Source organism: Paenibacillus yonginensis (assembly GCF_001685395.1).
In the GTDB taxonomy this organism is placed as follows: Bacteria; Bacillota; Bacilli; order Paenibacillales; family Paenibacillaceae; genus Fontibacillus; species Fontibacillus yonginensis.
On sequence record NZ_CP014167.1, the window covers coordinates 2,530,862 to 2,646,204 of the forward strand.

Annotated in this window: 100 protein-coding genes and 1 other annotated feature (1 of these 101 cut by a window edge); of the genes, 18 read left to right on the forward strand and 82 right to left on the reverse strand. The window is 51.9% G+C overall.

Annotated elements, in window-relative coordinates; all coding sequences use genetic code 11:
• The 3 genes from AWM70_RS24160 to AWM70_RS11640 all read left to right on the forward strand — a co-directional run.
• Nucleotides 1-1,512: the 3' portion of a S8 family serine peptidase gene (locus tag AWM70_RS24160; protein ID WP_068696561.1), read on the forward strand. Its footprint begins 2,766 nt before the window's first position; only the last 1,512 of its 4,278 coding nucleotides appear in the window; the start codon falls outside the window, past its left edge; it ends in the stop codon at nucleotides 1,510-1,512.
• A gap of 155 nt (nucleotides 1,513-1,667) precedes the next feature.
• Nucleotides 1,668-2,105 (forward strand): hypothetical protein, encoded by a 438-nt coding sequence (locus AWM70_RS11635; RefSeq protein ID WP_068696563.1) that lies wholly within the window; start codon nucleotides 1,668-1,670, stop codon nucleotides 2,103-2,105.
• 3 nt (nucleotides 2,106-2,108) lie between these two features.
• Nucleotides 2,109-2,387 (forward strand): YxcD family protein, encoded by a 279-nt coding sequence (locus AWM70_RS11640; RefSeq protein ID WP_068696565.1) that lies wholly within the window; start codon nucleotides 2,109-2,111, stop codon nucleotides 2,385-2,387.
• A gap of 148 nt (nucleotides 2,388-2,535) precedes the next feature.
• On the opposite strand, the gene ltrA (AWM70_RS11645) is transcribed toward AWM70_RS11640, so the two are convergent.
• The 11 genes from ltrA (AWM70_RS11645) to gpr form a co-directional block, all read right to left on the reverse strand.
• Entirely contained in the window at nucleotides 2,536-3,954 is a 1,419-nt protein-coding gene (gene ltrA / locus AWM70_RS11645; RefSeq protein WP_068693838.1) for a group II intron reverse transcriptase/maturase, read from the reverse strand.
• 465 nt (nucleotides 3,955-4,419) lie between these two features.
• Nucleotides 4,420-5,547, reverse strand: a complete 1,128-nt coding sequence (gene dnaJ, locus AWM70_RS11650) for a molecular chaperone DnaJ (RefSeq protein ID WP_068696567.1) — start codon at nucleotides 5,545-5,547, stop codon at nucleotides 4,420-4,422.
• Nucleotides 5,548-5,743: 196 nt separating this feature from the next.
• Nucleotides 5,744-7,582, reverse strand: coding sequence for a molecular chaperone DnaK (gene dnaK, locus AWM70_RS11655; protein WP_068696569.1), 1,839 nt, complete (start codon nucleotides 7,580-7,582; stop codon nucleotides 5,744-5,746).
• Between the two features lie 159 nt (nucleotides 7,583-7,741).
• Nucleotides 7,742-8,341: a nucleotide exchange factor GrpE gene (gene grpE, locus AWM70_RS11660; RefSeq protein ID WP_068700597.1), complete on the reverse strand. Its 600-nt coding sequence runs from the start codon at nucleotides 8,339-8,341 to the stop codon at nucleotides 7,742-7,744.
• 90 nt (nucleotides 8,342-8,431) lie between these two features.
• On the reverse strand, nucleotides 8,432-9,460 hold the full coding sequence (gene hrcA / locus AWM70_RS11665; RefSeq protein ID WP_068696571.1) for a heat-inducible transcriptional repressor HrcA: 1,029 nt from the start codon (nucleotides 9,458-9,460) through the stop codon (nucleotides 8,432-8,434).
• Between the two features lie 107 nt (nucleotides 9,461-9,567).
• On the reverse strand, nucleotides 9,568-10,035 hold the full coding sequence (locus AWM70_RS11670; RefSeq protein ID WP_068696573.1) for an N-acetyltransferase: 468 nt from the start codon (nucleotides 10,033-10,035) through the stop codon (nucleotides 9,568-9,570).
• A gap of 187 nt (nucleotides 10,036-10,222) precedes the next feature.
• Complete coding sequence (hemW, locus tag AWM70_RS11675; RefSeq protein WP_083180249.1) at nucleotides 10,223-11,479, reverse strand: radical SAM family heme chaperone HemW; 1,257 nt, start codon at nucleotides 11,477-11,479, stop codon at nucleotides 10,223-10,225.
• A 227-nt stretch (nucleotides 11,480-11,706) separates the two neighbouring features.
• On the reverse strand, nucleotides 11,707-13,524 hold the full coding sequence (gene lepA, locus AWM70_RS11680) for a translation elongation factor 4 (protein ID WP_068696575.1): 1,818 nt from the start codon (nucleotides 13,522-13,524) through the stop codon (nucleotides 11,707-11,709).
• Nucleotides 13,525-13,610: 86 nt separating this feature from the next.
• Complete coding sequence (locus tag AWM70_RS11685) at nucleotides 13,611-14,150, reverse strand: hypothetical protein (RefSeq protein ID WP_068696577.1); 540 nt, start codon at nucleotides 14,148-14,150, stop codon at nucleotides 13,611-13,613.
• Nucleotides 14,151-14,165: 15 nt separating this feature from the next.
• A complete protein-coding gene (locus tag AWM70_RS11690) occupies nucleotides 14,166-15,554 on the reverse strand; it encodes a stage II sporulation protein P (protein ID WP_068696579.1) in 1,389 nt (462 codons plus the stop codon).
• 226 nt (nucleotides 15,555-15,780) lie between these two features.
• On the reverse strand, nucleotides 15,781-16,785 hold the full coding sequence (gpr, locus tag AWM70_RS11695; RefSeq protein WP_068696581.1) for a GPR endopeptidase: 1,005 nt from the start codon (nucleotides 16,783-16,785) through the stop codon (nucleotides 15,781-15,783).
• 178 nt (nucleotides 16,786-16,963) lie between these two features.
• On the opposite strand from gpr, the gene rpsT reads away from it, so the two are divergent.
• A complete protein-coding gene (rpsT, locus tag AWM70_RS11700; RefSeq protein WP_068696583.1) occupies nucleotides 16,964-17,236 on the forward strand; it encodes a 30S ribosomal protein S20 in 273 nt (90 codons plus the stop codon).
• Between the two features lie 554 nt (nucleotides 17,237-17,790).
• Here rpsT and AWM70_RS11705 read toward each other — a convergent pair.
• The 29 genes from AWM70_RS11705 to spoVAC form a co-directional block, all read right to left on the reverse strand.
• On the reverse strand, nucleotides 17,791-18,255 hold the full coding sequence (locus tag AWM70_RS11705) for a hypothetical protein (RefSeq protein ID WP_151208743.1): 465 nt from the start codon (nucleotides 18,253-18,255) through the stop codon (nucleotides 17,791-17,793).
• 114 nt (nucleotides 18,256-18,369) lie between these two features.
• Nucleotides 18,370-18,792: a hypothetical protein gene (locus tag AWM70_RS11710; RefSeq protein WP_068696586.1), complete on the reverse strand. Its 423-nt coding sequence runs from the start codon at nucleotides 18,790-18,792 to the stop codon at nucleotides 18,370-18,372.
• A 110-nt stretch (nucleotides 18,793-18,902) separates the two neighbouring features.
• Nucleotides 18,903-19,922, reverse strand: coding sequence for a DNA polymerase III subunit delta (holA, locus tag AWM70_RS11715; RefSeq protein WP_068700601.1), 1,020 nt, complete (start codon nucleotides 19,920-19,922; stop codon nucleotides 18,903-18,905).
• Between the two features lie 279 nt (nucleotides 19,923-20,201).
• Nucleotides 20,202-21,482, reverse strand: coding sequence for an anti-sigma factor (locus tag AWM70_RS11720; protein ID WP_068696588.1), 1,281 nt, complete (start codon nucleotides 21,480-21,482; stop codon nucleotides 20,202-20,204).
• A complete protein-coding gene (locus AWM70_RS11725; protein WP_068696590.1) occupies nucleotides 21,479-22,027 on the reverse strand; it encodes an RNA polymerase sigma factor in 549 nt (182 codons plus the stop codon). The genes AWM70_RS11720 and AWM70_RS11725 overlap by 4 nt, the downstream gene beginning before the upstream one ends.
• Nucleotides 22,028-22,202: 175 nt before the next feature.
• Complete coding sequence (locus tag AWM70_RS11730; RefSeq protein WP_083180251.1) at nucleotides 22,203-24,908, reverse strand: ComEC/Rec2 family competence protein; 2,706 nt, start codon at nucleotides 24,906-24,908, stop codon at nucleotides 22,203-22,205.
• Between the two features lie 167 nt (nucleotides 24,909-25,075).
• The gene (locus AWM70_RS11735) at nucleotides 25,076-25,558 is read right to left on the reverse strand and encodes a deoxycytidylate deaminase (protein ID WP_068700605.1); all 483 of its coding nucleotides are present in this window, start codon (nucleotides 25,556-25,558) and stop codon (nucleotides 25,076-25,078) included.
• 51 nt (nucleotides 25,559-25,609) lie between these two features.
• Nucleotides 25,610-26,206 (reverse strand): ComEA family DNA-binding protein, encoded by a 597-nt coding sequence (locus AWM70_RS11740; RefSeq protein WP_083180253.1) that lies wholly within the window; start codon nucleotides 26,204-26,206, stop codon nucleotides 25,610-25,612.
• A 239-nt stretch (nucleotides 26,207-26,445) separates the two neighbouring features.
• Nucleotides 26,446-28,887 carry a leucine--tRNA ligase gene (gene leuS, locus AWM70_RS11745; protein ID WP_068696592.1) on the reverse strand — a complete coding sequence of 814 codons (2,442 nt, stop codon included), beginning with the start codon at nucleotides 28,885-28,887 and terminating at the stop codon, nucleotides 26,446-26,448.
• A gap of 84 nt (nucleotides 28,888-28,971) precedes the next feature.
• Nucleotides 28,972-29,248, reverse strand: a binding site (T-box leader).
• Between the two features lie 83 nt (nucleotides 29,249-29,331).
• On the reverse strand, nucleotides 29,332-30,378 hold the full coding sequence (locus AWM70_RS11750; RefSeq protein WP_068696594.1) for a Gfo/Idh/MocA family protein: 1,047 nt from the start codon (nucleotides 30,376-30,378) through the stop codon (nucleotides 29,332-29,334).
• A 141-nt stretch (nucleotides 30,379-30,519) separates the two neighbouring features.
• Nucleotides 30,520-30,903 (reverse strand): ROK family protein, encoded by a 384-nt coding sequence (locus tag AWM70_RS23850; RefSeq protein WP_068696596.1) that lies wholly within the window; start codon nucleotides 30,901-30,903, stop codon nucleotides 30,520-30,522.
• A gap of 185 nt (nucleotides 30,904-31,088) precedes the next feature.
• Complete coding sequence (locus AWM70_RS11760; RefSeq protein WP_068696598.1) at nucleotides 31,089-31,967, reverse strand: ROK family protein; 879 nt, start codon at nucleotides 31,965-31,967, stop codon at nucleotides 31,089-31,091.
• Between the two features lie 226 nt (nucleotides 31,968-32,193).
• Entirely contained in the window at nucleotides 32,194-33,612 is a 1,419-nt protein-coding gene (gene ltrA, locus AWM70_RS11765; RefSeq protein WP_068693838.1) for a group II intron reverse transcriptase/maturase, read from the reverse strand.
• A 487-nt stretch (nucleotides 33,613-34,099) separates the two neighbouring features.
• Nucleotides 34,100-35,119, reverse strand: a complete 1,020-nt coding sequence (namA, locus tag AWM70_RS11770; protein WP_099093083.1) for an NADPH dehydrogenase NamA — start codon at nucleotides 35,117-35,119, stop codon at nucleotides 34,100-34,102.
• A gap of 185 nt (nucleotides 35,120-35,304) precedes the next feature.
• On the reverse strand, nucleotides 35,305-36,072 hold the full coding sequence (locus AWM70_RS11775) for a class I SAM-dependent DNA methyltransferase (protein ID WP_068696601.1): 768 nt from the start codon (nucleotides 36,070-36,072) through the stop codon (nucleotides 35,305-35,307).
• Between the two features lie 90 nt (nucleotides 36,073-36,162).
• On the reverse strand, nucleotides 36,163-37,059 hold the full coding sequence (locus tag AWM70_RS11780; protein WP_068696603.1) for a CvfB family protein: 897 nt from the start codon (nucleotides 37,057-37,059) through the stop codon (nucleotides 36,163-36,165).
• Complete coding sequence (rsfS, locus tag AWM70_RS11785) at nucleotides 37,056-37,403, reverse strand: ribosome silencing factor (protein WP_068696605.1); 348 nt, start codon at nucleotides 37,401-37,403, stop codon at nucleotides 37,056-37,058. The genes AWM70_RS11780 and rsfS overlap by 4 nt, the downstream gene beginning before the upstream one ends.
• A 28-nt stretch (nucleotides 37,404-37,431) precedes the next feature.
• A complete protein-coding gene (gene yqeK, locus AWM70_RS11790) occupies nucleotides 37,432-38,040 on the reverse strand; it encodes a bis(5'-nucleosyl)-tetraphosphatase (symmetrical) YqeK (protein ID WP_068696608.1) in 609 nt (202 codons plus the stop codon).
• The gene (locus tag AWM70_RS11795) at nucleotides 38,024-38,626 is read right to left on the reverse strand and encodes a nicotinate-nucleotide adenylyltransferase (RefSeq protein ID WP_068696610.1); all 603 of its coding nucleotides are present in this window, start codon (nucleotides 38,624-38,626) and stop codon (nucleotides 38,024-38,026) included. Before AWM70_RS11795 ends, yqeK begins: the two co-directional genes overlap by 17 nt.
• A gap of 18 nt (nucleotides 38,627-38,644) precedes the next feature.
• The gene (yhbY, locus tag AWM70_RS11800; protein ID WP_068696612.1) at nucleotides 38,645-38,938 is read right to left on the reverse strand and encodes a ribosome assembly RNA-binding protein YhbY; all 294 of its coding nucleotides are present in this window, start codon (nucleotides 38,936-38,938) and stop codon (nucleotides 38,645-38,647) included.
• A gap of 92 nt (nucleotides 38,939-39,030) precedes the next feature.
• Nucleotides 39,031-39,906, reverse strand: a complete 876-nt coding sequence (locus AWM70_RS11805; protein WP_068696614.1) for a shikimate dehydrogenase — start codon at nucleotides 39,904-39,906, stop codon at nucleotides 39,031-39,033.
• A gap of 27 nt (nucleotides 39,907-39,933) precedes the next feature.
• Nucleotides 39,934-41,067, reverse strand: a complete 1,134-nt coding sequence (gene yqeH, locus AWM70_RS11810; RefSeq protein WP_068696616.1) for a ribosome biogenesis GTPase YqeH — start codon at nucleotides 41,065-41,067, stop codon at nucleotides 39,934-39,936.
• Nucleotides 41,064-41,591 (reverse strand): YqeG family HAD IIIA-type phosphatase, encoded by a 528-nt coding sequence (locus tag AWM70_RS11815; protein ID WP_068700608.1) that lies wholly within the window; start codon nucleotides 41,589-41,591, stop codon nucleotides 41,064-41,066. The genes yqeH and AWM70_RS11815 overlap by 4 nt, the downstream gene beginning before the upstream one ends.
• A 187-nt stretch (nucleotides 41,592-41,778) precedes the next feature.
• Complete coding sequence (locus AWM70_RS11820) at nucleotides 41,779-44,064, reverse strand: transglutaminase TgpA family protein (RefSeq protein WP_068696618.1); 2,286 nt, start codon at nucleotides 44,062-44,064, stop codon at nucleotides 41,779-41,781.
• Nucleotides 44,061-45,314 (reverse strand): DUF58 domain-containing protein, encoded by a 1,254-nt coding sequence (locus AWM70_RS11825; RefSeq protein ID WP_068700610.1) that lies wholly within the window; start codon nucleotides 45,312-45,314, stop codon nucleotides 44,061-44,063. Before AWM70_RS11825 ends, AWM70_RS11820 begins: the two co-directional genes overlap by 4 nt.
• 5 nt (nucleotides 45,315-45,319) lie before the next feature.
• On the reverse strand, nucleotides 45,320-46,276 hold the full coding sequence (locus AWM70_RS11830) for an AAA family ATPase (RefSeq protein ID WP_068696621.1): 957 nt from the start codon (nucleotides 46,274-46,276) through the stop codon (nucleotides 45,320-45,322).
• A gap of 284 nt (nucleotides 46,277-46,560) precedes the next feature.
• Entirely contained in the window at nucleotides 46,561-46,911 is a 351-nt protein-coding gene (gene spoVAE / locus AWM70_RS11835; RefSeq protein WP_068696623.1) for a stage V sporulation protein AE, read from the reverse strand.
• 5 nt (nucleotides 46,912-46,916) lie between these two features.
• Nucleotides 46,917-47,933, reverse strand: a complete 1,017-nt coding sequence (spoVAD, locus tag AWM70_RS11840; RefSeq protein WP_068696625.1) for a stage V sporulation protein AD — start codon at nucleotides 47,931-47,933, stop codon at nucleotides 46,917-46,919.
• Nucleotides 47,933-48,436, reverse strand: coding sequence for a stage V sporulation protein AC (spoVAC, locus tag AWM70_RS11845; RefSeq protein ID WP_068696627.1), 504 nt, complete (start codon nucleotides 48,434-48,436; stop codon nucleotides 47,933-47,935). Before spoVAC ends, spoVAD begins: the two co-directional genes overlap by 1 nt.
• 414 nt (nucleotides 48,437-48,850) lie before the next feature.
• Here spoVAC and AWM70_RS11850 point away from each other — a divergent pair, with 414 nt between their 5' ends.
• On the forward strand, nucleotides 48,851-49,924 hold the full coding sequence (locus AWM70_RS11850; protein WP_068696629.1) for a M42 family metallopeptidase: 1,074 nt from the start codon (nucleotides 48,851-48,853) through the stop codon (nucleotides 49,922-49,924).
• Between the two features lie 90 nt (nucleotides 49,925-50,014).
• On the opposite strand, the gene AWM70_RS11855 is transcribed toward AWM70_RS11850, so the two are convergent.
• Nucleotides 50,015-51,061: a phosphotransferase family protein gene (locus tag AWM70_RS11855; RefSeq protein ID WP_068696631.1), complete on the reverse strand. Its 1,047-nt coding sequence runs from the start codon at nucleotides 51,059-51,061 to the stop codon at nucleotides 50,015-50,017.
• Between the two features lie 161 nt (nucleotides 51,062-51,222).
• Nucleotides 51,223-53,250: a beta-galactosidase gene (locus AWM70_RS11860; protein ID WP_068696633.1), complete on the reverse strand. Its 2,028-nt coding sequence runs from the start codon at nucleotides 53,248-53,250 to the stop codon at nucleotides 51,223-51,225.
• Between the two features lie 130 nt (nucleotides 53,251-53,380).
• On the opposite strand from AWM70_RS11860, the gene AWM70_RS11865 reads away from it, so the two are divergent.
• Nucleotides 53,381-54,214, forward strand: coding sequence for an AraC family transcriptional regulator (locus tag AWM70_RS11865; protein ID WP_068696635.1), 834 nt, complete (start codon nucleotides 53,381-53,383; stop codon nucleotides 54,212-54,214).
• Here the strand turns inward: AWM70_RS11865 and AWM70_RS11870 are convergent.
• The 6 genes from AWM70_RS11870 to yicI form a co-directional block, all read right to left on the reverse strand.
• Nucleotides 54,211-56,646, reverse strand: a complete 2,436-nt coding sequence (locus tag AWM70_RS11870; protein WP_083180257.1) for a glycoside hydrolase family 95 protein — start codon at nucleotides 56,644-56,646, stop codon at nucleotides 54,211-54,213. The two genes, AWM70_RS11865 and AWM70_RS11870, sit on opposite strands and share 4 nt — an antisense overlap.
• Before the next feature lie 113 nt (nucleotides 56,647-56,759).
• Nucleotides 56,760-58,481 carry an ABC transporter substrate-binding protein gene (locus AWM70_RS11875; RefSeq protein WP_068696636.1) on the reverse strand — a complete coding sequence of 574 codons (1,722 nt, stop codon included), beginning with the start codon at nucleotides 58,479-58,481 and terminating at the stop codon, nucleotides 56,760-56,762.
• Nucleotides 58,482-58,808: 327 nt separating this feature from the next.
• On the reverse strand, nucleotides 58,809-59,714 hold the full coding sequence (locus AWM70_RS11880; RefSeq protein WP_068696638.1) for a carbohydrate ABC transporter permease: 906 nt from the start codon (nucleotides 59,712-59,714) through the stop codon (nucleotides 58,809-58,811).
• A 12-nt stretch (nucleotides 59,715-59,726) separates the two neighbouring features.
• Nucleotides 59,727-60,794, reverse strand: coding sequence for an ABC transporter permease (locus tag AWM70_RS11885; protein WP_083180258.1), 1,068 nt, complete (start codon nucleotides 60,792-60,794; stop codon nucleotides 59,727-59,729).
• A gap of 128 nt (nucleotides 60,795-60,922) precedes the next feature.
• Nucleotides 60,923-62,701 (reverse strand): sensor histidine kinase, encoded by a 1,779-nt coding sequence (locus tag AWM70_RS11890; RefSeq protein ID WP_068696640.1) that lies wholly within the window; start codon nucleotides 62,699-62,701, stop codon nucleotides 60,923-60,925.
• A 153-nt stretch (nucleotides 62,702-62,854) separates the two neighbouring features.
• Entirely contained in the window at nucleotides 62,855-65,173 is a 2,319-nt protein-coding gene (gene yicI / locus AWM70_RS11895; RefSeq protein ID WP_068696642.1) for an alpha-xylosidase, read from the reverse strand.
• A gap of 155 nt (nucleotides 65,174-65,328) precedes the next feature.
• On the opposite strand from yicI, the gene AWM70_RS24215 reads away from it, so the two are divergent.
• The 3 genes from AWM70_RS24215 (at nucleotide 65,329) to AWM70_RS11905 (ending at nucleotide 67,257) form a co-directional block, all read left to right on the forward strand.
• Complete coding sequence (locus tag AWM70_RS24215; RefSeq protein ID WP_335582159.1) at nucleotides 65,329-65,778, forward strand: cupin domain-containing protein; 450 nt, start codon at nucleotides 65,329-65,331, stop codon at nucleotides 65,776-65,778.
• A gap of 223 nt (nucleotides 65,779-66,001) precedes the next feature.
• Nucleotides 66,002-66,205 (forward strand): helix-turn-helix transcriptional regulator, encoded by a 204-nt coding sequence (locus tag AWM70_RS24220; RefSeq protein WP_335582160.1) that lies wholly within the window; start codon nucleotides 66,002-66,004, stop codon nucleotides 66,203-66,205.
• A 92-nt stretch (nucleotides 66,206-66,297) separates the two neighbouring features.
• Nucleotides 66,298-67,257: a protease complex subunit PrcB family protein gene (locus tag AWM70_RS11905; RefSeq protein ID WP_083180259.1), complete on the forward strand. Its 960-nt coding sequence runs from the start codon at nucleotides 66,298-66,300 to the stop codon at nucleotides 67,255-67,257.
• Between the two features lie 88 nt (nucleotides 67,258-67,345).
• Here the strand turns inward: AWM70_RS11905 and AWM70_RS11910 are convergent, their stop codons facing one another.
• Nucleotides 67,346-68,953, reverse strand: coding sequence for a response regulator transcription factor (locus AWM70_RS11910; protein WP_237167914.1), 1,608 nt, complete (start codon nucleotides 68,951-68,953; stop codon nucleotides 67,346-67,348).
• An 807-nt stretch (nucleotides 68,954-69,760) separates the two neighbouring features.
• Between AWM70_RS11910 and AWM70_RS11915 the strand changes: the two genes are divergently transcribed.
• On the forward strand, nucleotides 69,761-71,062 hold the full coding sequence (locus AWM70_RS11915) for an NCS2 family permease (protein ID WP_068696648.1): 1,302 nt from the start codon (nucleotides 69,761-69,763) through the stop codon (nucleotides 71,060-71,062).
• 93 nt (nucleotides 71,063-71,155) lie between these two features.
• On the opposite strand, the gene AWM70_RS11920 is transcribed toward AWM70_RS11915, so the two are convergent.
• The gene (locus AWM70_RS11920; RefSeq protein WP_068696650.1) at nucleotides 71,156-72,115 is read right to left on the reverse strand and encodes a DMT family transporter; all 960 of its coding nucleotides are present in this window, start codon (nucleotides 72,113-72,115) and stop codon (nucleotides 71,156-71,158) included.
• Nucleotides 72,116-72,230: 115 nt separating this feature from the next.
• Between AWM70_RS11920 and AWM70_RS11925 the strand changes: the two genes are divergently transcribed.
• Entirely contained in the window at nucleotides 72,231-73,133 is a 903-nt protein-coding gene (locus AWM70_RS11925) for a LysR family transcriptional regulator (protein WP_151208744.1), read from the forward strand.
• A gap of 105 nt (nucleotides 73,134-73,238) precedes the next feature.
• Here AWM70_RS11925 and ltrA (AWM70_RS11930) read toward each other — a convergent pair whose 3' ends face one another.
• The 6 genes from ltrA (AWM70_RS11930) to AWM70_RS11955 form a co-directional block, all read right to left on the reverse strand.
• Nucleotides 73,239-74,630 carry a group II intron reverse transcriptase/maturase gene (gene ltrA, locus AWM70_RS11930; protein ID WP_068693337.1) on the reverse strand — a complete coding sequence of 464 codons (1,392 nt, stop codon included), beginning with the start codon at nucleotides 74,628-74,630 and terminating at the stop codon, nucleotides 73,239-73,241.
• A 451-nt stretch (nucleotides 74,631-75,081) separates the two neighbouring features.
• Nucleotides 75,082-76,548 carry a glycan biosynthesis hexose transferase WsfD gene (gene wsfD, locus AWM70_RS11935; protein ID WP_068696653.1) on the reverse strand — a complete coding sequence of 489 codons (1,467 nt, stop codon included), beginning with the start codon at nucleotides 76,546-76,548 and terminating at the stop codon, nucleotides 75,082-75,084.
• Complete coding sequence (locus tag AWM70_RS11940; RefSeq protein ID WP_068696655.1) at nucleotides 76,545-77,096, reverse strand: GtrA family protein; 552 nt, start codon at nucleotides 77,094-77,096, stop codon at nucleotides 76,545-76,547. Before AWM70_RS11940 ends, wsfD begins: the two co-directional genes overlap by 4 nt.
• Nucleotides 77,086-78,123, reverse strand: coding sequence for a glycosyltransferase family 2 protein (locus AWM70_RS11945; RefSeq protein WP_068696657.1), 1,038 nt, complete (start codon nucleotides 78,121-78,123; stop codon nucleotides 77,086-77,088). Before AWM70_RS11945 ends, AWM70_RS11940 begins: the two co-directional genes overlap by 11 nt.
• A 296-nt stretch (nucleotides 78,124-78,419) precedes the next feature.
• On the reverse strand, nucleotides 78,420-79,574 hold the full coding sequence (locus AWM70_RS11950; RefSeq protein ID WP_068696659.1) for a YhgE/Pip domain-containing protein: 1,155 nt from the start codon (nucleotides 79,572-79,574) through the stop codon (nucleotides 78,420-78,422).
• A 145-nt stretch (nucleotides 79,575-79,719) separates the two neighbouring features.
• Nucleotides 79,720-80,247 carry a PadR family transcriptional regulator gene (locus tag AWM70_RS11955; protein WP_169823432.1) on the reverse strand — a complete coding sequence of 176 codons (528 nt, stop codon included), beginning with the start codon at nucleotides 80,245-80,247 and terminating at the stop codon, nucleotides 79,720-79,722.
• 206 nt (nucleotides 80,248-80,453) lie between these two features.
• Here AWM70_RS11955 and AWM70_RS11960 point away from each other — a divergent pair, with 206 nt between their 5' ends.
• Nucleotides 80,454-81,320 (forward strand): aldo/keto reductase, encoded by an 867-nt coding sequence (locus tag AWM70_RS11960; protein ID WP_068696663.1) that lies wholly within the window; start codon nucleotides 80,454-80,456, stop codon nucleotides 81,318-81,320.
• 89 nt (nucleotides 81,321-81,409) lie between these two features.
• On the opposite strand, the gene hutH is transcribed toward AWM70_RS11960, so the two are convergent.
• Both hutH and hutP read right to left on the reverse strand, forming a co-directional pair.
• Entirely contained in the window at nucleotides 81,410-82,951 is a 1,542-nt protein-coding gene (gene hutH / locus AWM70_RS11965; protein ID WP_068696666.1) for a histidine ammonia-lyase, read from the reverse strand.
• Nucleotides 82,952-83,172: 221 nt separating this feature from the next.
• Nucleotides 83,173-83,631 (reverse strand): histidine utilization transcription antiterminator HutP, encoded by a 459-nt coding sequence (hutP, locus tag AWM70_RS11970; protein ID WP_068696668.1) that lies wholly within the window; start codon nucleotides 83,629-83,631, stop codon nucleotides 83,173-83,175.
• Between the two features lie 495 nt (nucleotides 83,632-84,126).
• On the opposite strand from hutP, the gene AWM70_RS23855 reads away from it, so the two are divergent.
• Nucleotides 84,127-84,228 carry a pentapeptide repeat-containing protein gene (locus tag AWM70_RS23855; RefSeq protein ID WP_237167915.1) on the forward strand — a complete coding sequence of 34 codons (102 nt, stop codon included), beginning with the start codon at nucleotides 84,127-84,129 and terminating at the stop codon, nucleotides 84,226-84,228.
• A gap of 264 nt (nucleotides 84,229-84,492) precedes the next feature.
• Here AWM70_RS23855 and AWM70_RS11975 read toward each other — a convergent pair whose 3' ends face one another.
• The 3 genes from AWM70_RS11975 to AWM70_RS11985 are packed head-to-tail and all read right to left on the reverse strand — an operon-like array spanning nucleotide 84,493 to nucleotide 88,141.
• The gene (locus AWM70_RS11975; RefSeq protein WP_068696669.1) at nucleotides 84,493-85,761 is read right to left on the reverse strand and encodes a PTS ascorbate transporter subunit IIC; all 1,269 of its coding nucleotides are present in this window, start codon (nucleotides 85,759-85,761) and stop codon (nucleotides 84,493-84,495) included.
• 32 nt (nucleotides 85,762-85,793) lie between these two features.
• Nucleotides 85,794-86,063, reverse strand: coding sequence for a PTS sugar transporter subunit IIB (locus AWM70_RS11980; protein ID WP_068696671.1), 270 nt, complete (start codon nucleotides 86,061-86,063; stop codon nucleotides 85,794-85,796).
• On the reverse strand, nucleotides 86,060-88,141 hold the full coding sequence (locus tag AWM70_RS11985) for a BglG family transcription antiterminator (RefSeq protein ID WP_068696673.1): 2,082 nt from the start codon (nucleotides 88,139-88,141) through the stop codon (nucleotides 86,060-86,062). Before AWM70_RS11985 ends, AWM70_RS11980 begins: the two co-directional genes overlap by 4 nt.
• Nucleotides 88,142-88,360: 219 nt before the next feature.
• Here AWM70_RS11985 and AWM70_RS22765 point away from each other — a divergent pair, with 219 nt between their 5' ends.
• Nucleotides 88,361-88,456, forward strand: coding sequence for a YjcZ family sporulation protein (locus tag AWM70_RS22765; protein WP_083180260.1), 96 nt, complete (start codon nucleotides 88,361-88,363; stop codon nucleotides 88,454-88,456).
• Nucleotides 88,457-88,550: 94 nt separating this feature from the next.
• Here the strand turns inward: AWM70_RS22765 and AWM70_RS11990 are convergent, their stop codons facing one another.
• The 15 genes from AWM70_RS11990 to AWM70_RS12055 form a co-directional block, all read right to left on the reverse strand.
• Entirely contained in the window at nucleotides 88,551-89,369 is an 819-nt protein-coding gene (locus AWM70_RS11990) for an SPL family radical SAM protein (protein ID WP_068696675.1), read from the reverse strand.
• A gap of 14 nt (nucleotides 89,370-89,383) precedes the next feature.
• Nucleotides 89,384-91,762, reverse strand: a complete 2,379-nt coding sequence (locus AWM70_RS11995) for a histidine kinase (protein ID WP_237167699.1) — start codon at nucleotides 91,760-91,762, stop codon at nucleotides 89,384-89,386.
• 25 nt (nucleotides 91,763-91,787) lie between these two features.
• Entirely contained in the window at nucleotides 91,788-92,363 is a 576-nt protein-coding gene (kdpC, locus tag AWM70_RS12000) for a potassium-transporting ATPase subunit KdpC (RefSeq protein ID WP_237167700.1), read from the reverse strand.
• A gap of 17 nt (nucleotides 92,364-92,380) precedes the next feature.
• Nucleotides 92,381-94,408: a potassium-transporting ATPase subunit KdpB gene (gene kdpB / locus AWM70_RS12005; RefSeq protein ID WP_068696679.1), complete on the reverse strand. Its 2,028-nt coding sequence runs from the start codon at nucleotides 94,406-94,408 to the stop codon at nucleotides 92,381-92,383.
• 22 nt (nucleotides 94,409-94,430) lie between these two features.
• Complete coding sequence (gene kdpA, locus AWM70_RS12010) at nucleotides 94,431-96,107, reverse strand: potassium-transporting ATPase subunit KdpA (RefSeq protein ID WP_068696681.1); 1,677 nt, start codon at nucleotides 96,105-96,107, stop codon at nucleotides 94,431-94,433.
• Between the two features lie 24 nt (nucleotides 96,108-96,131).
• Entirely contained in the window at nucleotides 96,132-96,212 is an 81-nt protein-coding gene (kdpF, locus tag AWM70_RS24300; protein WP_068696683.1) for a K(+)-transporting ATPase subunit F, read from the reverse strand.
• Between the two features lie 300 nt (nucleotides 96,213-96,512).
• The gene (locus AWM70_RS12020; RefSeq protein WP_068696685.1) at nucleotides 96,513-97,220 is read right to left on the reverse strand and encodes a response regulator; all 708 of its coding nucleotides are present in this window, start codon (nucleotides 97,218-97,220) and stop codon (nucleotides 96,513-96,515) included.
• Entirely contained in the window at nucleotides 97,213-99,915 is a 2,703-nt protein-coding gene (locus AWM70_RS12025; RefSeq protein ID WP_068696687.1) for a sensor histidine kinase, read from the reverse strand. The genes AWM70_RS12020 and AWM70_RS12025 overlap by 8 nt, the downstream gene beginning before the upstream one ends.
• 49 nt (nucleotides 99,916-99,964) lie before the next feature.
• Nucleotides 99,965-100,765 carry an alpha/beta fold hydrolase gene (locus tag AWM70_RS12030; RefSeq protein ID WP_068696689.1) on the reverse strand — a complete coding sequence of 267 codons (801 nt, stop codon included), beginning with the start codon at nucleotides 100,763-100,765 and terminating at the stop codon, nucleotides 99,965-99,967.
• A gap of 183 nt (nucleotides 100,766-100,948) precedes the next feature.
• On the reverse strand, nucleotides 100,949-101,287 hold the full coding sequence (locus AWM70_RS12035) for an iron-sulfur cluster biosynthesis family protein (protein ID WP_083180261.1): 339 nt from the start codon (nucleotides 101,285-101,287) through the stop codon (nucleotides 100,949-100,951).
• Nucleotides 101,288-101,474: 187 nt separating this feature from the next.
• Entirely contained in the window at nucleotides 101,475-103,280 is a 1,806-nt protein-coding gene (locus tag AWM70_RS12040) for a sensor histidine kinase (RefSeq protein WP_083180262.1), read from the reverse strand.
• Nucleotides 103,281-103,632: 352 nt separating this feature from the next.
• Complete coding sequence (locus AWM70_RS23465) at nucleotides 103,633-103,782, reverse strand: hypothetical protein (RefSeq protein ID WP_169823433.1); 150 nt, start codon at nucleotides 103,780-103,782, stop codon at nucleotides 103,633-103,635.
• A gap of 62 nt (nucleotides 103,783-103,844) precedes the next feature.
• Nucleotides 103,845-105,002: a glycoside hydrolase family protein gene (locus AWM70_RS12045; RefSeq protein ID WP_068696695.1), complete on the reverse strand. Its 1,158-nt coding sequence runs from the start codon at nucleotides 105,000-105,002 to the stop codon at nucleotides 103,845-103,847.
• Between the two features lie 5 nt (nucleotides 105,003-105,007).
• A complete protein-coding gene (locus tag AWM70_RS12050; RefSeq protein WP_068696697.1) occupies nucleotides 105,008-105,367 on the reverse strand; it encodes a sensor histidine kinase in 360 nt (119 codons plus the stop codon).
• A gap of 177 nt (nucleotides 105,368-105,544) precedes the next feature.
• On the reverse strand, nucleotides 105,545-105,730 hold the full coding sequence (locus AWM70_RS12055) for a hypothetical protein (RefSeq protein ID WP_068696699.1): 186 nt from the start codon (nucleotides 105,728-105,730) through the stop codon (nucleotides 105,545-105,547).
• 107 nt (nucleotides 105,731-105,837) lie between these two features.
• Between AWM70_RS12055 and kduI the strand changes: the two genes are divergently transcribed.
• The 3 genes from kduI to kduD are packed head-to-tail and all read left to right on the forward strand — an operon-like array spanning nucleotide 105,838 to nucleotide 108,268.
• Nucleotides 105,838-106,671 carry a 5-dehydro-4-deoxy-D-glucuronate isomerase gene (kduI, locus tag AWM70_RS12060; protein ID WP_206093341.1) on the forward strand — a complete coding sequence of 278 codons (834 nt, stop codon included), beginning with the start codon at nucleotides 105,838-105,840 and terminating at the stop codon, nucleotides 106,669-106,671.
• A gap of 36 nt (nucleotides 106,672-106,707) precedes the next feature.
• Complete coding sequence (locus AWM70_RS12065; RefSeq protein WP_068696703.1) at nucleotides 106,708-107,469, forward strand: DeoR/GlpR family DNA-binding transcription regulator; 762 nt, start codon at nucleotides 106,708-106,710, stop codon at nucleotides 107,467-107,469.
• Between the two features lie 46 nt (nucleotides 107,470-107,515).
• A complete protein-coding gene (gene kduD / locus AWM70_RS12070) occupies nucleotides 107,516-108,268 on the forward strand; it encodes a 2-dehydro-3-deoxy-D-gluconate 5-dehydrogenase KduD (RefSeq protein WP_068696705.1) in 753 nt (250 codons plus the stop codon).
• A gap of 61 nt (nucleotides 108,269-108,329) precedes the next feature.
• Here kduD and AWM70_RS12075 read toward each other — a convergent pair whose 3' ends face one another.
• The 3 genes from AWM70_RS12075 to AWM70_RS12085 form a co-directional block, all read right to left on the reverse strand.
• The gene (locus tag AWM70_RS12075) at nucleotides 108,330-110,027 is read right to left on the reverse strand and encodes a methyl-accepting chemotaxis protein (protein WP_068696707.1); all 1,698 of its coding nucleotides are present in this window, start codon (nucleotides 110,025-110,027) and stop codon (nucleotides 108,330-108,332) included.
• A 243-nt stretch (nucleotides 110,028-110,270) separates the two neighbouring features.
• Complete coding sequence (locus AWM70_RS12080; protein ID WP_151208713.1) at nucleotides 110,271-111,131, reverse strand: IS3 family transposase; 861 nt, start codon at nucleotides 111,129-111,131, stop codon at nucleotides 110,271-110,273.
• A gap of 23 nt (nucleotides 111,132-111,154) precedes the next feature.
• Nucleotides 111,155-111,445 (reverse strand): transposase, encoded by a 291-nt coding sequence (locus AWM70_RS12085; RefSeq protein WP_068693238.1) that lies wholly within the window; start codon nucleotides 111,443-111,445, stop codon nucleotides 111,155-111,157.
• A 312-nt stretch (nucleotides 111,446-111,757) separates the two neighbouring features.
• Here AWM70_RS12085 and AWM70_RS12090 point away from each other — a divergent pair, with 312 nt between their 5' ends.
• The gene (locus AWM70_RS12090) at nucleotides 111,758-112,678 is read left to right on the forward strand and encodes an aldo/keto reductase (RefSeq protein ID WP_068696710.1); all 921 of its coding nucleotides are present in this window, start codon (nucleotides 111,758-111,760) and stop codon (nucleotides 112,676-112,678) included.
• A gap of 406 nt (nucleotides 112,679-113,084) precedes the next feature.
• On the opposite strand, the gene AWM70_RS12095 is transcribed toward AWM70_RS12090, so the two are convergent.
• From AWM70_RS12095 to AWM70_RS12105, 3 genes are all read right to left on the reverse strand, one after another.
• Nucleotides 113,085-113,438 (reverse strand): discoidin domain-containing protein, encoded by a 354-nt coding sequence (locus AWM70_RS12095; protein ID WP_206093343.1) that lies wholly within the window; start codon nucleotides 113,436-113,438, stop codon nucleotides 113,085-113,087.
• Nucleotides 113,429-113,851, reverse strand: coding sequence for a hemoblobin-interacting domain-containing protein (locus AWM70_RS12100; RefSeq protein ID WP_083180264.1), 423 nt, complete (start codon nucleotides 113,849-113,851; stop codon nucleotides 113,429-113,431). The genes AWM70_RS12095 and AWM70_RS12100 overlap by 10 nt, the downstream gene beginning before the upstream one ends.
• A gap of 134 nt (nucleotides 113,852-113,985) precedes the next feature.
• Nucleotides 113,986-115,302: an amino acid permease gene (locus AWM70_RS12105; protein ID WP_068696715.1), complete on the reverse strand. Its 1,317-nt coding sequence runs from the start codon at nucleotides 115,300-115,302 to the stop codon at nucleotides 113,986-113,988.
• Nucleotides 115,303-115,343 lie beyond the last annotated feature (41 nt).

A 115,343-nucleotide genomic window follows, 5' to 3' on the forward strand; every position in this document is an offset into this window, starting at 1 on the left:
TTCGAGGATACCGATCCATTTATTGTGAAGACCAAAGCTCCTGAACTAGATGTCGCTAATAAAGCAACCCTTTCGTCAGGTTCCAGCTATACAGGGAAAGTCAAAGATCTGAACATTGATATTGCCCCAGCCTTAAAAGAAGGATGGGATCAGGATCTGATCGTCAAAGACGTTTTGAATGGCAGCTACAGCATTACGACCAAAAACGGAGTAACAGTTACAAGCGGAAGCTTTGAAATTGGACAGGATGGATCGTTCTCTATTCCAACAAACGGTATTGCCGGCGGCTATAACCTCAATCTGCAAGTCGTGGATCAAGTTGGTTTGACTGGCAGCAAGGCGGTTGATTTAACCCTAACGGCAAATTCGAATATTCCATCGCCGCCATCTGGACCTTCACCGGGTTCCACGCCTAATACGACAACACCATCAACAAGCAGCGGGACCGAGAGTCAAGTAACTCTCGCCGGTGGTACCCTAACCGAAACAACCACAGATGGAAAAGTAATCTCTTCTATTAAGGTATCGGATGATACGGTGACAGGACAAGCAGAGAGCAGTGCTAAAGAAATTGTTGTAGATCTTACTGCCGCCGATCTTACAAAATACGATTCAAATAAGATCACATTATCTGCTGCGGCTACAAAAGGGTTGAAAAACTCCGGCAAATCACTTGTTCTTCAAACTACTGGATTTGCTTTAACGATTCCTGCAAGCGATATTGATTCCTTTATCGCTGATAGTGTATTCTCGATCCAGTTTGCTACTAGTAAACCAAATGCGGATCATACCTTCTCAATCACCGGCGGCGGGAAATACACAAACGCCTCTAATGAATTCACTTTATTGGCAAGTGATGTCGAATATCCTGCTCCGTTAAATTTGACATTTAAACTGGATAACGGGGCAGACCTGCAAAAAACAGGAATTTATTCTTTATCAGATTCCGGGAAGTGGATTTATGAATCTTTCGGTAAATTGACTGATGAGAAGGAAATTATGGCTTCTGTCCAGAAGCCAGGAACCTTCACAGCAGCCAGCTATGATAAGACTTTTGCTGATTTAACAGCTCATTGGGCAAAGGAACCAGCTCAAGTAGCAGCCGCTCATCATTTATTTACCGGAAAAGGATCGATGGATACCTTTAAACCAAATGATCTTTTAACCCAAGCCGAATTTAAAACCTTATTTGACCGTCTGCTTGGAAATGACAGCGATTGGGAAACTCGTTCCAAAGAAATCGGCGCTTCACATGTACTCACAAGGGAAGAAGTTGCCGTGATTCTTGCCCAGTCCTTGGACGCTGATCTTCCGGCAGTAGTCGGAAGTCTTGACTTTAAAGACGAAGCATCCATCTCTTCTTCCTCTCTCGCAGCTATTCAATTTGCCAAAGAGAAAGGTTATCTTCAAGGTACGGGCAATAACACCTTTGATCCAAAAGGAAAATTGACCCGAGCTCAGGCAGCTGTGCTTATTTACCGCGTTTTGCAGGACTTGCAAAAGTCTGAGTAAGATCAAAGTTGGTTAGGAGACACCACATCATCTTTCAGATGGTGTGGTGTTTTATTTTTAGGAATTTTATTAAAAATTTGAAACGTACTCCGCTCTTGTTCGTAATACCTTGTATATGCACAAAAAACATCACTTCACAGGAGGGCGTCAATTTAATGTTAAAGAAAATCGTGATGGTTGTAATGGCATTTACCCTGTTTTTTGCTTTTACTGTTCAGGACAGTGTCGATGCAAAAGGTCGCATTGGCGGAAGCTACAGATCAGGTGTTAAATCCCACACTACAACACCCAATAAATCAACTACTAAGGACAACGTTTCCAAGTCCAGCACAGGCAGCACAACAGGCGGAACAGCCGCTTCTACGGCTAACCGCGGTTTCTTCAGCGGCGGAAGCTTCATGAAAGGCATGATGATCGGCGGTTTGTCCGGTCTGCTGTTCGGCAGCCTGTTTGCCAGCATGGGCGGTTTTGGCAACCTGCTTGGACTCGCCCTTAACATCTTTGCCATCTATCTGGTTGTTGTGATTGCAGCTGCCTTGTTCCGCCGCTTCAGCCGTCCTCGCAAACCTGACCCACGGGATGGACGGTATTAATCCATGATTCTGACGGAAGACGAAATTGTCAACGCGGTTTGTATCCATACAGCCAGCCGAAAGCAAATCCGTCCTTCGGATGTACAAGTCGAGCTAGCCTGGGATGAGGACACAGGATTTACAGCGGAGGTTTGGGCGGCCGGACGAAGCCAATATATCGTTGAGGCCAACCTGATCGAAGCTATATTGCTCTACATGCATGAGGAGTACGGCAGAAGGGTGTTTAAGGACGAGGTAAGACTGGACCTTGAAGACGAAATCATTGCGGTAGTTAACGATTAAACAAGAAAGTCCGGGATAACGGTGCAAGCCGATCCCGGACTTTTTTTATGACCAGAGAATTGCGGGTAATCGGGTAGGAGGCTACCCATTAATTGGGCAGCCGACCTCCCACACCACCGTACGTACCGTTCGGTATACGGCGGTTCCATTAGGAATGCGCAGTAACTTGTCGATAATAATCAGAAAAGAAAAGGAATCCGAGGTTCTTCAGCCTATTGTTACCGAGGGACTTCGAGAGGATTGGGCTATTGGAGATTCTCCAATAGCCCTTTCTTGTGTTTGCGTATTCCCACGCCTTCTGTTCATGAATTCCGAGCGATATAAGCCTTTCGAGTTTCGTCCTCACTCGTTTCCATTGCTTCCAGAAGACCATTCGGATACGCCTTCTCATCCATTTATCAGTGGTTTGGAGTAGTTGTTTCATGTCAGCAAGCTTGAAATAATTTACCCATCCCATGATGTAACGCCTAAGCTTCAGCGCCCGGTCGGTGTTGCCCATTCCGTTGCTTCTCGACGTTAGCTCTTTCACTTTAGCTTTCATCTTGGATACGGATTTGGGATGGATTCTGACCCGCGTTTCCCCTTTGCTCTGGTAGAATGAGAAGCCAAGAAATTTAACTTTTGTCGCATCGTCCACAATCGTTTTCTCCCGGTTTACCTTGAGAAACAACTTCTTCTCGATGTAAGGGAGAATTTTCGTCAGGGTACGCTCCGCACTCCTCCTGCTCCGGCAGAATATGAGCATATCGTCTGCGTATCGCACGAATCGATGTCCTCTTGCTTCCAGTTCCTTGTCCAATTCATTCAGCATGATATTGCTGAGAATCGGACTTAGGTTCCCTCCCTGCGGTACGCCGATTTCCGTGTCCTCAAACTTATGCTTCACGACGACTCCCGCCCGGAGATACTTATGGATGAGCGAGATCACTCGTCCGTCTTTGATCGTTCTTGAAAGCACCTCGATAAGCTTGCTTTGGTTGACGGTGTCAAAGTATTTCTCCAAGTCCATATCCACCACGTAACGATATCCCTCTTGCACGTATTGTTGGCTTCGTTTCATCGCGTGGTGTGCGCTCCGTTTGGGTCGGAATCCGTAGCTGTTGTCTGAAAACTGCCTCTCATAAATTGGCGTAAGCACTTGGGCGATTGCCTGCTGGATGACTCGGTCAACCACTGTTGGGATGCCAAGGTTTCTCTTCTTTCCGTTCTCTTTGGGAATCTCTACCCTTCGAACGGGATTCGGGCGGTACTTGCCGCCCAAGATCAGTTGCTTGATGGTCTCGCCGTTGTCTCTGAGATATTGTAGAAGTTCATCTACTCCCATCCCGTCGATTCCGTGCGATCCCTTGTTCGCTTTGACTCTCTTGAATGCTTCGTTCAAGTTGTCCCTGCTAACGATTTTCTCAAGCAACCGGTCCTTCGACTCGGTTGCGTTGGTGTCGTCGGTTTCGGTTATCCTCGCAGGACTGTGCACTCCCGCATATCCTTCGTGTTCCGCACTATTCTTTTGCAAAGAGTCTTCCGTTAGAAGTTGGCTGCCCTTGGCTCCTGTTTCGGTAACTTTCATTGACTTCACCTCCTAAGGTTCAGCCCTTCCCTCGAACCGTCGACTGTTCGCGGTACTATGGCGTCTGCTGACTTCTCATGATAAATCTTGTTTCAACCGTGATTCGAAGTGCATCTCCTCACGTCCATGAGACCTCCCACGGTAAGACGATTCACTTTCCTTCCATATACCCACATCATTTACATTGGTACGTCCGTGTAGTTAATTGGACTTCGTCTTGTTTAGCAGACTCATCCCGTATCCTATGCCTGATGATGTTCGTGTTCCTTGGGCCGGAAGTTTGCCTCCAGCTTCCTTTGGATTCCACCTCGCGGTGGACACCCTTGCTCTTGGCTAGTGGTTGGTAACTACAAACCCCCACAGTGGACTTTCACCACCTAGTTAATCGCCATGCGTGGCACACTAACAAAAGGACAGCACAAACCGCGCTGTCCTCTTTGTATTTATTATGCTTAGCCCTGAGTCTTAGTCGCCTCTGAACGCTCTCTTCATCCGATCAAAGAAGGACTGCTCGTGTTCATGGGTATGTTCCCCGTCGTGGGCCGCAAACTGGCGGAGCAGCTCTTTCTGCTCATCGCTGAGTCTGCTCGGCGTAACGACAACAACCTTCACATGCTGGTCGCCTTGACCGACGCCGCGAAGCTTTGGAACCCCTTTGCCTTTAAGGCGGAAATAAGTTCCCGTCTGTGTTCCGGCCGGAATCTTCAGCTTCACCTTCTCGGTCAAAGTAGGAATTTCGATCTCATCCCCTAGCGCCGCCTGTGCAAAGGTAAGCGGAACTTCACAGTAGATGTCGTCGCCTTCGCGTTCAAAGAAATCATGGGATTTCACGCGAATGACGATGTATAGATCGCCTGCGGGGCCACCGCGAAGACCGCCTTCGCCTTCGCCGGACATCCGCAGTTGAGCGCCGTCGTCCACGCCAGCTGGAATGCGAACATGGATTTTACGCTGTTTCTTGACTTGGCCGCTGCCTGAGCAGGTTGGGCATTTTTCTTTGATGATTTTCCCGCGTCCTCCGCAATTGGAGCAAGCACGGCGGTTCACCATACGGCCAAACGGCGTATTCTGAACAACTTCCTGCTGGCCTGTGCCATGACATACGGAACAGGTTTCCGGATGGGTACCCGGCTTAGCCCCCGAGCCGTGACAGGTGTCACAGCTTTCCGTACGGGGGATCGTAATATCCCTCTCTACGCCAAAAACCGCTTCCTTGAATTCAATCGTCATCGTATACTGCAAATCGTTCCCGCGCTGCGGGGCGTTTGGATCACGTCTGCCGCCTCCGCCGCCGCCAAAAAACATATCAAAGATATCGCCAAAGCCGCCGAAGTCCCCTCCGGAGAATCCGCCGCTGCCCATGCCCTGGTTAGGATCAACATGGCCAAACTGGTCGTATCTCGCCCGTTTCTGTCCGTCGCTCAGTACGTCATAGGCTTCCTTTACTTCCTTGAACTTCGCTTCAGCATCGGCCGCTTTATTGACGTCCGGATGATACTGGCGCGCCAGCTTTCGGTAAGCTTTCTTAATTTCATCATCCGATGCGTTCTTGCCGACGCCCAGCACCTCATAATAATCTCGCTTATCTGCCACACTTCCACCTCCGCCATCTTTGCACAAAAGGAAAGTCAAAGCGCGGAATGCCTAAGCGCTTTGACCTCCCTACTGTGCTAATCTATTCGTCCGATGCCTCAAACGGCCCCGGTTCTGTTTTGGATTAACCCATTGTACCGTAAAGTCCTTATTTCCTCAAAAGTCGGCTCTACGTTCGCGCTTCCTCTTAGAGGTTTTATTTCTTGTCTTCGTCAACAACTTCGTAATCAGCATCTACGACGTTGTCTTTGCCGGCTCCGCCTTGGGAAGCATCTGCGCCTTCAGTGCTGCCTTGAGCAGCCTGAGCTTGCTCATACAGCTTCACGGACAGCTGCTGAACGATTTCGGTCAGCTTCTCGGTAGCGGCCTTGATTTCGTCCAGATTGTCTGTGCCAACGGCTTTGGACAACTCTTCTTTGGCCGCGTTTGCTTTTTCGATTTCAGAAGCGTCCACTTTGTCGCCCAGATCTTTGATCGTTTTATCAACGCTGTAGATCAGCTGGTCGGCATTGTTTTTCGCTTCAACAAGCTCTTTGCGTTTCTTGTCCTCATCTGCATGAAGCTCGGCATCCTTCATCATACGTTCCACTTCTTCGTCGCTCAAGCCGCTGGAGGAAGTGATCGTAATTTTTTGGCTTTTTCCTGTGCCTTTGTCCGTTGCGGATACGTTAACGATACCATTCGCGTCGATATCAAACGTAACTTCGATTTGAGGTACGCCGCGCGGAGCCAAAGGAATATCGTTCAAAGTGAAACGTCCCAGCGTTTTGTTGCCTGCTGCCATTTCGCGTTCCCCTTGCAATACGTGGATTTCAACGCTTGGCTGGTTATCCGCGTAAGTGGAGAAGATTTGCGATTTGCTTGTAGGGATCGTAGTGTTGCGGTCAATCATTTTGGTGAACACGCCGCCTGCAGTTTCGATACCCAAAGACAATGGAGTTACGTCGAGCAATACCACGTCTTTAACATCGCCAGTCAATACTCCCGCTTGAACAGCAGCACCGAGAGCCACCACTTCGTCCGGGTTAACGCCTTTATGAGGTTCTTTGCCAGTCAATTTCTTGATGGCTTCCTGAACGGCTGGAATACGGGTCGAACCACCGACAAGAACCACTTTATCGATATCGGAAGCGGACAAGCCTGCATCGCTCATCGCTTGGCGAGTAGGACCCAAAGTGCGTTCAACCAGACCAGCGGACAATTCTTCGAATTTAGCGCGAGTCAGGTTCACTTCCAAGTGCTGAGGCACTCCGTCAACTACGGTGATAAACGGCAGAGAGATCGTTGTCGTAAGTACACCGGAAAGTTCTTTTTTCGCTTTCTCGGCAGCATCTTTCAAACGTTGGACAGCCGCTTTGTCTTTGCTCAGATCAATGCCTTGCTCTTTCTTGAATTCGTTCACGAGATGATCGATGATCACTTGGTCAAAGTCGTCGCCGCCGAGGTGGTTGTCACCGCTCGTGGCTTTAACTTCGAAGAAGCCGTCGCCGAGTTCAAGGATGGAAACGTCAAATGTACCGCCGCCAAGGTCAAATACAAGGATTGTTTGATCTTCCGATTTCTCCAAACCGTATGCCAAAGCTGCAGCTGTTGGTTCGTTGACGATACGCAGCACTTCGAGACCAGCGATTTTACCGGCGTCTTTAGTTGCTTGGCGCTGACTGTCGTTGAAGTATGCCGGAACCGTAATAACCGCTTGCGTTACCGGTTGGCCGAGGTAAGCTTCCGCGTCAGCTTTCAGCTTCTGCAGGATGATGGCGGAGATTTCTTGCGGCGTAAAGTCTTTGCCGTCGATTGTTTCTTTATGGTTCGTACCCATATGTCTCTTGATGGAGATGATAGTACGGTCAGGGTTAGTGATCGCTTGACGTTTAGCCGTTTCGCCTACGATACGCTCGCCGTCTTTCTTGAAGCCTACTACGGACGGAGTCGTACGCGCGCCTTCAGGGTTCGGGATAACAACGGCTTCGCCGCCTTCCATTACCGCTACGCAAGAGTTGGTTGTACCCAAGTCAATACCGATTACTTTACTCATGGAACATGTCCTCCTAAAATTTTGTGAGTATATGCTTCTTAAGACTAGACTTCGGAAACATAGGCCCTAGCGAACCATACGCCTCAGGGCTGATTGGCCCTTCCACCTCAAGCTTAACCGCTCAGATGAAAGGAAAATTCGCTGAATGCTGGACCGCGATCAGCCGCTTACCTTCACCATCGCCGGACGAAGCACCTTGTCTTTCAGCATGTAGCCTTTTTGCAGCTCTTCGACCACAATGCCTTCTTCGTACTCATCAACTTCCACTGTCATGATCGCCTGATGGTATTCCGGATTAAACGGTTGTCCAACCGTCTCCATAATCGTTAAACCTTCGGCCTTCAGTACGCCTTCAAACTGGCGGAAAATCATCTCCACCCCTTTGACAAAAGAAGACGGGTCATTTTGCTCAGACACACCCGCCGCCAATGCGCGTTCAAAATTATCAAACACCGGCAGCAGCTCGCTGATCAGCTTGGACGAAGCATATTTGGCAAGTTCTTCTTTCTCCTTCTGCGTACGTCTGCGGAAGTTGTCATAATCGGCCTGAACGCGAAGCAGACGCTGCTGATGCTCGGCAGCTTCGGCTCTCAGGCTTTCAAGCTCCGGATTGCCAGCTGCTTCCGCCTCCGCCGCTCCTTCTACATGATCGTCAGAGGCATTCGCACCTGCTTCAGGAGCTGCATTTTCCTGCTGAAGATCCTGTTCATTTTCCACTGTCGCTTGTTCTTGCTCATTTACGTTTGCTTCGTTGTTCATATCGGTTTCCTCTTCAGTTCGATTGATATTCTTCAAAGAAATCTTCACCTCCTTGAAGGGCAGGCCTGCTTGACCATCCCGCTTCCCGCGTTATGATTTCGACAAAGCCGCCGAAAGGTTGTTGGACAAAATATTCAAGATCCCGATGACCCGCGCATAGTCCATCCGGGTTGGTCCAAGAATGGCTATGGAGCCGAGCGCTTCGCCTTCTACCGAATACGTAGCTGTAATCAGGCTGCAGTTCGCGATAGCCTCATGGGTATTTTCGCTGCCGATGCGAACCTGGATGCCAGAGCCGCTGGCCACCGAAGAAATCATCTTCGTCAGGGTTGGCGTCTCCTCAAGCAAATCAAGAATGTTCTTAACCTTCTCTATATCCTTGAACTCAGGCTGGGTCAGCATATTCGTCGTGCCGCTCAGGAAAATCCGCTGATTCTCCAGATTGGAGCCGAATGTTTCATCAAGCACACTCATCAGTTCCTGATAATGCGAGACATGACGCTCCATTTCCCGGCCGATCTCCTGAAAAATCTGCGCTTTCAGCTTATAAATCGGCATACCGGATAAACGGTGATTCAGCAGATTAACCATCCGCTCGATTTCCGAAACCGAAACACCGGGCGGAATCGCTACCGTCTTATTCTCTACCTGTCCGGTATTTGTTACTACAATCGCTACTGCCTTATTATCATTTAAAGGAAGCAGTCCAAAATGACGAAGCGTTGTATGGAAAACCTCCGGTCCGAGAAGGATCGAAGTATAATTCGTCAAATGGGACAAAATCGTACCTGCATGCTGCACGACCTGCTCGACCGCATTCAGCTTTTCAGCAAAAAAGGCCTTAAGCACCTTTAATTCCGAAGCGTCCAGCGAAGCCAACGGCACCAGATGATCCACGTAATACCGATAACCTTTGTGGGATGGAATCCTCCCTGCCGACGTATGCGGCTGCTCCAGGAATCCAAGCTCCTCCAAATCGGACATCTCGTTGCGGATCGTGGCCGGACTGTACCCGACATCGCCGCGTTTCGAGATGCTGCGGGACCCTACCGGTTCTGCAGAACGGATGTAATCATCCACAATCGTTGTTAAAATAAGTCTCTGTCGCTCCGTCAACATAGGTAATCCCTCCCCGTTCGTTATCTAACGCTTCCGCTTTAGCACTCACTACGATAGAGTGCTAATCACTATTACAAAAATACCAGACCGACATGACGATTGTCAAGTCAGTCCAGCATTTTAAGCACGGCAATTTCATCGCAGCAATGCTGCTTTGCACAGTGGATGCAATCCGTCCAAACCTTCTCCGGAAAGATCTCTTTATCAACGACCTGAAAGCCGTTTTTTATAAAAAAGGATACCTCGTAAGTCAGCGCCATGATCTTCGGAATGGATCTGGCTTTCGCCTGTTCAATCAGCTTGCTGACGATCATGGACCCCAACCCCTGGCCTTTGCAGCCCTCAGTAATCCCTAAAGACCTGATCTCCACCAAATCGTCGCCGAGCTGGCAAAGCGAACCGCACCCGGCTACCTGGCCGTCCACCTCAACCACAACAAAGTCGTTGATCTGCCGTTCCAGAACCTTGCGTGACCTCGGAAGCATGATGCCCCTTCGCGCATATTCCTCAATCATTAAAAATAAGGGTTCAACATCATCGATGGTTGCAGTTCTGCATACGGCAACGGCTGGCATCGTCAGTACACCTCCTCGGGTTAATAACACGAATAAATATACAATAACTCGTATAAAACTTCAATAGGTTCCTTTCAAATTTTAAAGGAATATTTTCCGGCTCAACAAGCACAAAAACGGACCTTGCCGGCAGTGGCAAAATCCGTTTCTGTTTGTTTTTCAAATGGAACAACCGGGACCTTTCAAATCAGTCTCCCAGAGTCAAATGTCCTATAAATGCGCCGAACACATCGTTTCCGTAAAGCACACCCTGCTCGCTCAGCTTGTACCCGTCCCCGTCGCTGCGGTTTACGAGCAGTCCCTGCTTGAGAAGGCGTTCAAGCGGAGCCTGGAACATGTCTTCAAACTTCCGGCCAAACTGGTCTTCAAACCGCGAGGTTTGAAGGCCATCCAGCATACGCAGGCCAACCATGGCGAAATCCTCCATCGCTTCCTCCGCAGATACCGTAAACTGCTCCAATCTCGGAAGCCCGGCCGCGGCCCCCTCATTATAAGGGTTGACCCCTTTAATATTCACATGCCGCTGTCTGCCGACATAGCCATGCGCTCCGGCCCCCAGACCATAATAGTCCTCGTTGCGCCAGTACGTCATATTGTGCCGGCTTTCAAAGCCCGGTTTGGCAAAATTGCTGATCTCATATTGCTTGTAGCCGGCCTCTTTCATCCTCGACATCAGCAGCAGATACATTTGCAGCTCGTCTTCTTCATTAGGAAGCGGCAGCTGATTCTTCTGATACATCGTATGGAACAGCGTATTCTCTTCGACCTTCAGACTGTAGACCGAATAATGCGGCAGATCCAGCTCAAGCGCTTTGGTAATGCTTTCGTTCAGCATCTCCACGGTCTGATTCGGCAACCCGAACATCAGGTCGATCGACAGGTTGTGAAGTCCGGCTTTATGCGCGTTCTCCAGGCTGCGGTAAACATCATCTGTATTATGAATGCGGCCAATGCCGCTCAGCAGCGTATTCTGGAAGGATTGGACGCCAAAGCTGACGCGGTTCACTCCGCCCGCCTTCATTACCGCCAATTTATCCAGGTCAGTTGTCCCTGGGTTGGCTTCCATCGTAAATTCAATATCCGGAGCCCAGTTTGGAAAATGTTTGCGGACCGAAGCCAGGAAAAACTCCATTTCGTCCGGAGTCAGCACGGTCGGCGTACCGCCGCCCACAAAAATCGTATCGATCTGCTGCGGCGGCGTCTGTTGTACCGTAAGCGCCATCTCACGGTCCAGCGCCCGCAAATAATCCATGACCGGCTGATCCTTCAGCACATAGGAATTGAAATCACAGTAAAAACATTTATTTGTACAAAACGGGATATGAATATAAACGGCTTTAGGCGAACCGAAGCTGGAACGAGCTTTCCCCGTTCCTGTCCCAGCGTCCACTTGTTGACCAGCCAACCCTTGATTGCTCAGCCCTGTTTCGGTATGAATCTTCATGAACTATAACACCTCCTGGAAGCAAAACCTTCCGTCTTCCTTAATACCAATCTTACTTTTGTTCTTACTCCAGACCTTCATTCCGGCAGACAAATTTGCAAGAGGGAGCCGGTTAAACGGCTCCCCCTGATCCTTGATCCCTGCTATAAACGATACCTTAATCCCTTGCTATGAACCAAGCCACAATCCATTAAGAAACCCCAATGAATTTCAGCTTGTATAGGTCCTTAATTATCGTCAATCTTGAGCACGGCCATAAACGCTTCCTGCGGTACTTCCACGTTGCCGACCTGCTTCATCCGTTTCTTGCCTTCCTTCTGCTTCTCGAGCAATTTCCGTTTCCGGGAAATATCGCCGCCGTAACACTTCGCGAGTACGTTCTTGCGCATCGCTTTAACGGTTTCACGGGCAACGACCTTGGTGCCGATGGAAGCCTGAATCGGCACCTCGAACATTTGACGCGGGATCAGCTCACGAAGCTTCTCGCAAATGATCCGCCCGCGCTGATAACCTTTATCCCGGTGAACGATAAAGGACAAGGCGTCGACCTGCTCCCCATTCAGCAGAATATCCATCTTCACGAGATTGGATTTGCGGTACCCGGACAGCTCGTAGTCGAACGACGCATAACCTTTCGTGCTTGACTTCAGCTGATCGAAGAAGTCATAAACGATCTCCGAAAGCGGAATCTGATACGTAATCGTAACCCGGGTGGTATCCAGGTATTCCATATTTACGAATTCACCGCGTTTGCCTTGGCAAAGCTCCATCACCGTACCTACATAATCGTTAGGCACGATAATCGCCGCTTTGACGTAAGGCTCTTCTACATATTCGATGCGTCCCACTTCCGGATAGTTGGAAGGGTTGTCGATTTCGATCGTTTCGCCGTTTGTCAGCGTAACCTTGTAAATAACGCTTGGCGCCGTAGTGATCAGCGGAATGTTGAATTCACGTTCAATCCGCTCCTGAATAACGTCCATGTGCAGCAAACCGAGGAAACCGCAGCGGAAACCGAAGCCCAGCGCGCTGGACGTCTCCGGTTCGAAGCTCAGGGAAGCGTCGTTCAGCTGCAGCTTCTCCAGCGCTTCGCGCAGGTCGTTGTAATCCGACGTTTCGATCGGGTACAAGCCGCAGTAAACCATCGGATTGATTTTGCGGTAGCCCGGCAAAGGTTCAGCCGTCGGCTTCTTGGCGTCCGTTACAGTGTCGCCGACCCGGGTATCGCCGACATTTTTGATGCCGGCTACGATGAAACCTACGTCTCCGACATTAAGTTCGTCGACGATGCTCATACGCGGTTTAAATGCGCCGACTTCAATAACGTCAAACGTCTTGTCGGTCGCCATCATTTTAATTTTGGAGCCTGCTTTGATTTTGCCGTTCACTACGCGGACATAAACAATAACCCCTTTGTAAGGGTCGTAATGCGAGTCGAAGATCAGCGCCTTGAGCGGCTCATCCGGATCGCCGGTCGGGGCCGGAACCTGACGGACTACCTGCTCCAGAATTTCCTTGATGCCGATTCCCGCTTTAGCGGAAGCCAATACGGCTTCGCTGGCATCCAAGCCGATAACGTCTTCGATCTCCTGCTTGACCCGTTCCGGATCGGCGCTCGGCAGATCGATTTTGTTGATGACCGGCAGGATCTCCAAGTTATTGTCCAAAGCCAGATATACGTTCGCCAGCGTCTGGGCTTCAATCCCCTGGGCCGCGTCCACTACAAGCAATGCGCCTTCACAGGCGGCCAAACTCCGGGAAACTTCATAAGTAAAATCGACGTGTCCCGGTGTATCGATCAGGTTCAGCAAATATTCTTCGCCGTCATCCGCTTTATAGGTCAAACGCACAGCCTGAAGTTTGATCGTGATTCCACGTTCCCGTTCCAGCTCCATTTGGTCCAGCACCTGCTCTTGCATTTCACGGGACGAAAGCGCTCCGGTAAATTCAAGAATCCGGTCGGCCAACGTGGATTTGCCGTGGTCTATATGTGCAATGATACTGAAATTCCTGATTTTCTTCTGTCGTTCTCTAATGTCGCTCATGCCTTACCCCCACACAGGTACTTATAACCATTACTTCATTATAACAGATTGAAGGATACACCAGCAATGGCAAGTACAAAAAACAGCTATTCGGTAAGCGAACCAAACAGAGAGACGACCCAATTTATGCTTTTCTGGGAGACATTCTGCAGCAGCTCCCCCGTTTTGTCCGCAAAACGGTCAACCGAGGTCTGCGGAGCAGGCGACATCAGCAGCTGTCCAGGAGACTGGTATTGGGGGACACCCGCCGTATTTCCAGACTCTCCGGCAGAACCGCCCGCAACCTGAGGCAGCTGCGCTGAAGCAGGCAGGGATCCCTGCCCCTGCTGCTGTGCCGGGGTTTGTACATAATAATAGGTTGTTCCGTTCGGCAGCTTCACATAAGTGCCTTGTTCGTATCCGCTGCCTGCTGCAGAAGTTCCGCTGCCGGGTTGTACCGGAGCAGAAGCAGCAGGAGCTCCCTGCGAAGCGGCGGCCACGCCCGAGGAAAGGGTTCCCTGCAGCGACCCGGCCTGGGCGGTATAACCGCCAGCCGGATCGCCGCCTGAAACAAGCTGCATGCCCAAGGCCGCTCCTGCGGCCAGCAGGCTTCCATACAGCAGAACTTTTTTTACACCGCGGGCCATATGATCCCCTCCTTATTAAGGTTTTGTCGTCTTGCTGGAACCCGAAGCCGTACTGTTCACCTTCTCCGCCTTCTGATTCTCGAAATAAACGTCGGCCAGCGTATCGGCCAGAATCTTGGAGGTACGCTGCAGCTCCTCCTTCGTATTATCAATACCGCCTACCTCGATTAAAACGCTGTTCGGCGATAAGGACTGGTTGTATTCCCCGTTGCCCTGGGCATTTGTTTTGCCCCAGATGCCGCGGGATAGGCCTGGATATTTTTTCTCGATCCGTTCATAAATTTTATTGGCGAATGCTTCGTTTTTCTTCCAGTCAGGATTGCCGTGTCCGATGATGAAATAAAGCTGCGCATAACTGACGCCGTTGATGGTTGTGGTTGTTTTGCTGTATCTTTGCGAATCCCGGTGAATGTCGATGAAATAATTCAGATCCGCATATTCGGCCAGCGCTTCTTTGACCGTGACCCGCGAATACTTGTAGGAATAGTTATAGTTGTAGCCCTGCACATTTTTCATATAGTCTTCAAAAGCGTGATAAGCCCCTACTCCTTTTTTCTCCAATTCGCGGGCAATAAAGTCACCGACAACCCCAACATTTTTGGCCGGATTGGACGAGCTGGGATTATCGCTCTGTTTATTCAGCAGAGGATTATAGGATTCATAGGGATGGGAATGGTAGATCATGACTGCTTTTCGTTCATTGGCCGTGGAGGAGGAGGTCCCCTCCTTTCCCCCGTTCCCTTTGGACTCTTCCGCGTTATCCGGTTTACTTGTTCCCGGCTGCTCGCCCGAAGACTGCTGGCCAGACGGATCCTTGGCCGGATTGCCGCCGCCAGCCTGGTCTTTGGTGCCCGCAGACGAGGACCCGTTTGGATCAGGCTTCGACTTCGAGCCCGGGTCCTGCTCGTCCGAGTCATCGGTGACGCTGCTGTCGGGGTGGTCATCCGTATCAGCAGCCGTACGATAATCCTCCGGCGCAGTCGGCGCCGTCATTCCGGAGCCCGCCCGCAGCAGAATCGGATTGCCGGCCGCAAGGCCTGGAACTTCCCGGGCAACCAGACTTTTCGGATCCGATGGGTTGACGTTCGTCAGCAGCTGGAAGACGAAATTGGTCATATTTGCTCCGGTCAGCACTTCATCCTTCACCGGCTCCTTGTTCTTCAAATGGGGGACTTCCATACCCAGCATTTCGGCAAAAAAGCCGCCGGGCAGCGACGAGGCCAGCCCTTTCATCGAAGAGACAGGCGAGCTGTTCATCTTGTTCTCCGCAAGCCCGCCTATCCCCAGCAGCATAAAAAAGATGAACGACAACAGCGTAAGCACGATCATTGTCCGGCCCATCGCCAATATTTGAATGGTTCTCCGTTTGAACTGTCCGACATTCCATGTTTTAAACCCGTTCATTCTTGTGCCTCCTTACCCGGTTGGTGGATTGCATGTTTATACTTCAAATCTATGAACCGGATGATAGAGGTAGAACCTGAAATCTATTATTTATTGAGAGGGGAGGACGGGAGACCGCAGTAAACGGCAAAAAAGCCGCCCGCCCCTTAGCTTGGCTAAGAGTGGAGCAGCTATGATTAATTCTCTTATTAAATTAAAATCGGCTTATTTAAGCTTATTCGATGAATTAATGCGTATAAGCCGCCACATTATCACCGTTAACCGCCTGATGCAGAGCAGCATTCAAACCGCTGGCGATCACGTTGGCAATGTCCTCTACAAACTCGTCGATTTCTTTAGGCGTAACGACCACGTCATGACCCAGAGGCTGAAGCACTTCCTTAACTAACATAAGCCGTTCCTGTTCGCCAAGCTCCGGCAGCATACCGAGAATCTGCTTCGTTTGTTCCGCCCCGCTGCCCGAAAAATGCTGCTTCATCATGTCAATAACGCTGCCAACGATGGTAGAAGCATAACAAACGGTAGGTACGCCAATTGCAATACACGGCACGCCCAGAATATCCTGGGTCAATCCCCGGCGTTTGTTGCCAACCCCGGAACCCGGATGGATGCCGATGTCCGCGATCTGAATCGTTGTATTCACCCGTTCAAGCGACTTGGAAGCAAGGGCGTCAATCGCAATGACCGCATCCGGCTTGATCCGGTCGACAATGCCTTTAACAACGTCGCTGGATTCAATGCCCGTAAGGCCCAGCACGCCTGGCGCAACTGCGCTGACTTCCCGGTAGCCGTCGTTGACCTGGTCTGGAGCAAGCTCGAAATAATGGCGGGTCACCAGAATATTTTCCACTACAAGCGGCCCTAGCGAGTCCGGTGTAACATTCCAGTTGCCAAGGCCAACCACCAGAATTTTGGCTTCCGAGGAAATGCCGATCTTCTGCAGGAAACCGCTGAACTCCTTTACAAACGTTTGGGCCACCTGCTCCTGCAAATCGGTGTCCTGATTGCGCAGGCCCGGCACCTCCACCGTGATATAGTGGCCCTGAATACGTCCGATCCGCTGGGAAGCGGCTTCATTGGTAACATCAATGCGAGTGACTTTAATGCCGCCGTGCTCCTCGACTTCTTCATTTAGTCCCGGGATCGGTCCCCCGTAAGAAGCTTCCGCAATCTCTTTGGCTTCCACCGCCAAATCCGTCCGTACATTATATTTCTGCAAATCCAGTTCCATCGTCTAACCTCCTGTTTGCGCCAGTTTAACTGTAGTTTGCGGGACAAACGTCAAGTTTATACAAAAGATATGGTTTTAAGGATTTTGCGGATTTTATTGCATTTTGTCCTAGCACATGCTAAACTATTTTAAGTTGTGAACCATCTGAGTGATCATGCCTTACAGGAGGTGAAATGCAATGCCAAACATTAAATCCGCGATCAAACGCGTTAAGACTAGCGAGAAACGCCGCGCTCTGAACGCTTCCCAAAAATCCGCACTTCGTACAGTTGTTAAAACTGCCGATACAGCGCTGGTAGGTAACGATGTGGAAGCAGCTAAAGCTGCAATCGTTGCTGCTACAAAGAAATTGGATAAAGCCGCAACTAAAGGTTTGATCCACAAAAATGCAGCTGCCCGCAAGAAATCCCGTCTTGCCAAGAAACTGAACGCTCTTACGTCCCAAGCGTAATTGTCCGTTTATATACAGCATAGCTGACATGAAGAAACCCTGAACGAGCAATCGTTTGGGGTTTTTTAATATTGTAATTTAGGACAGCCATCAAAACTTGTGTCCCTAATGATTAGGGTAAACAATTAGGGTCTCTCTGCGGCTTCCGACCAAACCCGAATAAGGTTTTTTTTTCTGATAAGATTCTGGATTGACAGTAAAACCCAGCTCCTTTAAATATCGTATAGCTTGGGCTTTTTTCACTTTGTTTAACTGATTCATATGCTGTCCACTTTCCTTTGCAATTAGTTGACTTATTATATGCAAAAGGCTTGAAGAATCATCAAAAAAGGTCGGCATTTGCCGACCTCATTATTTTATATTAGTTACTTATGTTACTTCATTATAAGCGGGCTGTTTCGCTTACCGATAAGGGCACTGAAACCCTTTTTAGGTTTTTTCCCCTTCGATCGATCTGTTTGGACTTCGTAACCAGCCTCTATTAACAATTGAATGACCTCGGCAGCATTACGGACCTTCTTCTCCGGTTTGAGTACCATGTTATCATCACCCTTCTAGCTACGATTATACACCTTTTGGAAACATTTTTGAAGCTGGCTCTCGAAACCATCGGCTGTAAAAGAAAGAATTTCATCAAAATCAGGATCAATAATAATTTCTTCATCCAGGACAATTACATATAAATATTGGCGGTCATGATCATGAAAAGGACTTGCAATATACTGCCTGTTTGCCTTTCCGTTGCTCCCATGGTGAGAAAAAGTATAAGGCCTGTCAGCCAGGATTGATTGCAAAAATCCAGTCCTTTTTTTGGCTTGTAGTGCTACAACCCTGTCAGGAGGTATTATTTTAATTTGAATTTCACTTTCGATAGCTGCCTCTAAGATATCTATACCCAAAGAAGTAAAGGCATAAGTAATGGCATCCTCTTCCGTAAAATCTCTTTTCGCCTTTCTTGAAATAACTCTTGAGTACTTCTTAGTAAATTCGATTAACTTATTAGCATCAATTTCCTCCATGTTTCCGTTCCCGAACAGAGACCGGACCGCTTCTTGATACTCTCTCATAATTTGCATACTGTACGAGTAATACAACTGTTGAGCCGCATTAATATCTATAGCTTCTCGGGCGTATCAATCAATGAAGTTAAGTTTCACCGTTCCAAAGCCAGATTTGTTCACGATTGAATATTCATATAATTGTACTCCGAGAACGTAAGGCTGATTCAAAACAAAGCGACGGAACAAATCCACAAGAAGATCACGCATTCTATATTCGCTTAACTGTTGATTCGCCATTACCAGCATTTCCATACGATTCCTCATTTGATCCTTCAGCTCTTCTTTTTCCTGTTCCTTTAACTGAAGACGATCCTTGTACCAAATTAGAAGGCCAATGACACATAGTACAGACCAAACTATAGATATCTTTATACAATCGAGCCATTTAAGAATATATGTATAAAAACCTTCTGCTTGTGGAGAATTATTGGTCCAGATATCAAATGATAACAAAAAAATCAAGGCTGCATAAATCCATAAAGACGATTTCTTCATTAGAACACCTCACCCTACAATACTAACAAATTCTCCCCCTTCAATCATTAATTTCTTTCAAAAAAATGCAATCAGTTTCCAATTGTAAATTCGCAGAAAAAGGCACCCTCTCAGGCGCCTAATTTGAGCAAAAACATTTCGATGCCGAGCACTTTGTCAATGCCGCCGCTTTTCATTTGGTAGTCCAGCTGCGCAAGTTGCGATAACGTTTGGGCGAGCTGCTGCTGGCTGAACTTGCGGGCCTGCTCGCCGGCAATCTTGACCGCATAAGGATGCAGCCCCAGCTGGGAAGCAATTTGCTGCTGCGAGTAGCTCTGCCCTCCCAATTCTTTCACTTGGAGCATAATGCGGAACTGGCGGGCAATCAGCGCAGCGATTTTAATAGGTTCTTCCTTCTGCTTAAGCAGTTCATAGAAGGTGCCAAGCGCACGATCCAGCTTCAAATTGGCAATGTCTTCAACCATGCTAAATACATTTTGTTCCGTGGTTCGAGCAACCAGCATGCCTACCGCTTCACCCGTAATCTCCCCACCTTCGCCGGCAAACAGGCACAGCTTGTTCACCTCCGCCGATAACGTCGACATTTGTACGCCCGCATTGGCAATCAAGGCCTCCGCTGCCTGCTGCCCCATCGTGCATTTGCGTTTCCCGGCTTCACGAATCACCCATTGCACAAGTTCCGAAGCGCCCAGCGGCATAAAAGAAAGCACCTGCCCGGCAGATTTGATCATCTTAACGGTCTTCTTCCGCTCGTCCAGCTTCTCCCCGTTTGCGATAAACAAAATCACGCTGTACTCAGCAGGATCAGCCAAATAAGAGAGCAGCCTGTCCACGTTATGCTCGACCTTTCCGCCTTCCTTTGCCGCTGTAAAAAGCGATGCTGACTGAACGATCACCAGCTTGCGTTCCACCAGAAACGGAAGGGTTTCGGCTTCCTCTACTACCAGCTCGACCGGCGTTTCCGAAAGATCCATCTGGACAACCGCCATTTCCCGCTGTTCCGGCTCGACCAGCTGGCTTGTCACCGTCTCCACAAATTCGCGGATCTGGTATTTCTCCGTTCCATAACATAAATATAAAGGACTTACTTTCCCCTGTTTAATCTCTTTAATTGCCGTTCTAGCATCCAACTTCCGAAATCCCCCTGCCTGCTTGCGCCGCCCGATGCTGCGCATTTGATTCCATCCTTATATCCTCTTCTACTATTGTAAAATATCTTTTCCCTGTAAACAACAAAGGAACCTCAGACCTTGGCAGGACTGAAGTTCCTTTGCTCCAGTGCATCTATATAAACAAAAGCGTCGCAAGCTCTAGAAACTTGCTGCTTTTGGTCATACGACGTACAGGGGTTCATCTGATCGATAGCTGCTAGACAATGTATTCTATTCCGGCTCGCCGGAAAAGGTTCCTTATTTTTGAATCAGCGCGGCGGCTTGATCCGCATCCACCTGGGATTCAACCGGACCATTTTCTTCATTGACGGTATACGCAAAGATGGAGCCTTCTTCCGACCAAGAAGCAGAGCCTGCTTTCCATTCCCCGTTAACAGGATCATCGTAAATTCGCGTCAAGTTTCCATCAGAGGAAATCAGATAGACGTTTAAATGCCCGTCCTCAAGCTTGGCTACATATTTACCGTTCGGGGATTTCCATACATTAGTCTCGTTCATGGCCTGAATCCCCATAGAGAGCGAATTCTTGCTGACATCGGTACTCGGAGGAACCAAAGAAGGATCCGAATCCGGAGCGTCCATGATAAAAGCTGTGCCATCCGATTCCGGATCTGAGCTTCCATCACCCGGCCCACTCAAATTCGGGTCCGTGTCATCGGACGGAACCGAATCTGCCAGCGCTTTCGGCGTATCTAGCTTAAACGAACGATCCTCTGCTCCCGTACTGGAATTGGGACGCGCTGATTCCTTCGGCGGTACTGCGGACTGAACCTTGCCCGGATCCGAATCCGAGTTTCCTTTGTCCGAAGTTTGCCCTTTAGCACCGGAATTGCCTTTGTCTTGCGGACTTGGCGTTGCCTGGCTGACCCTATCGGGGTTCTGTTCTGCCCCCGGCTCCGATGCTGTTCTGTGATCTGCGGCAATGCCAGGCACAAAACTGCCATTAATCTCCTTTGACTGGCTGGAGGAAGACGGTTCGTGCGAAGCTGCATCAGACGATCCCGCGGTCTCCTCAGACAGAGAAGCTGCTGAACGCTGCTGCTGGACAGCCGGTTCGGCGTTTGGAATTTCTTTCGGCTGAAATTGGTAGACGCAGAAACCTAAAATCACTACAGCTGCCGCTCCGCCCGCTACTCGCGTCCATAACCGTCTTCTTTGGGTCTGAGTCCCTCGAGCTCTTCGATTGGCATCCGACTTATCCGTTCGCCGCAGCAAATCCGCTTCTGCCACAAGCGGCGTCATGACGGAAGGGGTGGATGAAGTATCCGACTTCACTTCCGCCTGTTCGTCTAACCGGTCCATTTCGTCCAGACGGGGCAAGATGGAGTCAACCAGACTGTATCTCGGTTTCACATCCGGCAGGCTGTCCAGTCCGGCCGAAATACGCTTCAGCATATCAAAGGTTTCAGCACAGTCCGGGCAGCTGTCCAGGTGCTGGAACAGTTGTTTCGTTTCTATTTCGCTCAGATCGTGATCCAGATAACGGTTCATCCATTCGTTTGCCTCTTGACATTTCATCCCGACACACCACCTTTCTGATAATCCTGAAGTAAGTTTTGAAGCTGCTGCCTGGCCCTGTATAAATAAGATTTGACCGTATTAAGCGGCAATCCCATCGTATCTGCAATTTCATTGTAGGAGAAATCCTGAAGGTAGCGCAGCACCACAACCGACCGGTGATGATCCGGAAGCTGACTGATCGCAGCTTCGATATCCTGGGCTAAATACCCTGACATCACTTCCCGCTCCACACTTTCTTTCCCTTCAAAAACCATTTCATGTTCCTCAATCGAAACCGTCGGTTTCGTTCTCCTGAACTTGTCAATACAGATATTGGTAACAATACGCTGGACCCAGGTTTTGAACTGAGCTTTCTCTTCATAAGAACCGATTTTTGTATAGATCCGGATTAATGCCTCCTGCGCTGCATCATGCGCATCCTGCTCATTGTTCAAAATATAGTAGGCAGTCCGGTAAACATGCTGTTCGATCTCTCGCAATAGGGTGATAAGAGCGTCGCGATCGCCGGATTGAGCGGCCCTGATAAGTTCCTGCTCTACCACAATGATCCCCCTTCCTTGCAACATTACAGACGGACTTTCCGAGCTATTTGTTGCATCGCCAATGTCTTCTAATCAAATATTTTTTAAAAGTCTGGTAAACCTTTAACAAGCAGTGTCTTCAATAGAATAGCAGAAAAAAAGAGCCCCGTCATTAGACCTGCTCTTCCTGTCGGTTTTACTTTTCCACTTTATGCCTGGCCGTCATTTTTCCCTCTTTTACACTGATTTGAATCTCGCCAAACTCGTCTGTACGCTGCACCGCCGTCCCTGCTGCCAGCAGTCTTTGAAGAACGTCTCCATTAGGATGCCCGTAGGTGTTGCCCGCGCCAACAGAAATCACGGCATGACGGGGGTTCCAATAATCAATCCACTCGGCCGTCGTCGAGGATTTGCTGCCGTGGTGGGCCACCTTCAGCACGTCTACCGCAGCCGGCCGGCCGCTCCCCTTAACTGCAGCTTCTCCTCCCGGGTTCTGATTCTTCTGCAGCCAGAGCATGACCTCCCGCTCCTCTTTGGCGTCCATATCCCCGGTAAACAGAAAGGAGGCTCCCCCCATCTCCAGCAGAAAAACAACGGACCGGGCATTCTGATCCTTGAGCTTCCGAATCTCTTCGGCTCCGGCTCCGCTTATCCCCCGGTCTTCTTCCAAAGGGCCTATAAATTGCAGCCGGGTATGCTTGTCCGCCTGAATCCGAAGTCCGTTATGCGCGAAATAGACTGGAATCTTCTGCTGCTGGACGCGGCTGAATATCCTTTGAAAAACAGGTGTATCTGTCACGCTGCCATTCATCACCAGCGCTTTGACCGGAATTTGATCGAGCACGGCCTCCAGGCCGCCGGCATGATCCTGATCCCAGTGTGTAATAATCACAGCGTCCAAGGTGTGTATGCCCCTTTTTTTCAAAATCGGAGCTACAACCTTTGCTCCCACCTCGTAAGGCACCCTCTTATCACGCCAAACATCCGCTGCCTTGCGGAACGAAACGGTTCCTCCGCTGTCCACCAGAATATTCCGCCCCTGAGGCGTCGTTATCAGAATGCAGTCTCCTTGCCCGACATCTATAAACTGGACATACCCTTTTCCTTTAGCATAGGCAGGTTGATACCCTAGACATAAAGCGGCAGCTAACAAAATTCCGCTGAGCAGAGCAAAATAGCTATATTTGTTAATGGAACGAAAGAAGCTAATCGCTGAAGCTAAGGAAACGGCAGGAAATGCTGTCCACCCCAAGGCGGCTGAACGCAAGTTTCGTTTGGGAGCCATGCGAGGCGTCAAAGGAACCGTATCCTCATTCCGGGAAGACCAGGCTTCTTCCAGTTCCGATGCCGCTGACGCCCGGCGAGTCCATTGGAGCATCCAGTAAAGCAGCACATAATACAGAGCAATCCACCAAAGCGGCGGAGATTTCCAGATCAGCATGAAGCCCTCCCTTGCCTCCAGCCAATTCACCACATCAAAGGTTAAGGTATTGACCGCTTTAATGGGATAGGCAGCCCACCTGCCCAAAGGTTCATACAAATAACTCAGGACAAGCGCCGCCGTGCCGGCCGGGAGTGATATCAGACTGATCGCAGGCACCAGCAGCAGGTTGGACAGCAGCGACAGCAGGGAAAATTGATTAAAATAATAGATGGTGAGCGGAAAAGAGATCAGCTGTGCCGCCAACGTAATAGCCGTTACACCGGCCAGGCGCTTCGGCAGAAAGCCAAGCAGCGGCTGTATCAAAGGAACCAGCACAATCAATCCCGCCGTAACGGCAAAAGACAGCTGGAAGCTGACATCCAGCAAATAATACGGCTCCCAGAGCAGCATAAGCAAAGCTGTTGCAGCCAGAATATGCAGCCCGTCCTTCAGACGGTGCTTGCGCAGCAGAAATAACCCGATCATCGCCATAATGCCTGAGCGGACCACCGATGGCGATAAGCCAGTAAGCAGCATATAAAACGGAATAAAAGCCAAAACGGCGGTAATCGAGGTTTCCCGCGGCACTCTAAGGCTCCTGAGCAGCCAGAACAAAACCGCTACATTAACAGCCACGTGGCTCCCGGATATAGCCAAAATATGAGTTAATCCCAGCGCAGAGAAGCCGCTGTAAATATCGGGATCCAACTCCTCGGTATCCCCGATCAGCAGCCCTTTCATAAAACCGGTGTTGTTCCCGCCGAAGATGGATTGAATCTGCCGGCCGACCGCTTGCCGCATCTGATCGTTATAACCGAGCAGCTTCGCCATGCTGAAAGAACCGGGCTCTACCTTCACGTTGGCCGCGCCGGACGCCTTCAGCAGCCAATGAATACGTTTGTTGTGCAGATAAGCGGAATAATCGAATCCGCCAAAGTTGCGGGCCCCGGCTGGCTTCTCTAGCGTACCTGCAATTTCAATGTTCTGTCCCCTTGTCCAGGTGTTGACGATTTGGATTTCCGACTCCTTCGCCAGCCTGACTTGTACCCGCACCTTTTCCTTACGAATGTTCGTTCCGCCAAAGCCGGATGAAGCCGGGGATGGTGCCGCTCCATACATTACCTGATTGACCTCCAGGGTGAAATCCGCGCGGTCCCCGTCCCGCTCTACAGCCGAGGCCAGCACCCCCTTGAGCCGAACCTGCGATTCGTTCAGCTTCTCTTCCGCGACTTGCAAACTTACCGGTAGAACAGTGCGGTTATGCGCCTCATGGATCTGCCAATAGAAAAAGGCTCCGGTAAACAGCAGCAGCATTACCACTATTTGTTGCCGGGTTCTGTCCATTCTTGATGCAAGCAGCGGATAGATCAGCAGACAGCCAGCCCACAGCAGCCACCGGCTTCCCCCGCTGAATAAGTAAGCAACCGTACTGCCGGCAATCCACCAGCAGGCGGCTTCCAATAACGGCCTTTGCTTCATTCCGCCTCTCCCTCCTTGGCGCGCAGTCTGTTTGCGAACTGAGCGCAAAAAAACCTCCACAGTCTTGGACTGCAGAGGTTCTTCCTCTTCATTTACCTGCATATGTTATTTATATAAAACTATAAACCTACCAACCAAACTAATTCCATCTGCTTATAGAAAGTAAGTCAGTCGAGGATACTTCCTTCCATAGTGTCCGCAGGCGGCTGGTAGCCCTCGAGCTTACGGAAGGTTATGCCCTTCTGGCGCATCAGCTCGCTGACCAGCTGTGTATCTTTGGCATAAGGGCGGTGGTACACCACTTCCACAATGCCGCTGTTGGCGAGCATTTTGGCGCAGGTCCAGCAGGGCTCGTCGGTCACGTAGACGCTGGAGCCTTCACGGTCGGCCCGGTCGGTAAACAGCAGCAGATTCTGTTCCGCATGAATCGTGCGGATGCAGCGCTGCTTGCGCACGACCTGCTCCTGGCCGTCGACCACAACGGTCTCGAGCTCTTCGGCAATCATGCAGCCTGCTTCGGAGCAGTCAGGAACGCCGGAGGGAGCGCCGTTATAGGCGGTGCCGAGCAGCTTTTTCCCCTGGACCAGCACCGTTCCTACATGGCGTCTGTTGCAGCGGGAACGGGTGGATACCATATAGGCGATGTCCATAAAATAGGTGTCCCAATCTTTGCGAATGTTCACTTTCCAGCTCTCCTGTTCTCAAAGTCCGATATAAGGCCGCATTTTCTCGAACATTTTGTCTCCGATGCCTTTCACATTCTTTAGCTCATCCAGTGAAGCGAAGGCGCCATGCTGATTCCGGTAATCGATAATCGCTTGCGCTTTCTTCTCGCCAATCCCGGGGAGATCCTGCAGCTCATCTGTGCCAGCCGTATTAATAGAGATGAGGCTGGAAGCTGCCGCAGCTGCATCTGTCTGGACATTGGGCGTCTGGCTTGAAGGCGGGACAGAAGAGGCGGGAGCCGAAGCTGCTGCCGATGAATCTCCGCTTGAAGGAGCCGCTCCAGCGTTTGCAGCTGGGGCGGCGGAAGAATCGGAGCCGGAAGAACCGGAAACACTGCTCTCTGTCCCCCCGACCACGGCCGAACGGGGCGAATCCGCCGGTTTCTTGCCTTCAATCGTCGTTAACGTTCCCGAAGGAGCCTGCTCGTGATCAATCACGGCTGCAGCCATCGCTTCATTAACCGGCGTCCAGCCGGTTATGCCGGAGGAAGGTTTCGTTCCCAAAGCCAGCAGCATCAATCCCGCCCCGCAGACGGCAGACAAAACAGCGATCGAAATACGTTCCTTAATCATGGGATAACTCCAATCTTGTCCAAAAATTCATGCCGACTCCGTGATGCAAAGCCATCCGTAAACCATGAATGTCTGTACAAGCTGTGGTCTTGCTGCAGCAATCCTTGCCTCATAGAAGGGATAGACAAGGGGACTTAAAAAGCTAGCGATGAACCTTTAAAAGATCTCTAAAGATTCATCGCTAAGGGGCATTTCATGATGTTGTTCTTTAATTGTTGAACAGCTCAGCCCGCCGCAGCTTAGTTCGCTACGATGTTAACGAGCTTGCCGGGAACGGCAACCACTTTGCGGACGGTTTTGCCTTCCACGGCGGCTGCCACGTTCGGCAGGGCAAGCGCATGCTCCTGCATCGCTGCCTGATCGAGATCTTTGGAGATCTTCGTACGTTCAACGATTTTGCCGTTGACTTGAACGACGATTTCCACCTCGGCTTCGACAGTCCAGGCTTCCTCGTAAGTTGGCCACTGCGCATAGGTAATAGAGTCGTTATGTCCAAGACGCTGCCACAGCTCTTCCGCGATATGCGGAGCGAGAGGGGAGAGCATCTGCACAAAACTTTCAGCTGCCGCTCTTGGCACCACGTCCGTTTTGTAAGCTTCGTTGATGAAAATCATCAGTTGGCTGATGACGGTGTTAAAGCGAAGGCCTTCCATGTCCTCCGTTACTTTCTTCACCGTTTTGTGCCAGGTGCGTTTGAAATCGTCGCTGCCGCCTTCATCCGCAATTTTGCTGTTCAGGCTGCCGTCTTCGGCTACGAACAGGCGCCATACGCGGGACAGGAAGCGGTGCGCGCCGTCTACGCCGTTTGTGTTCCATGGCTTGGTTGCCTCAAGCGGCCCCATAAACATTTCATAGATCCGCAGCGTATCCGCGCCGTATTCATTTACGATATCGTCCGGATTGATGACATTGCCGCGGGATTTACTCATCTTCTCATTGTTGGTTCCCAGGATCATGCCTTGGTTGACCAGCTTCTGGAACGGCTCTTTCGTGGAAACCACGCCGATATCATACAGCACTTTATGCCAGAAGCGGGCATAAAGCAAGTGAAGCACGGCATGTTCTACGCCGCCGATGTAAAGGTCGACAGGCAGCCATTCCTTTTGTTTCTCCAGCGAGCAGAAAATATCGTCATTGTGCGGGTCGATAAACCGCAGGTAATACCAGCAGCTGCCGGCCCACTGCGGCATCGTGTTCGTCTCGCGGCGCGCTGGAAGCCCGGTTTCCGGATCGGTGGTGTTCACCCATTCCGTTACGTTGGCCAGCGGAGATTCGCCCGTGCCGGACGGTTTGATCTGGTCGATGTCCGGCAGCACCAGCGGCAGCTGGTCTTCCGGAACCGGCTTCATCGTGCCGTCTTCCAAATGCAGGATCGGAATAGGCTCGCCCCAGTAGCGCTGGCGGCTGAACAGCCAGTCGCGCAGGCGGTAGGTGACTTTGCCGCGTCCATGACCATTATCCTCCAGCCATTTGATCATCGTGCGGATGCCTTCTTCTTTGTTCATTCCGTCCAGGAAACCTGAGTTCACATGCGGGCCTTCGCCGCTGTAGGCTTCTTTGGACAAATCGCCGCCCTGCACGACTTCAATGATCGGCAAATCGAATTTGACCGCAAATTCATAGTCGCGCTGGTCATGACCCGGAACAGCCATAATGGCTCCGGTTCCGTAACCGGCCAATACGTAATCCGCGATCCAGACCGGAATTTTGGCGCCGTTCACCGGGTTAACGGCATAAGCACCCGTAAATACGCCGGATTTGTCTTTGGCAAGATCCGTGCGCTCCAGGTCGCTTTTCCGTGCGGCCTGATCCTGATACGCCTTGACAGCTGCAAGCTGCTCGGCGGAAGTAATTTTCTCCACCAGCTCATGCTCAGGAGCCAGTACGGCATAAGTAGCGCCAAACAACGTATCGGGACGGGTAGTGAACACCGTCAACGTTTCATCAGATCCGTCCACGCGGAATACGACTTCCGCGCCTTCGGATTTGCCGATCCAGTTGCGCTGCATGTCTTTGATGCTCTCCGACCAGTCCAGCTCCTCCAGATCTTCCAGCAGGCGCTCTGCGTATTCGGTGATCTTCAGCACCCACTGGCGCATAGGCTTGCGGATGACCGGATGGCCGCCGCGTTCGCTTTTTCCGTCGATGACTTCTTCATTCGCCAGAACCGTGCCCAGCGCAGGACACCAGTTGACCGGCATTTCGGCTACATAGGCCAGTCCCCGCTTGTACAGCTGGATAAAAATCCACTGCGTCCACTTGTAATATTCCGGATCCGTCGTGCTGATCTCGCGGTCCCAGTCATAAGAGAAGCCGAGCGATTTGATCTGGCGGCGGAAGTTGTTGATGTTCTTAACCGTAATGTCGCGCGGATGCTCGCCCGTATCCAGGGCATGCTGCTCCGCAGGCAAGCCAAACGCGTCCCAGCCCATCGGGTGCAGCACGTTATAACCTTTCATTCGTTTGAAGCGGGAAACGATATCCGTTGCCGTATAACCTTCCGGATGACCTACGTGAAGTCCGGCTCCGGATGGATAAGGGAACATGTCGAGCGCGTAAAACTTCGGTTTGCCCGGCTCTTCCTTGGTTTTAAATGTTTTGTGTTCCTCCCAATAAGCCTGCCATTTCGGCTCAATGCTTTGGGGATGATAGCCGTTTGGCACTGTCTGATTCTCGGACATAGGTTGCTTCCTCCTTAAATGTCTTGCCTGAACAATCGAACTTATCTTGTAAAATAAAAAAACTCCCATCCATAGCGTATTATCGCTAGGGACGAGAGTTTGATTCCCGTGGTACCACCCTAGTTAGCTTCGGGCATGCTTTGCCTTGAGCTCACTTTAACCCTTAACGCGGGCGAAACGGAGATGTTCCTGATGGCGCGGACAATAGACAGAAACGGCGTAACCTAAAACGCCAGACAATGTCCTCCAAATTTGCATCCCGGCTCCGAGGCGAGTTCGCAGGGGTCTCCAACCGGCTTGCACCATCCGCCGGCTCTCTGTATGGCTGACCTGAGCTAATATTCCTCATCACAGCAGTTGTTTATGATTGATTCAATTCAATTATTCCCATATATTATACATAATCATTCAGCTTGAAGTCAACGCCGGCAATAGAACGTTATGCTACCCAGATCCAACAGGCATCCCTGCCGCAATCGAGGCCTCAATGGCAAGGGACAGGCGGACATCTACCAGCGCTTCGGATAATGAATAGAAGCTGTTGCCCGTACGCACGTATTCGCTCATTCGAAACAGGACCTCCGCGATCGCCAGCTCTTCGTCGGAAAGCCGAGCGGGATAAAACCGGTTTTGATATAACCGCTCGGAGGCTCCCCGGAGCTCCCGAAGGGACAAAGGAGCAAGGCTCCCTTCCCTTCCATCCTGAATTCTGTTAATAGAAAAGGTTTCGTATGCCCCTTGGCCCAAACTCCGGGTCACCTCATCATTGCGGATTTCCCCATGCGAACCCCGGATCAGAACCCGGTTCTTCCGCAGCGGAGAGAAATATTGCGAAGCAGTGAAGTCAAGTACAGCGCTTTTGCCGCTCTCGAAAGATAAAAGCGCGATATCCTGCAGCTCCACCTCCAGGCCGTCTCCAACGTTTCGTCCGCGATGAGGAACCTCCAGCACGGGATGTTTAAACTGCTGGGCGGTTACGGTACAGCCTTCATCCGAGACACCCAGCCACTGCCGGATTAGGGCAATCCCGTGATAACCATGCCCTGCCGACACCTGGACATGCCGCACCTCTCCCACGGCCCGAGAGCGGATCAGAGCCGTCCGGGCGGCATGATGCGGCTGCAGCGGGTACTGCTCGGCTACCTGAATCCGCGGCGATTGCGCCGCAAGGGCAGCCATCTGCCGGTACCCGGCATCGTCAAAGGCAGGCGGCGTTTCGGCCAGCACCGGAATGTCGGCCTCGAACAGCTGCTCCAGCAAAGCAGCTGCCGACGTTTTGCTGACCGCCATAACCAGGAAATCGCATTCCCGCGCCAGCTCCAGCGGGGACAGAAACACCGGCAACCCCTGCAGGGCATCGTCTCCACGATATTTTTCAAAATCCCGCACAACAACTCCGGCCGGCTGAAACCACTCCGGAAGCTGGCTGGCAATCCGCAAGTAGGCTTTCCCGCGCCAGCCCGGCCCGATTAATCCAAATCGCATAGGCATATTTGAAACCTCCGTAATCCTTTAGCTTTTTCAGGTCAGAAGCCGGCGGACAACCTTCGTTTAGCGTAAGCGTCAGCACCGTACACTCCAGCCTTTTCGCCCAACTCGCCAAATCGTCGTCAAGATCATAAGCATCAGAAATCATCCTGGCGGTGATCTTCTGATGCTGCTGCCCACCCAGCTTTGAACGATGCTGGTCTTCCCCTGCTCAAGCCGCTCGGTAAAAGTGTTCACCATACCAACGGCCGAGACATATCTTCCCAGGCAGCCGGAACTGCCGCAGCGGCAGGGGCGCCCTTCCCTGTACATATTCATGTGGCCTCTGCAGCTAACATTTGTATCGTCCGCCTCTAGTTCCTTAAGCATTTGTCTGATGATATGTTTTATCTTATTTAATACATGGGAAGGTCCCTTTGCGGCATCGGTCTGGTCGCTTCTTTCCCTTACGATTTGGCCATTTCCATCAAAAACCGCCGTTTTGATATTCGTTCCGCCTAAATCAATGCCGACCGTATATGCGGACACGCCTGCCTCTCCTCTTCCTACAAAATCTCTTTTTATCCTAGATGAACCCTTCCCGAATCGGAATAGATTTATGGGACGGGAATATGGAGTTTTGTTACAATATAAAAAAATAAAGCGGCCTTCCCTAATTCGGAAAGCCGCTTTATTTTCTGCACCCGGCTAATAAACAGCCGTCTTCATTTCGCTTAAACGCCCTGCAGCGCCGACTGGGCCAATGCAAGCGCCCCGCAGATTCCTGCATTGTCTCCCAGTCCGGGAGGTACGATATAACTCGAGATCTTCTCGTCGCTGAGGTTTGGATGCTGCACGTAACCGTTCAGCAGCTCCTTCAATTTGGCGTGGATCAGCGGGAACAGCTGCAGCTGTTTCATGACGCCGCCGCCCATGACGATTTTTTCGGGGGACAGGATCAGGATGTAATTCATCAAGGCTTGCGCCAGATAATAAGCTTCCATCTCCCAAGCCGGGTCATCCTTCGCCAATTCGCCCGCAGGCACGCCTGCACGCCGGCCGATAGCCGGACCAGCCGCCAATCCTTCCAGGCAGTCGCCATGGTAAGGGCAAGTGCCTTCAAACGGGTCGTCCGAATGACGACGGACATAAATATGGCCCATTTCCGGGTGGGAAAGGCCGTGCACCAGCTTGCCGCCGATCATCGCGCCGACGCCGATCCCGGTGCCTACGGTAATGTAAATGCAGCTGTCTACGCCTTGAGCCGCTCCCCACAAGGATTCGCCGAGGGCCGCGCCGTTAACGTCCGTGTCAAACGCAATTGGTACGTTAAATTCGGATTTGAGCGTCCCTACAATATTGTAGTTCGTCCAGTAAGGTTTAGGTGTTGTTGTAATATAACCATATGTATCACTGCCCACAACCGGATCAATCGGGCCAAAAGAACCGACGCCCAGCGCTTCGATTGGTTTGTCTTTGAAATATTCAATTACTTTCCCCATCGTTTCCTCCGGTGTAGTCGTCGGAAAGCTTACGCGGTCAAGCACTTCTCCCTCTTTTGTTCCGATGCCGCAAACAAATTTTGTTCCACCTGCTTCTATTGCTCCAAGCATGCCCTTCGCTCCAATCTGCTTAAATATGAATGCACCTAAACCGATTGTACCATAATTCATTCGCCGATGCGGCATAAGAAATCGCATACTTGTCGTAAAATGTCGTATCTTGCCTCATATCGCCCGGCGCACGATAATCCACTTCAATCGGGTAGGAGGCTACCCATTAATTGGGCAGCCGACCTCCCACACCACCGTACGTACCGTTCGGTATACGGCGGTTCCATTAGGAATGCGCAGTAACTTGTCGATAATAATCAGAAAAGAAAAGGAATCCGAGGTTCTTCAGCCTATTGTTACCGAGGGACTTCGAGAGGATTGGGCTATTGGAGATTCTCCAATAGCCCTTTCTTGTGTTTGCGTATTCCCACGCCTTCTGTTCATGAATTCCGAGCGATATAAGCCTTTCGAGTTTCGTCCTCACTCGTTTCCATTGCTTCCAGAAGACCATTCGGATACGCCTTCTCATCCATTTATCAGTGGTTTGGAGTAGTTGTTTCATGTCAGCAAGCTTGAAATAATTTACCCATCCCATGATGTAACGCCTAAGCTTCAGCGCCCGGTCGGTGTTGCCCATTCCGTTGCTTCTCGACGTTAGCTCTTTCACTTTAGCTTTCATCTTGGATACGGATTTGGGATGGATTCTGACCCGCGTTTCCCCTTTGCTCTGGTAGAATGAGAAGCCAAGAAATTTAACTTTTGTCGCATCGTCCACAATCGTTTTCTCCCGGTTTACCTTGAGAAACAACTTCTTCTCGATGTAAGGGAGAATTTTCGTCAGGGTACGCTCCGCACTCCTCCTGCTCCGGCAGAATATGAGCATATCGTCTGCGTATCGCACGAATCGATGTCCTCTTGCTTCCAGTTCCTTGTCCAATTCATTCAGCATGATATTGCTGAGAATCGGACTTAGGTTCCCTCCCTGCGGTACGCCGATTTCCGTGTCCTCAAACTTATGCTTCACGACGACTCCCGCCCGGAGATACTTATGGATGAGCGAGATCACTCGTCCGTCTTTGATCGTTCTTGAAAGCACCTCGATAAGCTTGCTTTGGTTGACGGTGTCAAAGTATTTCTCCAAGTCCATATCCACCACGTAACGATATCCCTCTTGCACGTATTGTTGGCTTCGTTTCATCGCGTGGTGTGCGCTCCGTTTGGGTCGGAATCCGTAGCTGTTGTCTGAAAACTGCCTCTCATAAATTGGCGTAAGCACTTGGGCGATTGCCTGCTGGATGACTCGGTCAACCACTGTTGGGATGCCAAGGTTTCTCTTCTTTCCGTTCTCTTTGGGAATCTCTACCCTTCGAACGGGATTCGGGCGGTACTTGCCGCCCAAGATCAGTTGCTTGATGGTCTCGCCGTTGTCTCTGAGATATTGTAGAAGTTCATCTACTCCCATCCCGTCGATTCCGTGCGATCCCTTGTTCGCTTTGACTCTCTTGAATGCTTCGTTCAAGTTGTCCCTGCTAACGATTTTCTCAAGCAACCGGTCCTTCGACTCGGTTGCGTTGGTGTCGTCGGTTTCGGTTATCCTCGCAGGACTGTGCACTCCCGCATATCCTTCGTGTTCCGCACTATTCTTTTGCAAAGAGTCTTCCGTTAGAAGTTGGCTGCCCTTGGCTCCTGTTTCGGTAACTTTCATTGACTTCACCTCCTAAGGTTCAGCCCTTCCCTCGAACCGTCGACTGTTCGCGGTACTATGGCGTCTGCTGACTTCTCATGATAAATCTTGTTTCAACCGTGATTCGAAGTGCATCTCCTCACGTCCATGAGACCTCCCACGGTAAGACGATTCACTTTCCTTCCATATACCCACATCATTTACATTGGTACGTCCGTGTAGTTAATTGGACTTCGTCTTGTTTAGCAGACTCATCCCGTATCCTATGCCTGATGATGTTCGTGTTCCTTGGGCCGGAAGTTTGCCTCCAGCTTCCTTTGGATTCCACCTCGCGGTGGACACCCTTGCTCTTGGCTAGTGGTTGGTAACTACAAACCCCCACAGTGGACTTTCACCACCTAGTTAATCGCCATGCGTGGCACACTAAAAAGAAAAGCCGCGGGGCCTCCCCCGCAGCTTTTCTCTATCAAGCTGAACTCATCAGCCCGTTTGTTCTATATACTTAAACTTACCAGCCCCGGGAATACTGCTTCGGTGCTTCGAGCTCAACGCCAAGCTTTGCGGCGGCAATCCGAGGCCAATAAGGCTCGCGAAGCAGCTCACGGGCCAGGAAGATCAGGTCGGCACGGCCGCTGGACAGAATCTCTTCGGCCATTTCAGGCTCGGTGATCAAGCCGACTGCGCCCGTTGGAACGTCCGCCTCACGGCGAATTTGTTCTGCAAACGGAACCTGGTAGCCCGGATAAATTTTAGTCGGAGCTTTCGGAATAATCGCACCGGAGCTCACATCAATCAGATCAACACCAAGCTCTTTAAGCCACTTCGCATACACTACATAATCGTCCGGCGTGTCGCCTTCATCGTGATAATCATGTGCCGATACGCGGACAAGCAGCGGACCGTCCCAAACCTTCTGAACCTCGCCGATTACTTCTTTCAAGAAGCGGAAGCGGTTCTCCTGGCTGCCGCCATATTCGTCCTCGCGGCGGTTCGTCATTGGAGAAAGAAACTGGTTGATCAGGTAACCATGGGCAGCATGCAGCTCAATTACGTCAAAGCCGGCTTCCTTGGCGCGGCGGACGCCGTCTGCAAAAGCCTGAACGGTTTCCTGAATCTGCTCCTTCGTCATGGCCTGAGGCGTTTGATAATGGTGGCTGAACGCGATGGCTGAAGGAGCCAGGATTGGACCCTGCAATTCCGCTTTGCGGCCTGCATGGGCAATCTGAATGCCGATATGGGAGCCTTGAGCTTTCACCAGGCTAACCAGTTCCTTCAGTCCTTCAATATGTTCATCGCTCCAGATCCCAAGATCATTAGGAGAAATCCGGCCCTGAGGTGTTACGGCAGTAGCCTCCAGAATAATAAGCCCGACTTGGCCAACGGCCCGTGTCGGATAATGAATTTTATGCCAATCCTGCACTTTCCCCGATTCGTCTTCAACGGAATATTGGCACATAGGTGCCATGACGATCCGGTTTTTGAGCGTAATATTTTTGAGTTGGTAAGGTTCGAACAGCAAGAATCTCACTCCTTTTTGTATATATAAAAATCAAAGACTTATCCACTATACCGCTTTTTTTCGTATATCGCAATATTTCAATATATCTTTATGAGGTTTTTAACAAATTCTCTCAGCCGCCCTGTATTACTTTGTCCATTACTCGTTAAAAAGAAACGGCCTCCTTTCTCAGAAGAAGACCGCCTTTACTTATGTTACTTAATCGCCACAAAAAACAACCGCTCTGCCTCGTCATCCGCCAGCTTCCACTCGAAATCCGCATAACATTTGATTTCCTTGAAGCCCGCTCGTCTCAGCTCCGCCATCATCCATTCGGGGTCGTAAGCGCGCTGGATATGAATTTCCTCGAAACGTTCGTACAAAGACCCGGATTCCATACGCGCAAAAATCGATAAACGGTGCTCAATTTCGCACCGTTCTTCATCAAAGTCGCAGGTCCAAATATACGATACCTCCGGTTCGTCGAGCACAAAAGGCTGCTCCTCGCCATAACGGCGCAGGGTAGCCGGATGGTGGACATCAAACAGGAAGCTGCCCCCCTCTTTCAGAGCGTCATAGGTGCGTGCAAACACCTCAGCTATTTCCTCCGGCTCCAGCACGTAGTTCAGGCAGTCGCAGAAAGAGATGACGGAATCCACCGGCTCAGGCAGCTCCCAGCTCCGCATATCCTGACATATCCATCTAACGCTGCCTTCGCGGTATAAACGGTTTCCTCCGGCCGAGGCTTCCATTTTGTTCTGCGCGACCGACAACATATCCTCGGACAGATCAATGCCCGTCATCTGATAACCGGCATTCGCCAAAGGAATGGTGATGCTCCCCGTTCCGCAGCCCAGCTCGGCAACCGTATGTGGAACGCCGTGTTTCTGCCAGGCCGTCTGCGCAAATTCTACCCAGCTTTCATAGGGCATGTCCTGCATCAATTCATCATACACGTAAGCAAATTTCCGGTAAGCCTCCATAATGCTTCGACTCCTTTTTCCCAAACAAACAGAGGCCGGCCTGAAAACACATAACCGTTTCCAACCCGCCTCTATTTATTAAAAACTGAATTATTCCTGTTCTCCGTCCGGTCTGACGAGATAAGTCCAGCTTTCCTTCTGCGTGACCTTGCCTTCCTTCATCAGCTTGCCCAGCGCCCGCTTAAATGCCGATTTGCTGATGCCGAAACGCTGCTTGATCACATCGGGAGGCGTAGCATCCGAATAAGGCATCGCGCCGCCCGGACGCTCCGCGAGGAACGCCAAAATCTTGTCTGCATCTTCAATCTGGCTCACCTCGCGGCGGGCCGTCATCGACAAGTTGACCCGTCCGTCTTCGCGGATATGGGCGACCCGAACCTGAACCGTCTCCCCAAGCCGAAGCAGCCGGGAACGTTCCGAGGAATGGATCATGCCGATCGCGCCAAAACCAAGCACCCCGCCTTGAACCACAACAAAGGTTCCCATTTGCAGAGGTTTATAGACGATGGCGTCAAACCATTGATTTTTCCAGGAATCCGGCGCATGGAAAGCCTTGGCGCTCAATTCCTGCTCTCCGGCAAGCTTGGCCTTAAGACGGCCCTGCTTGTCCTGCTCCATGATCACGTACACGCGGTCCCCCACCTGCGGATGCAGTTCAGGAAGCTCCGGGAGCTCGCGGATCGGCAGCAGCAGCTGGCGTCCAAGCCCCATTTCCAGAAAGCAGCCGAGCCGCGGATGCACGTCCGCAACCTCCAGCAGCGCCATTTCGCCCAGCGTCAGATAAGGTTTCTTCATCGTCGCGGCCGGCCGGTCCTCCGTATCGAAGAACAAAAACACGTCCACGGTGTCCCCCGCTTTGACCGGATGCGTCACTTCCGAATAATGAAGCAGAATATCCTGTCCTTCATCTCCGCGCAGAAAATATCCGTAGGGTGAAACCTCCCGGTCTACCGGCAGAGAAACAATCGTACCTGCAATCAGACTCATACCGTCTCCACAACTTTGGCATCGGACCAAAGACGTTCGATATTGTAATATTCGCGTTCGTCGCGGTGGAAGATATGCACGATAACGTCACCCAGATCCATCAGCACCCAGCGGGCCGAATCAAGGCCTTCAATGCCTTTGACCGTACCTCCTGCTTCATTCACCTGCTTGCGGATTTCGGTGGCAATCGCCTGCACCTGCGTATCGGAATTACCGTGACAAATCACGAAATAATCCGAAATCAGAGAAATCCCCTTCAAATCCAAAGCGACAATATTCATAGCTTTCTTATCATCAGCGGCCGTAACCGCGAGGTTTAACAATTGTTCTGGCGAAACTGCCATTCAGTTTCCTCCTTATACTCATTTAAATTCAGCCTTTGGAGGCTTGAGCCCGTTTAGCTTCATTCAGCTGCTTGATGAGATCGTTCCGGGCAAACATCGTCATCGGGAATATAATCTTGCGCTGCTGCAGCAAAAAAGAAATGGTCGAATCGAAGCCGGCGACCAGCGCCTCTTCGAGACTATTTTTCGCCAAATCGCGAATCGTATCCACGCCCGGGAAATCCCGTCCCGGCTCGATATAATCGGCCAGGCAAATGATTTTGTCCAGCTTGGTCATCCCAATCCGTCCCGAGGTATGGTACCGGATTGCGTCCAGCACTTCGCGGTCGGTTATGCCATAATCCCGCTCAGCTACAAAAGCGCCGACCTCGGAATGCAGCAGCTGTTTGTCATGCTCAAGCAGCTCCTGGTTCAAGCCCTTGTCCGCGTTGTCGCGAATCACGGCCGCCTGCTGTTCGATCGGCCAATATTTGGCCACATCATGCAGAAGAGCTGCCAAATCGGCTTTAACCGGATCGGCGCCAAAACGCCCGGCCAGATCCACGGCAGAAGCCATGACCCCTTCGGTATGTCTCCACCTTTTCTCAGGCATTTGACCGGATACCGCCTTAATCAGTTCCTCACGGGTGAATGCCATACGCTCCGCTCCTTATCATCAGATCATAAACCGCGTCCGGCACCAGATAACGGATTGATTTGCCTTGTCTGAGCCGGCTGCGGATCAGGCTGGAGGAAATATCGACAAGCGGCATTTCGGCCAGCACTACGCCATCCTGAATAAACTCCGGCAGGGAATCGAGCTCCAGCATGCTCCCCGGACGCTGCAGACCAATGAAGGTAATCATCTGAACCAGCTCGTCGATCCCCTCCCACTTCGGAAGGTAGTTCACCATATCCGCTCCGATAATAAAATAAAACTCATAAGCCGGATGTTCGGCCAGTAGCTGCTTCATCGTATCCACCGTGTAGGAGATCCCGCCTCTGCGCAGCTCGATGTCCAGCGGATGAAAGGCCGGATTGCTTTGAATCGCCGCTTTAACCAGCTCGAGACGCTGTTCGCCGCTTACACCAGCTTTGGCTTTATGAGGCGGCTGATGCGAGGGCATAAACCACACTTCTTCAAGTCCGTACTGATCTCTCGCCGCTTCTGCCGCCAGCAGATGGCCGGTATGGATCGGATCGAAAGCGCCGCCCATAATGCCTACTTTTTTTCTTGCCGTCATGCCATCTCGACCTTTCCCTTATTTCGGCAGCTCGATTTGCTTGTAGTCTTTAGACTCCTTATAAAGCACAATCGTGCGTCCAATGGTCTGTACCAGCTCTGCACCGGAGCCTTCGGCAAGCTCCGCAGCAATGTCCTTCGGATCTTCGAGGCAGTTATTCAGAACGGAAATCTTGATCAGCTCTCTCTTCTCAATGGCTTCCTCGATATGTTTAATAACCCCTTCGTTGGTGCCGCCCTTGCCCACCTGAAAGATCGGGTCCAAATGATGAGCTTGCGCGCGTAAAAAGCGTTTCTGTTTTCCTGTTAACATATTTAGTCATTACTCCATTCCATATCGTAAAATCCTGATTCTAACGAATCCGGCCTTTCATGCAAAAGCGGGACTCCTTATAAAAATTAATTCTAGTATACCCCAAATTCGGTTAATACCGCTTGCCTCATCGCTTCCGAAGGAGCCGTGAGACCGGTCCAATACTCCAAGGCATAAGCCCCCTGGTTCACAAACATGCCCAGCCCGCCGTGGATCCGGCAGCCTTTGGCTTCAGCCTCCTGCAGCAGCCGGGTCTTCAGCGGATTGTAGATCAAATCGCTGACTACTATCCCCTCCGGGATAAACCGCTCTTCCAGCGGCGTGTCTCCACCGTTCGGGTGCATGCCGACCGAAGTCGTGTTGATGATAATATCCGCCCGGCCTGCATAGGCTGCCAAAGCTTCCGAATCTGTCCCGCAGGCCGTGATTTTGCCGAGCGACGCCCATTCCAAAGCCAGCTTGCTTGCGTTCTCCATTGTCCGGTTGGCGATGATGATCTCCGAAGGCTTCTCCTTCAGCAGCGCATGAACGATGCCGCGAGCCGCGCCCCCGGCCCCTAAGACAAGTACGGTTAACCCCCTTAAATCCGGGATCGCTTCCTCTTTGAGCGAACGGATATATCCAATCCCATCCGTGTTGTAGCCAGTCAAAAAACCTCCGTCATTGACGATCGTATTGACCGCCCCAATCGCCTTGGCATCGGCATCCACCGCATCCAGAAAAGGAATGACGTCCACCTTATGCGGCACGGTTACGTTTACGCCATGGAAGCCTAAAGCCCGTATCCCTTCTACAGCCGCCCCGAGTTGTTCCCCTTTCACGTGCAGCGGCACATAGGAGCCGGACAATCCCAGCTCCTTTAAAGCCGCCATGTGCATCACCGGAGATTTGCTGTGCCCAATCGGATCGCCCATGACGCCAAACAGCAGCGGCTCATGAACCTTCACTAGCTGAGCAAGGTTTCCCATTTCCGTCTCCCCCGTTTCTCCAATCGCTTAAATCAGTGAATCCCGCACCATGACTTTAACGCCTTTAGGGGCATGGACGGCAATGATCGATCCTTGATCGCTGTTGACTTTAACCCAGCCCAGGCCGGAAATAAACACGTCTGAATGAGAGCCTTTGGCAATCCGGAACTCATGTCTTGTCCAGGCAGGCAACTTCTCAATATTGTCTTTGGTTGGCGGGGACAGCAGCTCTCCCGCATGAGCAGCAAACAGCTGATCCGCCCGTTCCAGCTTGGTCCGGTGAATCGGCACCCGTCCGCTTACAAAGCAGGTGAAGGAATGATGGTATCCCGTTCCTTGTATGAAATCAAACCGCGCGAATCCGCCGAAGAACAACGTTTGTCCTTCGTTCAGCTGATAAACAGCCGGTTTAAGCGCCTTCTCGGGCAGCAGCACGCCAAGATCGCGTGTATCCACGAGCTCTGTATAACGGGAAGGATACATAATCCCCGGCGTATCTACGATAAACTTGCCGTCATCCAGCGGAATATTAACCATATCCAGCGTTGTTCCCGGATAACGGGAGGTCGTCAGCTCCTGCTCCAGGTCGCTGTAATCACGGATCAAACGGTTGATCAGCGTTGATTTGCCGACATTGGTCGCTCCAACCACATAGACGTCACGGTCGCCCCGATGTTGGCCGATGGCCTCCAGCAGACGGTCAAATCCGTCGTTCTGCTTGGCGCTGCACAAAATGACATCCTCCACTTTAAGCCCCGCATCTTTGGCCTGCTTCTGCACCCAGTTGCGGATCTTGTTCCAGTTGGAGACTTTCGGCAGCAAATCAATCTTATTAACAGCAAGCAGCACTGGATTGTTGCCGATGAAACGCTGCAGCCCGCTGATGACGCTGCCCTGGAAATCAAAAATATCCACGATATGGATCACCAGCGCATCCTTGGTGCCAATCTGGCCCAGGAGACGCAGGAATTCGTCCTGATCTGGAGTAACCGATGAGGACTCGTTGTAATTTTTAATCCGGAAACAGCGCTGACAAATAACAGGATCATTCTGCATCGCCTTCTCCGGCACATACCCGGGTTTGCTTGTATCTGTCGTCTGCAAGGAAATTCCGCAGCCGCTGCAGCGCGGCAGTACGGAGTTGTCTTGAGCAGTTGTCATTTCTTCTTATCCTCCTCCAGCCAAAGTCCGGCTTTATGCAGCCTTCCTTTGACAAAACGTTCAAGTCTGCGGTTAATCCGCGTCCCGATGCCTTCGTCCCCTGCCGAAATCGGCAGGACAAGCACAGTAAACAGCCCCAGACGGTTTCCGCCCAAAACGTCGGTCATCAGCTGGTCTCCGATGACGATCGTCTCCTGAGGCTGCAAATTCATCATATTCATGGCTCTTCTGAACGGGGCATTGGAAGGCTTGCGCGCCTGGTGCACAAATTCGATATTTAAAGGAGTCGCAAACGTCGACACCCTGTTCATGTTATTGTTGGATACGATTACTAACTGAAATCCGCATTTCTTTACATATTCAAACCACGCTACGAGCTTCGGATTGGATAACGGATCCTTGGCCCCTACAAGCGTATTGTCCAAATCCGTAATGATTCCTCTGTATCCTTTGTCATACAGATCCTCCAGATCGATGTCAAACACCGTATCGACCCGCAATTTGGGCATAAATTTCTCAAACAATCTCGTCACCTCGGTTTCATAGGACAAACTATACCATAATCTTCAATTATAGCAAATAGAATCGGCTTGTCAGGCTGTTTCTGGCCTAGGGCCAGAAAGGCTATGCCTGAGGAGAAACAGAAACGGGAGCCGCCTCCTTCCGCAGCAGCGGTCGCAAGCAGCACCCGTTATCATGTTCTGAACAAAATTACCCGGCTTGTTTTCGTTTCTGCTTTCGAACAAAAGCCTTGAGCTCCCTGGAAAGCTTGATCGTCGTTCTCCAATCTTCTTGACCAACAGACTCGGCGCTGTATTTGGCCTGTTCAAACTGTCTGAGGAGCGGCTCTAAACGTTCCGCAACCTCGGGCTGCACCCGTTCCCAGCGCTGAGCCGCTTCTCTTATGGTTTCATGTTCGGCTCTTCCGTATCCCTGGCGTTTCATAATAGCCAGCCATCTCCGGGATTCCGCCACCACTTTGTCTGCATCGGTCAGATGTTGACCATGTCTCAAACGCAGCAGCAGGAAATAAAGGGCTGTCCGGTTTCTCCAGGCTGCAAACGAAGCCCACAGCAGCAGTGCCGCAGCCAGAACCCAGCCGATAACAGAAGCTGGAAAACGGCCGTCCGAAACACTAGCCTGCACAGGCTCGTCTGGCTGGGAGGTTTCTTTCTCTTCCTCCGGCTGCTGCTGCTCGGCAGGTTCATCCTCCTGCTCCTGAACAGGGGTGCTGTCCGGAAGGGTAAATCCGGGAGTCGCTTCAACCGGAATCCAGCCGTAGGTTTCACCCAGATAAATCTCTGCCCAAGAGTGGGCATCAGCGTTGGTAACCATATAAGTCTGAGGATTGTTATCCGGAGCAGCCGATTTCTCGGCCAAATCCGAAGCCGCTCCAAGCTGTCCGGGCGCGTATCCTTTCACCCAACGGGCCGGAATATCCAAGGAACGCGCCATCATAACCAAGGCCGTTGAGAAATAATCGCAGTAACCTTCCTTGATTTCAAACAGAAAGCTGTCCACGAAATCACTGGACTTTTTTTTGCTGAGATCGGGCGTATTGGTATATCTAAAATTCGTTCTCAGATAATCTCTGAGCAGCATGACTTTGCCATAAGGCGTACTGGTTGAAGACGTTACCTGCTGGGCCAAATCTTTAACCCGGTCCGGAAAAGCGGAAGGCAGCTGCAGATAAGCCTGCTCATCACCGCTTCCTGCACCGTAGAGCTGGTTAAAGCTTTCCTTCTGCAGCTCGTCCTCCGAATATTCAGGAACCTCTGAAACCACCGTGTACTGGCGGGGATAGTTGCCATTGCCCCGGGAACCGCTGGTGAAACCGCCCCAGTACATCGTCGCTCTCTTGCCGCTCCATATCAGCTTCGGCTTGATATCTGCGTCTGATGCATCCGGCGGAATGTCAACTTGAGTAATCGAATAGGCACCAAACAGCACCGGATACTTCTCCTGATTCAGCATCGTGACCCGCTGAGTAATCTGGTGTTTGGCGGCTGTTCCCGCCTGCGGATTCACGACCTCTTCTCCGGATTCGGCTGATCGGGGCCCCGTATTCTCCCGCGCGTCATCAATCCAGCCTGTACCCGTATAATACTCCCGGGTCTCCCCGCGCCAATAGACTCTTGAGTCTGTCACGACATTCATGACCGGACTGCTGTCAAATTGAAAGCCGCCGCCCAGCTTGCTGTCATCCCTGCTGTATCCGGAGGTGGTTCCCGAGGAACCACTGCCCGATTTGCCGGAGGCAGTACCGTCAGATGTGCTCCCGGCATCCGCCCCATGTCCGCCATTCCAATATTTCTGCATCAGCGTGTAGGGATCTTCAAGCACAGGGCTGATCGTCGGCACGCTGACCCCGATCCATAGCACAGCGGCAAATATAAAAGCGATATTGGCGAGAATTCGCAGCGGTCTTCGCCGCAGCGCTTTCCAGCCGCGGGGATGGTTCAGCTCCATCCGCCGGAAATGGTTGCTGACCAGCCAGCCCATGCCGGCAAATACGCACCAGGCCGTTTCGCTCCATAAGGAATACGGGGTGAAGGAATCCAAAATCGTAAGAGCAATAATATTGAGCCCAAGAAACAGAAGGATCCGGCTTCGCCTGTCAATGACGCGGGCGGCAAGCTCGAATAAAGCCCATGCTGCGATCGTGAACCAGATATAAGGCGCCAATTGTTCAAACGCCATTCGCATTTTCAAAGAATAAGGAAGATACGCATACTGCTCCGAAAAAATTTGGTGCAAACCTAATAATCTAATATGAAGGATGACTATGGCGGTTAACTTCAGCAGCCACCGGAAGACCGAGCCGACAGGCAGAAATTCAGCTGCAGCGGTGACAATCAGTGTATATAAAACAAGGTTTGAGGTTTTATCCAGCCAGACAGGCTCCGTAAACCTATACCACTGGTAAGCCATAATGAACAGCCAGACTACAGAGGCCAAAGAGTACCATGATCTCGACCAGTTCCCCAGCTTACTCATACTCGTCCACCTCCAACCGCGGCGGGAAGTTCCTCCAGCGTATTCAAATGCGTGCTTTGTATGCCCGCTCCCGGCCACACCGGTTTCTGGAAAGAGCCTGATTCTCTGGAATTAAAGCCGCCGATTTGAATGTGGTACAACGTCATCTGACGTTGACGGGCAAATTGGAGCATTCCTGAAAAGCTCTCCAGCGATCGCGGACTGATATAAACAAGCAGCTGACCGCTGCGGAACTGATGACTCTGAGACTCCATAAAGGCATAACCCTCCGCATAGCTTTGACCATCCGGAAGCAGATCAACCAGGTGGTGCAGCATTTGCTGGTGCTGGTGAGGACCGAGCTCCGGCGGAAAAATCCTCGGGGACGCATTCAATGTGCACAAGCCCATTCGAATCAGGTTCCGTCCGCCATAATCAAGCAGCGATGCGGCAGTTGAAACCGCGAGTTCAAACAGATCGGCATGCGGATAACTCTCTGCGCTGCCGTCGAGGATCAGCATCGTATTCGGCATGGATTCATGTTCAAACTCCTTGGATTTGAGTTCACCCGTTCTGGCCGTTGCGTTCCAGTGAATCCGCGTCATGCGGTCTCCGGGCACATAATCACGCACCCCGCCGATCTGCGTCGTTTCATGGCGGGATTGAGCCTGCTGCGTCTGTGGACCGGCAAAGCGGAGTCCACGTTCAAACAGCTGCCATCTTGGTATAAATATGGTTCTGGGCAGCACCTGGAAGTTGCCCGGAACGGCAACCGTACGTTTATGTTCCACAAGGCCAAATATATCCTCATAGACCAATTCGGTATCCGTAAAGGAATAGCTGCCTCGTTCAAGCGGGGGCGTCTGGTAGACCAGTTCGCCTCCGGAGCGAACCTTCGGAACGATGCTTTCCTCAAAGGACCAGGATTCCCCGCTGTGGCGCTTCAGCACTTCCCGCACAATGACATAGGGAACCGGCAGAAAACGCGGAGGCTCCATCCGGAATTTGATCCGCACCTGGTCCCCGGCCTGCAGCAGCCGACGGTCCCCGTCCGTGGACAAGGATCTGGAACCTCGCGTCTTAAGCTTAGTGCCAAGCAAGCTCAGCAGCCAATACACGGCCAGCAGGGAGACCATCACAAATAACATAATGGAGGTTTTGCCCCCTTGAAACAGGACATAGAGCAAACAGATTGCCCATACGAAGCCAAACAGCTTGATGCCGGAAAGTCTGCGGCTTCTCTTCAGGCTTCTTAATTTAAGTCTGGACATCAATCTTATCGCCCCACGGACACAGGCACCTGTACCTGCTCAAGAATGGAACGAAGCACAACTCCGGCATGCTGAACTCCTTGTCTAGATTCCGGGCGAAGCAGCATGCGGTGGCTCAGCACATAAGGAGCCAGCAGCTTAATATCGTCCGGCAGGACAAAGTCCCGGCCGTCCAGGAAAGCAAATGCTTTGACAGCCGCCGTGAATGCAAGGGATGCGCGCGGGCTTGCCCCAAGAAGGACAGCGCCGTGCTGACGCGTGCTGCGGACGACCTCCAGCAGATAGCCGGTAACCGCTTCGCTGATGTGCACATCACGAACCTCCCGCTGAAGCTGGGCGATCCGGTACATATCGGTAACAGGGAGAAGGGAATCGACGGGTTGTCCGATTTGCTGAGCCAGCACCATCTTCTTCTCGGTCTCGGCATCGGGATATCCCATCGTAATTTTGATCATGAAGCGGTCCAGCTGAGCCTCGGGCAGCATATAGGTGCCTTCAAAATCAATCGGATTCTGCGTCGCGCATAACATAAAAGGATGCGGCAGCGAGTAGGTTACGCCGTCAACGGTCACGCTGCGTTCCTCCATGACCTCCAGCAAAGCGGATTGGGTTTTGGTGGTTGCGCGGTTGATTTCATCCGCCAGCAGAAGATTCGTCATCACGGGACCGGCACGGAACACGAATTTCTGCTCATGAGGATGGTAAATCGAAACCCCCGTTATATCGCTCGGTAAAATGTCCGGATTACACTGGACACGCCGGTATTCTCCATTCATGGATTTCGCTAAAGCCTTGATTAATTGGGTTTTCCCCGTTCCCGGCACATCTTCAATCAGAACATGTCCGCCTGCCAGCAGGGCGGTCAGCAGCAGTCTGATTTCAAAGGATTTCCCCAGGATGCAGGATTCCAAATTCGTTCTAACAGCAGATATAACAACTAATGATTCGGGATTAAGGGGCATATAAGAGCTTCCTCCTGTATCGAGTTTATTAATGAATAAAAGACAAATGAAATATAAAATCGATAAGTTTTAAAAATTTTTTGTCTATTTCTTATTGTACATGATAAGCCCCTTAGAAGTACACGTTTCTCCCTATTCTCCCAGGTTTTGTTATGGTTGAGCTGCTGTAGGCGCTCGGCGCAGCACCAAAGAAAAACAAAAAACGGCCCCCATTGTTAAAGTTTCTAACAAAGGGGGCCGCTTGCAGGGTCAGGTACCCTGATCAAAACCCGATTTCTTCGTTCTCAGCCTTTCGGGCGAACAACCAAAGCCGCCAGGAACGAGAAGATGATTGCCGAAGAAATCCCGGCACTGGTCACATCAAAGATCCCGGTAATCACGCCGATCCAGCCGTCCCGGTGCAGCTCGGTAATCGCCCCATGCACAAGCGAGTTGCCGAAGCTGGTAATCGGCACAGAAGCTCCGGCACCGGCGAATTTAACGAGCGGCTCGTATAAACCCAGGCCGTCCAGAACCGCACCGATGACAACAAGCGTACTCATCGTATGGGCAGGAGTCAGCTTGGCCACATCAAACATCAGCTGTCCGACTACACAGAATGCGCCTCCAATAAGAAAAGCCCATAAAAAAATCATTGTGGTTATATTCCCTCCTTCTCAATCGCAACAGCGTGCGCAATGCAGGGGATCGATTCCCCTTGCTGATAAGACAGCGGCGACAGAAGCGCGCCTGTCGCTACGACAAGGACCCGCTTGAGATTGCCGGAAGCGATCCTCTTCAGGATATGGCCATAAGTAACGGATGCCGAACAACCGCAGCCGCTCCCGCCGGCGATCACCTGCGGCTGCTTCTCACGGTCATAAATCATCAGCCCGCAGTCCTGGAAATCCGTCTGCTCCATCGGAACCCCGTCCCGCTTCAAAATATCCTTCACAATCGGCAGCCCTACAGAGGCCAGGTCTCCGGTTACGACCAAATCATAGTCGGCCGGCGTCCTGCCCGTATCGCGGAAATGCGAAACGATCGTATCGGCTGCAGCCGGAGCCATAGCTGCGCCCATATTAAACGGATCGGTAATGCCAAGGTCCTGGATTTTGCCGATCGTAGCATGAGTAACCCGCGGACCGTTCCCTTTGGCTGCTACGACAGCGCAGCCCGAACCCGTAACCGTATACTGGGCTGTCGGAGGCTTCTGTGAACCGTATTCGGTCGGATAACGAAACTGTTTTTCCGCCGTGCAATTGTGGCTGGCGGTTCCCGCGAGCACATAACCCGCGTTGCCGCTGTCGACCATCATCGAAGCAATCGCCAGACTTTCCATGGAGGTCGAGCAAGCGCCAAAGACCCCCAGATATGGAGCCCCGAAGCTGCGGGCCGCAAAGGACGCGCTGATGATCTGGTTCATCAGGTCCCCGCCGACAAAATACTGCAGCTGGTCTTTGGTAATTCCCGCATGCATCAGCGCGGTAGTGCCTGCATGCTCCAGCAGCTTGCGTTCTGCTTTCTCCCAAGTCGATTCACCGATCTCCAGATTGTCAAACACGTAATCAAAATCCGCAGCAAGCGGGCCTTGTCCTTCCTCCGGTCCCACAACGGCAGCGGATCCGATAATCACCGGCTTTGATTTGAATTCCCAGGTTTGTCCGCCAAGCAGCATCAGGAGTGCCCTCCTTGTATGCCGAATATTGCGTAAATAACTCCAATAATAAAGGCGGCTACCACGCCAAAGACAATAACGGAGCCTGCCAGCTTGAACATGTTGGCGCCAACGCCAAGCACAATTCCTTCACTGCGGCTTTCCAGGGCGGAGGAACACATGGAATTGGCAAAACCGGTAACCGGCACGGCTGATCCGGCTCCCGCCCACTGAGCAATTTTGTCATAAACGCCCAAGCAGGTGAGAATAATGGAGATAATAATCAGCACGGCTACTGTCGGGTTCGCAGCCTCCCGTTCCGTCATGTCAAAAACCGCTTTAAAAAATTCCTGGATCGCTTGTCCGATGATACAAATCACGCCTCCAACCAAAAAAGCCCGGATACAGTTTTTAAATACACTGCGCGAGGGTTCATGTTTTTTGGCAATTTGCTTGTAATCTTCAGCGTTCAGCGATATGGAATTCAGTTTGATTTTAGCTCCCGGTTTTGTATTAGTGGCCATGACTGACGCCTCCTTCTTAGAAAAATCTGTTGTTTAGCCGTTATTATTTGTTAGTTGCCCCATAGTTATGTTTGGATAAATTATGTTGGATAAAAATAAAAACGGCGCCTTCCCACCAGCGGTCTCCGCCAGGTTGAAATGCACCGTTGTTCTTTTTCCAGCCGAATCCTGTGTTCCCGTTTGCTCATAACAGCTGAAGTACAATCACAAGTAAAATAAACAGCAAACAAATCAGCAGCCACTCTTTTTGTTTCTCATCCAGCATCCCAAGCCCTCCGCCTTCGGTATTCAGCCCTCCGCCATTTTATGCGGGAGAGAGAGTTCAAGTGCCTGTCTGAGCGCCTTTTTCAAAATGGACATCCCGCTCTTCTTGGTTCATACTAATATCATACTGAAAGGAGCGAATAGGCACACATGGAACAGAAAACACTTGAATTATTCAAACAGCTGACCGAATTCCCGTCCGTATCGGGCTTTGAGCGGGAGCTCCGGGGTTTTGTCAAAAACAAACTGTCCACCTATACCGAAGAGTTTGTGCAGGACCGCCTGGGCAGCTTGTTCGGCGTATTGCGCGGTGACGAAAGCGGACCGAAGGTTATGGTTGCCGGTCATCTGGACGAGGTCGGATTTATGGTCTCCGGCATCAGCGACAAAGGCATGATCTCCTTCCAACCGCTCGGCGGCTGGTGGAGCCAGACGATTCTGGCCCAAAGACTTCAGGTAATCACCCCTAACGGCCCGGTAAACGGCGTGGTAGGTTCGATTCCGACCCACCTGCTTGACGAATCGCAGCGCAACAAGCCTGTCGATATCAAATCGATGTATCTGGACGTTGGCGCGGACAGCCGAGAAGAGGCTGAAAGTTTCGGCATCAAAATCGGCATGCAGATCGTGCCGGTATGCGAATTCACGCCGCTGTCCAATCCGAAGAAAATCATGGCCAAAGCCTGGGACAACCGCTACGGCGTCGGTTTGGCCATCGAATTGATGGAGAACCTACATAAGGAAAAATTGCCGAACGTGCTTTACGCCGGCGCCACCGTTCAGGAAGAGCTCGGCCTCAGAGGCGCGCGCACCGCGGCCAACCTGATCCAGCCGGACATCTTCTTTGCTTTGGACGCCAGCCCTGCCAACGACATGACCGGCGATCGTCAAGCTTTCGGCCGTTTGGGCGACGGCGCTTTGCTGCGCATCTTTGATCCGGGTATGCTGACACACCGCGGCATGGTCGAATACGTCGAGGATACAGCCGCCACCCACAAGATCAAATACCAATATTTCATTTCCAAAGGCGGCACCGACGCAGGACAAGTCCATCTGAGCGGCATCGGCGTGCCTTCGGCCGTGATCGGCATCTGCTCGCGTTACATCCACACTTCTTCTTCGATCATCCACACCGATGATTACGCGGCAGCCAAAGAGCTGATTACGAAGCTGGTGCGCGGTCTTGACCGCACTACGCTGAATACGATTCTGGAGCGCGCTTGATTCAAGGAGACCTTCTTATGAAAAATACAGGCAGCCGGCAGGGGAAATGCTCCCCTTCGGCTGCCTTCTTATTTCCGGATTGCAGCCCTCTTACGGCTGCTTCATCACCTGAAGGAACGGCGGCCAGTCGTTCCAGAGATTTTTTTTCGCCCAATCCAAATGATCCTGGTTGTCGTACTGCCGGAATACGCCTTCAATATGGAAGATAAGATTCAGATACATATCGTACATCCGCTTTCGTTTGACCGCACCCGGCGTTTGCGCAACAGGACCATATCCCTCCAGAAAATCGCCCGAATCTGCAACCGAACGGAAATAAAATTCCATAAGCGGATCGCCCCACAATGCACGTTCACAGTCGATGATGCCCGTAATTCGGCCTTCATCCACAAATACATTGCCATCCCACAGATCCCAATGGACCAAACGAGGTTCCCGCACTTCCCTCAGGCTGGCCCTGCCCCGTTCAAAAGCGCCGCGGATTTCATACGGTTCGGCCGGCAGCTCACATCTCACATCCTCCGCATCAAGCAGCAATCCTTCGACCATGTTCAGGAAACATTCGTCCCAATCCCCACTTTGGAATTCCTTCAGGGCCAAATAACCGAATCCAGGACCGGCAATTTCGTTAATCGCCCGGTTGATCCTCCCTAAAGCCTTCTGCACCTGCTTGACCTGCTGAACTGCAAGGCCTTGTTTGACTTGGTTAAACGGCATGCCGTCCAGGCACTCCATCACAAAATATTCGCTCGAAACCAGCGTTCGGCTCGGATCATACCCGTAGACTTCCGGAACCGGAATCCCGGCTTCGCGAAGCATTACCAGCGCTTTCACCTCGGCGTTCATCATATTCCGCTCGTAACGCATACAACGTGCGCCCTGCGGCGGCCCGGCCTTCAGAATCACCGTCTTCTCCTCACGGCTTCCTCCGCCTCCAGAATAGCCAGAGCCATCCCCCTTACCGCTGCTCTCATCTTCTCCGTAGCGATCTGTACTCAAGGTAATCCAGTAAGCTGCGTTGAACCATCCGTCCTCCAGCTCCTTGGAATGATGTATAACCGTCTTCCCGCCAAACACAACCCTGATCAGCTTCTCCAGCTGCTGTTCGGTCAGCTCTGCTTTTGTTGCGCTCCTCATGGCCAAACCCCTCCGTCTTATTAGAGAACAAGAAAACCGCCAGCTAAAGCAAATGCTTTTTCCTGCTGACGGTTTCCTTCCTGCTTCCTTAACGAATACTATATAAGAAGAGCCGATAAATGAAAATGCTTTCTTATGAAGTTTTTGGTTTAAACAGCTGCTTACAGGCGTTCCAAAATCAACACGCCGCGGCCCGGGATGGTGGTTGTTCCTGCCAGTTCGGCATCGCTGAGCAGCTCTTTAAATTTGTTCCCGCCCAGCTCCAGCTCGGAATCCTCCGCGTTATGGTTAAGCACGAACAGGAAGCTGCGGCCGTCCTTGCTGCGTTCAGCCGTCTCCACGCCTTCCGGGGCAGCAAGCAGCGGCTGGATACCAGCTTCTTCGCAGAGATTGGCCAGGAAGCCTTTCATAAAGGACTCATCCGGGCTGCTAGCCACATAATAAGCTTGCCCTTTGCCGAATTTATTGCGGGTCAGCACCGGCATCCCCCGGTAGAAATCCTGGCCGTATTCCGCCAGCACCTCTGCGCCTTCCGCATGCACCAGATCGCACAGCAGGCCGCATTCGTAGCTGCCTTTGAGACCCCCCCACTGCCCCTTCATCACAATTTCGTTGCGCTGATCCGGGAACAAGGCGTCAATCTCCTCCGCCCAGATGCCAAGTACCTTGCGCAGTTCTCCAGGATAACCGCCTAATGTCACAATGTCGTTCTCGTTCACGATCCCACTAAAGAAGGTGGTCACAAAGGTGCCGCCGGCTTCCGTAAACCGCTCCACCTTGTCTGCGAAACCAGCTTTCACCATATACATGACAGGCGCGATGACCAGATCATATTTCGAAAAATCCTCCTCCACCCCGATCATATCGGTCTGGATGTTCAGATCAAATAAAGCGTGGTAGAACTTGTGCACTTCTTTCACATAGTCGAGCGCGACGGAAGGTCCGCTTGTCAGATCGGTCGCCCAGCTGTTCTCCCAGTCATAAACGATGCCTACCTTGGCCTGGCTCCGGGCATCCAGAAGCGTGTCGCCCAGCTGCTGCAGCTCACGGCCCAGCTCTGCGCATTCACGGAATACGCGGGTATTCTCATGGCCTACGTGTTCAATAACCGCTCCATGATATTTCTCGCAGGCGCCGACCGAACGGCGCAGCTGGAAGAACAGCACCGTATCCGCGCCGCGGGCCACAGCCTGATAACTCCAGAGACGCATAACGCCAGGGCGTTTCAGCGAGTTGTAAGGCTGCCAATTCTGCTGGCTCGGCGTCTGCTCCATCAGCATAAACGGCTTGCCGCTCTTCAGCCCGCGCATCAGATCATGTGTCATCGCCGTGAAGCTGACCGGCGTATCCAGCGAAGGATAGTTGTCCCAGGACACGACATCCAAATATTTGGCCCACTCGAAATAGTCCAGCTCCGGATAGAAGCCCATCAGGTTCGTCGTTACGGGAATGTCCGGCGTATGCTGCTTGATCGCGTCATACTCCAATCTGTAACAGTCAAGAATGCTGTTGGACATAAAACGTCTGTAGTCGAGGGAAATGCCCTGAAAGTTGGTCCGGTTGTGCCCCCACTCTTCGCTAAGATCGCTTGGGGGAACGATTTCTTCCCAATCATAGAAGGTATGTCCCCAAAACCGCGTATTCCAGGCCTTGTTCAAAGCCTCCAGCGTTCCGTATTTCTTCTGCAGCCATACGCGGAATTCGGCTGCACAGTTCTCGCAGTAGCACATGCCGCCGTATTCATTGGAAACATGCCAGATCAGCAAAGCAGGATGGTCTTTATAACGCTCTGCCAGTTTGCCGGCAATAGCTGCCGAATATTTGCGGTAGGTGGGAGAATTCGGACAGGAATTGTGGCGTCCGCCGAACTGGCGTTTATGTCCATTTTTGTCTACCCGGCGTACATCCGGGTATTGTCTGGCCATCCAGGCCGGATGAGCGCCTGTGCTTGTAGCGAGGCAGACATAAGTTCCGCTTTGATGCAAACGGTCCATCTGCTCATCGAGCCAGGCAAAGTCATAATCATGTTCGCTTGGCTGATTCAGCGCCCAGGAGAAGACGTTAATCGTAGCCACATCTATGCCTGCCAGCTTAAACATTCTCTCGTCTTCTCTCCAGATCTCCTGCTCCCACTGCTCCGGATTATAGTCGCCGCCGTACCAGATTTTAGGCAGTTTGGAATTGATCATTTTACGCTGCACATCCTTTTGTATATAATTATATTATCATTCTAATACCGCTTTCATTGGCTTTAAATATAAGATAATGGCGATTTAATATAAGAATATGGAAGCCGTATAGAAGGGAGATCATGAACGCATGCAGACGCGGATTCACCGCAGGTTCGTCTTCACTCCAGCCGGAGAGCAGGCGCTCCCCCTTCAGGTAGAAAGCGTAGGGTTCAATCCTGGACAAGAAGAAATTGTACGCCCCTCCGGTTATCCGCTTTACCACTGGATACAAACCGTGGAAGGCGAGGGGCTGCTTACGGTCGGGCAAAGCGATTACCTGCTCCCGCCAAACAGCGGGATGCTGCTGTTTCCGGATGAAGCTCATCTGTACCGCGCGGAAAGCTCCACCTGGAACACGCTTTATCTCACCTTCGGCGGACCGGCTGCAGCCGAAATCGTCCAAGCCTTCGGCATCCGCGAATCGGCCTTCTTCAGCTGGGAGCCAAACGCCGGATTGCCTGATCTGCTTTGGGCTATGCTGGAGCGGCTTGAAGCCGGGGAAGACGCGTTTGGGCTGGATGCATCCTCCGATACCTACCGATTTGTCGGCTTGCTCAGCAAATTTGGTGCGCTGCACCATAACAAGGCCATCACCCGCAACCTGGAGAAGCTGCAGCCGCTGCTCAAATGGATGGATGACCACCTTGCCAATCCCGAGGTTGGACTTGCGGATTTCGGAGCCGTACTGGGCGTATCGGGCCGCCATTTAAACAGCCTGTTCCGCGAAACCTTTGGCATTGCCCCTTACGCCTATTTCCTTCAGGTCCGGCTGCGCAAAGCCAAGGAACTGCTGGCCGCCAGCCGCGGCAGCACGGTCAGTGAAATTGCCGCAGCGACCGGCTTTCGCGATCCCAGCCATTTCGTCGCCACCTTCCGGAAAGCCGCAGGCATGACGCCTGATCAGTTTCGGAAGCTGCATTAAACAGGTTTGATCAAGTAGACAGATCCCGCCCGGGTTTCAAACCGGAGCTCCTTCACGGATGAAACCGCTCCGCCCGCATCAGCTCCTTGTACTTCGCTTGGCGGGAATGAAACAGGCGCTTCCCCTCCGGTTAAGTCCGTTCCTGCAGCGGCCGTTATCGTCAAAGCTTCGGTGCTGCGAATCCGGCAGATGCCGGAGCGGTCGGCCTTGATAGAAGCCTGAGTCAGCTTCCCGCCGGCCCATTCCAGATCGACCGTATAACCGCCGCGTGCTCTAAGACCGGCAGCACGGCCCTTCTCCCATGCCCGAGGCAGGGACGGCAGCAGATGGATGCAGCCAGAATGGCTTTGCAGCAGCATTTCAGCCATACCTGCGCTGCCTCCGAAATTGCCGTCAATTTGAAACGGCGGGTGCTCGTCAAACAGGTTGGGATATGTGGAGCGGGACAGCAGCGTTCTTACGAAGCCGTAAGCCTTCTCTCCATCCTTCAGCCTTGCGTACAGATTGATCAGCCAAGCGCAGCTCCAGCCCGTATGTCCGCCTCCCCGCTCAACCCGGCTGTCCAGCGAGCGCTTGGCCGCCGCGGCAAACTCCGGCGTTGTCTCCAGGGTGATCGAGTCGCCCGGATACAAGCCATAAAGATGCGAAACATGACGATGCCCGGGTTCGGCTTCTGCAAAATCTTCGCTCCATTCGCGAAGACGGCCGTCCGGGCCGATACCCGGCACAGCCAGTCGCCCCGCCGCCTGCCGGATCTCCTCCAGCCAAGCATCCCGGACATCCAGGATGTTCGCGGCTTGCTGGCAGGCCTGAAACAGCTCCGCAATCAAGGCCATGTCCATGGCAGTCCCTGCGGATACGCTGCAGGCCTCCCCTTCCCCGGTCAGAAATTGATTCTCGGGAGATGTCGAGGGCGCCGTCGTCAATCGTCCATCCGGGCCTTCGACCAGCCAATCGAGCGCAAACAGCGCCGCCCCTTTCATCAGCGGAAAAGCCGTGCTCTGCAAATAGTCTTCATCCGGCTGAAACTGATAATGCTCCCACAAATGACGGCAAAGCCAAATCCCGCCCATCGGCCAGAAGGCCCAGCTGGAGTCGCCGTCCGAAGGACCGGATGAACGCCAGAGATCCACATTATGATGGGCCGTCCAGCCCCGTGCTCCATAATGGATACGGGCCGTTCTTGCTCCGGTCACGCTGAGATCCTGAATCAGGTCCAGCAGCGGCTCGTGGCATTCGCTCAAATTGGCGGTTTCCGCATGCCAGTAATTCATTTCCGTGTTGATATTCGTCGTGTAATTGCTGTTCCACGGGGGCTGCATATGCGGATTCCAAATACCCTGCAGGTTTGCCGCCTGCGTGCCCGGTCTTGAACTGCCCATCAGCAGGTATCGCCCATATTGAAAATAAAGCGCCTCCAGCTGCGGGTCCCTGCCACCTTCACGATAGCGGACAAGCCGCTGATCTGTGGGCAGCTGCTCCGCTTCCGGCTGCGCCCCCAGGTCCAGCGTCACCCGGCGGAACAACCGGCGATGGTCTTCCAGATGACGCTGCAGCAGCGAGCCCTCTCCCAGCTCCGCTGCACTTCGCAGCGTTTCCGCATTCCGCAGCGCCCATTCCGGATTCTTGCCGGGCTCACGGTCAAATCCGGCAAAGCTGGTTTCGGCAGCAAGCAGCAGCGTCACTTTTGAGGCTCCGGCGATATAAAGGCTTCCGTCCTCCGTCACCACTGCCGTCCCTGCGTCCAGAACAGCCTGCACCCGGACCTCAAAAGACATGCCTAACCCCTCTTCGTACAGCACCGACTGCGGATGGTTCCCGAGATAGTTGTCGGCTATATGGCTGGGAGCCCTGCCGTTCATGAGCAAATGCCCCCCGGCCCCTTCCCGGCAGCTGTGCGGCAGCGGTGAATCAAGCAGCACCTTCAGCTCGAACGGCTCTACGCTTTCCGACTTCACCTGCACGACCATCACCTGGTCTTCGGCGCTCACCCAGATATCGCGTGTATACCTTTTGCCGTCCAGCTCGTACAACGTTCTGGCGATTCCGCTGTCCAGGTCCAGTTCTCTGGAATAGCTTGATCCCGGCTGAATCCCGTCGTCAGCGTTCGGATGCTCCAGGTACAAGTTGCCCGCCGGCAGATAGGATTCCGTACGCCAGCCCAGCATGTGCCGGTTCATCAGCTCTTCCGCCTGTTTGTATTCCCCGGAGAAAATAAGCTCCCGCGCCTGCTTCAAATAACGGATCGCCTCGTAATTCGCTTGATCCCGCGGGAATCCCGACCAGAGCGTATCTTCATTCAACGCAACTTTCTCTTTGGCTGCGCCTCCGTACACCATCCCGCCAATCCGTCCGTTGCCGACGGGGAGAGCTTCCTCCCAACAAGCAGCAGGCCGGTCATAATAAAGTTTCCACTCCTGATTCTGTGCCATTTGTTGTCTTCACTCCTATCCATCCTTTAGCTGCAGCAAAGGCCCGAACCAGAAGGGCGGGCCTTTGACTTGCAGCATCTTCAATTTGATGAAACGATAAGCACCGAAAGAAATTATTGAACGTCTTTACCGGTAAAGAGTGCGACTCTCGCTTTCACAAGTTCGGTGTATTCCGCTTCCATTTTCTCTGCGCCGGCTTTGTTCAGTTCAGCGATAAAACTGTCGTAAACTTTATCAAAGTCAGCCGGTTTTGCCAATACCGCTTCCGGAATCCGTTTGCGGATAATATCCTGCGTTTTCTGGAAAACCACCTGGTAGTCGCCATCTGTAGGTACCGGCATGTTGAAAAGGGCGCCCCACTCTTTGACAGGAAGATCTTTTTCGCTTGGGAACAGGTCTTTCCAGGTTGTTGCATTATAGGCCTTCAAAGCGGCTTTCTCCGGCTCGGAGTAGCTCGCCACGATTTGCTCAGGGAAGTTTGTGGTGTAGTAGTTGCCTGTGGAATCCTTCACGCCGTCGCCGAAGGTTGGCCCAAATACCCGGTACAAACCAATGCCTGATTCTTTCGCAAAGTTGTTGGCATCGTTAACTTTTCTGTCTTGAACATCCTGAGGAATGACACGTTGGCCGTTCTCATCAACCGTATAATGTTTGCCTTCAATGCCCCAGTTTCTGAGGACCTGACCTTCATCAGAAGCAAGCCAGTCGATGAATTTGATCGCGCGGACCGGGTCCTTGCAAGCAGTTGTGATACTGATGCCGTAACCGTCCAGACCTGCGGACTGCAATTCATGATCTTGTGTCGTTCCATCCAATTGAACCGGGAAATGCGCGTAAGTGTATTCGTTTTTGCCCGCTGTTTTCAAAGCATTCTCCGCATTTTGGTATTCCCATTCCTGGGAGATCAAGCCGAGTACACGGCCGCTTGAAACTTTAGCCTGGTATTGGTCATCTTTTTGTACAAAGGTGTCTTTATCCAGCAGACCTTCGTTGTACATTTTGTTCAACCAGCGGAAATATTCTTTCTCTTCCGGACGTTTGTAGTGAAGCATAGCTTCGTAAGTTTCAGGATTTACATAATATTCACCATCGTCAGGTGCGCCGGTAGCGATAAAGGCCGGGTTGGTTACGGTGATCACGATTTTCCAGTCGTCTGCGTTCAACGTCAGCGGAATCGTCGGCTGACCATCGGTGGTCGGATGTTTGGCCACATATTCCTTCAGCACTTTCTCGTAATCGTCCAGCGTTTTGATTTCCGGATAACCAAGCTCCTCCAGAACCCGCAGCTGTACTTCAAAGCCGCCAGTTGCATCGAAATACTGGTTATCAACGCCAACGTTTGTCGGAATGGAATAGATAGCTTCATCTTCGTTGCTGTATTTCAAGCGGTTCATGCTGTCTTTCATCATTTCTTTAATGTGAGGAGCATATTTGTCGATCAAATCGGTCAAGTCGACCAGAGCGCCTGCATCAACCAGTTTGCCAACTTCACCTTTAGCAAAAATCAAGTCCGGATACTGGCCGCTCGCCGCCATCAAGGCGATTTTGCTTTGGCCGCCGCCGCTGCCGACATCATATTCAGCATTAATCGTTACGCCTGTTTTGGCCGTAATTTCTTTCCCTACATCATCCTGCATATTATTCCAGTTCGGGCTGGTATCCGCCCCGAAGAAACTGAAAGAAACCGGTGAGGTATCCTCTGCGGAATTGGATGCACTGCCCCCATTTGAAGAAGCATTGCCTGCATTGCTGTTATTTCCGCTTCCGCAGCCGCTTAGCAAAAGTACACCAGCCAGCGTCAGAACGGCAAGTGATTTAGAATTTCTCCACTTCATTCTACTTTCCCCCTAGAAAAATTGTACGAAGCTTGTCATTGCTATGAAGCTTATATTGTATATCAGGCTGACGCCTGGACATACCGCTGTTATCTTTTTTGAACAGCCCGGCAAACGCCAAGCCGCCCGCCAAATGGTGCCGCTTACAAGTAAGGGTTTACATTAATTCTTAAAAAATTAGTTAACCCAGACCCCTGAAGCCCGGTTAGTCTCTTAACCTAAAAGCTGGTTTGGAATACCCGGCCTGCTCCGGAACTCTCATCCGGAGCAGGCCTGATTCCTTGATTGCTTACTGCTGCTGTCGTTATTTCCGTTAGCCTTGGCAGATTAAGCCTTCACTGCTCCCAGCGTCATCCCGCCTACAAAATATTTCTGCAGGAAAGGATAAACGACCAGAATCGGAAGGGTGACCACAATGGTAATCGCCATTTTAATCGATTCCGGAGAAACGTTCGCCATCTGGTTCGCGAGATCATTGGCATTGGTCATTGCGCTGCCCTGGTTCGTGCTGTCCAAAATTTTCATCAGCTCGTATTGCAGCGTGGTCAAACTAGGTTTGTTGCCGTTATAGAGATAAGTATCAAACCAGGAATTCCATTGGCCCACCGCCAGGAACAAAGCGATCGTGGCCAGCACCGGTTTACAGAGCGGCAAAATGATTTTGTAGTAGATGACGAAATCATTAGCGCCGTCCAGTTTGGCTGATTCCTGCAAGGCATAAGGCAGACCGTCGATGAAAGAGCGGATCACGAAGACGTTAAACGCGCTCACCAGGCCGGGCAGGACGTAGATGCCGAAGGTGCCGAGCAGGTGCAGGTCGCGCATCAGGATGTAGACCGGAACCATGCCGCCGGAGAAATACATCGTCATCGCCAGGAATACCGATACGAAGCGGCGGCTTCGGAAATCCGGCCGGCTCAGCGTGTAAGCCAGCATGGAAGAGCTGATCAGCCCGAGCAGGGTACCGATGACCGTCCGCAGGATTGAAATTTTAAAGCCTTGAACCAGTGAGGTATAACCAAAAATCGTTTTATAATTTTCCAGCGTAAACTCCCTAGGCCAGATGTAGATCCCGCCCCGCACCGTGTCGGTCGAATCGTTCAGTGAAATCGCCAGCACGTTCAGGAACGGATACAGCGTGATTACAAGCACCAGGCCGAGCAAGATGTAGTTGATCACGTCAAACGTCCGCTCGCCTTTGGTTGCATTAAATGCCTTGCTGCTGCTTGCCATACGGTCCACCTCCTACATGATGCTTTCTTTCGCGAATTTTTTGAACAAACCGTTAACGGTAAAGAGCAGGATAATGCTGATGACCGAGTTGAACATGCTGATCGCCGTACCATAAGAGAAGTGGGCGATTTTGATCCCGTAATTCAGAGCGTACAGGTCGAGCACCTGCGAATAATCCGTCACGAGACTGTTGCCGAGGAGCATTTGCTTTTCGAAGCCGATGCTGAGCAAATGCCCGATCGACATGATGAAGAGAACCATAATCGTAGAGCGGATGCCCGGAATCGTAATGTTCCAGATTTGCCGGAAACGTCCGGCGCCGTCCACGCGGGCAGCCTCGTAAAGCTCCTTATCAATGCCGGTAATAGCCGCCAAATAAATGATGGCGTTCCAGCCGGTCTCCTTCCAGACGTCGGAAGCCGTTACAATTCCCCAGAACCAGGTTCCTTTAGCCATGAATTGAATCGGTTCATCAATAAGATGAAGCCAGACCAGAAGCTGGTTGATGATGCCGTCCATCGAAAGCAGATTCGAGATAATGCCCGCCACAACTACCCAGGATACAAAGTGAGGCAGGTAAGAAACGGTCTGCGTGACCCGCTTGAAGGCCATCCCCCGAACCTCATTAAGCAGAATCGCAAAAACAATCGGGACGATAAAACCAAAGATCAGTCCCAGTACACTCATCGCCAGCGTGTTTCTCAGCACCAGATAAAACTGGTCGTCATGGAACAGCCTGACGAAATTATCGAAACCCACCCATTTCTGTTCGCTGAAGGATTTGGCCGGCTTGTAGTTTTGAAAAGCCATCGTCCAGCCCCAGAGCGGCAGGTAGTTAAAGACAAACAGCCAGATTACAAACGGCAAAGACATCAGGTACAAATATTTTTGCTGGACCACGGTCCGCCAAATTCCGTTTGGTCTCTTGGGCGGCAGCCCGGTTGCGCTTTCATTTTCAGACAAATTTGAATGCTTTCGGAACCCTTTCCACCTTGATTTCTTGTTCTGTTGTTCACGTTCCGTAGGCACAGAGGATACGCTTTCATTCGTGGATGCCGAGTTGGCTGTTAGCGTTTCCATTGCTCTACTCCCCCTCTCTGCTATGCCTTCATTCTAGCTTGTAAGGGGTTACAGAAATACCCGACAGATTGGAGAAGAAACCATATAAAAATTAGAGATCCATCCACAAAAAAAGGGCCTTTCACCCCCTATACCATAGATAAAGGGATTGAAAAGCTCATCCGTGTTCCCCGCCCATATTCGCTTTCTATGACCAGCCCGCTTCCCTCGCCGTACGACAAGGTCAATCGCTGGTGAACGTTGCGCAGACCGATACGGTTGTTCTCTTCTTCCGGCCCGGATAGAAGCTCTCTCACTTCCTGCAGCCGCTCCGGCGTCATGCCGCTGCCGTTATCTTCAACGCTCACCCGAAGTTCTTCATCCCGAATCGTCAGATTGACGACGACTTTAACCGTTCCGTCCTTGTTCTCCAGTCCATGCACAACGGCATTTTCTACGAGCGGCTGGACAATCAGGGCAGGCACGCGCAGCCTTGCCGTTTCCGGAGCCACGTTTAATTCGTATTCCAGCCGGTCTTCATAACGAAATCTTTGAATCTCCAGATAGGAGGAGACCATCTCCGCTTCGTTCTGTAGCGTCGTTTTCTCCCGGCCGATTTCGAGATTTTTGCGCATCAGCTTGCCGAGCAGCCTCACGATGTTGGCCAGTTCTTTTTCACCCTTCAAATAGGCATTCATCCGAATCGACTCCAGGGCGTTAAATAGAAAATGCGGATTGATTTGGCTGGCCATCATCTTCAGCTTGATTTCCCGCTGGGCGATCTCAAGCTGGTTGTTCTGTTCAGTCGTCTCCACGACCTGATTCATCAGCCGGCTGATGCTCTCGACCATATAGTTGAACTGCCTGGAGAGCTGACCTATTTCATCGCTGCCGTCAATTTGGGAGACTACGTTCAAATTTCCCATCGCCAATTTATTAAAACGCCTGCTGAGCAGCAGAAGCCGTTTCGTCGTCAAAATGGATACGGTATATACAAAAAAGAGGGCGACCAGCAGCACCAGCGCAATAATCAGGAGTCCTATCAAAGCGACCCTGTTGGCGCCTTTCACGATGCTCTGCGTTTCGAACAAGGAAATCACCTTTAACCCGTTCACACTGGAGTCCGGATAAATCGAATTGACAACCACGTAGGAATCCCGGTGATTGATTTCTTTCCGGTAAGTTCCTTTGGCCAGGCTGTTGAGATCGCTGCTGTAACCGATATCCTCCAGCTTTCTGCCGACCATGTCGGCATTTTTGGCTGCGGCCACGTATCCCTGCTCGTCCACAATCACCGTTTCGAAAGGCTCCTGAATCAGCATCCGGTTTAACTCGGATTGGTTGACCTCAACCACCAACACGCCGAACGTGTGATATTCTCGAAAAGGCACCTGTCTTACCAGAGACAAGCGGTTGACGGGCGCGTCCTGCTCCCCTTTCACGTAAAGCCAGTTGATCGCTTTGGTTGCCATGGCTTTCTTATACCAATACGACTCTTTAGCCGTCGCAGTTAAAGGAATAATTTCCAGATTGTTGACCAAAGTAGGGTTGTCGAAATAAATCTTGATGCCGGAAAGTTCACGGTATTGGTTCTTGAAATCCCTGAAGGTGCTGAAGTTCCGGTAAGCAATGGTCAGCTGCAGGTCGCTTTGGTAATTCGTATTGGCGAGCTGTTCCATCTCTTTATCAAAAAGCAGAAGATCCGAAACGTTAAGCGGCACCTTAAACATCGTCTCCAGCTGCATCGTAATTTTCCCCACGTTATTGGTGGCCTGCTCAACAGCCCGGTCCAATGTCTGCTGCCTGAAATAGTAGGTCACGACACTGCCTACGATCAGGATCGGGATCATGACAATCAGCACGTAGGAAACGAGCAGCTTGTGCTTCAGCTTCAAGTTGTTGGTTTTCTGCAGCAGTTTATCTAACAATCCCCATGCCCCCCGCGATCTTGAAAAGCGCTTACATCACTCTGTTTCTATTATCATACCATACTGCCTGATGGCTTAGCGGGAAAAAGAAACAGCCCCGGGCCCCCTTTCGAGCGGAACAGACCGGGACTTTTCTGAGTTAACAATTATGGATTATTTGAGTGTAATGACCACCGTTGTCCGGCCGTCAAACGCGCCTGCCTTCACTTTGCCGTCCGCCAGCTCTCCTCCTTGAACGGAAGCCACTTCTCCAAGGCCGTGCACCGAAACGGCAAACGGTTTGCCGGCGCCTTCTGCCTTGAGCGTCAAGGTTCGGCCCTCACGTTCGGCCGATACGGTTAATTCGGCTTCGCCTTTCGTATTAGGCACAACCCGGCTGGCGGCAGCGCCATCTTGAAGACTATAGACCGCCAGTTCCACGCCATCCGCATAATCATAATCCGGCCGGACATCGTTAGAGCCCAAAGCCAAAATCGTATTCTCTCGTACATATAGAGGCAGGTTCAGGAAATCATAAGTTTCTTTGTACCATTTGCCTCCTTCAGCCGCTTTGCCGGTCAGCAGATGCGTCCAGCGTCCGTCAGGCAGGTAATAGGTTACGCGGCCGTCTTCGCTGAATACCGGAGCTACCAGCAGAGCGTCGCCCAGCATATATTGGCGGTCAAGCAGCTCAGCCGTCGGGTCCTCGGGGAACTCGAGCAGCATCGGTCTCATCACCGGTACGCCAAGCTTGGAAGCTTCTACCGCTTTGCCGAACAGATAAGGCATCAATTGGGCTTTAAGTTTCGTAAACTTGCGGGTCACTTCTACGGATTCTTCATCATAAGCCCAAGGCACCCGGTACGACGTGCTGCCGTGCAGCCGACTGTGGCTGGACAGCAGGCCAAATTGCAGCCAGCGTTTGAACACATGGGCCGGCGCCGTATTTTCAAACCCGCCGATATCATGGCTCCAGAAGCCAAAGCCGCCAAGCCCTAAAGACAAGCCGCCGCGCAGACTTTCCGCCATCGACTCGTAGTCGGCGTAGCAGTCGCCGCCCCAGTGAACCGGGAACTTCTGGCCGCCGGTGGTGGCCGAGCGGGCAAACACGGCTGCTTCGCCTTCGCCAAGCTTCTCTTTCAAGGTTTCAAAGACTACTTTGTTATAGAGATAAGTATAGTAGTTGTGCATTTTCGCCGGGTCGGAGCCGTCATGGTAAACCACGTCTACCGGAATCCGTTCGCCGAAGTCCGTTTTGAAGCTGTCCACGCCCATGTCGACCAGCTCTCTCAAATATCCGGTGAACCACTCGCAGGCCTCCGGATTCGTGAAATCAACAAGCGCCATGCCCGGCTGCCATAAATTCACCTGCCAGACGTCGCCGTTTGGCTTCTTCACCAGATAACCGCGCTCTTTGCCTTCGGCGAACAGGCGTGATTTCTGGGCGATGTACGGATTGATCCATACGCAGATTTTCAGGCCTTTGGCTTTGAGGCGCTGCAGCATGCCTACCGGATCAGGGAATACTCGCTCGTCCCATTTAAAGTCGGTCCAGTGGAACTCCCGCATCCAGAAGCAGTCGAAGTGGAACACATGAAGCGGCAAATCGCGTTCGGCCATTCCGTCCACAAAGGAGTTAACTGTAGCCTCATCATAATTGGTCGTAAAAGAGGTGGACAGCCACAGACCAAACGTCCAGGCCGGCGGCAGGGCCGGTTTGCCGGTCAGGCTGGTGTATTTGTCCAGTACGCCTTTGGGATCAGGTCCGTCGATGACGAAATATTCAAGAGACTGCCCGGGAACGCTGAATTGTACTTTCTTGACTTTCTCGGAACCCACCTCGAAGGAGACGCCGTTCGGGTCGTTGACGAATACGCCATAGCCTTTATTAGTGATATAGAAAGGAATGTTTTTATAAGCCTGCTCCGAGCTGGTGCCGCCGTCCTTGTTCCAAATGTCCACAACCTGCCCGTTCTTCTGGAAAGCTGTGAACCGTTCGCCAAGCCCGTAAACGTATTCGCCAACCGTCAGATCCAGTTCTTCCCGCATATACACCTTTCCTTCGCTGTCCAGCACATGGGCGCCAGCTTTAAAGCCGCTGCCTGTAATCCGTTCACTGCCTCTATAGAAAGCAAAGGAGAAATGACTGCCTTTGTTGATTCTTACGCTCAGATTGCCGCTGGTCAAAACGGCTTCTTCTTCCGTTTCGGTGATCACGGCATGGCTGTCGTCCGCCGCGCTCAGTTCAAAATGCGGCCCCGTATCGCGAACGCCGTCAAAATGAATCCATTTCACGCCGATTACGCCCGGAGCCGGAGCATGGAATTTGGCTGTCAGCAGCACGCCATTGATCGTATCCGCGCGGCCCGTCAGCGGCGTTGCTGAAACATAAGCATTCAAAGCGTTGCCTTCCCGTTCCACTTCATGAAGCTGTACGGCTGGGATAATCGTAAAGCCTTCCCGAATCAACCAGTTGCCGTCCGTAAATTTCATCCTGATCACTCTGCCTTTTCTTTAACTTTTACTTTTTCATTTGTAAGCGCTATACTTGCATTATAATGATCTATATTTCGGAAAACTAACATAATTGAGCGAATATATAACACAATATTGACGAGGTGATTGGGTTGGAGCAAGCGATGAAGCAAATGCTTAAGGAAAGCCGCGTACACGGCGAACATTTACAGCCCTTTGGCGCCTATTCGCTGGAATACGGCCCTGGAGAGCATGTGTTGGATTGCCATTGGCACGACGAATCGGAATTTTTTTATGTCCTGGAGGGCAGCGTGATGTTTCAGGTCGATGAGGAGCTGTTTCCCGTTCATGCGGGTGAGGCGGTTTTTATTGACGGCGGGGATATTCACGCAGGCCATGCTTACGGCGATGAAGGCTGCCGTTTTTTTTGCGCTGGTCTTCGGCACCCAGCTGCTGAGCAGCGCCAATTACGATGCGATCCAGAATTCGATCGTTTTGCCGTTCCAGGAGCGCAAAACCTCATTCCCCCGGCTGATCAGCCGCAGTACGGCGGAAGAATCCCGCCTGCTGGATCATCTGGACGCCATCCTGCAGCTTTGCGAGCAGCAGAACCTCGGATTTGAAGCCGGGGTCAAGGGCCATCTGCTTCTGATGCTGCAGGAAATGGCATCGGGGGGCTTCGCCTGCGACCGGAGCGTCAGCCATTCCGGTGCTTACACCCGCATGGAGCGGCTCAAGAAAGTGCTGCTCTATATCCAGCAGGAATATGACAAGCCTATCCGTCTCAAGGAATTAGCCGAGCTGATTCCGATGAGCGAAGGCCAGTTCTGCCGTTTCTTCAAATCCATGACCGGACAGACCCCGGTGGATTATATTAACAGCTACCGGATCCGCCAGGCGGCGGGCATGCTGTCCCAGACTGAACGGAAGATTTCGGATATTGCGCTTGAAGTGGGGTTCGATAATATCAGCTATTTCATCCGCGTGTTCCGCAAAATGATGAAATGTTCCCCGTCGGCTTTCCGCCGCGGGGAACTTGGCGAGCTGTAACTTGGGCAGAAATGGAGAGGGGACTTGCAACCTTTTGAGCGGAATGCCCGTCATAAAGGTAACCAATAATGACCAAGAGGTGAACTGAAATTATGAAAAAATCTGTCCGCACACTCCTGCTCACGCTCGTTCTTCTGAGCACCGCCGCCATGCCGGCGTGGGCATTCACGGATACGCAGTCCGATATCAATGCCGAGAAGATCGAAGCTCTTCAGAAGGATCATGTGCTCAGCGGCCAGCCCGACGGCAAGTTTAATCCGCAGGGCGTTATGACTTACGCCGCCGGCGTATCCGCCATTGTAAATGGCTTCCAGTTGACCGTTCCGGAAGGCGTGACGCCAGTTTCGGCCAGCGAGCTTTCCAGCAAGCTGAAAGCGGACGCCTGGTATTCCAAGGCATTTGCAATCGCAGCCGCAAACGGACTTACGGTTCCGAAGGAAGTGGATCCGAATGCGCCAATGACGCGTGAGGTTCTCGTCAACCTGCTTTCCGAAGCTATTAACACGACAGGAAACTATCCGACGATTCTGCTCTACACCCATCTTAACGATGAGGAATCCCTGAACCCGGCATACGCAAGCAGTGTTCAGCATTTGCTGAATATCGGCTTTAAACTGCTAGACAAGGACAACAACTTCCTGCCCAAGCAGACGGTTACCCGCAGCACGGCGGCCGGCTGGGTGTACGACAGTCTTCAGTATGTGAAGAAAATGCAGGAGCAAGAAGACGGCGGCCTTGCGCCGGGCATGTCCCATCCGATGATTCCGGCCGATTCGCTGACTGACTACAGTCTGAGCATCAGCAAGGTCAGCGACAAAGTGAACCAGATTACGATTACCGCTCAGGCGCCGACGCCTGGTTACTCCCTGAGCATCACTTCGATCGAGTTCAAAGACGGTCAGGCTATCCTGCACACGACAATCAGTAAACCCAATCCGGACATGATCGTGCCTCAGGTGATTACGGAGGTATCCACAAGCACCTACATTTCGTCCGATTATAAACCGGTATTGGCGAACGGCGGCGGCACCTCCGGCAAAGCGGTTCAATAATCCGCTCAATAGAAAAACAACAAGGCGTTTCGGATATCGTTTCCGAAACGCCTTTGTTGTTGGATAAACCTATAGTCCTGGACTCTCTTCAAGCATCCGCGCTTTCGGTTTCACCAGCCCCATCAGCCCCACCGGTTTGCACTCCTTCATTCGGCTGCCCGGCATTTTTCCGGTAGGAAGAAGGCGACATGCCTACATATTTGCGGAATTTGCTGTGGAAATAATCCACGTTCGTGTACCCGACCTTCTCGGCAACCTGATAGACCTTCATCCCCTGCTGTAAATATTGCTTCGCATGTTCGATCCGGACCTTATCCAGATAAGTGTTAAAATATTCACCGGTAGCGTTCTTGAACATTTTCCCCAGATAAGCCGTGTTATAATTAAACACCCCGGCCAAGGTCTCCAGCTTTAGATTATCTCCGAAATTGCGCTGGATGAAATCAAGCAGGGCTTTGATGTCCTGTCCTTGCGACCGGCTGCCAAGCGGTTCCATAACCAGATTGAGCAGCTCCCCAATATGCCGGTATAATTCCCGAAGGCTCCGCTGCTGGTAAATGAGTGCAATCCGGTCGGTATAATCCTTCAGACAGCTTCCGAGAATGGTATGACTGGCGGACAACCTGGCAAGCAAGCTGCTCAGCAGCTCGGCAAAATAACGTTTGATGTCGGCTTCCGTCGCCCCTGATGTTTTAAGCCATTCACCGGCCGAGCGGATCAGCGGTTCAAGCGCTGTCCGGTTACCGATGTCCATCGCATAATAAAGCTTGCCCTCCAGGTCCTCTGGCTTGGAGATTTCCTTCTCGCCCCGCTGCCTTGTTTCGAGATCATCCATGGTCAACACGCCGTCAGCATCTATAAAGAACTCATGCTTCAGCAGCTCACGCGCCGCCTCATAAGAATGGCAGATTTCATAAACCGTTCGGACAAAAGGGCCGAGCGCAACGGTGGCCTGCACACCGGTTCCCTCCAGCACAGCCATAATTTCGTTGTAAAGCTGCCTGCGCATCTGTTCGCCAAGCACAGCCGATTTCAGCAGGATTCCGGTTTGAAAATGAACCGAAAAAGCCAGCCCCCGTCCACTTGCTTCGAAATAGTCATTCAGCCGCTGCTCCGCATCTTCATGCCTGCCAAGATATCCGGCACTGCCGGGGCGCTGGTGGAAGTGAAGCAGCATAACCTGATATTCCTTCCAGATTAACCCCAGGCTTTCGGCTCTCGCCTCCATCCCGTTCTCTTCGTCTTCTCCGGTCCGTGTCAGCAGGGATTGGATAAAAATATCCCGGGTCCACTTCTCCGATACGTCGTTCCACTGTTTGTTCTCTTGTGCCTGCTTATGGTCCTCCCGGATTTTCTCCAGATAGGAGATCATCTCTTCCTCGTCAACAGGCTTCAGCAAGTAGCCGTCAGCTCTATGGGAGATCGCTTTTTTGGCGTAATCGAAATCGGCATACCCGCTTAGAATTAAAATGTGCAGTCGATCATCGCGTTCCCTTAAGGACTGAATGAGCTGAAGCCCGTCCATGCCCGGCATTCGGATGTCGGCGACAACCAGCTCCGGTTTGATCTTCTCGTATTGTTCAATAGCCTCAAATCCGTTCGTAGCGGTTCCGGCAACTGTGAAGCCACATTCCTCCCAAGGAATAATGGCCTTCAGCCCCTCGCGGACTTTGGGCTCGTCATCGACAATCAGCACTTTAATCAAAGCGGGGTCCTCCTTCTGAACAAATCTCCTGATGTTTTGCGGCGCAGTTTTGCAGCGCTTTCATTATGTAAAATCAACAGCTTAAATTTTTATAGGCTTTATTATACGGGATTTAATTCGGTAAAATCTTTTAAAATCCCGCGTTCGGATAACACTATTTTAATCTTTCGGGCATTAAGGACAAAAAAATAGCCGGTTCCAACACCGTACGCGTATGCTTCAAGCACTTGCGTCAGGTTGCAAACCGGCCTCCAGGGGTGTATGGGAGGAAATGTCCTTCGGAGCTGTACGCTCTTCTGAACAGATCTAACAAAGATGCGGTCCCGTGCCGGAGGAAAGAGGGTGGTTCGCATCCGGCAGCCGTTGGACCTTACTCTGCTGTTCTTTGTTGGATGAATACAAGCGTCTTCTACTGACAGCCTCAACTTCCAGCCCGGCGGTCACCAGGATGAGGAAGGTCCTGCTTGAGGCGTCAGCCGCCGAATCATCTTCAATCCATTATGTAAGGATTTCTCCCGTCATAGTGAATTTTTTTCTAAAAACCGCTTCGTATGTGTCTAATTATAGGAGGTTTTCTGTTGAAGTCAAGTGTTTTTAGGTAAAGACCAGGTTTATTCGTTCTTTCTATGTAAATAAACCTGACATATCAACCATTGTTTAAAACTTTACCTTCTCTTTTACGGATTTCAGGAAAAAAGGGCATACTGGAGAAGAATTCCTTGTACTTGCCGCCCTTCAATTGTATGCTTACATGTGCTGTTATTTTTTTGCCTAGAAGAATGGAGGTTTACGAAAGACATGAAACGGAATTGGCTGTCTGGAAGTCTCGGGTTTATTCCCGGACAGCACAGTATTAGAAAGGAAATCGGAGCAGGGCTAATCTCTTATTTCTCTGTCGTATATATCGTGATGGTCAACGCGGCCATCCTGCACGATGCCGGCATGCCTCTGCAGGCGGCAATGGTCGGAACCCTACTTACCTCCCTGGCAGGCTGTCTGCTGATGGCCTTCTGGGGCAAGTCTCCGATCATCGTGGTGCCCGGCATGGGGATCAACGCCTTTTTCACCTATACGCTGGTTCACTCCATGAAGCTGAGCTGGCAGGAGGCTTTGGCCGTTACAACAACGGCAGGCCTTCTATTTGCGGTTCTGGCCTTCTCTTCCCTTTATAAAAAGATCAGCGACGCTATTCCGCATAACCTGCAGCATGGCATCAGTGTCGGTATCGGCCTGTTTCTGACCTTTATCGGTCTGCAGAAGAGCGGGATCGTTATCGCCCATCAGACCACTTTCGTGACGATCGGGCATTTCAGCGATCCCAACGTCATTACGGCCTGCATCACGCTGCTGCTGGCGCTCGTTCTGTTCGTACGCAAGGTCAAGGGGGATCTGCTCATCAGCATCCTGGTCGGCACGGCGCTGGCTTACGTGCTTGGAGCAACCCATCCTTCCGGCAATAAGATGGAAGGCAAGCCGCTGCAGCAATACGGCGATCTGTTCGCCCATCTGTCTTTCGGGGCCATCGGCACCTTGGCCTTCTGGATTGCGGTGTTCCTGCTGCTGCTCATTATCGTCTTTGAAAATATCGGGCTGATCGGCGCGCAGACACATATGATCGAACGCCCCGAGACCTTCACCGGCAGCCTGCGGGCCTTGTCGGTATCCAATATTCTGGCCGGCCTCTTCGGCAGCAGTCCGACCGTTGCCGCCGCCGAAAGCACCGCGGGCATCGCGGCCGGCGGCCGGACAGGCCTATCGCCTTTGGTGACCGCGATTCTGTTCGGCGCCACCTTCTTCTTCATTCCGCTGCTGACCTACATTCCCGACAGCGCAATTGCGCCGGTCCTGATCATTATCGGCAGCCTGATGGTCCAGAACATCCAGCAGATGAATTTCCGCGACTTCACGGAGGCCTTCCCGGCATTCCTCGTCATGGTTATGATTCCGTTCACCTACAGCATCATCGACGGCATGGCGTTTGGGTTCATCGCCTACCCGGCAGCCAAGCTGGCGGCCGGACGAGGGAAGGAAGTCAAAGCTGTCATGTATGTAATCACCGCTTTATTTATTGCCAACTTCGTGCTGCATGCCCTGATGTAAAACACAACCTAGCTAAAATTTAAAAGCCCATGCTGCAGAACATAAGGTTTCCTTATCTTCTGGGCATGGGCTTTCCTGCTATTCACCATCACTTCATGTACATTTACTTTCGATATGTGACACAGGTTTTAGAGTCAGTTCTCCCCCATGATGAGCCCCCGCATTGGAAACCGCCTGTTTCCGGGACATCGGGTTAGCCGACAGCAGCATCCCTGCGATCACGATTGTACCCCCGATAACCTGCGATAGAAGAAGAGGCTGACCGAACAATATGGATAGGCCTGCTGTAAAAATTGGCATCAAGTTCATCGTAATACTGGCTTTGCCTGCCCCGAGCTCCTTCACGCCGCGATTCCAGAACAGGAAGGAGCCGATAGACGGGAACAACCCTAGATAAATAATTCCCATGATCCCAAGCGGTGTAACCTGTTCCCGATGAAGCGGCTGCATAAATAGCAGAGGAGTCATAAACAATACACCGAGAACCGCTGTCATAGCGACAAACGCAATCGGCGGGAGATGCTGCGCCCGTTTGCTGACAATGGAATAGACGGCCCACAGAAACACTGCAGCCAGCAAGATGGCGTCTCCCATGTTGTAGCTGGTATCAAATATCGCCAGAAGCCGCCCTTTGGTTAAAACCGTCAAAACGCCGATCAAGGACAGAATTAAACCCGCTCCCTGCCGGAATTTGACCTTTTCTTTCAGAAAGAGAAAGGAAAGCACGCTCACCACTGCTGGAGTCAAGCTGTTGATCAGACTGCCGTTGGTGGATGAGGTATACTTCAGCGCTGTATAAGTAAGCAGTGTATAAATTGCGATGCCTATCAGCGACATAAACAGCAGAAGCCCCCAGTTTCTTCTCCAAATTTGGATCCACGACGGCTTCTCCACCAGTTGAGCCATCGGTAGCAGTACCGAAGCTGCGATCGCCCAGCGCAAAAAAGCCGCCCAGACCGGAGGGAAATCGGCGGTAACCGATTTGCCGAACACCAAATTTCCCGCCCAGAATATATTCGCAAGTATTAAAAACAGCCATGCTTTGGTTTTCATATGGAATCCCCTATCCTAAAATGAATTTGTCTTTATCTCTGCTCATAGAAAGAATACAATAAGAACAGACATAAATAAAATGAATATAAATCATAAGGGGGATATCAAATTTGTTATGAACAGATCGCTTTTGCAGCTGATCGTTACCATATCTGAAACCAAAAGCTTTACCACTGCCGGGGAGAAGCTTAATATGACACAGCCGGCCGTCAGCCGCGCGGTTACCTCTCTGGAAAAAGAACTTGGCGTCACACTGCTGATCCGGGATCGCCGCAGCGGGGTCATGCTCACCCCTGTAGGCGAACGTATTATCCGCATTTACCGTGAAATTTTGCAGGGGTATGACAAAGTAGACCAGGAAATTGCCCGGGAAAAAGGGCTTGAGACCGGCAGCGTACGAATCGGTGCCTTTCCGGTTGCGGCTTCTTACTTTATCCCAAAAATCATCAGCAGGATCAAAAAGCGGTATCCGAATCTGGAATTTTCGATTATGGAAGGCACGATAGCAGATATTCACTATCTGCTCGACAGACGTGAGATCGACGTCGGACTGGTCATCGCCCCTGAGCAATCGGACCAGCAGACGATCCCACTCTACCGCGAGGGTATTTTTGCCGTGATGAGGGAAGATCATCCGTTGTCCGCCAAAACGATCATCCACCCGGAAGATCTGCGGCAGGAGCCTATGATGATATGCAAAGCCGGATACGAGCCGCCGGTAATGGCCTGGTTTGAACGAGCAAATGAGATCCCCCGGATTGAATACGTTCTGTACAACTACAGGACAGCCCTGCAGATGGTGCTGGCAGGCGAGGGGCTGGCCGTCATGTCCGAACTGTCGCTGCTGGACCTCCCTCCGGGCCTGAAGGTCCGCCGCTTGTCTCCGGTGGCTTACCGGGATATTCATCTGGCTGCCGCTCCCAAGAACGAAAGATCCATTGCGGTGAGTCTGTTTATCGAAACCGCGCAAAACCTTTTTCCTTTCCAGACGGAACATGAACCGCTGATTCAGATTTGAACTGGCGTCTCTTCTATCCTTGAACGATCGAGTAGGAGGGGGTGACTAACCCCCGTCCTCTCACACCACCGTACATGCGGGTCCGCATACGGCGGTTCCAAAAGGTTAACAAAGCTCCAAATAACGAGAAAGCAAACTTTTCAGCCCTTTCGCTTCCCAGTAGGAAGTCGGAAGGGCGTTGTTTGTGTTTCGGGACATTTCCCATGCACCTCGTCTAGAGTTGCCCATCGCAAAGCAAGCCCACTCTGGAACGCCTAGATTTCGCAGTTCGCGGATTCGGGTTCCCACCCGTTTCCACTGTTTCCAGAGGCACATGCGTAATCTCCTGCGAATCCATTGGTCGAATCTTTCACAGTGGCTCTTCGCCGATGCGATTCGGAAATATCCAATCCAGCCGATGAGGTAGCGGTTTAATTGCATAATCCTGTTTTCCATGGACATCGACCGCGTTCGGCTCGTCAGCTCCCGTACCTTCTCCTTGAATCGCGAGATGGTTTGTGGGGCTAAACAAATTGTCGCTTTCTTGTCCCTCAGGAAACTAAAGCCGAGGAACTTTCGGTTCCACGGGCGGTCTACCGCACTTTTCTCTCGATTCACTTTCAGTTTCAGCTTTCCTTCTACAAAGCGTGTTACCGACTCCATGACGCGTTCGCCCGCACGTTTGCTGGCGACGAAGATGTTGCAGTCGTCCGCATAGCGGACAAATCGCAGTCCTCGTTCCATTAGCTCCTTGTCCAAGTCATCCAGCAATATGTTCGCTAAAAGCGGACTCAGGGGCCCACCCTGCGGCGTTCCTTCTCGGCTGCGCTCCAGCTTTCCATCTACCATCACTCCAGCGTTCAGGTAGGCACGGATCAGTGTCAGCACTCTTTTGTCCTCCACTTTCCGCGCCACTCTTGCCATCAGTATGTCGTGGTTTACCCGGTCAAAGAATTTCTCCAGATCGAGATCCACGACCCATCTCAGGCCGCTTTGGATATATCTTTGGGCTTGTTTCACGGCGTCGTGGGCACTCTTTCCCGGTCGAAAGCCATAGCTATACCACGAGAATTGCGTGTCAAAGATCGGGTTCATGACTTGTAAAAGGGCTTGCTGGAGAAAGCGGTCCATCACGGTCGGGATGCCTAACAGCCGTACATCGCCTCCGGGTTTGGGGATTTCCACCCGTTTGACTGGCGCAGGTCTGTAGGTACCTGCTAGAAGTTTAGCTTTCGCCGATTCCCAGTGTGTTTTCAAGTAAGCTTGTAGATTCGCTACCGTTACTTGGTCCACACCGGGCGCTCCTCCGTTCTCTACCACTCGTTTATAGGCGAGCCGAAGGTTATCTCCTTCGAGCATTCGCTCCAGCAAGTTGTTCTTTGCTTCGCGAGAGGAAGGGGCGACTTGTGCCGACAAAGAACTCGGCGCTCCGGCATACCCTGGCGGCTTCACCGCTTCTCTTTGCCGCAAGCTCTCTGGCGAGATATTCTGCTGTCGTTGCTCTTCGTACGAACGCATCGGTTTCCTCTCTCCTTTCGGTTCAGCCCTTCCGTAGGCTGTTGCAACAGCTTACGTACTATGGCCTCTGCTGACTCCTGCCGGTTCAGCGTAGCCTCTCGGCTACGGTTACAAGTTTTTTTTTTCTTGCCTATCCGGCAGGCCTCCCCAGATAAGAACGTCATCTTTCCGCCCGCAACCACTGGAGTCTACAGGATTAGCCCTTGGCGGCTTTGGATTTCGTTGTGTATGGGCAACTCATCCGACTGCTCCTGCCTCAAATCCAGTTCGTGTACCTTGGCTCGTGCTTTTGCCTCCGGCTTCCTTCAGATTCCACCTCACGATGGACACCCTTGCCCTTGGCTAATGGTAGGCGCTCGCCAGCCCCCATTCGGGACTTTCACCCTAAAGATGACGCCCATGCTGGGCGTACCACAACAAGAAGCCGCCCAACCAGGACGGCTTCTTTGTCTTAATTGAATTTTGTACCTCTGAAACTCAGGCCTGCTCCTGCCTTCCTTCTGCCCCAAACCCGCAGATTCACCAGCTGATAGACGATCCAAACCACAGACGTCACCAGCATCATATCGAAGCAGACGTTAAACATAAACTGATGTTTGGCCATATCCGCCTGCCCGTCGCCAAGAATCGGCACCAGGAAGCTGAACAAACCGACCAGGCCCACCAGCATCAGCAGCTCATTTCGGATCCGGCTGGCCGTATCGTAATAACGGAAATATTCGAACAAGGCCACCCCATAATAAAGCACATATACCACAAGGATAAACCATAAGGTATTCGGCAGGTGCTTGTGTTTGAATTCGCTCCAGGTGCTGTAAGTATAATCCAGCGCTCTGGGCGGTTTATTTTCACTTTTCAGGTAGTTCCCCAAATAATAGGGCCGAATGCTCATCCCATTCTCAGCTGCAAATTCCATTTTGCTGACAAAACGGGCAGGATGCTTCAGATAGAACAACAGCACATCCCCATGGGAAACCCGGCTGTAGAAATCCTCTTTCAGCGAAGGATCATCCTGCTTGATCGCCGTTCCCGCCTGAAAATAATTGGTTCCGGCCAGCACCTCAAGCCGCTCCGGCAGCCCGAGCTCCTTCAAATCGCCTTTCACATCCGGCGAACCGTTCAGCACGCCGAAGAAGACTGTCTGATACAGATTGATATGTTTAAGCTCCTTTGGCGCAGTCACGTAAAGCACAATCGAAATGACACACAGGGAAGCCGACAGCCATAAGGTCAGCCTGCGCCAGCTAAAATCGTCACGCAGCTTCATGAATCGGAGACCGATGAGCGCATATGCGATGCCGAGCGGCGCATTTTGCAGCTTGGAGGTCGTAAGCACAAATGCCGCGATGAAGAAAAGCCAAAGCAGCTTCTTCGATGGGCGCTTCTGCTGGGCAAGCCACAATCCCAGTCCAATCGAAAGCAGCATGGACACCAGCGATATAGGCTCCCCGAACAGGGTGTTGAAATAAGCGAGATATCCGATGTCGTAAAACACAATCAGAAGACCCAGCGCCAGAACCAGCCCGACCACGCTGGAGCCGGATTTGCCGCTGCGCACGATAATCCAGGTGGCCGCCAGCAGCAGCAGGCCGTAGAGCAGGCCCAGCACCCGGATATCAAAGGCGGCAGGATGAAAGACCACACCGATTAACCGGGCAGCGGCCACTATCAGCAGCTGGGAGGAAGGATAGAACCCCCGAAAAAAAGAATCATACGCAAAATACTGATGAGCAAAGCCGAAAAAGCGGTCTTCATAGCTCTCGGCCGCATCATAATAATTGAGCCCGATCGAGCTCATAATCCGCAGGAAATCTCCATTATCGGCCACACCTACAAAAGGTTTGCCAATCAGTATGTACAATAAAATGCAAAAGCCCGCCAAAACCGCAAAGGTTTCGGCGGAAAGCCATTTTCTCATAATAAACCGGATTCCTCTCTTTCCGTCACTCTGGCTTCGGGTTCGCCCGATCCCCTGCGATTATCGCGATTGTCCGCAGACAGGCTTATGCCGGCAGCCGAGTCTTTATCCGTAACTTGCCTTTTGTCCGTAAAAGTCAATTTCTTCTGGCCAAAGTAATTCATAAGGGTATACAGTCCGCTGCCAACCAGGGCAGCCACATTGTCTTTAAACCGGCTGCTGGCCTCCGGCAGAATCCAATCCAGCCCGATATCCACCGCTTGGCCGGCGAGCCAATAAGCTGCGAAGTAGCAAACCGCCGTAATCAGCATAAACTTCCAAACTGTGGACCCAACGCTGGCTTTGGATTTAAACGTGAAGCTTTTGTTCATAAAATAGCTGTTGACCGCTCCTACCGCGTTGCCGATAATCGTAGAGGCCCAATAATTCAGTTCAAACGCATTTAAACAGAGGAACGTCACCGTTAGCCCGATCACGGTGTTCACAACACCAACGATTATAAAACGGATCAATCCATTTTGAAACAGTTCTCCGAGCTTAGCGCTCATAGCGGACCACCTGGTCTGCAGCTGGATGGGAAGCGGACGACCCTGCCCCTGCACCTACCCCCAGAGCGTTTTGCGCTGGCAAATCACGTTCGATCAAATAAAGCGGGCGGCTTTTGACCTCTTTATAAATCTTGCCCACATATTCTCCGATCAGTCCCAGTGAAATAAGCACCATGCCGCCGATGAACCAGACGGACAGCATCAAGGAGGTCCAGCCGGACACCGTATTGCCCATCAGCTTGGAGACCAGCGAATAAATGCCCACAACCAGACTGATGCCAAAACAAAGAAAACCTGAACCCGTCACAAACCGGATCGGTTCAACGCTGAGCGAGGTAATGCCCTCAAGCGCAAAATTAATCATTTTCTTCAGCGGGTATTTCGATTCTCCCGCAAACCGCTCCAGCCGGTCATAATAGACCTCCGTTGATTTCAGACCGATCAGCGGCACCAGTCCGCGCAGGAACAGGTTCACCTCCCGGAATTTGGACAGATGCTCCAGCGCCGTATGGCTGAGCAGCCGATAATCGGCATGGTTATGGACAACCTTCAGGCCCATGCTCTTCATCAGCTTGTAGAAGCCGAGCGCCGAATTCCTTTTGAACCAGGTATCGGTATCCCGTTTGCGGCGGACGCCGTACACAATTTCATAACCTTCCCGGTATTTGAGTACAAAATCTCGGATCACTCTTACATCATCCTGCAGATCCGCATCAATGGAGATCGTGCAGTCACAGCGGTCTTTGGCCTGCATCAACCCGGCCAGCAGCGCATTCTGGTGCCCGACATTCGCAGCCAGCTTAAGTCCAGATACCCACGGATAACGGTCATGCAGCTGTTCAATCAGCTCCCAGGTCCGGTCTGCGCTTCCATCATTGACGAACAGCAGAAAGCTGTCCTGCGCAATCAATTCCTCCCGCATAAGCGAAGTCAAAATGTCGCTTAGCTGCCTGACCGTTTCTTCAATGACGGGCTCCTCGTTATAACAAGGCACTACAATACCCAATTTCGGTCTTAGCCGATTCATTCCATAACCACCTTATTTCCTCTCCTAATCCAATCTTGAGCTTTTATACACCCACGTTCAGCACAGTCTTGCAAATATGATTATTGTAACATTTTCACGGGGGGCGATAAAGCTTGGCCGAATGCCCCCCCTATGGAGCAGCCTTCAAAGCTTGGCCAATAAGGGGGAATGGCTCATAAAAAGGATACGTCACAAGGCTGAAAACTACCTTAAAATCGGCGAAAACGGCAAAAAACCGTGCAAAACGCACGGCCCTTTCCGTTGAATTTCATAAGACAGCTGCTGACAAGATCCGGTTACATCATCATAGAAGGAACCGCAGCTTGGTCGGCTTCCTTAGCGCGGAGCGCTTTGATTCCATAAAGGACGGCATTCACCACGATAGCTACCGCAGCAATAAGAGCCAGCCCCGCCAGGTACTGGGACGTATTCCCGCCCCCGAATAACACGTTGTAGTCCAAATGAACGCTGTAGAACATCGGCGAAACATAACTCAAGACTTTGAAAAAGTCCGGCATCATTTCCCGCGGGATCGTCGCACCGCAAGCGATGCTTTGTACCAATACCAGCGGCATATTGATCAGCATCCCCCCTTGCCCCGCCAGAATGCAGAACAGGCTGGTGAACTCAATGGCTGCGAACATTTCAAGCGAATGGATCATCCAGTTCTCAAAGAAAACGCCTGCACTGTATCCATGAATGGCATGATAAATCGAAACCCCAATCAGCGGAACTATTAAAGCAAGCAGCAAGTTTACGCCCTGCAGATGGAGGAAGGCTTTGCCGGCACCAAGCTTGCTTCTAAGCTGCTTAAGCGCCCCGATGCTCATCATCGAATAAATCATGGAGCCGACATATGAGGCCATCGACAAGAACATCGGAGCCATTTGATTATGCAGACCAGCGGGAACTGTATTTGTGGTTACAATGTTGGGCACCACCTTGTTCATGACACTGCCTACCGTCTGTTTTGCCTGCTCCTCCGGCATTTGGAACTTCTGCAGCAATTGTGCAAACCCCTGCGTTTGTGTTTGAGCGGTCAATTGATCCGAAATTTGATTGACGACGGCTTGCATACTGCTCGTAACCGTCTGGGCATTGGACTGGTTCATAAAGAAATCCAGCTTTGCTTGCTCTCCCTGTGCAGTCATATTAGCTGTAAAATCCTGCGGAATATGGATGATCAAATGGATGTCCCGATCATTTAATTCCTCTTTAGCTTTGTCTAACGACAGGCTGGTCACCAAATGAAACGGAAGATTCTCCTTCAGCTGAGCCACCAGCTGTTCGCCGGTTTGCGTATCTTCATTCACGATGGCTACCGTCAGCTGATCCATATTTTTGGGAACTGAGCTGTACCCCCACATAAAAATGCTCATCATGACGATTTGATAAAAAACCATCATAAAAATCCCGGAGATCACTCCTTTATGCTTCAAAAATGATTTCATGGTTTCTCTCCTCTATCTTAATTTAAATTTAAATTACTTTAATTAGAGTACACTGTTTAGAGTAATTATGTCAACAGAGGGTACAAAAAACCTCATCAGCAGGTCCTGATGAGGTTCGGATTATATTTGGAAGTTCGGCGCTCAGCTACATTTGTTTCACAATTTCCAGAAGGCGCTCAAAATATATTTTTTCATTCTCCAACCCGTTTTGCGAATAGTCGGCAAGTAATTGAAGCTCCGGTTTCTTCAGCATTTCGGGGAAGTTTTGTTTATTCCGTTCTATGAATTCAATTCGCTGGTCTATTTTCTGGCGGATATCTTCGATCAGCATAACCACTCGTTCCTTCTCCACTAATCTCAGATAAGGAATCGAGCTATATAAGGAGCTGACGCTTATATTTTTCTTGAAATTTTTGTAAATTTCATCCTTCAGTCCCTGCCGGCCTTTGTCGGTAATGGCATACATGGTTTTGTCGGGCCGGTTCTCCGAATGGACTACTTCTACTTCCTCGATATAACCTTTTTTTAATAATGACTCAAAGTTGTAATATAAAGTACCGTCGGAGATCGAAATAACGCTGTCCAGATCAAAACGTTGGATTTTCTTTTTGATTTCATAGGGATGACTCACTTCATCCCAAAGCATCCCCAAAATAGCGATTTGAATCGACATCTTCTTCCGCCTTTCTAAACAAACAAAATCCATTGCTGTCAAAGTAACAATAGTGAATCCCCTATTCTCTGTCAAGCTTTGACCTGCTGGGGGGAGTTCCGCTTTATCGTCTGTTCTGGACAAATCCAGCTTGCAAAAGGGACAATCCTGATCCTATACTGAACGTGCAGTTCACTATAAAACCTATCTATTAAGGAGGCATTCACATGGGAAATCAAGGAACAGCAGCAGCATCCGGTACATTCAAAATCGGCGGAGATCTGACGGTTAACCGTCTCGGTTATGGGGTTATGCAATTGACCGGACCTGGGGTCTGGGGAGACCCGGCGGATCCGGAGGAAGCGGTTCGCGTGCTGCAAAGAGCCGCAGAGCTAGACGTGACATTGATAGATACCGCCGATTCCTATGGGCCTTTTGTTGCGGATCATTTGATCAAGAAAGCTCTTTATCCTTATAAACAAGATCTGGTGATTGCCACCAAGGTCGGCTTCACCCGCAGCGGACCAGACGACTGGCGGCCTGTAGGACGTCCGGAATATCTTCGCCAGCAGGTAGAGCTCAACCTCCGCCATCTTGGCCTGGAACGGATTGATCTCCTCCAGCTCCACCGGATCGATCCTAAAGTTCCCCTGGAGGAACAAATCGGCGAATTGGCCCTGCTCCGGAAGGAAGGCAAAATCCGCCACATCGGATTGAGCGAAGTTACGGTGGACCAGCTGAAGGCGGCCAATGAAATTGCGCCGATCGTCTCTGTACAGAACCTGTACAATCTGGCTAAACGCGACGCCGAGCCTGTTCTCGAATATGCGGAAGCCAACAACATCGCTTTCATCCCCTGTTTTCCGCTCGCAACCGGAGCGCTGGCCAAAGCCGGCGGACCGCTTGATGAGCTGGCCGCCCGCCTGCAGGCCAAACCCTCGCAGCTGGCGCTGGCCTGGCTGCTCAAACGTTCGCCGGTAATGCTGCCGATTCCAGGCACTTCCAAGGTGGCTCACCTGGAGGAGAACATCGCCGCGGCAAGCATTCAGCTCAGCGAAGCTGATTATGAAGCTTTGTCCAAACTTGGACAATAAGCTGCTGAAGCAGCTGCTATATAAACAGGCACGGCGGAATTGATTCCGCCGTGCCTGTTTGATTTGTTCTCCGCTGCTGGTTCTGTAAGCTAACCAATCGAGGCCTTTCCCGCCAAGGCCGTCTGTACGTCAGTTTGTTTCATCCAATCCGCAATTATGGCGAAGTCCCCTGACAGAATACGGTCTTCGCCGACAAACGGAACCCGCATGCGGCATTCCTCGTACAGCCACCGGGTTCCCTTTCCCAGCTTCTGCGGCTCTCGGAAGTCGGCGGCCTGCGCACCGCACAACAGTTCGATCGCCAGAACGGAATAAGCGTTATTTACGATCTGCATCGCTTTGCGGGCCGCAATCGTGCCCATGCTGACATGGTCCTCCTGGTTGCCTGAAGATGGAATGGAGTCGACGCTGGCCGGATGAGACAAGGCTTTATTCTCCGAAACGACAGCCGCCGCCGCATATTGGGCAATCATATACCCGGACTGCAGGCCGCCGTTCAAGGTCAAGAAAGCCGGCAGCCCCTCGTTCAGATGCGGATTCACCAGCCGTTCGATACGGCGCTCCGAGATATTGGCCAGCTCGGAAGCGCAGATCGACAGGTGATCCATCGGCAGTGCAATCGGCTGACCGTGGAAATTCCCGCCGGAAATGACGCGGTCCTCCTCTACAAAGATCAGCGGATTATCCGTCGCCGAGTTGATTTCGATCTCCAGCTTTTCCTTAATGTAAGCCAGCCCATCGCGGCTGGCCCCATGCACCTGCGGGGCGCAGCGCAAGGAATATGCATCCTGCACGCGAAGCTCTCCCTGACCGGTCATATGCCCGCTGCCCGCCGTCAAGAGGCGGATATTCTCGGCAGACCGGCTTTGCCCCGGATGCGGCCGAATGCTGTGCGTCAGCGGATCAAACGCATCCCGCACCCCGAGCAGCGCTTCGGCCGTCAAAGCGGCCGTGCAGTCGGCCCAGCGCGCCAGGTTGATCGCATCGTAGCAGGCGAGTACGCCTACGGCGGTCATCGCCTGAGTGCCGTTGATCAGCGCCAGCCCTTCTTTGGCCTGCAGGGTCACCGGGAGCAGGCCGGCCCGCAGCAGCGCCGCGGCACCCGGCAGGCGTTCACCGCCGTAATAGGCCTCGCCTTCGCCAAGCAGCACCAGCGCCAGATGCGACAGCGGGGCCAAATCGCCGCTTGCGCCGAGCGAACCTTTTTCCGGAATCACCGGTGTGACTCCCTTGTTCAGCATCGCCACCATCAGCTCAATCACTTTCGGCCGGATACCCGACACGCCGATCAGCAGCGCATTGACGCGCAGCAGCATAATCGCTCTTGCCACTTCCACCGGGAACGGTTCTCCAATGCCGCAGGCATGGCTGCGGATCAAATTCAGCTGAAGCTGCTGCACATCGCCGCCTGAAATATAGGTATCGCTGAATTTGCCGAAGCCTGTTGTCAGGCCGTACACCACCTTCTGATCGTCAAGAAGCTGCTCGACATAATCGCGTGACCTCCGTACCCGGATCAAACTCTCCGGAGCGATCATGATCTTCTGCCCGAACCTGGCCACTTCCACAACCTTCTCAACCGTAAGGGAACAGCCGTTTACGACTGTCATTTTCTCCATCGTCTGATTCATGCTGTTCTTGTCTCCCCCTGTCCTTCTTCTTCAACTCCACAACAAAAAAGCCCATACCAAAAAGAGTCCGGTATCGGCTTTCTAAACCTTCTATTCGCTAAACGGCCGCTTCTGCTGCCTATAAGAAACTCGCTTGTCAGTGCTTTTTCGTTCTCTTCCTTATGCTATACCGGAAGACTACTCCAGGTGCACATCACAGGTTGAAACCATGAGGATCAGCGCTAAATATGATTAAATCCGAAACCAACGGCCTCGTGTTCAAACCCTTTCTTAGGCGCCCCAATCGTCCCGTAGATGCTGACCGCTATCCATTCGCCTTCATGTTTGACGGCGCCTTCCATCTTCCCGCGTACAATGGCAAAGGTCAAGCCCACCGTCCGCAAAATCTCGCCGAACTGCGTAACGCCGCGCCCCAGCGCCTGAATGGCTTCAATAATCGCATGATAAACAGCGTGAACCTCACGATAGGAACTGCTATCGATGATATGGTTGTTTTTGGCCGCTGTCTCCATGGCCGCCACAACCTTCGTAATATCCATGGCTCCGACACGTCCTATCGTATACTTATACCCCTGCTCGGTCAGCTGCTTCTCGATTTCCTCCCGCCATTCATGCTCCTGCAGAACAGCCAGCAAAAGAGATAACTTGCCGATTGGAAAAACGTTTGGTGAACCTGCCATTGTCTCCTTCTCCCCTATCTTTAAATAACCCCGCACAAAGAGGAGCCTGCTCAGAAGCTCACACAACTACTCTGCGGAACTCATGAAACCTCTGCTATAGAAACTAAAAAAATGCGCCCAAAAACAAGAACCGCAAGGTCCCTCTTTAAAGCCCATTCTTTAGACTAAATATCTATTTGGGTACTATAAGCTTTCTCAAATATAACGCGGCGCGAGGTTTAAAGTCAATTGAGGGGTCTTTGAAAGACGACAAAAGATTCAAGGCGCAAGGCTGAAAATAAATCCCTTGACTTTTCACCATGTCCACGCAGGCTCTTGACAGCCCTGTGCTATAGTGGAATTTAGAAAAAGGGGGATTCTCATGTTTCAGCACAGCTACCTGGAAGAAATCATCTCCAGCCACTGCAGGTTCGCAGAATGTGATTTCCGCGGAGCGGCGACCGGTCTTATACCAACCTTCGACTGGCCCGCCTAGCGAAGCAGAACTTACGCGGAATCAAGTTTCATGAAGCCGACTTGTCCGGGGCGGATTTGGACAAAGCCGATCTGCGGGATTGCGACTTAAGTATGGCTTTATTGGCAAAAGCCAACCTGTAGAGGACAGATTTAAGAGGCGCAGATCATGGAGGAGGTTGATTTCAAAACTTTGACGCTCGCCGGCACGAAAAGGGACCGGGAACAAGCGGGATTGTTTTCCCTAGCGTACGGAGCCAAAATCGGGTAAAAGATCATGATTAAAACCTAAAAGAAAGAGCCCGTACCGACAAGGCATGCAGGACATGGACCGTCCAGCTATTCTCTATGGCAATGGGCTCTTTTTTGTTATTGTATTCGTTATTGGTTTATTAATCGGCTAATCTGTTACGCAGCTCCAAACAGCTTCATAATACCGATGATCAAGCTGCCGACAATGCCGAAGTCGGAATCGCCGAAGGTTGTGCCGCCAAAGCCAAGGTCGCCCATGAAGACGAGCAGGATTGCCGGCAGGAAGCTGATGATCAGGCCGTTCGCGAAGGCGCCGAGCGCCGCCCCGCGGCGTCCGCCGGTAGCATTGCCGAACACGCCTGCCGCTGCGCCGGTGAAGAAGTGAGGCACCAGACCCGGCACGATAACGGCCAAACCGACGGCCGGCAGGATGAACATTGAGATCAGACCGGCCGCAAAGCTGGAGATAAAGCCGATAATGACTGCATTAGGCGCAAATGGGAACACCGTAGGGCAGTCGAGTGCCGGTTTGGCATTTGGCGCGATTTTCTCGGCTATCCCTTTGAAAGCAGGTACGATTTCCGCAATCAGCATCCGCACGCCCGCCAGGATAATGTACACGCCGGCAGCGAATGTAATCGCTTGCATCAACGAGAAGACAATAAAGTTGGATCCGCCGGACAGCTCGCCTTCAATATAGGTTGGGCCTGCAAACAACGCAACCACGATGAAAAAGATCGCCATCGTCAGCGATACCGCTACCGACGTGTCACGCAGGAAGCCAAGCGATTTCGGCACTTTAATCTGTTCGGTCGTCTGTTCCTTGTTGCCGAACTTGCGGCCGATCACCGCCGAGGTGAAGTAGCCGATTGAACCGAAATGGCCCACCGCAAAATCGTCGCTGCCCGTAATCTGCCGCACATAAGGCTGCAGCAGCGCCGGGAACAGCACCATACACAAGCCGAGAATGACAGCGCCGATCAGCACAAGCATTGCACCGGAAAGTCCGGCTACAGACAAGGTCACCGCGATCAGACAGGCCATAAACAGCGTATGGTGTCCGGTCAGGAAGATAAATTTGAAGCGGGTGAACCGCGCCAGCAAAATGTTGACGATCATCCCCAGCACCATAATCAAGGCGGTAGAAGTGCCGAATTTACCTTGAGCCGCCGCTACAATCGCTTCGTTATTCGGAATGACGCCGGACACGGAGAAGGCACGGTTGAACATTTGCCCGAAGATGTCCAGAGCCCCTGTCAGCACGGTTGCCCCGGCTCCCAGAATAACAAATCCCATGATCGTCTTCAGCGTGCCGGAGACAACGTTAGCCGCTGACTTTTTCTGCAGCAGTAGCCCTACCAGGGCAAATAAACCTACCAGAATGGACGGAGTGCCCAAAATATCTTTCATGATCAGGTCCAGCATAGCTGCCACCCTCTTTCTTCTTCATAGGATTTTTAGGACAGATGTGGTTCCAGCTTGGATTTAATCTCCGGAATGCTCATCATGTTCTCCAAAGTAACGATGGTCCGGCTGCCGTCGTCCAGCTGTTCCACAATATCGGCTGCACCGATGTAGATATCCGCTTTAACCGTTCTGGCCGAAGCCAAATCGGTATGATCCACTTCAGCTGTTTGTCCCAGCTCATCCAATGCTTTCTTGACGTTGATCTCCATGATGAAGCTGCTTCCAAGTCCGTTGCCGCATACCACCATAATGTTCTTCATTTCGATTCCTCCTTGGAATATTGATGAATGTAAGCTAAGAGCACCGATTTATCGGGACTCTGCAAAATATCTTCGATATGGGCCGGGTTGCCGAGCAGGGCCGTCAATTGAACCAGCGCCTTCAAATGCGAGGAGCGGTCTGCGGCGGCCAGCACGATGATCAGTCTGACCGGCTTGCCTGGCCCGAATTCGACCGGTTCATCCAGCCTGAGGAGGCTCATCGACAGGGAATTGACGCCCATGTCCGGCCGGGCATGGGGAATGGCTACTCCCGGTGTAATGACTACATAAGGTCCGTTATCTTCAACCGATTCAATCATGGCGTCCACATAACGTTCTTCAATGGTACCAAGCTCCACAAGCGGCTGTGCTGCCGCTCTGATGCCTTCGCGCCAATCCGCCACATGGGAACCAAACTGGATCGTCTGTTCCGTAATAAGCTGTTCCAGCACGGGTTTCTCAGCTCCTTCCAAAGCGTGTCTATTCATTTGCTGGGCTTGTGTATACAGATGGGACTGGAGTGCCTTCTCCAGCTGTTCAGGCTCATGAATCGTCGCGTGTCCGGCAATAATCTTCAGCAGCTCGCCTACGTCGAAGTTCGGAACGGCATAGCCGTACAGCTCCTGCATGACCTGCTGTCGCAGCTTCTGTTTGTCCGGCAGGTCCAGAATCGGCGGGATGACAAACAAAATGGCATCCGTGCGCAGAAAAACCGTTGAGAAAACCAAATCATAAGCCAGCGGATAATGAGCCGCCTCCCTGACCGACAAGGCGTCCAGGAACAAAATATCCGGGAACAGCTCGCGCAGCGTCAGAATCAGAATGCGGCTGATGCCGATGCCGCTCGGGCAGACGACAATCGCCCGTTTCCGGTCGTCCAGCACGGTCTGCTGTCTGCGCAGCCAGCCGCCGAAATGGATCGCGAAATAAGCCGCTTCGTTGTCCGGAACCGGATATCCGGTCACCCCTTCAACAGCCTGGAGGGATTTCTTCGTCAAATGAAACAGCTCCGGATACACTTTGCGAATCCGCTCGGTCATCACGTTGGCGACCTCAATCCTGTACAGCAGCCTGTAATAGGCAGGCCGGAAGTGCAGATACAGCTGCTCATAGAACAGTTCTTTATCCTGGAGCTGTACGCAGGCAAGCCGTTCGAACTCGGTCACGACCTCCCGCAGCAGCTCCTGAATGACCTCATCCCCCTGAAGCGGCGAGATGTCGTCACGCGTCCGGTTCATGCCCAGCACATGCAGGGCGGCATACAAACATTCCGTTTCGCTCCACTCGGCCGGGAAAGCCGTCCGGTCCTGCCGCGTCATCTGCCGCAGCAGCTTAAATTCCCGGGTCCGGGTCAGTGGCTGCCAGCTGCCCATCTCCGGCAGCTCGTCGCCTTTGGCGATCAGCCTGTCGGTACAGAGCAGCAGATATGCCAGCTCCTGATAACGATCGTCGGCAAACACGGTGCCAAGCTCCCGTTCCAGCACTTCAAGCTGCTGCCGTATCCTTGCGAGCTGCGTATTTCCCTTGGGGCCGCTCCAAAGCACTGCCGTAACCGGCTCCCGGCTTGTTCCATGGAGCAGGCTAAAGAGCAGGCGCTCCATGAAATAACGTTTGGGCCGGGCATCCCCGGCTATCTGATAACCACGCTGCTTCGAATAACGGATTTGCAGATCATGCTGCTGCAGCTCCGGTTTGAATCGTTGAAAGTCCTTTAATACCGTATTTCTCGAAACGCCCGCCGCGGATTGGAAATGATAAACGGACAACGGTTCATCGGCCAGGAACAGCATCAAATAAAACAGCTGCTGCCGATCGCGTTCCGAAAACACATAGGTCCGTTTGGACAGCTTTTCCGGAAAAGCCTCCTCACGAATCTGGTCAGCCAGGTAATATCCCAGCTTCCGGTCGTACTCGGCGGGACGGTACCCCTGCTCCCTCAGCCAGTCATTCACTTTGGCCATGCCATACTGGATCTGCCTTCGGGTGAGTCCCGTCTTCGCTTCAAGCTCAGACCTTTGAAGAGAGGACGACTGCTGTAGAAGCTTCAGCAGCATGGCGCTGCGTTCGTCCAAGATCATCCTTTAGCCCCCCTCTGCCCTTAGAATACATGACAATTCTTCGAAACGGTATTGTTTATAGGTCCTTTTCTTGTCAGATAAACTGCACAACAATGGACTCTGCGAACCCTCTTGCTCCATTTCAATTTTCCTGCCGTATCGCCCTTCCCCTCTTCCTCGCCTTCACATATTCTATCTTGTAACCTGATATATATCTTATTTGATAGGAGGGACTCCACAATGAGTGAAGGAGCAATCGGTTGGGGAACTTCGACTGCAGCTATTCTTGTCCTGTTTATCCTGCTCGTTATTATTTCGAGAGCTTTCTGGGTTTAAGAACAGGTAACGGGCAACCTAACAGCTGCTGTCTTCAGCAGCATGCACAGCAAAGAAGGCTGCCGGAGAGGCAGCCTTCTTTGCTTGTAGTCCTCTAAGGTTCAAAACCCTTCTGGCTGACAAACACCCGTTCTGCGCCAAAAACCTGCTCCATCCGGTGGAGGACCTCCAAATAAGCGGAAGGGTGATACCAATCCTGTCTGCCGATTTGCTCATACAGCTCAGAGAGCCCCAGCCGGCCGGTCCGTTTGCCGCCGCTGCCGTCGCCCATAAAATAGTCGTCCACGCATACCCGGTCCGTTACGCCGGCAAGCAGGCCGGCAAATGCCGGACTGCTCGGCAGCACCGGAGCAACGGTCGCCTGGGTGGCGATCCCCGCTTCCTTGAGCTTACGAAGCGCTTTAAGACGTGCTGCGACCGGCGGCGCAGAAGGCGTAAAAAGGCGCCGTACCTGCTCCAGATCCGTTTCGACCGTCAGACTGACCCTGACCCGGCTTCCGAGCCGCAGCAGCAGATCGGTGTCCCGGGTCACCAGCGGACTCCGGGTTTGGACAAGCAGAAAATCCGGCGGCTCGGCGGCCATGACCTCCAGCAGCGCCCGCGTAACCCGCTCCTTGTATTCGGCGGGCTGGTAGGGATCGGTGCTGGAGGACATAAAAATCGTCACTTTGCCTTTCTTTTTGGCTCTGGCCAGCTCTTTCTCCAGCAGCTCGGCGGCTCCCTGCTTGACATCCACCCAGCTTCCCCATTCCAGAGGCCGGAACAGGGAAACCGGCATCTGCCTTACATAACAATAAGAGCAGGCGAACGAGCAGCCGGTATACGGGTTGAGCGAATGGGTGTAACCGGCCAGAAATCCCGTCCCTTTATTTAACAGGCTCTTCGGCTGTTTATATTGCAGTTCTGTTCCCATTGTGATCCCCCTTTTCACGGCTCCCGTTTGATATTCGGATTATAATCGTCTACGACCAAAATGTCCAAATGTCTGGCAATCCTGAGCAGCTTTCGGGTAGTGATCCCTTCCCGGATCCGGCTCCGCCAATTCCGTCCGTTTGGGCCGATGATCAGCTGCGTCGCCCGGCATTCGTCCGCTTTAGCGAGTAAAACCTCGGCTTCCTGAAAGGGAGAGCCGGAGGTCGCGATTTCGAAAGTTCCGCCCAGACGTTCGGTCAGGCTTTGCAGCGATTCGATTTTTTTCCGCTCCTCTTCCCCGATGCTCCTGCCGGACTGGAGATAAGCGACCTTCCAGCCCGCCTTCAGCCGGTAGGCAATCCGGAATCCTCTGCGGATGAGCTTCTCGGCGCTTGGAGTCAGCTTTACGCAGACAAAAATGAATTCCCTTTTGTTCCACGGGCCGCGAAGCGAGCTTTTTCGTTCCCAGGCCTCCAGCCGTTCGTCCACATCATCCGCGATTTCGCGAAGGGCCAGCTCTCTCAGCGCGATCAGGTTCCCGATCTTGAAGAAATGCTCCAAAGCCTGCTGAATTTTCTCGGAGGCGTAAATTTTCCCGGCTTTCATGCGGGTTTGCAGCGCCTGGGGAGCCACATCGATCAACTCCACCTCGTCGGCCATGCGTAAAATCGAATCCGGCACGGTTTCCCGCACCCGGACGCCTGTAATTTGCTCGACCGAATCGTTAAGGCTTTCCAGATGCTGAACGTTAACCGTGGATATGACGGATATGCCTGCGTTCAAAATGTCCAGAATATCTTCGTAACGCTTGTTATGCTTGCTGCCCGGGACGTTGGTGTGAGCCAGCTCATCGACCAGCACCAGCTCCGGATTCCGCTTGAGGATCGCCGCCGTATCCATCTCGGTGAGATTAGCGCCTCCATAAGAAAGAATCATCCGTTCAATCGTGGGCAGGTCCGAAACCTGCCCGGCGGTTTCCGCCCGGCCATGGGTTTCCAGGTATCCGATGACGACGTCGTTTCCCTTCTTCAGCAGGTGGTTTCCTTCACGCAGCATCGTGTACGTTTTGCCCACCCCCGGCGCAGCGCCGATATAAACCTTAAACCTGCCTCGGGTCATCCGGCCGATCCGTTCATCGACCTCCCGGCTGCTTAGCCGGTGGTACAAGGAGCCTTGCCGGGAAGCGGCCATTTTGGCCGGCATGATCCGCTCCCCTTGATGCGCGGCCCGGTCGGCCACAATAAAAATGTCCATATTCCGCGATTTTCTAAGAATCTGATAGACGACGGAACCCTGCAGCAGCTCCTGCCAAAACGTTTGTTTCGAATGGCCGATGAGAATGCGGGTCACACTGTGATCGAGGGCATACCGGATGAGCTGATCCGGCAGCCTCCGTCTGGAAAGCAGCGTCAGCTCCGCAAATTGGGCGCCCACCTTGTCGATCAGCTTGGTCATCGACTGTTTAAAGGCCAGCTGCTCCTTGCTCGGCCGCAGGTCCTTACGGACAAAAGTGACTACATGAAGGTCCCCATTTAACCGTTTGGCCACCTGCTGCCCGCGCCGGATATAAATGGACCCGTTCCAATGGTATTGGGTCGAAACCAAAATGCGCTCGGCGGCTCCGGAAGGCCCCAGCATCCCCATTTCCTCCCGATGTTTCTCCAGGGAATCGTTGACGCCTTCGGCCACGAGCCGCAGGGCAAGCTCACGCAGCACGCCCAGGTTGCCCCGCTCAAACCAGGGAGCAGCCGAGCTGTTCTTCAGGTTGCCTTCCGAAAATCGCTGAAGCAGCGTCTCCGGGGTGACATCGATCAGGCGGACTTCGTCCGCCAGCTCCAGCAGATTGGCCGGGATAGTTTCCTCTACCTTGATATTCACATATTTTTGGGCAAGCTCCCGGACGCCTTCAAGTTCGTAGACGTTGACGGTAGTCATGACGCTGATGCCGCGGGCAAGCAGCTCCTGGATATCGTCCCATCGGGTCGGACGCTCCGCTCCCGGCCGGTTGCGGTGGGCAAGTCCATCCACCAGTACCACTTCCGGATTGCGCTCCAGCAGCGCCTCCATGTTCAGGTCCTTTTTCTTGATCCCATCCGATATCCACGGAATGCTGGGCACCCGCTCCAGCCCCCGCAGCTGCTCCATCGTTTCCGGACGCTGCTGGGTGGATACCGCGCAGATGACCACGTCGATTCCCTGATCCTTTAAGGCAGCGCCCTCCCGGAGCATATGATAAGTTTTTCCGGTGCCGCTCACGGCCCCGATAAAAATTTTCAGCCGGCCGCGATGCAGCTTGGAGATTGACAGCAAAATTTCCTCAGGGCTTTTCCTCCGGTAATTGTCCAAGCGACCATTTCCCCTTTGATCCGCAGCTTGTTCATGATCTGAACTCATTTTGAATGCCGGGCATGGAAGGCCCTTATTTCCCCGCTGCCGCTTGCTGCACATCAAGGTTCAGAAGCAGCACGTTAACGACGGGTTCGCTAAACAGTCCCAGTTCTCTGCCTTTTGTATGCTGGTCGACCAGCTCCTGCAGCTGATCCGCCGGTATGCCCGTGTTGGCGCTGACGCGCGGTATCTGAACTTCGGCTGCGGCTACGCTGATGTCCGGGTCCAGCCCCGAACCGGAGTTCGTGACCAGGTCGATCGGCAGCTTGGAGACGGGAACCTGCGGATTTTCCTTCTCCCAAGCCCGCACAGCTTCCTCGGTACGTTGGATCATCTCCAGATTGGACGGCGCGTAATTGGGCGTACCGGAAGAAGCCGCATTGTAATCAATGCTGGAGATTCTTCCATGGAACAAGGCAGGCGAAGTAAACGATTGCCCGATCAGCTCGGAGCCGATCAATTGATGATTCGCATCATATACCAGACTGCCGTCTGCTTTACCAGGCATAAAAGCCTGGGCAATTCCCGTTACGACAAGCTGGTAAACCACCACAAGGAGGATCAGGGCCAAACTTGTTCTTAAGGTTAGCGTTAGGGTCTTCATCATTTTTAGCTCCTCCTTCCCTAAACCATGAATTGAACTAGCAGATCAATCAATTTGATGCCGATAAACGGCACGATGACGCCGCCCAGCCCGTAAACCAGCAGATTGCGGCCCAGAAGCCGGGAAGAGCTCATCGGTTTATAAGCGACTCCTCTCATAGCCAGCGGAATCAGCAGCGGAATAATGACCGCGTTAAAAATCAAAGCGGACAAGATCGCCGACAGCGGCGAATGGAGCCGCATAATATTCAGGGATTCCATCTCCGGAATCGCCATCATAAACATAGCCGGAATAATAGCAAAATATTTGGCAATGTCATTAGCGATGCTGAAGGTCGTCAAGGCCCCGCGCGTCATCAGCAGCTGCTTGCCGATGGAGACCACTTCGATGATCTTGGAAGGATCGGAATCCAGATCGACCATGTTGGCCGCTTCCTTCGCAGCGACGGTGCCGCTGTTCATCGCAATCCCGACGTCCGCCTGAGCCAGCGCCGGCGCATCGTTGGTTCCGTCGCCGGTCATGGCAACCAGCTTCCCTTCCGCCTGCTCTTTGCGGATCACGGCGATTTTGTCCTCCGGTTTGCTTTCGGCGATAAAGGCGTCGACTCCGGCTTCCGCCGCAATCGTCGCCGCCGTCAGCGGGTTATCGCCCGTACACATGATCGTTTTGATGCCCATTTTTCTCATCTGGTCAAAACGTTCGCGCATTCCCGGTTTGACCGTATCTTTCAGATAAATGAGGCCCAATATATGTTGATCGACGGCAACGGCTAACGGCGTGCCGCCTGCCGAAGCGATCGCATCGGATTTCTCCTGCAAATCGCGCGGAATCTGTCCCCCCTGCTCGGCAGCCCACTTTTTGACGGCATCCACGGCGCCTTTGCGGACCTTGCGTCCATCCGTCAAATCCACGCCGCTCATGCGGGTTTCCGCTTTAAATTCTATAAAAGCCGCCCCATCGGCCAATTGCGGCTGATAAGAGAGGTTCAGCTTGTTCAGCAGTTCCAAGACGGATCGTCCTTCCGGGGTTTCGTCTTTCACGGAGCTGAGCGCCGCTATTTCCGCAACCTCGGCCACGCTGCGCTGCCCTGCCGGGACAAACTCGCTGGCCATCCGGTTCCCGTAGGTGATCGTCCCTGTTTTATCCAAAATAATCGTGTTAATATCCCCCGAGGCTTCTACGGCTTTACCGGACATCGCCAGCACATTAAACTGGGTGACCCGGTCCATGCCGGCAATGCCGATAGCGGACAGCAGCCCGCCGATGGTGGTCGGAATCAGGCAGACCAGCAAAGCGATCAGCACCGGAATTTCCAGCTGAATGCCCAGATAATTGGACATAAACGGCAGGGTGGCTACAACGATCAGAAAAATCAGCGTCATGCTGACCAGCACGGTATTCAGCGCAATTTCATTCGGCGTTTTTTGCCGTTTCGCCCCTTCGACCAGGGAGATCATCCGGTCCAGGAAGGATTCGCCAGGGTCGCTGGAGATGCGGACTTTGATTCTGTCGCTGATCACCTTCGTGCCGCCGGTTACGGAGCTGAAGTCGCCGCCCGCTTCTTTAATGACCGGCGCCGATTCCCCGGTGATGGCCGATTCGTCAACCGAAGCCAATCCCTCGATCACCTCGCCGTCTCCCGGAATCATTTCCCCTTGGGAAACAACAACGACGTCCCCCTTGCGCAGCTCCGTGGAGGGTACCAGCTTGATGCCGCTGCCGTTCACTTTGTTCGCCATAATTTCTTTTTTGGTTTTCTTCAATGAATCGGCCTGCGCTTTCCCCCGGCCTTCGGCCAAAGCTTCCGCAAAGTTGGCGAACAGCACCGTAAACAGCAGGATCAAAGCTACGGCCAGATTAAATCCGGATGAAACCGATCCGTAAAAAGCATCCGGCACAAAAACCAGAAACAATGTGATCATAAACCCGATTTCAACCACAAACATGACGGGATTCCGGACCATGATCCGGGGATCCAGCTTGATGACGGATTGTTTTACTGCCTGCCGGACGATTTCGCCGGACAATGCCTTTTTTGTTGTACTCATTTCTCGACTCCTCCAATATGCGCTAAGGTTTCAAGGTCAAAAATTCAGCAATCGGTCCAAGCGCAAGCGCCGGGAAAAAGGTCAATGCGCCAACAATAACAGCAGCGCCGACAAAGACGGTTCCAAACAGCGCGTTATCGGTGCGGAAGGTTCCCGAAGATTCAGGCACGGTTTTCTTGACGGCCAGCGATCCGGCGACGGCCAGCATGGCGATGATGGAAAAATACCGTCCGAAGAAAATCACCAGTCCGGTTGATAGGTTCCAATACGGCGTTGCGTCTCCCAGGCCTTCGAACCCGGAACCGTTGTTGGCGGCCGAAGAGGTGTACTCATACAAAGCTTGGCTGAGTCCATGGAAACCCGGGTTGGACAGCGTATCGGCATGCGCAAACAAAGCGATCGCGGTCGGCACCAGAACCAGCAGCGGGCTTATGATCAAGTTGACGGCGATGAGCTTCATCTCTTTGCCTTCGATTTTTCTGCCCAGGAATTCCGGTGTTCGTCCGACCATCAGCCCGGACAGGAAAACCGCAATCATCGCGTACATCAAAACGTTTATAAATCCGGCTCCGACGCCTCCGAACACAGTGTTCAGCATCATATTCGCAAAAGCAACCAATCCGCCTATAGGCGTCAAAGAGTCGTGCATCGTATTTACGGCGCCTGTCTCTGATGCGGTCGTCACGACAGCGTAAAGCGTCGATTGCGCCATACCGAAGCGGGCTTCCTTCCCTTCCATGGAACCCTGGTCATGCTGAATGCCCGACGCATTCAGGACCGGGTTGCCAGCGCTTTCGCTGGCCAGGGCTACGCCGAGCAGCACGATAAACATCATCGCCATGGAGACAAACAACACGCGCCCTTGTTTGGCATTGCCCACCATCTTTCCATACGTAAACGGAAGCGCCGTACCCGGCAGCAGCATAAGCAAAATTTGCAGCAAATTGCTGATGCCGTTCGGGTTCTCAAACGGATGTGCGGAGTTGACTCCAAAGAATCCCCCGCCATTGTTCCCGAACTCCTTTATCGACAGGAAGGAAGCGACAGGCCCGCGGGCAATTTCCTGTTTGGCCCCTTCCAGTGTTGTAGCTACCGCGGCCGGATCCAGCGTTTGCGGAACGCCCAGCGCTACGAACACAACAGCCGCCACCAGGGCTACCGGCAAAAAGATGCGGGTAATGCCCCGGATAAAGTCCACAAAAAAGTTGCCCAGCGGCTTGCCGGAAATGCCCCGGATAAACGCAATCGCCGCCGCCAATGCGGACGCCGGAGCGGCAAACATCATGAAGACGATGGCCACCATTTGCGACAGATAGGAAAGTCCCGTCTCCCCGCTGTAATGCTGAAGGTTGGTATTCGTCATAAAGCTGATCGCCGTATTAAAAGCCAGCGTAGGCTCCATGGAGGCCGCATGGCTCGGATTCAGCGGCAGGCTGCCCTGAAACCGGAAGATCAAGTAAACGATCAGGATCATCACGCAGTTGCTGAGCAGTAAGGACAGCGCGTATGGCTTCCAGCTCTGATTGTCCTTGCGTATGCCGCTGATACCATAAATAGGTTTCTCCAGCCAGCCAAAACCGCGGTCCAGACCGGTTGGTTCATATTGAAAAGCTTTCGCTATATACAAACCCGCCGGACGGGCGAGCAAAAGCGATATTAGTAATGTGATTGCAATGGCAATCCCGTTTTGGGCAGTCACAGTGAACCCCTCCTGAAATCATGGCTAAAATTTTTCCGGATGAATAAGCGCATAAGTTAAATAAAGAAACAGCGTGGCTGTCAAAGCCAGCAGTACCCAGATCATCGTGGTTCACTTCCTTCATCGACCACGGCCGAAGCCCAGGCCGTGAAGCCGATTAGCGAGAGAGCAATCAACAGCAGGAGCACGATCATATACAGGTCCATCATGGGTTTGGTCCTCCTTTTGAATTTTTAAAAAATGGGCCTTCCGCAAGGGTTTCCTCACTGGCTTAAGGGTATCATCTCCGCCATTAGCATAGGATTAGGACTCCGTCCAAGCGATAAAGATCACATTAAGATCCCGTGGCAGAACGACAAAAAAACCATGTTTCCTGTCGGAAACATGGTTGGCGCAAACTTCCTGTTATTCCTCCGAAATCTGCAGCATCCGGTAGCCAACCCCGATATGGGTCTGGATAAACTTTTGCTGGGAGGCTGTTTTTTCGATCTTTTTGCGAAGAGTAGCCATAAATACGCGTAAGGCAGGGATATCGTACGAATGGCTGCCCCAAATCTCGTTGATGATATAGTTGTACGTCAACACTTTGCCGGAATTTTTGGCCAGCAGACAAAGAAGCTTATATTCGCTTGGCGTCAGATGGACCTCTTCCCCCGACAACCAGACACAGCCCGCGCCGTAGTCGATCTTCAGGTCTCCGTTGGTGTAAATGGACGAGTCGCCGAGCAGCCTGGCACTGTCGTTCCGGATTCTTCGCAGGCTCACTCTTAGCCGCGCCAGCAACTCCTCCACGCTGAACGGCTTGGTCAAATAATCATCGGCCCCGGCATCGAGCGCTTCAATTTTGTCCCGGTCTTCACTCCGGGCGCTGACCACAATAATCGGCAAATTGGACCAGGAGCGCACCTTGCGGATAATTTCTATTCCATCTATGTCCGGCAGCCCAAGATCCAGAATCATCAAATCCGGGGTTTTGGACAACGTCTCCATGATGGAAACCTCGCCCGTATGAGCCGTCAAATATTTATAGCCCTGAGTTTCAAGCGTAGTCGTGATCAACTTCCGGATAGGCTTGTCATCTTCCACGACCAGGATAACCGGCTTGTTATTCATGGATGTTCACCTCTTCCGCACGCAAAGTGAAATAAAAAACGCTTCCCCGAGGGGAATGATCCCTGACCCCTATAGTCCCGCCATGAGCCTGGATAATGGTTTGACACAGAGCAAGACCAAGCCCAAGGCCACGCCTGCCGTCAGCCGAAACGTTGTTTCCCGTATAAAACATTTCAAACAGCCGTTCCTTAACGTCGTCCGGAATGCCCGGCCCATCGTCCGATACTTCCACAAGGATCGACTCCCCGCTTTTCCGAGCGGAGATTAGAATGACCGATCCCTCCTGCGTATATTTGATGGCATTGTCCACCAGGTTGATCAGCACCTGAACCACAAGCCGCGAATCCATCCTCGCCATTAACAGTTCGTCTTCGATTTCAGTCCGGAGGATATGCTTCTCACTGTTCCGGTTGACATGCCGCAGCGCTTCCATAATGACCTCGTCTATCAGCTCCGCCTGCAGGTTCAGCCTCATTGTGCCGTTATCAATCCGACTGATGGACAGCAGGTTCTCCACCAGATTGATCAGCCAGATCGAATCGTCATAAATATCGGCATACAGCCCGATCCGCTGCTCTTCGTCCAAAACCCGCGAATTGTTGAGCAGAATCCCCGCGTTCCCGGATATGCTGGTCAGCGGTGTGCGCAGATCATGCGAAATGGAGCGCAGGAGATTGGCCCGCAGCTGCTCTTGACGGACCTGCATGGTGATTTCTTTCTGCTGCTCATTCAGCTTTTCTTTTTCCAGGGCAAGCGCGCATTCACCCAACATGGCGATCACCAAACTTTGCTCGAAAGAGCCAAGCACCTCTCCTTCATCCATGACAATAGCAGAAACCGCCAGCACCTCTTCTCCGCCCCGCACCGCATGGTAGAGGCACCTGGCTCCAAAGAAGGTGTCTGTTGTTGCGCCTGCTCTTTTATTGTTGGCAAATACCCAGTTCGCCACAGCTTGTTCGCTTTCGTCCGTATACCGCGAAGGGTCAACCGTCTCTTCTCTATTTGGAAAAACAATAGGGCTCGCCAGCTTGTTCCGCTCCACCGGATAAAAAACAACCGCCCGGTCCAGCAGTTTAACAAGCTGCCGCGCAGTTCCCTCAATGATCGCTGGCGCATCACCGGCCTGCTGCAGTTTGCGGCTAGTCTCCAGCAGGATTTCGGTCCGGTAAGCTTTCTGAGCAGCCTGCCTCGCCTGCTCCCGGACTCGCATCGTTAATGTGCTTGCCAGAAGAGAGGCCGTCAGCATCACCACAAAGGTGACCAGATTGCCGGAGTCATAGGTTTTAAGAGAATAATAAGGGGTCGTAAAAAAATAATTGAACACCAGAACACTTAAAAGGGACAAAATCGCACTATAAAATCTTCCTTTAGTAATCGTAGCATTCAAGAGAACGCCGAGCAGATAAAGGGTAATAATGTTGGCTTCCCTGAAGCCCAGTTCCTTGAACCAAACGCCAAACAGCGTACAGACCAACAGGATGACCAAACTTTTAAGCGAATCTTTGGGCGTTGGCAAAGGGGCAGTGGCCGGAAATCGAAACTTTTTGCCGCCTTCATTATCGACATATGGAATAATATAGGTTTCGCTATTCGGAATTAACGGAATCAGCCTGTCGACTATGGAAGTGTTATAGAAAGCTTTCTTTATGACAGGGGAGCGTCCTATGACGACTTTAGTGACCCGGCTCATTTTCACATATTCGGCAATCTGGACGGATATGTCGTCGCCGTACACCGTGGCGATCTGGGCGCCAAGCTGCTCTGCTAGTTTCAGGTTTTCCCTGAGCTGCATTTTTGTCGCCTGATCCGAATTCCGGGCGTCTCCCGTCTCCCGTTCGGGAGCTTCCACATACAGGGCTGTAAACTGGCCGTGGAACACTTCCGCCATTCTCGCAGCCGTCCGTATGACCTTCTGGTTGGACGGCGCGGGCGAAAGACAAACCAGGATATGGTCCTTGTACGGATTGTCCTCTTTTTTCGCCTGTTCATTGATGAGCATAGCTATGCGCCTTAGCTGCTGCGCCGCTGTTTTAAGCGCGATTTCCCTAAGAGGTCTTAACTTCTCAGGCACATAAAGGCCGGAAATATCCTGCCCGTCCTGCACCAGCTCATCCGGACGCATTCGTCCCTTCCGGTAACGGTCAGCCAGCTCATCGGGGTCGGCGTCCACCAGCTCCACCAGATCGGCACGTTCAAACACGCTGTCCGGTATACGCTCCTGGACCGATATGCCGGTAATAGAAGCGGCAATATCCGTCAAGCTTTCGATCTGTTGAATATCCAGCGTCGTATAAACATGGATGCCGGCCCGAAGCAGCTCTTCCACATCCTGATATCTTCTTTTATGCCGGCAGCCCTCGGCGTTTACGTGAGCCAGCTGTTCGAGCAGGATCATATCCGGGTTCCGGCGCAGCGCTGCGTCCAGATCGAATTCGTAATGTCCTTCTGCTTCTTCTTCCGGTGTGGGCATCCAGATCGGTTCAATCTTGTCGAACCCTGAGGAGGAAGCCATTGGATGGCCGCCGGCCAGACCAAGCACAACATCCATCCCGTCTCTGGCATCCCTCTGGGCATTGCCGAGCATGGCAGCAGTCTTGGCCGGACCTGGGGTATACCCCAGAAATATTTTCAGCTTCCCTCGTCTTCTCCCCGCCTGATCAGGTGAATAAGAAGCAGAATTGGAATCCCTAGGCATAAACACAGCCCACTTTCTTAAAGAGGTAATGTGAAGATGGCGTTTCAGGCTATGATTGCGCTACGCTCGTTTCCAGAAAAGACCTGACCACCCGGTTAAAGAGATCAGGCTGACACAAATTGCTTGGCGGCAAAGAATCCGATATAACGCCAAACTGGGCATTATGAATCCGGGCCGCGAGCGCCTCCATCTTATGAAGCTCGTATTCGGCCGAATCAGCAGCCAAACAAAGCACAGGTTTGCTGAACAGCTCCATAGAGATCGGAAGATGGGCCAAAGCCATCGCTATTCTTTGTTTATATAATTCCCCGGGCCTTTTATCAAGCATACTTCTGCGAATCACCTGATAAGCAGCCCTCCATCTCTGGTAGGACAAACGTACGGCGGGAAGAATCCATTCGCTTGGGGCATAATAAGTGACCCAACTGCAGTAGGCTGCAGCCAGTTGTATTTTTCTAAGCGCCTCGGAGGTTTCGGCTTCCGGTGTGGTGCTGTCCACGATGACCAGGGCTTTGACCCTGTTCGGGTAAAGGCCTGCCAAATGCTGAACCAGAATGCCTCCGTAATCAACTCCAACAAACACGGCCTCTCCAATTTGCAGTTCATTAAGAAGGATGATCAAATCCGTACACTGCGTATCCAGAATTTCTTCTTTGGATTGTGACAGCTTGCCTGATTTCCCATTGCCGCGCAGGTCACAAGCAATCACACGGTAATCCTTGGAGAAATATTCCATTTGTTCTTGAAACATCGCATGGGTTAGTCCATGGCCATGAACAAATACGATCGGTACTCCGCTGCCTTTCATTTCATAATAAAGTTTGGTTCCATTCAGATTGGCAAATGGCATCCTTATCACCTCAATTTTCAAACCTTCAGTAACCGGCACCCTAATTCATCAAGCCAGTATAACACCAAGGAAATTAAGGTCGTATTCAGCTTCCGCCAAAGACATTAAGATTGTATTAAGATTATTGGAAATCAAAAAAAATAGCCTCCGATGACTTAACATCACCAGAGGCCATTTTACTGTTTAAACCGCCTTGTTCAAATTTTCGCGTCTGTCTTTGATAATCACATGGTCGCTGTAGAGCATCGAGTCGCTGCTGAGACGGAAGCTCGGGAAGGTTGGATGCCCTTTAAGCCGCAGGGTCTGTTCGAAATAAATTTCCTGCTGGGCATCCACAAGGAAAGAGAAAGCTTCCGAGTCGAGCGGTTTGTCGGTGGCTCCTGCTTCGCTCAAAAGCAAAATATTGAAGATTCCGCCGGTTGCGCAGCCTTCATTCTCCGTAATCAGTTTAAAATATCCCGGTTGTCCGTTCAGGGCTTTCTCCAATCTCTCTTTGGCCATCGAATCAAATTCCACTCTCATCGTTATCTTCTCCTTTGATTATCATATTTGATCAGGATCAAGGCTTATTCTAGTTCGTCACATTATATTGCTTACAATTTAGTTTTACACCATATTATAGACATTGTCAATACATCATTAGCTTATGCTCGAAAAAAGAAACAGCTCTGCCCAATTCATCGGGCAAAGCTGCACATAAACAAAAGAATCATCCCATAGCCGCGCGGTCATCCTGAAGACTTACCGGCTCCTTAGAAACAAGCTCTTTAGGGGTTAAAGGAATTTCAATGGTGAAGCAGGTCAGCTCGTCCGTGCTCTCAAGCAGCACACGTCCGTTGTAGGAAGCCGCAATTTGCTTGACAATAGCCAGCCCCAGCCCGCTGTTGCTTTTCTTCGGTTTGGTCGAGAAGCCATGCTCGAAGATTTGCTCGCGGATTTCCTCCGGGATCGCCTCTCCATTGTTCAGCACCTGCATGATCAGCGTTTTCCGCTCCACGTAAGCCAGCATGGTTACGCGGCGTTTGCTCTCCTCCAAATCCTGAACGGCGTAGAAGGCGTTGTCGATCAAATTTCCTGCGACCCGCACCAGGTTCGTTATTTTCACGATGTCGAGATGGAGCTGGGCAAAATGAGTGAAGCGGTATTCGAAATGAATTTTTCGTTCCAAAGCCTGCGCCAGCTTGGCTTGAATCAGGCCGTTAAAGGCCGGAATCGGGATGTCGATAATCTCATTTAAAGATTTGTCGATATGGGACAAGTTTTGCAAATACCGCTCCAGCTCATTGTATTTCTTGATCTTGGCCAAACCCGACATCGCAAAGATATGATTAATAAAATCATGCCGGTATTCCTTGACGGTTCTGAACAAACTTTCAATATTCTGCAGGTACATCTGCTGCACATCGTCCACGAGCTCTGTCTGCTTGCGAATGTAGCGGACGACAGCAACCAGCATAAGCGCACCGATCAGCACAAAGATCAAACCAACGATGGAAATGCGGATTTCCTTGTGGATCAAATCCGAAGTCATTTTGTCCATATCCGAAGTCACAATAATGAGCATCCGGTCAAAACCTTTATTGACATTGTCTTCAAGCGTAATCGGAGAGTACGTGCGCAGCACCATGCGCCCGTTAATCTCCATGACTTCATGGACCTTCTTCATTTGGTCAAAAGCCTGCTGCGCCAACTTCTGATCCTGTGGCGAGGTGTAAGTATAATCCCCGTACAGAACCATACGTTCCGAATGCCATTCCGGATTGGCAGGATTCGGGGCTTTCCATTCCCCCTGCAAGATTTTATCGTTCAGGATGCCAACCTCCAGCACCAGCGGGTTGTTTCTCTCCTGGTCGGCAATGTTAAATTCAACGCCCGCCTGATCATGAAACCGATTTATTATATCTTCGGAAATATAAGGATCGATCAGATAATCGGTTGTTCCGTCATTATAATACCCCCATTTGCTGATCCGGGTCGGATCCGAAGTGGAGGTATCGTAAGGGCCGGCCCAAAAATGCGGCAGATTCTCGCCAAAGTTCTCAATCGGCGTCGCATCGTGTTTATCCATCAATTCGGAGAAGACGGTGTTCCATTTACCGCTGCCCCACTTCTCCGTCGTCAACCCGATTTCTTTGGGATCCGTGGATTTGACTCCGACAAAATTGTTCTGGTCCTTCAAATATTTAAACAAGGTCAGGCCTTCGATCCCCAATTTATTTTTAACTTCAATCAGCTGTTCGTTGGTGACGTCCTCCAGTTTATGCGGCAGCATGCCCTGAGCGCTTATGGAAGCCATGCGGAGCTTGTCCGCCAGAACCTCCTCGAACAGCATTTCCCCTTTTTGCGTGATTTCCAGAGAAGATTTAATATGGGAAGTCATGATTTCTATATTTTGCTTCTGGCCGTCCAGCAGCGTATTTCTCATGGTGTAATAATAGATACCGTTCAGCAGAAGCAGCAGCACCGCCGTGGCCAAAATATACGTGATCATTAACTTTCTAAACCTTAAATTCATTAAGACGATTCTCCTCTGGTGTTTACCTATAAAATGCTTGTATCTCCATCATACAAAATCTCTGTCATAATGACACGGTAATTTTATAGAATTGGTTATTTTTTCGAAGAACCAAAAGAAAAATAACTACTAAATTTAGGATAAATAAACAGATAGACCTTTTGAAAGAAAACCGGCCTTCCTCAGAAGACCGGTTTTCTTTTCAAATATAGGTTTATTCGTTCCTGAAGTCCAGGCTCCCAGACAGTAAAATTTCCCGTCTGGGCTTGGGAGAAGGGTTCTCGGATACAGCAGATTGGTGTTGGCATGGGGCCGTACCAGCTGCGGGATACTCCCCGGGCCGGCTTCCCCGTTAATTCGCACGATGCCGCTTGTTCCGCCAGTCCCGCTCTTCGCTGTAGTAGGGCTTCAGCGGTTCGATAATCAGCAGCAGCGCCTGCTGTAGATTCTGTTTGGTCTGCGGCGGATTGTCCGCTACGGCTGGTTTGACGGTCCCATGCATCTTAGCATCCTCCCAGTGGTTTGACTCGCCTGTGTCCCTCAGACTGATTCATAGCCAATAAACTATTCCCAATAAATCGTAAGGCCGCCCTTCAGCCTGGCCAGGCCTTCCACAAAGAAATAGTCGCCGTAAATCAGCGGCACATCAACGTTTTTGCCCTGCGGATAATGGCTTGTTCCCCGAAGGATCAAACCCTCTTCGTCTGGATTGTCCCACGCCCCGTAACGCGTGTACAGGGATTCCAGAATCCGCTCCCCGGCAAGGCGGTAGCCCGCTTGTTCCGCTGCAGGCACCTCTTCGGCCAGCAGAAGCAGACCGCAGGCCGCACAGGCGCCAGCTGAAGAATCCCGCAGGTGTTTGGTGTCCTCTGGCGCCCGGAAGTCCCAATGCGGTACGTGGTCCTCCGGCAGCTGGGACAGGAAGAAATGGGCTACCCGCTTGGCGCCGTCCAGATATTCCTGACGGCCGGTATGGTGATAGGCTAGTGCCAGCCCGTACAGCGCCCATGCCGTGCCCCTCGACCAGGCGGATTCAGGGGCATATCCCTGTCCGCCAATATATTCGGCCACTTCGCCAGTTTCCGGGTCGAAGCGGACAATATGCCGGACCGAGCCATCCGGGCGGATAAAATGCTCCAGCACCGTGTGCAGATGGGCATCCGCCACATGGCGGTAACGCACGTCTCCGCTTTCCCGCGATGCCCAGTACAGCAGCTGCACGTTCATCGCGCAATCGATAATGGCCACCCCGGCATTGTCGGAACGATAATTCCAGTCGTTCCAGGCCCGGATAAAGCCTCCCTGGACGTTAAACCGTCCGGCCAAATAATTGGCCGCTTTAAGCGCCCGTCTGCGCGAAACCTCCGCTTCGTTCAGCTTATAGTTGGCCAGACTGGTCAAAATCCACATAAAACCGAGGTCGTGGTCCAGCCGGTCGAAGCCGTCCAGCACCTCATCCAGCCGCTCCTCGCACGCTTCGGCAATTTGCCGGAACTCCTTCCTGCCGCTTTCTTCATGAAGCAGCCATAACAACCCCGGCCAAAATCCAGCCGTCCACCAGGCCGGCTCCTCCAGCTGGTATTCGCCATTTTGACTAGCATGCGGGAAATTCGCCCCGATCCGTTTGCTCGTGCGCAGCACTTTGTCCACCGAACGGTTCCAGGCTTCTTCTACCCAACCCAATCGTTCGTTTTGTTTTGGTTGAATTGTCGTTTCATTCATACCGGTTACACCGCCTTGTTGGAATTAAGATTTGAGGGAGTATCGGGCGAATCCTCCTCCCCGGAAAGCCGCTCCCTTCGAATTGAAATTGACATTTGAATCGTGATGCCTTCCGCCGGCCTGCTTTCGATATTCATGCGGAACAGCTCGCCAAACCGGATGCGGAGACGTTCGGCTACGTTTAGCAGACCAATGCCCGATTGCCGTTCCCGCCCAGGGCGGGACTTTCCCTGATTGTATTCATCCGCGGAATAATTCGTAAATACGGTTCCATTCGTTAAAATCACGCTGATGTAGCTTCGCTCGCCCACCATCGTCAGGCTGTCCAGCTGCTGCAGAATCCGGCTTGTCGCGGTAAATTTCAAATAAGGATCGGGTTCGCCGCCCGTATGGGTTGCAAACTGCTTGAAATAGTGATCGAACCGCTCACCAGCTTCATTTCACTGGCCGAATTGGCAATTGCCTGCTCTTTCACGGCATTTTCGGTCAGCGCGTTATAAATAAACCAAAATGGATACCACGGGAATTCGATGACCGTCCCATCAGCTTGGGAATTGGACCTTAAACGAAGTGATCATCATCCAGACAATCGGCAGCAGCACCAGTACCGTCACGCCGAGCAGCATCGGACTGACAAACAGCCAGCCCCATAATTCTTCGCTGTGATGCAAGCGTTTTGGGGATGGCGGCAGGGCGGCCCGGGCGGCAGCCGCAAATCCCCCCTCCAAATGTTTATTTATGTTTATTTTAGTTCATTATATTGATTTATGCACGAAAAAGTTTTAAGTTGTACTCATATGAACTTTAATTTGCGTTTGAAAAGGAGATTATACGTATGGAAATTCGTTATGCTTCCCACCCCAACGAAGTCAAACAGTTTGAAACGGAACGTCTGCGCCGTGAATTTGTCATTGAATCTTTGTTTGTTCCCGATAAGCTGACTTTGGTTTATTCCCATGTGGACCGTTTCATTGTAGGCGGGGTTGTCCCCGTGCAGAAAGAAGTCGCTCTGGAAGCCGACCCGAAGGAAATTGGAGCGGATACCTTTCTGGAGCGCCGTGAAGTCGGCATCATCAACTTAGGCGGACAAGGCAGAATCAGCGTGGACGGCACCGATTATGTGCTTGAGTCCAAAGACTGCCTGTATATTGGCCTTGGTGCCAAGCAAATATCCTTCGCCAGCCTGAATGCCTCGTCTCCGGCCAAATTTTATTTGAATTCCACTCCGGCCCATAAGCCTTATCCTACTGCCAAGACGGGTCAGGCAGACGCTTTTAATGTCCATCTGGGCGCGATCGACAATTCCAACGAACGGACTATCTACCGTTACATCCATGAGAAAGGCATCCAAAGCTGCCAGCTTGTTATGGGCTTAACTCAACTTGAGAAAGGCAATATGTGGAACACGATGCCGGCCCATACTCATAACCGCCGCTCCGAAGTCTATCTATATTTCAATCTTCCGGAAGACGGCGTAGTCTTCCACCTAATGGGTGAACCCCGGGAAACCCGGCATGTCGTCGTGCGCAACGAACAGGCGGTTATTTCCCCAAGCTGGTCGATCCACAGCGGTGTAGGAACCAGCAATTATATTTTTATCTGGGGGATGGCTGGCGAAAATCAAGTGTTTGAAGATATGGACGGAGTGGACATGAACGAGCTAAAATAACAGGAAATACACGTATAGAGAAGAGTTGGAACCTAAATGAACCCTTTGCGCCGATATGAAAAAATTATGGAGCTTCTGCTCACCGAGCAGGAAGTGACAGTCACTCGTCTAAGCGACCTGCTGCAGGTGACCGGCAAAACGATCCGGGAGGATTTAAGCAAGCTGGAGGAGCAGGGGCTTCTGCATCGTGTCCATGGCGGGGCGGTGCTCGCCAACAACGACCAGTTCGGGATTCTTCCGGTGAAGGAACCGCTTGTGAAGCATGCCGGCGAGAAGAGCAAAATCGCAGACAAAGCGCTTCAGATGATTCAGTCCGGCGATGTGATCGCCTTGGACGGGGGCAGCACGACGCTCGAAATTGCACGGCGCCTGGACGATCTTCCCGTTACGATCATCACTAATGATGTCCACATTATCAGCGAGCTTGCCGCCAAAGAGAATGTTCGGCTTGTCGTGCCCGGCGGATACCGGGTTCGCAATATGCTGGCAGGACCTGAGGCGGTGGCTTATATTAGAAAGCTGAATATTCAGAAGGCCTTTATCTCCTCGACGGCCGTGCATACGGAATACGGGTTGTCCGTCTTCACCGGGGAGCTGATCGATTTCAAACGGGCTTTGATCGAAACGGCACGGGAATGCTACGCCGTCGTGGATCACTTTAAATTCGGGCAAAGCGCCTTAAGAACCTTCGCCCGGTTGAACGAGATCACCGCATTGATCACCGATCCCGGACTGTCTGCCGAGACCGCGGAAGCCTTTCATCATGCCGGGGTTCGGATCGAACAGGCCGAAAGCTGACTGGCTCATCCCTTCTGACAAGTCTAATGATTAGGAGCTTATAACTATGAATCTATTTGATCTTAGCGGTAAAACAGCTTTGGTTACCGGTGCCTCCGGCGGGCTCGGACAGGGCATTGCCCAAGGTCTGGCCGAAGCCGGAGCAGACATCGTTGCCGTCTCCCAGTCCAGCTGTGAGACGACCTTAGAGGGAATTCGGAAAGCCGGCAGACAAGGAATCGGCATTTCCGCCGACCTCAGCCAGGCTGATCTGCTGGAGAACGTATTTACCCAAGCCATGGAATTCAACGGGCGGATTGACATTCTGGTGAACAACGCCGGCATCATCCGCCGGACTCCCGCTGCCGAGCACAGCCGGGAAGACTGGCAAGAGGTGCTCGATTTGAATCTGACGACCGTATTCCTGCTGTGCCAGCTGGCCGGTAAACATATGATAGCCAAGGGAGCCGGCAAAATCATTAATATCGCTTCCATGCTGTCCTTTCAGGGCGGCATTAATGTCCCCGGCTATACAGCCAGCAAACACGGTGTAGCTGGATTAACCAAAGCTTTCGCCAATGAATGGGCCGGCAAAGGTATCCAGGTGAATGCCATCGCTCCGGGATATATGGTGACTAACAATACTTCGCCCATCCTGCAGGATGAAGCCCGAACCCGTTCGATTACCGAACGAATCCCCGCCGGTCGCTGGGGCACTCCGAACGATTTGAAAGGCCCAGCCGTATTCCTCGCTTCTTCCGCTTCCGATTACCTAAACGGTCATGTACTGTGCGTGGATGGCGGCTGGATGGCCAGATAAAAGGAAGGTTTAGTTAAAAATCCCCCTCCTTGCGGTTTCGCCGCAAAGAGGGGGATTAATGTCAGTTGGACAGCTTGAAGCGGCTCATCATGTCCTCCAGCCGATCTGCCACCGCCTTAAGTTCTACTGCGGATCCGCCCACATCTTCCATACTGGCAAGCTGCTGCTGAGTAGCCGCCGATATTTCCCGCGTGGATGCACTGGCTTGCTCGGCAATCGCCGAAATTTGCTGAATGGCCGATACAAGTTCGTTTTTGTCTCCGTTCACGACGCTGATCCCTTCCACGATAACCTGAATCTCTCCAATGATGGCTCCCACCGCCTGCGCAATTACCTGGAAAGCGCCGCCCGTATCCGCCGAAACAGCGGCTGTCCGGCTGATCGCCCGGGAGCCTTCCTCCATAAAGAACTGAGTACGGGCAACAGCCTCGTTGACTTCGTTCACAATCCCTTCAATCCGGCCGATCGAATTGGCCGTTTGTTCGGACAGCTTGCGAATCTCCCCGGCTACCACGGCAAAACCTCTGCCCTGCTCTCCGGCTCTCGCGCTTTCGATCATTGCGTTTAATGCCAGCAGCCGGGTTTGTTCGGCAATCTCTTTAATCACCGAAGCGATTTCTGTAATATTAGCCGACTTGCCGCCAAGCTCAAGAACCTGTGCTTCGATGCGGGAGTTGATTTCCGTATTGTCGTCAATGGCTTCCTTCAGTTCACGAATGCTGACCAAACCGGTCTGGTGGGCGCCTTTTGTCTCTTCGATCCGCTCCTTCATTTCGTCGGCTTTGCCGGACAACAGCCGGATTTCATCCGCCAGCCTGTTCAGCCGCTCCAAACCTTCTCCAGAATGCCGGGCCAGTTCACCGGCGCCTTCAGCAAGCTCTGTCGCAGAACCGGATATCCCTTCCGCCGCGCAGGAGGTTTCCTTAATAACTGTAGTCAGCTTCCGGGAGCTGTCCGCCACCTGGTGGGTATGATGCTGAATATTGCTGACCAGCGAGCTGAGGGTGCTGCGCATCCGGGACAACGCCGCCGACATGCTGCCGATCTCGTCCCGGCCGCTGTATTGGAATTCAAAAGAGAAATCGCCTTCTGCAAAATGAGCGATTTCTCCGGACATTTTGGACAAAGGACGAACCAGCCGTTTCGCCAGCAGGACGCCTACCAATAAACAGCCGATCATGACCAGCAGCGCAATCAGCACCGTTTCCCAAGTGGTACGTCGCAGCTGGGAATTCATCTCTTTCAAAGACAATCCAATGTTCAGCGCCCCCGATAAATTATCGTTATAAATAAAATCGGTAGAAACGTTGTAAACACGCTCACCGTCCGGCATGGACAACATCCGTCCATTGGTCTTCCCTCCGTCCGCCGTCGTTGGCTGCCCCCCCTTACCACCAGCATTACCGCCGGCCGCCGTAGCCGCTGATTGGGCATCCACCTCGGATCCGGACTCATTCAGCTTAGAAGCATCTGAAACCAGCAGATTGGATTCCCGGTCGGAAAGCGATATATAAACCAAATTTCCATCGCTTTCCTCCTTGATGGTTCTAAAGATTTGCTGCAGTTCCGACAAATCCGTTACGTTCCGGGTGACGATTTCTCTCTTCATGTTCGTGATGAGCGTAGCGCCGTCATTCTCCATCTGGTTAGTGACCGACCTTTGAAGTTCATAATAGGATACTCCGGCGAAAGCGGCGGTGCACACAGCTACTACTACAGTAATTAAAGCTAATATTTTTCCGGTTAATGATCTGAACATGGGATAGCTCCGCCTTTACAATATTATGGCTGATTCAAATAACTTTCCTCTTAAACCATTTAGAGAAGTTTCCTTTTATCTATACTATGTATGTTACTAATCCTAACAAAATCTTCTAATTTTTCAGTGATAAATGTTACATACAACGCCAGATAAATGTGTTAAATAAGGTTCTCAAACATCAACGGAATGGAGTTGTCAAAAAAAGTGCAGTTTGAAAACACACTCATGAGAACCCCATGATTAAGCTGCCTGTGACAGCATTCTTTCGCGATAAATAGCTGGGGGCCATCCCCCTGGATTAGAGGTGTAAACCCTCTGTCTGTTGTAATAGACCATGATGTATCGGAAGATAATCGATTTCATATAGGCCATCGGGTATTGCTCGGTTTTGATCTTATATAGCTTTTCTTTCTTTAGCGTAGCAAAGAAGCTTTCCATTCTTGCGTTGTCATAGCAGCGCCCTGTGCCGCTCATGCTTTGAACGACATCTCGTTTAGCCAGACACGCTCGGAATGCGTGGCTCGTGAACTGGCTGCCTCGGTCGCTGTGATAAATCATTCCACGAGCATTTCTGGCCCTGCAGGCATTCTCAAAAGCTTGGATGCAGAGTTCCTTACGCATGTTGTCATCCATGGCCAGACCCACGATCTCCCCATTGAAACAGTCCAATACGGCGGACACATACAGCTTACCGTCTAAACAAGGCACTTCTGTGATATCCGATAGCCACTTCTGGTTGGGGGCTGAGGCGCTGAAGTCTCTCTGGATCAGGTTCTCGCTCTTTTGAGCTGCCGCATCCTCACGTGTAATGCCGTTTGGATGACGCCTCACTTTCTTCAGCAGACCGTGCTTCTTCATGATGCGATAGACGGTGCTGTAGCTGGTCACGATCTCTTTTTGCGCTAGAGCCAGCCTAATCCGCTGGGCACCGTAATTGCTGTTGTCTTCATATTCTTCGATGATTTCTTTGATTTTGACCAGAAGGCGTTCTTGCCGCTCTCGTTTGGGTGTGGGCTTCAAGCTGCGGTAATAGCCTGATTCGCTGACAGCAAGTACTTTGCACATCTCTTTGACGGTCCATCGATCCCGTCGTTCACGGATGTAACCATAGAGCTGGCATGCTTTTAGCGCTTCCGGTCTTTTGCGAAAAAACCAAGTGCGTCCTTGAGAATTTCATTCGCACGACGCAACTCGCTGTTTTCTCTTTCTAATTCGATTTCACGCGTAGTCTTATTGGCAGATGCATAAGCGCGACCACTTCCGATATGCGCTCCATCACCGTGCAGGGTTCTTCGTTTCCTCCAGTCCTGCAAGGTGTGGTAGGCTACGCCTAACTGCTCGGCCGCTTTCTTGGGCCCGATCTCATCGCTTAACCTTACCGCTTCTTCTTTGAATGCTTTGTCGTACCGATTCATTCTCGCTCATCCCCTCATTAGCTTTCATTTTATTTCATACGAGGGTGTTTTTCGACTGCATTTTTATCGTAGCACTCCAGAATGTAAAATTCAATTTAAAAAATTTAGGGGGCTTGAAACCCTTCCTTCGGCGTGTCAAAATAGAAAAGGGTTTTGCAGGTTTCTTATTTACTTAAAAATGTTATCGTTTTCAAAGTATTCCCGTGCCTCGGGAACATCTTTAGATAGCTTATTAAGGTCAGGTTCATGAATGTGCTGGCCCTGGACCCGCAAATCATCCAGAATAAACGTATAATATGGAGGGAGATAAACATGAAAACGATTAAACTAGGAACAAGCTCACTTGAAGTGCCTGTTGTAGCCGTTGGCTGCATGCGCATCAATTCCCTGGATAAAAACGGCGCCGAACGTTTCGTGCAATCCGCACTGGACCTAGGTGCCAACTTCTTCGATCACGCCGACATTTACGGTGCAGGTGAATGCGAAGAAATTTTTGCAGATGCTATACATATGAGCCCTTCGGTCCGCGAGAATATTATTCTGCAGTCCAAATGCGGCATCCGTCCCGGCATCAGCTTTGACTTCTCCAAAGAGCATATCCTGAATTCGGTAGACGGCATTCTGAAGAGACTGAAGACCGACTACCTCGACGTACTGCTGCTGCATCGTCCGGATGCTTTGGTAGAGCCGGAAGAAGTTGCTGAAGCGTTCGAACAATTGGAGAAAGCGGGCAAAGTCCGTCATTTCGGCGTATCGAACCAGAAGCCGATGCAGATCGAGCTGCTGAAGAAATTCGTGAAGCAGCCGATCGTGGCGAACCAGCTTCAGCTGAGCATCACCAATGCCAACATGATTTCCAACGGCGTTAACGTCAACATGGAAGTGGATTCCTCAATCGACCGCGACGGCAGTATCCTGGATTACTGCCGCCTGCATGACATTACCATTCAGCCTTGGTCTCCGTTCCAATACGGCTTCTTCGAAGGCGTGTTTCTGGGCAGCGACAAGTTCCCTGAGTTGAACAAGAAAATCGACGAAATCGCCGCTAAATACAGCGTGAGCAATACGACCATCGCAATTGCCTGGCTGCTCCGTCACCCTGCGCAAATGCAGCCGATCATCGGTACGATGAACATCGACCGTCTGGACGATTGTGTGAAAGCGGCAGACGTGGTATTAACTCGTGAAGAGTGGTATGAAATCTACACAGCGGCCGGCAATATCCTGCCATAAGTTATAGATTTACAGCCTAACAAACTGCAAGATCCGGTCCGCGTTGGCGGCAAGCTGTTCAGTTGCCGGATTTGAAGTCAAACAGCCCCGAGTCGATGGACCCGGGGCTGTTTTTCCTTTTATATAACGTGTTAATAAATTTCGATCTTATAGAGGGATGCATCACCAGCTGATGCAGCTCCTGTAGGCTTACGAGATCCACATAGATCCATTCCGCCTCTGCCCCCTAAAGACCAGTTGGCTCCCCACCTGGTCTGAGGATCTCCATCAGTGATCACATTCGGATCAGAATCAGCGTTGGAGCTGGAAGCCGTCACAGGGCGGTGAAGAGCCAAATTCGGGCTTTCATCCCCGCTTCCGCCTGAGCCATCTTCCCCGCCGGAGGTAACTGCCGTAAAGCTCAAGTCTAGGTACGGTCCGCATAATTGTCATAGGTATCTGCAGTTAAGGTAGGCGGGGCAAGGGGATCCGCTGTTCCCGAGCCGGGATTGTCACCATCTTCTCCGGTTTCACCCGAATCCCCCGCAGGAGTGCCGTACACTTCCATTCCCCATAAAGAATAACCGTATTTCGTGCCTCTAGCTGTGCCTAATATACGTACATAGCGGGCTTCAGCCGGTTCCTCAAAAATCAGGTCCTGACCGCCATTCCCTGCATTTTCCGTATACCAATCAGTCCAGTCGTCGTCCCCCGGCTGCTCGGCTTGGGAGACCTGCACTTGATAAGTTTTACCGTAGGCGCCTTCCCAGTTCAAAAGCACGGAGTCAATTTGGTAAAAAACCGCCAAGATCTACCGAAAGGCCACTGCGGGTCTTTAGACTCGGATTCCCAGCGAGTGTTTGGATTGCCGTCTACTGCTTTGGCCGCAGCCTGAACGGACGAGAATGCGGATGCCGTTTGGCCCAGCGCCACGTTAGGCGATGCTGACAGGATCAGCTGGGAAACCTCATTCCCTGCGTATCCATCAGCCAAAACGGAAACCGTATAGCTGCCTGGGGGCAGGAACAGCAAAGGATCCGGCCTGATGCTGCCCTGACCTATGGCCACCTTCTCCATAGCCGCCGCGTTTCCATTGATTCGTACGCCGCTTATTGCCTCGCGCCAGCCCGGATCGTCCGGGAAGGTGAGCTCGATCTCATGACCAGCCTGGTTCTCCGTCGTAACAGCCGTCAGCCGCGGGCTGGACGGATAGCTGGAGACGCAGGCCGTGCAGCTGCAGCATGCGGCGAAGACCTATCTGGGCACGCTGCTGGAGCTTGGCCACTTCTATTGATTATTGAGCGATTCGGGTGATTCGGGCAGTTCGTTTAATCCAGTTCCCCTTCCCGGTTGTCTTCTCCGGATTGGCGGAGCCTTCCCGGTGTAGAAGCTCTCCTGCTTTGACGCCATTTCGCCAGCCAAAACAGCACAACGATGAGCAGCGGGTACAGAAACGCCCATCCTACAAATGGAAACACGACCGCCGTACAAAGGAAAGAAATCCACGACATAACCGGGCCCCACCTGCTGCCTTTTAACAAAATGATGCCCGCCGCGCAGCCGCCCAGATAGGTCAAGATAAAAGAGGCATTCGGCAGCTGAATCAGGAATGTAAGGGAAAGGGTCCCGCTGCCATACAGTACCATGACTCCCACGAAACAAACAGCCAGAAATAACAGACCTCCTACCGGAGTCTTGTATTTGAAGGACAAGCGGCCCATCCAGCGGGGGGCTTCACCCTGACGAGACAAAGCGTAAGCCAGACGGGACGCCGCACCTGCGTAAGCAATAATGGTAGCCGTACAAATAAATACGCCTGTAAGTCCGGCGATAACGCCGCCCCAATGCCCAAACAGCCGGCTGATTGCCCAAACCATGGAGACGTCAGACCCGCCTTTCAGATAACTTTGAGTGCCTACGGTGGCCAAGGCGGTCAGAAAATAAAGAAGGCCGACGGCTATGGCCGCGATCATTACGCCTTTTACGGCGGTGCGCTGAGGGTCCACAAATTCTTCCGACAAATGCGAGACCGCTTCCCAGCCGATGAAACACCAGAATAACATCGCGGCAGACTGGCCGACGCTGATCCATCCATGCGGGGCAAACGGGGTAAAATGGGACGGCTCCATCGACGGCAGAGAGGCCGCAATCGCCAGAACCAGAACTGCCGCAATTGAAATGACAACGGCTACTTGAATGCTTCCTGCCACTTTCATGCCGGTCACATTAATCCAAAGTCCGATCAGCAGCATAAGCGATGCGCTGAGAACCCGGGCAGGTTCGCCCCACCCCATAGCCGCCGTTAAATAACCGGCTCCTGTTAATGCTGCTACAGGGGCGCCGATCGGTACCGACATCAGGAAAAACCAGCCGACCAGTGCCCCGGCCTTAGGGCCATAAGCCATCGTTACAAAATGGGATACGCCGCCGGCATTCGGATATTTGGCTGACAGAAGCCCCATTAATAAAGCCATCGGCAGCACCAGCAGGGTCATGAATCCCCAAGCGAGCAGGGACGCTGGCCCCGACAGCTCCGCTGCCAGTCCGGGTACGATCAGGACGCCCGATCCCAAGACGGCGCCCGCATATAAAGCCGCCGCCTGCGGCAGTTTGATTGTTTTTTGAAGTGAACCTGAATTTTCCATCTAACTTTGCACACACTCCATCTTGTCTTTTTCTATATCGT

What these genes read in the sequence shown, in the direction of transcription:
- dnaK (WP_068696569.1), bottom strand. Translation starts at nt 7,582, where the DNA reads ATGAGTAAAGTAATCGGTATTGACTTGGGTACAACCAACTCTTGCGTA.
- hemW (WP_083180249.1), bottom strand. Translation starts at nt 11,479, where the DNA reads ATGAAGATTCATACCGAAACAGGGCTGAGCAATCAAGGGTTGGCTGGT.
- lepA (WP_068696575.1), bottom strand. Translation starts at nt 13,524, where the DNA reads ATGAGCGACATTAGAGAACGACAGAAGAAAATCAGGAATTTCAGTATC.
- AWM70_RS11955 (WP_169823432.1), bottom strand. Translation starts at nt 80,247, where the DNA reads ATGTCGATTCAAATCGCTATTTTGGGGATGCTTTGGGATGAAGTGAGT.
- AWM70_RS11685 (WP_068696577.1), bottom strand. Translation starts at nt 14,150, where the DNA reads ATGGCCCGCGGTGTAAAAAAAGTTCTGCTGTATGGAAGCCTGCTGGCC.
- AWM70_RS11865 (WP_068696635.1), top strand. Translation starts at nt 53,381, where the DNA reads ATGCAGACGCGGATTCACCGCAGGTTCGTCTTCACTCCAGCCGGAGAG.
- spoVAD (WP_068696625.1), bottom strand. Translation starts at nt 47,933, where the DNA reads ATGCTGCTTGGCGGACAAACCTGGGAATTCAAATCAAAGCCGGTGATT.
- spoVAC (WP_068696627.1), bottom strand. Translation starts at nt 48,436, where the DNA reads ATGGCCACTAATACAAAACCGGGAGCTAAAATCAAACTGAATTCCATA.
- hutH (WP_068696666.1), bottom strand. Translation starts at nt 82,951, where the DNA reads ATGAATCAGACGATGGAGAAAATGACAGTCGTAAACGGCTGTTCCCTT.
- gpr (WP_068696581.1), bottom strand. Translation starts at nt 16,785, where the DNA reads ATGGAACTGGATTTGCAGAAATATAATGTACGGACGGATTTGGCGGTG.
- AWM70_RS11990 (WP_068696675.1), bottom strand. Translation starts at nt 89,369, where the DNA reads ATGGGAACAGAACTGCAATATAAACAGCCGAAGAGCCTGTTAAATAAA.
- AWM70_RS11635 (WP_068696563.1), top strand. Translation starts at nt 1,668, where the DNA reads ATGTTAAAGAAAATCGTGATGGTTGTAATGGCATTTACCCTGTTTTTT.
- AWM70_RS12075 (WP_068696707.1), bottom strand. Translation starts at nt 110,027, where the DNA reads ATGTTCAGATCATTAACCGGAAAAATATTAGCTTTAATTACTGTAGTA.
- AWM70_RS11980 (WP_068696671.1), bottom strand. Translation starts at nt 86,063, where the DNA reads ATGAAGAACATTATGGTGGTATGCGGCAACGGACTTGGAAGCAGCTTC.
- AWM70_RS11875 (WP_068696636.1), bottom strand. Translation starts at nt 58,481, where the DNA reads ATGAAGTGGAGAAATTCTAAATCACTTGCCGTTCTGACGCTGGCTGGT.
- kdpC (WP_237167700.1), bottom strand. Translation starts at nt 92,363, where the DNA reads ATGATGAAGACCCTAACGCTAACCTTAAGAACAAGTTTGGCCCTGATC.
- AWM70_RS12030 (WP_068696689.1), bottom strand. Translation starts at nt 100,765, where the DNA reads ATGCCATTTGCCAATCTGAATGGAACCAAACTTTATTATGAAATGAAA.
- AWM70_RS11925 (WP_151208744.1), top strand. Translation starts at nt 72,231, where the DNA reads ATGAACAGATCGCTTTTGCAGCTGATCGTTACCATATCTGAAACCAAA.
- grpE (WP_068700597.1), bottom strand. Translation starts at nt 8,341, where the DNA reads ATGAACAACGAAGCAAACGTAAATGAGCAAGAACAAGCGACAGTGGAA.
- yqeH (WP_068696616.1), bottom strand. Translation starts at nt 41,067, where the DNA reads ATGACAACTGCTCAAGACAACTCCGTACTGCCGCGCTGCAGCGGCTGC.
- hrcA (WP_068696571.1), bottom strand. Translation starts at nt 9,460, where the DNA reads ATGTTGACGGAGCGACAGAGACTTATTTTAACAACGATTGTGGATGAT.
- rpsT (WP_068696583.1), top strand. Translation starts at nt 16,964, where the DNA reads ATGCCAAACATTAAATCCGCGATCAAACGCGTTAAGACTAGCGAGAAA.
- AWM70_RS12020 (WP_068696685.1), bottom strand. Translation starts at nt 97,220, where the DNA reads ATGAATAACAAGCCGGTTATCCTGGTCGTGGAAGATGACAAGCCTATC.
- kduD (WP_068696705.1), top strand. Translation starts at nt 107,516, where the DNA reads ATGAATCTATTTGATCTTAGCGGTAAAACAGCTTTGGTTACCGGTGCC.
- AWM70_RS23465 (WP_169823433.1), bottom strand. Translation starts at nt 103,782, where the DNA reads ATGCATGGGACCGTCAAACCAGCCGTAGCGGACAATCCGCCGCAGACC.
- AWM70_RS11720 (WP_068696588.1), bottom strand. Translation starts at nt 21,482, where the DNA reads ATGAAATGTCAAGAGGCAAACGAATGGATGAACCGTTATCTGGATCAC.
- AWM70_RS11775 (WP_068696601.1), bottom strand. Translation starts at nt 36,072, where the DNA reads ATGGAGGCTTACCGGAAATTTGCTTACGTGTATGATGAATTGATGCAG.
- AWM70_RS11640 (WP_068696565.1), top strand. Translation starts at nt 2,109, where the DNA reads ATGATTCTGACGGAAGACGAAATTGTCAACGCGGTTTGTATCCATACA.
- AWM70_RS11690 (WP_068696579.1), bottom strand. Translation starts at nt 15,554, where the DNA reads ATGAACGGGTTTAAAACATGGAATGTCGGACAGTTCAAACGGAGAACC.
- yhbY (WP_068696612.1), bottom strand. Translation starts at nt 38,938, where the DNA reads ATGTTAACAGGAAAACAGAAACGCTTTTTACGCGCGCAAGCTCATCAT.
- AWM70_RS11795 (WP_068696610.1), bottom strand. Translation starts at nt 38,626, where the DNA reads ATGACGGCAAGAAAAAAAGTAGGCATTATGGGCGGCGCTTTCGATCCG.
- ltrA (WP_068693838.1), bottom strand. Translation starts at nt 3,954, where the DNA reads ATGAAAGTTACCGAAACAGGAGCCAAGGGCAGCCAACTTCTAACGGAA.
- AWM70_RS12025 (WP_068696687.1), bottom strand. Translation starts at nt 99,915, where the DNA reads ATGCCTAGGGATTCCAATTCTGCTTCTTATTCACCTGATCAGGCGGGG.
- AWM70_RS11820 (WP_068696618.1), bottom strand. Translation starts at nt 44,064, where the DNA reads ATGAGTAAGCTGGGGAACTGGTCGAGATCATGGTACTCTTTGGCCTCT.
- AWM70_RS12065 (WP_068696703.1), top strand. Translation starts at nt 106,708, where the DNA reads ATGAACCCTTTGCGCCGATATGAAAAAATTATGGAGCTTCTGCTCACC.
- AWM70_RS11940 (WP_068696655.1), bottom strand. Translation starts at nt 77,096, where the DNA reads ATGAGCGCTAAGCTCGGAGAACTGTTTCAAAATGGATTGATCCGTTTT.
- AWM70_RS11995 (WP_237167699.1), bottom strand. Translation starts at nt 91,762, where the DNA reads ATGAGTTCAGATCATGAACAAGCTGCGGATCAAAGGGGAAATGGTCGC.
- AWM70_RS11730 (WP_083180251.1), bottom strand. Translation starts at nt 24,908, where the DNA reads ATGAAGCAAAGGCCGTTATTGGAAGCCGCCTGCTGGTGGATTGCCGGC.
- leuS (WP_068696592.1), bottom strand. Translation starts at nt 28,887, where the DNA reads ATGTCCGAGAATCAGACAGTGCCAAACGGCTATCATCCCCAAAGCATT.
- AWM70_RS12105 (WP_068696715.1), bottom strand. Translation starts at nt 115,302, where the DNA reads ATGGAAAATTCAGGTTCACTTCAAAAAACAATCAAACTGCCGCAGGCG.
- AWM70_RS11760 (WP_068696598.1), bottom strand. Translation starts at nt 31,967, where the DNA reads ATGCTTGGAGCAATAGAAGCAGGTGGAACAAAATTTGTTTGCGGCATC.
- kdpB (WP_068696679.1), bottom strand. Translation starts at nt 94,408, where the DNA reads ATGAGTACAACAAAAAAGGCATTGTCCGGCGAAATCGTCCGGCAGGCA.
- ltrA (WP_068693337.1), bottom strand. Translation starts at nt 74,630, where the DNA reads ATGCGTTCGTACGAAGAGCAACGACAGCAGAATATCTCGCCAGAGAGC.
- AWM70_RS11705 (WP_151208743.1), bottom strand. Translation starts at nt 18,255, where the DNA reads ATGGAGGAAATTGATGCTAATAAGTTAATCGAATTTACTAAGAAGTAC.
- AWM70_RS12040 (WP_083180262.1), bottom strand. Translation starts at nt 103,280, where the DNA reads ATGAATTTAAGGTTTAGAAAGTTAATGATCACGTATATTTTGGCCACG.
- AWM70_RS12045 (WP_068696695.1), bottom strand. Translation starts at nt 105,002, where the DNA reads ATGAATGAAACGACAATTCAACCAAAACAAAACGAACGATTGGGTTGG.
- AWM70_RS11825 (WP_068700610.1), bottom strand. Translation starts at nt 45,314, where the DNA reads ATGTCCAGACTTAAATTAAGAAGCCTGAAGAGAAGCCGCAGACTTTCC.
- AWM70_RS11830 (WP_068696621.1), bottom strand. Translation starts at nt 46,276, where the DNA reads ATGCCCCTTAATCCCGAATCATTAGTTGTTATATCTGCTGTTAGAACG.
- ltrA (WP_068693838.1), bottom strand. Translation starts at nt 33,612, where the DNA reads ATGAAAGTTACCGAAACAGGAGCCAAGGGCAGCCAACTTCTAACGGAA.
- AWM70_RS11780 (WP_068696603.1), bottom strand. Translation starts at nt 37,059, where the DNA reads ATGAGTCTGATTGCAGGTACGATTGTTTCTCTGCCGGTAGACCGGGAG.
- yicI (WP_068696642.1), bottom strand. Translation starts at nt 65,173, where the DNA reads ATGAAATTTACGGACGGCAACTGGTTGATTCGGGAAGGCTTTACGATT.
- AWM70_RS11880 (WP_068696638.1), bottom strand. Translation starts at nt 59,714, where the DNA reads ATGGCAAGCAGCAGCAAGGCATTTAATGCAACCAAAGGCGAGCGGACG.
- AWM70_RS11870 (WP_083180257.1), bottom strand. Translation starts at nt 56,646, where the DNA reads ATGGCACAGAATCAGGAGTGGAAACTTTATTATGACCGGCCTGCTGCT.
- AWM70_RS11735 (WP_068700605.1), bottom strand. Translation starts at nt 25,558, where the DNA reads ATGGACATCGCCTATATGGTATCCACCCGTTCCCGCTGCAACAGACGC.
- rsfS (WP_068696605.1), bottom strand. Translation starts at nt 37,403, where the DNA reads ATGGCAGTTTCGCCAGAACAATTGTTAAACCTCGCGGTTACGGCCGCT.
- kduI (WP_206093341.1), top strand. Translation starts at nt 105,838, where the DNA reads ATGGAAATTCGTTATGCTTCCCACCCCAACGAAGTCAAACAGTTTGAA.
- AWM70_RS11805 (WP_068696614.1), bottom strand. Translation starts at nt 39,906, where the DNA reads ATGGGAAACCTTGCTCAGCTAGTGAAGGTTCATGAGCCGCTGCTGTTT.
- AWM70_RS11920 (WP_068696650.1), bottom strand. Translation starts at nt 72,115, where the DNA reads ATGAAAACCAAAGCATGGCTGTTTTTAATACTTGCGAATATATTCTGG.
- spoVAE (WP_068696623.1), bottom strand. Translation starts at nt 46,911, where the DNA reads ATGATTTTTTTATGGGCTTTTCTTATTGGAGGCGCATTCTGTGTAGTC.
- wsfD (WP_068696653.1), bottom strand. Translation starts at nt 76,548, where the DNA reads ATGAGAAAATGGCTTTCCGCCGAAACCTTTGCGGTTTTGGCGGGCTTT.
- AWM70_RS11985 (WP_068696673.1), bottom strand. Translation starts at nt 88,141, where the DNA reads ATGATCTTGGACGAACGCAGCGCCATGCTGCTGAAGCTTCTACAGCAG.
- AWM70_RS12090 (WP_068696710.1), top strand. Translation starts at nt 111,758, where the DNA reads ATGAAAACGATTAAACTAGGAACAAGCTCACTTGAAGTGCCTGTTGTA.
- AWM70_RS11905 (WP_083180259.1), top strand. Translation starts at nt 66,298, where the DNA reads ATGAAAAAATCTGTCCGCACACTCCTGCTCACGCTCGTTCTTCTGAGC.
- hutP (WP_068696668.1), bottom strand. Translation starts at nt 83,631, where the DNA reads ATGGCAGGTTCACCAAACGTTTTTCCAATCGGCAAGTTATCTCTTTTG.
- AWM70_RS11915 (WP_068696648.1), top strand. Translation starts at nt 69,761, where the DNA reads ATGAAACGGAATTGGCTGTCTGGAAGTCTCGGGTTTATTCCCGGACAG.
- yqeK (WP_068696608.1), bottom strand. Translation starts at nt 38,040, where the DNA reads ATGGCATTCACCCGTGAGGAACTGATTAAGGCGGTATCCGGTCAAATG.
- AWM70_RS11740 (WP_083180253.1), bottom strand. Translation starts at nt 26,206, where the DNA reads ATGATTAAGGAACGTATTTCGATCGCTGTTTTGTCTGCCGTCTGCGGG.
- AWM70_RS11860 (WP_068696633.1), bottom strand. Translation starts at nt 53,250, where the DNA reads ATGATCAATTCCAAACTGCCTAAAATCTGGTACGGCGGCGACTATAAT.
- AWM70_RS11975 (WP_068696669.1), bottom strand. Translation starts at nt 85,761, where the DNA reads ATGCTGGACCTGATCATGAAAGATATTTTGGGCACTCCGTCCATTCTG.
- AWM70_RS11945 (WP_068696657.1), bottom strand. Translation starts at nt 78,123, where the DNA reads ATGAATCGGCTAAGACCGAAATTGGGTATTGTAGTGCCTTGTTATAAC.
- kdpF (WP_068696683.1), bottom strand. Translation starts at nt 96,212, where the DNA reads ATGATCTGGGTACTGCTGGCTTTGACAGCCACGCTGTTTCTTTATTTA.
- AWM70_RS11670 (WP_068696573.1), bottom strand. Translation starts at nt 10,035, where the DNA reads ATGCCAGCCGTTGCCGTATGCAGAACTGCAACCATCGATGATGTTGAA.
- AWM70_RS12085 (WP_068693238.1), bottom strand. Translation starts at nt 111,445, where the DNA reads ATGAATCGGTACGACAAAGCATTCAAAGAAGAAGCGGTAAGGTTAAGC.
- AWM70_RS24220 (WP_335582160.1), top strand. Translation starts at nt 66,002, where the DNA reads ATGACCGGACAGACCCCGGTGGATTATATTAACAGCTACCGGATCCGC.
- AWM70_RS24215 (WP_335582159.1), top strand. Translation starts at nt 65,329, where the DNA reads ATGCTTAAGGAAAGCCGCGTACACGGCGAACATTTACAGCCCTTTGGC.
- AWM70_RS11750 (WP_068696594.1), bottom strand. Translation starts at nt 30,378, where the DNA reads ATGCCTATGCGATTTGGATTAATCGGGCCGGGCTGGCGCGGGAAAGCC.
- AWM70_RS22765 (WP_083180260.1), top strand. Translation starts at nt 88,361, where the DNA reads ATGAGTGAAGGAGCAATCGGTTGGGGAACTTCGACTGCAGCTATTCTT.
- AWM70_RS11710 (WP_068696586.1), bottom strand. Translation starts at nt 18,792, where the DNA reads ATGAAGAAATCGTCTTTATGGATTTATGCAGCCTTGATTTTTTTGTTA.
- AWM70_RS11855 (WP_068696631.1), bottom strand. Translation starts at nt 51,061, where the DNA reads ATGAGGAGCGCAACAAAAGCAGAGCTGACCGAACAGCAGCTGGAGAAG.
- AWM70_RS11960 (WP_068696663.1), top strand. Translation starts at nt 80,454, where the DNA reads ATGGGAAATCAAGGAACAGCAGCAGCATCCGGTACATTCAAAATCGGC.
- AWM70_RS11850 (WP_068696629.1), top strand. Translation starts at nt 48,851, where the DNA reads ATGGAACAGAAAACACTTGAATTATTCAAACAGCTGACCGAATTCCCG.
- AWM70_RS11885 (WP_083180258.1), bottom strand. Translation starts at nt 60,794, where the DNA reads ATGGAAACGCTAACAGCCAACTCGGCATCCACGAATGAAAGCGTATCC.
- AWM70_RS11950 (WP_068696659.1), bottom strand. Translation starts at nt 79,574, where the DNA reads ATGAAATCATTTTTGAAGCATAAAGGAGTGATCTCCGGGATTTTTATG.
- AWM70_RS12035 (WP_083180261.1), bottom strand. Translation starts at nt 101,287, where the DNA reads ATGAGAGTGGAATTTGATTCGATGGCCAAAGAGAGATTGGAGAAAGCC.